Source organism: Roseibium sp. M-1 (assembly GCF_054515675.1).
Map to the genome: position 1 here is coordinate 57,672 of NZ_CM137257.1, position 109,528 is coordinate 167,199.

Below are 109,528 nucleotides of genomic sequence, written 5' to 3' on the forward strand. Positions count from 1 at the left end.
ATGCTGCTCCCGCCCGGTCGTTGCGCCTCGTGGAGCGCGTCAAGGAAAGCGCAGATGTTACGTCGTTCCATTTCGAGGCGAGGGATGGCGGTCCGCTGAAGCCCTTCGTGGCAGGCCAGCACCTTCCGCTCGAGTTGAACCTCACGGGAGGTCTCGGCAAGGTCTCTCGCAGCTATTCTCTCTCCGGTTCGCCGAAGGCCGGCCGCTATCGGATCTCTGTCAAGCGCGAGCCGCAGGGGCTGGTGTCGCGCATCCTGCATGACGGGCTCGAAGTCGGGACCATGATCGATGCGGGCACACCGGCGGGGACTTTCGGACTGCCGGAAACTCAGGATCCGCTGGTTCTCGTCAGCGCGGGCATCGGCGTAACGCCGCTTCTTTCCATGCTGCATGCCGTGGCTGCGGAGGAGGGCAGCCGGCCTGTCTGGTTCGTTCATGGCGCCCGCGACGGGGAGCACCATCCTTTCCGCGAGGAGGTAAGGGCGCTTGCCGCGCGCAACGCGAACATCCGCCTGCTGACCCATTACAGCCGCCCGCTGGAAACGGATACCAGGGGGAAGGACTTTGACCACGAAGGACGCATCACTGCCGAAAGCCTCGTGGCTCTGACCGGTGCGGTCAACGCCCTCTATTACCTCTGTGGACCTGCAGCTTTCCTGGGCGAATTGAAGGCCGGGCTGGAACAGGAAGGGATTCCGGAGAGCCGGATCTTCGAGGAGAGTTTTTGAGGAAAGTAGGTGAGATTGCTGTCTTTCCAGAAACTCAGGAACCTACGCTTATCCGCGATCCTTTCGACTTGCGCCCCTCTCCTCCCTTTGCGGGGCAGGGCGACCGCATTTGGAATATTTCCTTGCTCGATGCGTTTGACAGATCACTGCCGCGTTACCCCGGACAAGCGAAGCGCAGATCCGGGGCCTACTCGCAGAGCCACTTGCCGAAAGCGCCTGACGTCTCCTGCAAAGGTGCTGCCCTGTCCCACCCCTCTGGAAACGAGTGGGCCCCGGGTCTCGCGAAGCTCGCCCGGGGTGACACCAGTGTTTTCTGAATGACTGTTCCAAATGCGATTGCCCTGCCTTGCGGGGGAGATGTCCACGACGTGGACAGAGGGGGGGTGGCATCGCCACAAAATCGAATTCGCCGAATATATCAATGAGGCCGTCACCCCCCTCTGTCAGCGGTGCTGACATCTCCCCCGCAAGAGGGGAGAGGGGAGCAAGCGGAAGCTTCCGTCGTCTAATGCCTTGTGGTGGGGCTCAAAAGTCCCTCACGCCCCCGGCGCGAAATCCACGTGGATGTGGTTGCCGTCCGGGTCCCAGATATTGAAGGCGACGATGCCGGTGCCCGGCTGGACGGATTTGCGGTGGCGTTCGCCACGGGCGATCAGGCGCTGCTCGAACGTCTCGGCACCGGTTGCGGTGAAAGCGAAATGTTCAAGCTTCAGTTTTTCCTCAGAGCCGACAGCCGGGTCTCCCTCGATGCCGACAAGATGGATCGCGGCAGTTCCGCCCGCGTAGAGCCAGGCGCCTGGGAAGGTAAAATCCGGCCTCGGGCCCGGATGCATGCCGAGCACCTCTCCGTACCAGGCAACAAGCGCCTCGAGCTGCGTTGTCCTGAGGTTGACGTGGTCGAGTTTTCCGATCTGCATCAGGCGGCCTTCCATTTGATCGAGCAGCCGATGGAGGGGATCTGCTCCGCCGGACCCTTGCCCGTCTCGGCAACCAGCTTCATTGCCTCGTAGAGCTCGCGGGGGCCGTCTGCGGGCATATTCGGGCGGGTCGCATCGATTCGCCCACGGTATTGCAGGCCGAGATCCCGGTTGAAGCCGAAGAAATCCGGGGTACAGACCGCCCCGTAGGCGTTGGCGACGCTCTGGTCGGGATCGTGCAGATAGGGGAAGGGAAAGGCTTTCTCCTCCGCCATCTTCTTCATGTTGACGAAATTGTCGGCCGGATAGGCGACCGGGTCGTTGGAGCAAATTGCTGCGACGCCGATGCCGAGCGCTTGCAGGTCGCGGGCGTCGCGGATGATTCTGTCGAGCACGGCCAGCACATAGGGGCAGTGGTTGCAGATGAACATCACGAGCAGACCGTTGTCGCCCTGGAGGCTTGAAAGATTGTGGCTTGCACCGTCGGTTGCCGGCAGTTCGAAGGTGGGAGCCGGCCAGCCGAAGTCGCAGACCGGGGGAGTGAGGGCGGGCATGGGGAACCTCGTCTGGCTGATTTTCCAGTGCCGGAAGGGCATGGCTGAAGTCTGGCGCTCTTCCGGCCGGATGCTGTTTGGGGCGGTCAAATTCTCACCAAATTGTTAAAGCACGGCAAGGCCTTCGGCGAAAAGGCCCGGTTCCTTTAACCTTTGCGAAAAAAGTATCAGCAACCGGAAATTTCCTATTGCATCGCACCCCGAACAGGCGCATATACGCCTTGCCCAAATTCGCACGTGCCCGTGGTCGCCCATGGGATGTCGCTCAAAAGACATCTCTTAAGGGACCTCTGCCAGACAATCCGCCAAGGGGCGGGGCAGTTGAGATCCGGACGACTTAAAGCAACGACGTAAGAGGGCTTTTTTGGTCTCTGCCGGGGTTTCCAACCTCCGGCGTCACTGAAGAGGCACTTGTTACTTCATTGCCCGACGTGCGGTTCGGTACTCCCGATCCAATCAACGGCATTCCCGACGCGGGAAAGCTTTGCGCTGCTTGGCAGCGTCTGGCCCAACCGTCGCTGCGGTCAACCCGGCCTCCGGTTCCATCCCGGGGGAGGCCCGGTGCGCTCTGCAGCATCCTGCGACGTGAACGCAGCGCGCGAGCCAAGGAAAGAAGCGCGCCTGCGGCTTGAGATTGAGAAGAGGGAAACTCCCATGACCGACCGTATCCGCGACTTCCTCCGCCGACGTGAAGCCGATGGCCCCTGTGTCGTCGTCGACCTCGACATCGTGCGTGACAATTTCGAAGCCTTTGCCAAGTCCCTGCCGGATACGTCCGTCTATTACGCCGTGAAAGCCAACCCGGCGCCCGAGATCCTGTCGCTGCTGGAAAGCCTCGGCTCCTCCTTCGATTGCGCCTCCGTCGGCGAAATCGAAATGGTGCTGGCAACCGGCGCCTCTGCTGCCCGCATTTCCTACGGCAACACCATCAAGAAGGAGAAGGACATTGCGCGTGCCTATCAATATGGCGTCCGCCTCTTCGCCGTCGACTGCGTCGAAGAAGTCGAAAAAATCGCCCGCGTTGCCCCTGGCTCCCAAGTCTTCTGCCGCGTCCTGTGCGACGGCGTCGGAGCAGAATGGCCGCTCTCCCGCAAATTCGGCTGCGACCCCGAAATGGCGCCCGACGTCCTCGAACATGCGCACCGGCTCGGTCTTGTCGCCCATGGCGTCTCCTTCCACGTCGGCTCCCAGCAAGCCAACCTCCAGGCCTGGGATCTCGCTCTCGCCATGGCTGCGGGCGTCTTCCAGGAAATGGCCGTCCGCGGTGTAGAACTGAAGATGGTCAACATGGGTGGGGGCTTCCCGACCCGTTACCTGAAGGACGTCCCGGGCGTTTCGACCTATGGCGAAGCGATTTTCCAGGCGCTCTGCAAGCATTTCGGCAACCGCCTGCCGTCCACGATCATCGAACCGGGTCGCGGCATGGTCGGCAATGCCGGCATGATCGAAGCTGAAGTCGTGCTGATTTCCCGCAAATCCGCCAACGATGAAGTGCGCTGGGTCTATCTCGACATCGGCAAGTTCCATGGCCTCGCCGAAACCATGGATGAAGCGATCCGTTATCCGATCCGCACCCCGCGCGACGGCGACATCACCGCGCCCTGCGTGCTGGCCGGCCCAACCTGCGACAGCGTCGACGTGCTTTATGAAAAGACGCCGTATGAACTGCCGGTCAGCCTCTCCATCGGCGACAAGGTCCTGATCGAGGCCTGCGGTGCCTACACCACGACCTACTCCACGGTCGGCTTCAACGGCTTCGCGCCGCTGGCCTCCTTCGTTATCTGACGGCGAAGACCATGATCGACATTGTGGAGGAGGCGCCGGCTCATACCGGCGCCCGCGAGGCTCTGCTCGACCTCTGCTTCGGCGAGGCGCGCTTTGCCAAAACCTCGGAACGCCTGCGGGAAGGCCGGCTGCCCGTCTTCGCCTTCACGGCGCTGGACGAAACCGGCAAGCTTGTCGGGACGGTGCGGCTCTGGTCCGTTGTGGACGACTGCGGCTTCCAGAGCCTGCTGCTCGGACCGCTCGCAGTCGATCCGGCTTGCCGCGGACATAAGGTCGGCGACCGCTTGATGCGCCATGCGCTCAACCAGGCCGCCGTCCATGGCCACGGTTCGGTGATCCTGGTCGGCGATCTGCCCTATTACGCCCGCTTCGGCTTTGCCGCCGGGCTTCTGGACGACGTCAGCCTGCCGGGTCCGGTCGAGTATGACCGGTTCCTGGGCGTGGAATTTGCTCCCGGTCACCTGGCCGGACTGGATGGCATGTTGTCGGCAGCCGGTCTCTTCGACCCGATGGCCGGGCTTGCCACACCGGAAGACGTCTTTTCCGTATCCCGGAACTTCTAAGCTTTGTGACATTAAGGATGGCGGCGAAATTTTTCGCCGCCATCTCTTGTTTTTTTGCGCATACACTTGTTTTTTAAGAAAAACAGGTTCCGGAACACACGTTCATCTTCTTCAGCTGGAAATAATCCGAGAAGACTTGCAAATCCTGCGAAAACCAGCCACATCTACTCAAAAGCGCAATGAGTGCGCTTCTGTGCGTGAGGAACTTCCCAACAGGCCGGACCCGCGAAGACCGACGGGCGGCGAACCGGAAATGATTGGAGTATAAAATGACCGACGAAACCAACGGCGGCGCGCCGAAAGATCCGGCGCCGAAGGCTGCCCGCAAGCCAGCGACGCGGCGCAAGGCCGCCGCCAAGCCTGCGGCTGCCAAGCCCGCCGCGGCCAAGCCGGCCAGCTCCACGTCCGCAACTGCAAAACCTGCCGCGACCAAGGCGGCCGCGAAGCCTGCAGACACGAAAACAACCACAGCCAGAAAGACGGCAGCAAAGCCTGCTGCGACGAAAGTCCCGGCAAGGCCCGCATCCGCCAAGCCGGCCGCGAAACCCGCAGTGACCAGGGCCGCCGCCAAACCCGCTCTTGCAAAAGCCGCTGCCGCAAAGCCTGCAGCAGCCAAACCCGCAGCGGCCAAACCCGCAGCGGCCAAACCCGTAGCGGCCAAAGCTCCTGCTGCCAAGGCACCTGTGAAAAGGGCCGCTACCCGCAAGCCGGCCGCAAAGGCCCCGGCGGCGTCCGCCGCGCCGAAGGCGGCTGCCCAGGCCGCAGTCACCTGGCCGGTGCACGGCACCATCACCGGACCGCTGGTGATGATCGGCCTCGGTTCCATCGGCCGGGGGACGCTGCCTCTGATCGAGCGTCATTTCAACTTCGACAAGAACCGCTTCACGGTGATCGATCCGGTCGATCGAAATGCCGCGCTGGTGACCGACCGTGGCTACAAGTTCCAGAATGTCGCGCTGACGCCTGAAAACTACAAGGACATCCTGACACCCCTGCTGACGGAAGGCGAAGGCCAGGGGTTCCTGGTCAATCTTTCCGTCGATACTTCTTCGCTCGATCTGATGAAGTTCTGCCGCAAGCTTGGCGTCCTTTACATCGACACGGTCGTCGAACCCTGGGCGGGCTTTTATTTCGATGACACGGCACCTGCGGCCGAGCGCACCAATTATGCGCTGCGTGAAGCCGTGCGCCGGGAGAAGAAGAAGAACCCGGGCGGCACCACGGCCGTTTCCTGCTGCGGCGCCAATCCGGGCATGGTGTCCTGGTTCGTCAAGCAGGCCCTGATCGATATCGCCAATGAAACCGGCGTCAAGTTCAAGGAACCGACCGGCCAGAAGGGCTGGGCGAAGCTGATGAAGAAGGTCGGCGTCAAGGGCATCCACATTGCCGAACGCGACACCCAGCGGGCCAACGAACCGAAGCCCTTCGGCGAGTTCTGGAACACCTGGTCCGTGGAAGGTTTCCTGTCCGAGGGTTTCCAGCCGGCGGAGCTTGGCTGGGGCACGCATGAGACCTGGAAACCGGGAAATGCCAAGAAGCACAAGAAGGGCTGCAAGGCGGCGATCTACCTTGAACAGCCCGGTGCCAACACCCGCGTTCGCACCTGGTGCCCGACGCCGGGCGCGCAATACGGCTTCCTGGTGACGCACAACGAGGCGATTTCAATCGCCGACTATTTCACGGTTCACGAGGGCAAGAAGGTCTCCTACCGGCCGACATGTCATTATGCCTATCATCCGGCCAACGTCGCGGTGCTGTCGCTGCACGAGCTCTTCGGCTCGGCCGGCAAGATCCAGGAAACGCTGCATGTTCTGGGTGAGGACGAACTCCAGGACGGCATCGACGAACTGGGCGTGCTGCTCTACGGCCACAAGAAGAATGCCTACTGGTACGGCTCGCAGCTGTCGGTGGAAGAGACGCGGAACCTTGCGCCCTACCAGAACGCCACCGGTCTGCAGGTGACCTCCGCGGTGTTGGCCGGCATGGTCTGGGCCCTGGAAAACCCGAAGGCCGGGATCGTGGAAACCGACGAGATGGACTACAAGCGCTGCCTCGAAGTGCAATTGCCCTATCTCGGTCCGGTGAAGGGCTACTACACCGACTGGACGCCGCTGGAGAACCGTCCGGGCTTCTACAAGGAAGACATCGATACCAGCGATCCCTGGCAGTTCCGCAATATCCTGGTGCGGTAAGACGGTGGCTGGCGTGCCTTCGACCTGAAACAGGTGGAACGGGCGAAAAAGCAGAAGCGAATTCGGCACCGCCAGTGAAAACCGGCGGTGTTTTCTTTTGCCGCGTCCTGCGGCGTGTCGCGCGTCACAGGACTGCTGGTCTCAAAGGTCCTAGATATCCACTACCGCCGGGCCGGCCATGCCGCCGGACAACGTTTATCTCGACCGAGGATCCATCCCGTGCTCACCAAAGTTGAAACACTGCGCGACACCACAGCCGCATCTCCCCTTGAAACCGGTGCCCGTCATGCCGGGCCAACGCGTGTCCTGCATTGGCTCATTGCCGTCCTGGTGCTGGCGACCTGGCCGCTTGGTGTTGTCATCAAGTTCGTCAAGGGCGAGGTGGCGATGGACTTCTACATGCTGCACGAAAGCTTGGGCTTCCTGGTGCTGTGGCTGATGCTCCTCAGGGTCGGAAACAAGCTGATCGCCCGCAAGCCACCGGCAGAAGGTCCCGCCATCGAGCGCCTGGCCGCGGCGGCAGTGCACGGGCTGCTTTACCTGTTCCTGATCGTCATGCCCTTGAGCGGGTTTCTCGCCACCAACGCCCACGGTTTTCCGCTGCACTGGTTCGGGCTGGTCGAGATCTGGAGCCCTATCGGCAAATCGCCTGACATCGCCTGGACGCTGTCGGCCATCCATTCCTGGAGCGCCTGGACCCTGTTCGCTCTATTAGGCCTGCATATTGGGGCAGTGCTCTTCCACCATGTCATCCGGCGGGACGGAACGCTCTACCGGATCCTGTGACATCGGCGATTGCCTCTGCGCTCCGCGGCCCGTCATGACCTGTCAGCAGCGCGGCCGCGTGTGCCGCATATCACTGGACACAAAGTTTTTGCCCCTTAGACAGAACGGGCCGGCGCGCTCCCTTCGCGCCGGTTCGAAATGGGGGAAGCTTCATCAAACTATTGCCTGATGGCCTCATGGTTCGCGTGCCGGAGCGATCCGGACGGGACGGTTTTCTTTCAAGTTTTTTCACCTTCCGGGACGGCCGGTTGTCAGCGGTCATGTCCGGATAGTCTTCACAGATTGAGGTATCACATGACTTTCGAGCAGAATTCCGCAACAGCAGAGATCGAAAGCGAGACGCAAGCCGCGTCAGGGAACATTGTTCTGACCGTAACGGTTCAGGCCTATATCCGGGTGCTGGAGGCCTTTTCCAGCGGCTGCGCTTCTGTCATCAGCGCCAAGGGCGCGACCCGGTCGGAGGCAGAGCTGTTGAGTTTTCCCGATCACCTTTGGGACGACACGGGCACGGCACGCAACAGCATGCAGCGGTGGTTCGAGCCCGATCCGCGGAGGTGAGGCCCGGAGCGGGCGGTCAGCCGATGAGGCGGACGACCTCGACGGCTTCCGACTTGCCCTTGACCTTGTGGGTGCCGATCGCTTCGCGGTGGATCTCATTGCCGAGATTTCTCGCAAGTTCACCGGAAGCCAGGATGATGATCTCGGCTTCGGCATCGATTTCCTTGCCGAGGCTTTCCAGCCGCGAGGCGGCATTCACGGTGTCGCCGATCACCGTATAGTTGACACGCTCCGGTGCACCGATGTCGCCGACGACAAGCGGGCCGAGATGCAGGCCGATGCGGATACGCACCGGCGGTTCGCCCCGGGTGCGCCGGGCCTCGTTGTCGGCGCTGATTGCTTTCGCCATGCCGAGTGCTGCGCGGGCGGCGGGTTCTGCCGGATTGTCCAGCCGTTCCGGGGCGCCCCAGAAGGCCATGACGCTGTCGCCGATGTATTTGTCGATCGTGCCGCCTTGCCGGGTGATTTCTGCACCGAGCAGCGACAGATGATGGTTGACGAAGGCCGCGGTTTCCGTTGCCGACATGCCTTCGGAGGCAGAGGTGAAGCCGGCAATATCGGTGAAGAGCACGGCGACCTCGCGCTCTTCCGGCGGCGCTTCGGCGCGGCCTTCGCGCAGGAGCTTTTGCACAAGGGTGGTCGGCACATAGCGGTTGAAGGCGGTGAGGCCGCCGACCATCGCGTTGAACCCCCGGGACAGGTCGTCCAGCTCGCGGATGACGCTGGAGGGTAGCGGTTCGACGGATGCAAGGTTGAGGCCGGCAACCTCCTTGGCGGCAACCGAAGCGCGCTGCACCGGCTTGGCGATCCGCTGAGCCAGAAGCACCGCGCCAAGGAGCGACAGAAGCAGCAGCCCGCCCCCGGCTAGCGCGGCAGTCAGCAGCTGGTCCAGCGGTTGGTCCAGGAACTCCGCCGGAAAATGCACGCCGATGCGCACCGGCAGACCCAGAAGGTTGTCGTTCTTCTTCTCCAGGATGACGAAGCGTTTCAAGCCGGTTTCGTCCAGGCCGACATGGAGATCGAGGTTGTCCGATATGTCGAACGCCTCGTTGTCCAGCTTCGGCATGTTCGCAAATTCCGACAGGAACGTATCCGGGATCTGGCCGACGTGAAGAAGCGGACTTTCTGCGCTGAGGTCGTCGAACTTCTTGTGCAACTCCGGATGGGCAATGATCTCGTGTGTGTCTTGCCGCATCAGGAAAACGGTGATGTCGTCGGTCGACACATGCCAGGTGATTTCCGAAACGCGGTCGAGCGACATGCCGATCAGAAGGCTGCCGCGGTAGGTCTTGCCCTCATGAAGCGGCCGGACGAACACGTAGTAGGTGTGTTCGCGGTTCGGCATATAGAGAGGATCGCTCCAGAAGGCGCCGGTTTCCTGCGCGGCCCTTTCTGTCAGCGGAACAAGGGCTGGAATGTCGGCTGCGAGCTTCACATCGCCGCCCAGTATCCTGCCGTCCGCATCCCCCCTGTCGATATCGACGCCTTCCCCCTTTTCGTTCACAAGCACCAGGAACGAAACCTGTTCCATCGGTGCGAGTGCGCCGTGGAGATAATGGAGCAGCAGATCCGGATCGTCGAAGGGCAGCTCCTTGCTCTCATAGGTCCGCCGCGTGAATTCGGCGGTCTCCGTCACGGCGTGCAATTGCTCGATGAAGGCGGTCTCGGCCGCTTCCATGCCGATGTCGACGATCTCACCGCCGAGCTGGCGCACGACTTCGGACGAGGTGACCGCCTGAATGAGCAGGATGCTGGCAGCCGTCAGCAGGACGAAGCTGCCGATTACGGTGGCAAGGGTCGGGGTGATGAAGAGTTTCTTGCGATCTGCCACGTTTGGGGTCCGGAGCTGGGTCTTTTGATATCTCTTTCAAATTCAGCGTCAAAGGGCAATCCGTCAGGACCTGTTTGCGGGCAGATACTTCCTCGAATGACTTGGTCCCGAAGGCGAAACTCTCCATCGTCATCCCGGACGCAGCGCAGCGAAGATCCGGGACCGGTGAGTTGAGATCCATCGGTTGTTTCGAAGAAAACGCGGGGGCTTTGCCTCCCCGGTCCCGGCTCTTGCTGCGCGCGGCCGGGATGACGACGGAGAGGTGGTTGGAACGAAAAAGACCCGCCGATCCGATCAGCGGGTCTTCAAGGATGCATATAAAAGGGACCGTTCCGGCAGGCTCAGGAGGCCTGTTCCGCCCGGTCGAATTTGTGACCGTAGTCTACGGCAACCTCGTAGTCGGGATCTTCCAGGACCGAGACCTCGATCAGGTTGCCTGCCTTGGCGAGCAGCTTCTGGCAGTCCGGTGACAGGTGGCGCAAATGCAGGCGCTTGCCGGCCGCCTCGTACTTTGAGGCGAGCGCGTCGATCGCTTCCAAGCCCGAATGGTCGACCACGCGGCTGTCGATGAAGTCGACGACCACATCTTCAGGATCGCCGACCGGATCGAACAGGTCCACAAAGCCGGTGGTGGAGCCGAAGAAGAGCGGGCCGGTGAGGCGGTAGACTTTCCAGCCTTCCTTGCTGGTGCCGATCCGTGCACTGATGCGGCTGGCGGCGTTCCAGGCATAGGCGAGGGCGGAGATGATCACACCGACAACGACGGCGACTGCCAGGTCCGAATAGACGGTGACGCAGGTGACGATGACCATCACCAGGGCGTCGATCAGCGGGATCTTGTGCACGATCTTCAGGCTGGTCCAGGCAAAGGTGCCGATGACGACCATGAACATGACGCCGACGAGGGCCGCGACCGGGATCTGCTCGATCAGCTGCGATGCAACGACGATGAAGGACAAAAGGAAGAGCGCTGCGGCAATGCCGGAAAGGCGTGTGCGGGCGCCGGACTTCACGTTGATCATCGACTGGCCGATCATGGCGCAACCGCCCATGCCGCCGAAAAATCCGGTGACGATGTTGGCCGTGCCCTGAGCGACACATTCCTTGGAGGCACCGCCCTTGGTGTTCGTCAGGTCAGCGACAAGGTTCAGCGTCAACAGGGATTCGATCAGGCCGATGGCAGCCAGGATCACTGCATAAGGGAAGATGATCTTGAGCGTCTCAAGGGTGAGCGGCACCATCGGAATGTGGAAATCCGGCAGGCCGCCGGCAATCGACGCGAGGTCGCCGACCGAGCGGGTGTCCAGGTTGAAGCCGAGGACGAGGGCCGAGACGACCAGAATACCGGCAAGCGGTGCAGGGAAGGACTTGGTGAGTTTCGGCAGGAACCAGATGACGGCCATGGTCAGCGCGATCAGGCCCAGCATCAGGTAGAGCTGCGAGCCTTCCATCCAGGTCAGGTCGCCATTGCCGTCCGGCACCTTGAACTGGCCGAGCTGGGCGAGAAAGATGACGATAGCCAGGCCATTGACGAAGCCGAGCATCACCGGATGCGGCACCATGCGGATGAACTTGCCCCATTTGAGCAAGCCGACGGCAATCTGGATAATGCCCATCAGCACCACAGTCGCGAAAAGGTATTCGACCCCGTGCTGGCTCACCAGCGAGACCATGACCACGGCAAGAGCGCCGGTGGCACCGGAAATCATGCCGGGACGGCCGCCAATGCAGGCGGTGATCAGGCCGACAAAGAAGGCTGCGTAAAGCCCGACCAGCGGATTGACGCCAGCGACAAAGGCAAAGGCGACGGCTTCCGGAACGAGGGCCAGGGCCACGGTCAGGCCGGCGAGAAGTTCCGTCTTGATGCGGGAAGCATCCATCTTAACAGGTTTAGCGGGCGCAATGGCCTCCGCGCGTGCTGACACGGGCTGCTCCAGATATTTCGTGTGGTTTTGAAGGTCGGAGCCGGACCTGCCCGGACACTCGCTCTTTGACCTGGATCAAGTCCGGTCTTCTAAAGGATTTTTTGCAATGCAGCAAGGCACGGGACGGGAAGCAGCCATGCATCGGGTGGCAGCTTGCCCAAAGGTTGGGAAACTGATTCAGGGAAGGGGCAGAAATCATTGAACAAATTAATCAATTTTCGTCCAGGAAATATTCGCAAATGTCTGGATACAAATGACGATATTGCGAATTTTTATGGGATAATATTTGATGATGACAGGTGACAACTGCAATCCATAAATAATCAGGAGTTGTTGTCGTGAATTTTTCTCGTTCAAAGTGCTGTTTGTTTTCGCTTTTGCTTTTGTCACCTGTCGGGCTTGCACAGGCTGACGAAATGGTTCTGGCGACGGATGACTGGCCACCCTTCCGGATATCGGAGGGTGAAAACCTGATCGGGCTGGATCTCGACCTCATCGACGAAATCGCAAAACGGGCGGGTGCAGAGCTGCAGGTGGCCAAGATGCCCTGGGGGCGGGCGCTTACGGAGATGCAATCGGGTGGGGTCGACGTGATGACCGGGCTCGCCTACCGGACCGAGCGGGCCGAATACATCGCCTACACCGACACGCCCTATTTCAAATGCACCACATCCTTTTATACGATCGCCGGTCAGGGCGACAAGATCCGCTCCTACGAAGACCTGGCGCAAAACCAGGTCGGTTACGTGCTGCACTCAGCCTATTTCGACCGGTTCGACAATGACACTTCGCTGGACAAGGTCGGTGTCGCGGAGGAGCAGACCCTTGTTGACATGCTGATGAAGCGGCGTTTTGGCGTGATGATCGGAACGGATTGTCAGGTTGATTATTTCATCAAGCGCCAGGGCTTTGCCGACAAGATCGAAAAGACTCCCTATAACCCCGGCAACAGCGTCGATCTCTTTCTGGGTGTTTCGAGGAAATCCGACTGGGCACAGAAACTCGACCTTTTGAACGGGATTGTGAAAGAGCTTGTTGACGAAGGATTCGTCGACAAGATCGCCCGGGAATACTACGGCACGCAGTCGTAAGCCGCCGGGCTGGGTCCACACCCAATTTGCATCTGAAACCGACGGGCCCTGCCGTCATGGAGCCTGCGAACCATGCGTGCGTGAACCCTTCATGGCGGCATCCCTGTCACAAACCGCAACCTGATTGTAAACAGGTTGCAAAAATCTCTATTTCTCACGTAGGGTTACTTTTCTGGCGTTTGAGCTGCGGAGGACGGGTCCGTGGTTGAAACGGGAAGTTGCGAGCAAATTGGCGGTCCGCCAGTCAAGGAGGGCGAAATGCACCGGCTCGTTCTGTGTGCCGTGCTGAGCATCTTTTTCGTGTCCGGCGTTGCGAGCGCTCAGGAAAAATTGAAATTTTCGGGGTTCGACGCTCCTAATCTCACCCCGATCGCCGAAAGGATCCTGACCGAAGCCTATGCGGAACTCGGCATCCGTATCGAAGTGGTGAAATCCAGCCCTCGCAGGGCGCTGCTGGATGCCGCGGCCGGCAAGACCGACGGTGAACTGGTCAGGGTCCGCGACATCGAAGCCCTGCATGAAAGCCTAATCCGCGTCGATGTTCCGGTCGTCGTCGCCAGGACGTTTGCCTACACCAACAAGCAGGAGCTGATGGGCAAGAGCTTTGGCGAACTCAGGCACTTGCGCGTAGGCCATGTGGCTGGAGCGCGCTTTGCCCAGGCCCTTTCAAAGGATTATGCCGAAGTCTGGACAGCCGATGAACCGGAGCAGCTCTTCGAGATGCTGCAGCGGGACCGGATCGATCTTGTCATTGTGGGCGAGGGCACCGGCCGCCGGATCATCCGCGATCTGAAGATGGAAGGGGTCTTTCCGTTGCGCCCGTCGCTGGAGGAAATCTCGTTCTATCACTACCTGCACCAAAAACACGCCGGACTTGTGCCGAAGATCGAAGCCGTTCTGAAGCGCATGATGCATAAGATGCGGGAGCCTGAACCGGCCAGCAGTGGCAGATCTCCGTCTAAACGGGACGGGACGGTGCTGCACAAATCCGGCTATGGCTGAGCCCGGGGGTGCAATGGGCTGTCCGGCATTATCAAGACATTGGGTCGGGCGGCTGAGCCTTTTGCTGCTGCTGGCGTTTCTATCCGCACCCTCCGTCGTTCTGGCAGAAGGGAGGTTGCGTCTTTCGGCCTTCGACGCACCGGGATTGACGCCGGTCGCCCTGAAATTGCTTCAGAACGCCTATGCCAGTTTGGGGATCGAGCTTGAGACCGTCGTGACGGAACCGAGCCGGGCACTTGTGAATTCAAGGTCCGGAGTTACGGATGGCGAGGTCGTGCGCATCGGCCTTGTCGGAGACCGGCATCCGGCACTGATCCGGGTGGATGTACCGCTGCTTGTCGTCTCGACCTATGGCTACACCAACAAGGCGGACCTGCAGGACAAGTCTGCCGAAGAGTTGAAAGCCTTCCGGGCGGGCCATGTTCGTGGCGCCGTCTTTGGTGAGCTGGCTGCGCGAGGTTCGGCCGAGGTCTGGTCTGCCGACGAGCCAGAGCAACTCTTCGAGATGCTGAAGCAGGGCCGGATCGATGTTGTCTATGTGCGCGAAATCCGCGCCGAGGAAATGATCGAGCGCTTCGGTATGGAGGATGTCCGGCCGATACCGGCGAGTTTCAGGGAATATCCCTTCTACCATTACCTGCACGAGCGGCACCGGGATCTGGTGCCGCGTGTCGAACAGGTGCTGCGCGAGTTCCTGGGCGTGCCGAAGGAAACGCCCGCCAGGAAAGGCAGTTGAGCGAAGCCGGCAGGACGGCTTATTGCCCGCCCGTGCCCCGGTTCGCGGCCGGCTGCTGTGCCTGCTGAAGGCTGGCACCGAGGAGGGCCGCCGCGCCGGCAAAGCCACCGCCATCACCACCGACAACTGTATTCGGCACCAGCTTGCCGACCAGCGCGACCAGTTCCGGCTTGCGTTCCAGCGAGGTCAGCAGTTTCTCAAGCGCCTGCAACAGCGCCACGCGATCCTGGCCAAGCACGTCCACCTGGGCCCGCTGGCCCCGAGCGAGCTCTTCCAGATACTGGCGTTCGGCGCGGCCGAGGGCGGCGCGTTCCTGTTCGCGCTGGTTGGCGACCTGCACGGCGATCTGCGCTTCCACCAGACGCGGTTGTTCGTCGGCGGTGGAGCGGGCCTGTTCGGTCTCAATGCGCTTCTGCTGCGCGTCCGTCTCACGCTCATATGCGGTCGAGAGCTGGTCGGCGAGCTGCACGCGCAGCCGGGACACCAGCAGCTCCGGCGGGATCGCCGGTTCGCCCAGCCGGATTTCGCGAATGTCGACACCGGCCTTGTTGCCTTCGATCTTGATCTGCTGCTCGATGGTCTGTTCCAGGGCATCGCGGTTTTCGATCAGGTCCAGTACCCGTGTCGGCCGCACTGTGTAGCTGGACGGCTGGACGGGAGTGCCGTCCGGGTTCTTGTCCTGCACGCGGATCGAGGCACCGGCAACGTTGCGCACGATGGAGCGGATGGCAGGTGTCAGGATGCGGTTCTCGATCTCCTCAAGGCCGCCGACGGAGCCGACGACGACGGGGGCGTTGTCGGGATCGACCTGGACGAGGGCGCGCAATTCCAGCGGAATGTCCCAGCCTTCAACCTTGACGTAAACAGCCCTGTCTGCGGCATCGTTCGGGATCTGCTCCTGCTCTGAGCGTTCGTTTTGCTGGATATTGCCCTGCTGGTCGACCGAGAGGTCGATGATGCGCTTGGTGTAGCCGCCCTTGTATTCCCAGGTCTGCACGCGGGTATCGACCAGTGTCACCTCATAGGCCTGACGGTTGAGGTAGTAAGCGCCGGGAAAGAGCGGGTCCTTCCAGATGCCGACGCAGCCACGCGGCACCAGCGGCACTGTAAGCGCTTCGCGCGAAGCGGTCGAAGCCGACACCTCTTCCTCGACGCAGTTGATGCCGGGTTGGCTGACATTGGATTTCACAACGCCCACATGACCTGCCGGGATGATGGTCGCATTGGTGTTCTCATCCAGGCGCACATCAAAGAGAAAGCGGTTGAGGCGGTACTGGCCGGGCTTCAGCACGGTTTCCTGTGGTCCGCGAATGCCGCCCTTGGTCAGGAAGCTTTCTGCTTTCAGCATGTCGCCGACCTGATCGTCGGGAATTGCTGGAGCCATGAACATGCCCGACGGCATCGCGCCGCCGTCAAGGGCGGTCAGCTGGCCGTAATAGCCTTCCGGAATGGTGACGACGTCCCATTCCTCGAAGTCATAGAGCACGCGTACCAGCGGGATGAAATGGAAGCCGGGGCCGAGGATCTGCGCCTGCGGCCCCTTTTCGCCGCCGAGGGCGATGATACGACCCTCGGGCAGTTCCTTGAAGGCGTAGATCCGCTTCAGGTGGCCGACGCTGTTGGCATCGACGAGGATGAAGGAGGAGGACATCAGCATGAAAGCACCGATGACGACCAGCACGATGCCCATGATGCGGCTGGAAAAGATGCGTACGATCCGGTGACTGCCGACAGGCGCTCCGGTCCGCTTCAGCATGACGCTGGCCCCGAGAAGAATGGCCACAATTCCGACGATCACACCCAGCATCGCACGTCCTCCTCTTGAGGGTTCCGTCAGGGAGCCTATCTGAGCGCCGGTGCCGAAGAGAGTCAACGACACTCAGATTGTTGTCCGCAAGATCGGGGCAGTGGGTTACGCCCAACGGGAAAGGGCTCGACGGACTTCGCCGCCGGGATTAGAACCGGCGGGAAGAACTCCGGTCAGAAGGTTTCTGGCCAACAGGTTTCCGGCCAAGAGATCACTGCGAGGAAGCATGAAACCGACCAATCCGGTTTTTACCGGCATCGCCACCACCGTTTTCGAGACCATGTCACGGCTGGCCATGGCGCATGGAGCGGTCAATTTGGGGCAGGGCTTTCCGGATGTGGACGGGCCGGAGGATATCCGCCGGATGGCCGCAGACGCCCTGATCAGCGGTCCGAACCAGTATCCGCCAATGTTGGGTCTGCCGGACCTTCGCCAGGCCGTCGCCGAGGCAAACAAGCGTTTCTACGGGCTCGATGTCGATCCGCAGAGCGAGGTGATGGTGACGTCCGGAGCCACGGAAGCTCTGGCCGATTGCATCTTCGCGCTGGTCTCGCCCGGCGACGAAGTCGTGCTGATCGAGCCGCTTTACGATTGTTATCTGCCACTGGTGAAACAGGCCGGCGGTATTCCTGTGCGGGTCCGGGTAACGCCGCCCAACTGGTCGCTGGATGCGGACGCGCTGAAAAATGCCTTCTCCGACAAGACCAAGGCCATCCTCATCAACAACCCGATGAACCCGACGGCCAAGGTGTTCTCCGACGCCGAGCTGCAGCTCATTGCGGATCTTTGCAAGGAATACGATGCCTATGCCATCTGCGACGAGGTCTATGAGCATCTTGTCTTCGACGGCGGCCGCCACCGGCCGCTGATGACATTCGAGGGCATGCGCGAGCGGACGGTGCGGATCGGCTCCGCCGGCAAGACCTTTTCGCTGACGGGCTGGAAGGTCGGTTACGTGACTGGACCGGCGGCATTGATGGATCCGATCGCCAAGGCGCATCAGTGGGTAACCTTCACCACACCGCCGAACCTGCAGAAGGCAGTGGCCTATGGCCTGCGCAAGGACGACAGCTACTATGCTGGCCTGGCGCAGGACCTGACCGCCAAGCGCGACCGAATGGCGGCGGGTCTTCTGGACCTGGGCTTTTCCGTGCAGCCGTGCGACGCGACGTATTTCCTGACCTGCGGATTTGAAGGGCTTGGGCTCGGGCGGATGGATGTGGAGGCCTGCGAGATGCTGGTCAAGCAGGCCGGCGTTGCCGCCGTTCCTGTCTCCTCGTTCTATGGCTCGGATGCCCCGACGGGCTATATCCGCTTCTGCTTCTGCAAGCAGGACGCGGTGATCGATGAGGCCCTGGACCGGCTTTCCGCTTTTTTGACTGCGGCCAAAGCCGAATCCGCTTAGCCTGAGACGATCTAATCTTCGGAATGAGAAACTCCATGGACAATCCGGCTCTGGTCGACGTCACCCGCGGCAGCGTTATTGAAAGCCTGCATCGCGGCACGGTTGCCGTTGCCGACAGTACCGGCAGGCTCGTCTGCAGCATCGGCGATATCGATGCAAGGGTGTTTCCACGTTCCGCAATCAAGGCCTTGCAGGCGATCCCGATGGTGGAATCGGGCGCGGCGGAAGCCCTGGACCTGACCGACGCCGAGCTGGCGCTTGCCTGCGCCTCCCACAACGGCGAGGAAGTCCACGCCAATGCCGCCCGGGTCATGCTTCTGAAAGCCGGTCTCACCGAAGACGCCCTGGAATGCGGTCCGCAATGGCCGAAGCGGATGGAGGACGCGGCCAGGCTTATCCTCGCCGACGAAACGCCCTGCGGCCTGCATAACAACTGCTCCGGCAAGCATGCGGGGTTCCTGGGTCTTGCCCGTGTGATGGGCGTCGAGACCCGCGGCTACATCAATCCGCAGCATCCGGTTCAGCAGGAAGTCCGGCTCGTCATGGAACAGCTGACCGGCGACACGCTTTCGGAAGATGTCTGCGGCACGGACGGCTGTTCCATCCCGACCTATGCCTCGCCGCTGAAGAGCTTTGCCCGCGCCTTTGCCGCTTTTGGCACGGGCGAGGGGCTGGAGCCCTTGCGCGCGGAAGCCGCCGAGCGGCTCTTCGACGCGTGCATCAACGAACCCTACATGGTGGCCGGTGCCGACCGCTTCTGCACCAAGGTCATGGAAACCTTCCGCGGCCGGGTCTTCGTCAAGACCGGGGCCGAAGGGGTCTTCTGCGCCGCAGTTCCGGAACTCGGTTTCGGCATCGCGCTCAAATGCGACGACGGTGCCACCCGCGCCTCGGAAGTGATGATGGCGACCGTCCTGGAAGCCATGCTGGAGCTGAATGAGGATGAGGCTGCGCTGATGGACAGCCTCGTCAACCCGCCGGTCCTGACCCGCCGCGGCATCCAGGCCGGGCATATCAAGCCGCGGCAGGAGTTCCTGGACACTCTTAAGGCGGCATTGCCGTAGGGGGGTGGAAATCTACTTCGTATTGGGCGCTTACCACACTTGAGTCCTCATCTTGAGGAGCGAGCTTGCTCGCGTCTCGAAGGATGGGCCGCCGGCTTCTGAATATGCCGCCTATCCTTCGAGATGCCGCTTGCGCGGCTCCTCAGGATGAGGAAGTGGAAGAAATTTGATTGTTCAAAGATCTTTCTTCATCAATATCTTGTTGCCGTTTCTTTCCATTTCACTCCAGCCAAGATGCGAATAGAGCGCGACATTCTCCGGCATGCCGGTGTGGGTCGCCAGATGCAGTTCTCGTGCTACGTTCTCCTTCGCGTAGGCCTCGACGGCCTCGATCAGCAATCGGCCGACGCCCTTGCCCTTGAGGTCCGGATCAACGGCAATGTTCATCAGGTGAGCCTTGTCGCCGTTGAGGCCGATAATGGCACAGCCGGCGATCCGTCCGCCGCTTTCGGCGACGAAGACGTGGTTCTCCAGAATGTCCTGTTCGACCCCGGAGGAGACATCGGGCAAGTCCGGCAGGATGGATTTTACCGGTGCATAGGCCCGCTTGATGCATGCTTTCAACTGCGGTGCGTCTTGCAATTTCGCCTTGCGGATGGCTGGTTGGGCGCCTGGTTCTGTCACTGGAGTTTTCTCATGGCCCATCGTTCCGGTCTGTCCTTCCGTTTTACCCACGCGATCACCCGCACGCCTGCCGACAGCGTGGCCGACGGCATCCGGGCAGTGGATACCGGCAACCCGAGCGGCGAGAAATTCCGGGCGGAACATGAGCTCTATGTCGCGGCCTTGCAAGAGGCGGGGTTGACGGTGGACGTGCTGCCGCCGCTGGATGACTATCCGGACAGCTGCTTTGTCGAGGACCCGGCCTTCTGCCTGCCGGAAGGTGCCATCCAGCTCAGACCTGGTACCGCCAGCCGGGAAGGCGAGGGCAAGGAAATCCGTGCCGCCCTCGACAAGCGTTTCGGCAAGGTGGTGGAGCTGCCCGGCAGCGGCCATGTGGATGGCGGTGACATCCTGATGCTGGACGATGTCATCCTGATCGGGCTTTCCGCCCGCACCGACCGGGAAGGTGCGGAAGCCTTCGCCAGTGTGCTGGGCGAGTGGGGCTACGCGGCCGAGGTCTGCGAGACGCCGGAAGGTGTCCTGCATTTCAAGACGGCCTGCTCGACCCTTGGTGACGGCGTCATCCTGGCAACGAAAGTCATGGCCGACAGCGGCTTCTTCGGCGACCGCGAAATCGTGGTTGTGCCGGAAGGCGAAGACTATTGCGCAAATGTCATCCGGGTGAACGACGTGGTGCTGGTGCCCGAAGGCTATCCGAAGACACTCGCTGCCATCGAAGCGGCCGGGTTCACGGCTGTGGTGCTGCCGACCCATGAGGCCCGCAAGGTCGACGGCGGGCTCTCCTGCCTGTCGTTGCGGTTTGCGCTGGACTAGGACCTGGCTAGCGTTCGGGCCTATCCCACATTCAACCTCATCCTGAGGAGAGAGCGTGCTCGCGTCTCGAAAGATGGGCGGCATACAGCTGTGCAAGCGGCCCATCCTTCGAGACGGCCTTCCGGCCTCCTCAGGATGAGGTTGTGGAAGACGAGACCCGTCTAGCTCGGCTCATTGATGGAAAGTCACGCAGCCACCTGATTGCCGTGAACGGTCAGGTTGTCGAACTCGGAATTGTTGTTGAGCTCGCCGGTGGATTTCTCCAGCCAGCGGTAGCCGTTGATGCTGCCGTTTTTGGAGCCCTGGACGATGTTGCCGGTGATGACCGCCGATCCGGCGCCTTCGACCACGGTGACGGCAATACCGGTGCCGCAGTCGCGCACCACGTTCTGGCTTGCCGCGACGTTACGCATATAGGGCCCCCAGCCGATCATCAGGCCGAATTTTGGTGCCCCCTCGACCACGTTGCCGGTCAGCGTCGTATCGGCTTCAACGGCGATGCCGATGCCGAAGCCGGCTACCTCCGGCGGGTAGGGGCCGTCCTTCTTGATGTTGCGGATCAGGTTGCCGGAACAGATGGCCATGCGGCCGCCATCCATGAAGTTGGCGATCGAAATACCGATCGTGCCGCCGTCGACGATGTTGTTGGCGATCACCGCACCCTGAAAGCCGAATTCGGAATAGATCGCGGTCTCGCCGGACCTCAGGCACGAATTGCCGATGATCTGCACGTTGGAACCGGCATTTGAGCGGATTGCGGAAAAGGCACAATCTGCAACGCGGTTGTTCGATACCATGACGCCGTGAGCGCGAAAGACGTTGATGCCGTTGCCGAACTGACCCGTGCCGCCGTAGCGCGCGCCGATGCGTTCCACCCGGTTGCCGGAGACGATGGTGCCGTCCTCGCCCTCGCGCCAGCGGTGCACCCAGATGCCGCCATTGGCGCAGTCGGTCACCGTGTTGTTGATGATCGCCAGGCCGGTCGCTTCATTGGATCTGAGACCCGCCTCGGCAGCACCAGAAATGGTGCAATTCTCGACCCGGCCGGAGCAACGGTCCAGCAACAGGCCCATCTTGGAAGAGCCGGTGATCTCGCAATTGTCGAGAACGACATCCTTCGAGCCGATGAAATGCAGGAGGCCTTCGGTGAAGTCGCCGATGGAGCGGTTGGCGCCGTCGAAAGTGACGCCGGTGAGACCGATATTGGAGACGCCCTCGGCACGGATCAACTGACCGCCGCCGCCCTGGTAGACGAGTCGGGTTCGGCCGGGTACGCCGACAATCAGCGTGCCGGAGGGCAGGCGCAGGTTGGCAACCGGATAAGTTCCGGCAGGAAGAAAGAGAGCACGGCCGCGTTCGACGGCGCGGTTGACCGCGTTCTGGAACTGTGCGGTCTGGTCGTCGATGGCATTCGGCAGAAGGCCGAGATCTTCGGAATCGATGGAACCGCGCAGATCCGCGACCTTCATCTGTGCATTGGCGACTGTCCCGGAAAGGCACAAAGCTGTCCCGGCAAGAAACGCGCGACGGTTCAGTTTCGATCGAATTGCTGTCATCGGTCCGGCCAATTGCTGTTTTGCGTCCCGGATCGGGATGCGGTTCAGGTGATTGGCTTGAAAGGAGCAAGTGCCGTGCCGGACGAGCTTATCGTGACGAACTGGAGCAAAAAAACCGGCCAGGCACGTGGCCTGGCCGGTCTGACAACCGGTCTACAGGGGCAAAAAGACCGGTCAGAGGCTGCTGGGATCGACCGTTTCCAGGCCACCCCAGTTTTCATCGGCCTTGGTGATGAAGCCCGGAATGTCCTTGTTCCAGCGTTCCTGGATGGAAGGGGCGAGGTTCAGGTAGAGCTTGCCGTCGACGATTTTCCAGAGATCCGGATCGCCGTCGACCTTGACGCCCATGGCCGCGCCGAAGGCACAGAAGCCGCCATATTGCGGCAGGTACTTGCCCGGGTTCTGCTTGAAGAGATCGCGGTTTTCTTCGGAGACGAAGCGGTAGGTGGCGCCATTATGAACCTCGGTGATGGCAATGTCGCCGTCCTGCGGAGCGCCGCCGACGAAATAGGAGACCGGGTCTACGCCACGCAGGGCAAGGCCGGTGACGGTGGCATTGACGTCAAAGCCTGCACCGAAGGCGCTGGAGACAAGGCCGGTGACCACGACGAGCGCCGCGACGGAACCGCGGATGAGATTTGCAAACATGTCGGAATTCTCCCAAGGGATTGAACTGGTCCGGCAGCGGATCCATTTGCCTGTCAGAAAAGGAACCGATCGGTTCCTAACTTAGCGCACTTGACCGTTGCTGCCGGTGCCTCTTACATAGGGTTAGGAACCAATTGGTACAAAACACAAGCGCGTGAGATCCGGTTGAGGATCTCGTGAAGTTTCAGGTGAGTGAATGGGATGGCAAGACCGAGGGAATTCGACGCCGCCGAGGCGATGGAAAAGGCGATGACGCTGTTTTGGGACCGCGGCTACGAGGAAGCGTCGCTGGCCGAGCTTCTGGCCGCGATGGAAATCACCAAGGGCTCCTTCTACAAGGCCTTCCAGGACAAGCAGTCGATCTACCTGGCGGCATTGGACCTCTATAACGACAAGGTCGTGAGCCGGACCGTCGCCTATCTCGGCGATCCCCTGGAAGGCACGGGGCGTGAGCGCATCCTGGGGCTGTTCACAAGCATTGCAGACATGGCACTGAAGGAAGGCGACCGTTTGGGGTGTTTTCTCTGCAATGCGCTGGTCGACCGGGCAGGTGGGGACGAGGCAGCAGCGAAGCTCCAGGCCATGACTCGCCGGCTGGAAAACGCCATGTGCCGCGCACTCCAGAGCGACGGGTTCGAGGAAATCCGTGCAAGCGGCAAAGCCCGCGGCCTGTTGAGCCTCTATTTCGGGCTGCGTGTGCTGGGTAGGGCCGGGCTCGCGGCGGACATGGCCAGGGATTGTCTAGCTCAGGTCGAGCTGCTGCTCGCGCGGGGCCATTGAGCGGAGACCAAACCAGCACTTTGCTTCCCGGCCTCCGGAGCTGAGGATATCAACCTCATCACGAGGAGGATCGAAAGGTCCGTCTCCAAGGATGGGCTGCTTGCTCCGGGTATGCCGCCCATCCTTCAAGACGCGCGCAAGCGCGCTCCTCGGGGTGAGGTGCGCAATTGATCGAATTTGCAATCATCTGCATCCGCGAAAAAATGCTTCATCGCAGCCGCCGCGCCAGTTCCCTGAGTATCCGGACGGCCGCTTCCTCGACAACTGGATAAGCAGGCCGTGTGTCCCTTGGTCCCTTCGGCAGGGCTGGCACGTGCACGAAGATGCTCGGGATGCCCGAGCCGATCGAATCCCAAAGGGTCGCGTTGCAGAGATAGGTGCCGGCGTTGGTGGAAAGCCGCGCGGGGGCTCCGCCCGCTTCCGCAGCGCTGCGCAAGGCGCAGGCGGGGAGCGTCGCAGCGCGGACCCGTTCGGTACCTGCCGCAAGTTCAGGCCGTGCCGGAGAAAGCCCAAGCGCATCGGGGCGCACCCGGATGGCCTTGTTGACGGCGCGGGTCTCGATGTTGACCGTCCTGCGCGACCCGTCGACGCCGAAATGCACGATTGCATCGGGTCTGAGTTCCTGCCGCAGCCATTCGGTCACCTCCTGCCGTCCGGCCCAGGTGGTCGGCAGGACGTGGAAGACGAAGCGGACGCCGGATTTGTGGACGCCAAGCCGGGCAGGCAAGCGCCGCATCAGCCTTTCCGTCGGATTGACCGGCGCGCCGGGGAAGGGCGAGAAGCCGGTGACCAGGATGGTCTTCTGCTTCGCCGCACTCATTCCTTCAGTCCCATCAGTCCGGACAGCTCGTCGACGGCAAGCGAGACCGCCGTACGGCCCTCGCGCACTTCCGTTTCCAGCGTCTTGAGCCGGTCTGCGGTTCTCGAGTTCGTCTTCAGGGCTTCCATCATCCGCTGCTGCAGCATGTCCCACATCCACGCGACCTGCTGGCGGCTGCGGCGCTCCTGCCATTCGCCGCTAGCCTGCATGCGGTCGCGATAGACGGTCACCTGTTCCCAGAGATGATCGAGGCCTTCGTTGGCAAGACCGGAAACGGTGATCACCGGCGGTGTCCATGTGGGTGTCTTGGGAGCGAGGATGTGCAGCGCGGCGCGATAATCGGCGGCTGCAGAGCGGGCGCGGGCCGCGCCTTCGCCATCGGCCTTGTTGACCGCGATCATGTCGGCGATTTCCAGAACGCCCTTCTTGATGCCCTGAAGTTCGTCGCCGGCGCCGGGCAGCATCAGGACCAGAAAGAAATCGACCATGTCGGCAACCGTCGTCTCCGATTGGCCGATGCCGACGGTTTCCACCAGGATGACATCGTAGCCGGCCGCCTCGCAGAGCAGCATCGTCTCCCGCGTCTTGGCGGCGACGCCGCCGAGCGTTCCGGCTGAGGGCGAAGGCCGGATGAAGGCGCCCGGATCGACGGCGAGCCTTGCCATACGGGTCTTGTCGCCAAGGATGGAGCCGCCGGTGCGGGTGGACGAGGGGTCCACGGCCAGCACGGCAACCCTGTGTCCGGCAGCAGTCAGGTTGGAGCCGAGCGTATCGACCGTTGTCGACTTGCCGACCCCGGGCACGCCGGTGATACCGACGCGCAATGCCCGGCCGGTTAGCGGCAGAAGTTCCTGAATGAGCAGATGGGCCAGGTGCCGGTGCTCCGGCTTTTTCGATTCGACCAGCGTGATGGCCCGGGCGAGCGCCGCCCTTTGGCCAGCCTTGAGGCCGCTTGCCAGTTGCGCCGGATCGAGTGCCTGTGCCTTTGTCGTCATGCTTCAAGGCTTTAGCGCAGCTTTGGGAAAAGGTCACTGCCGCCAAAGGGAGAAGAGGTAAGGAATCTGCGTTGCGCCGGGCAATTCCGTGAACGTGCCGTTTGAAAGATTGAACCGGACCGGGCAAAGCGTGTTAGATGAAGCCGTTTCGAAACAGTCTTTGCCGGTGCTGCATGTCGCCCCTCGCATATCTGAAAGCTCCACTCTGGGTCCTGGGTCTTGCCGGAACCGACAAGTCGCCGCGCAAGAACCCGATTCTCGGCAGCGAGCGGCTGAATGAATGGGGCCTGCACCGCAAACGGGTGCAACTGGCCGCCAGTCTTGCCGCACAACGCCGGGCGAGACTTGCGAAAGGGCTGGACGCTGAACAGCGTGCCTTTTTTGATGAGAACGGCTATTTCCTCGTGCGCAACTTCCTGCCCGACGAAATATTCCGCCAGTTGAAGGAAGAGGTCTTTAGCCGGCCGCTGGAATCGCGCGAAATGCGCCAGGGCCAGGCCGTGACCCGCATGACCCTGTTGCCGCCGGATCTCCTTGCCAAAAGCCCGGCGCTCGCCCGGGTGCTGCGGGACCCTCGGGCGCTGGCCATGATCCGCTATGCGGCCTCTCAGGGCGGGCAGCCGCTGAGCTTTCTGCAGACGGTCCTTGTCGAGCCGCAAAAGATCCAGAAAAGGGACCCGCAGTCCGACGCTCATGCGGACACATTCCATGCCACCTCCAAGGCCTGGCTGTTCCTGCAGGACGTGGGCGAAGAGGACGGACCGTTCTTCTTCGTGCCCGGCTCGCACAAGCTGACCCCGGAACGGCTGGAATGGGAATATCAATGCTCGCTGACGGCGGCCAAGGACCCGCGCTCGCATCATGCGAGCGGCTCCTTCCGCATCCGTGCCGACGAGCTGTCCGCCCTTGGCCTGCCGCAGCCGGTGAAGATGGCGGTGCCGGAAAACACGCTCATCGTCGCCGACACCTTCGCCTTTCACGGCCGCACGCCATCCGCCAAGCCGACCATCCGCTCGGAAATCCACTGGCACATGCGCCGCAACCCGTTCCTGCCCTGGACCGGCGGCGACGTGAACTCGCTGCCCTTCCTGAAAGAACGTGGCATGCCGATGCTGATGGAGCTTGCGGATATCGCCGAAAAGGTTCTGGGTCAGCGCAATGTCTGGCGCAAGGTCGGCGACGTCATGGTGCGCTCGGAGGCGCATGTGTGAGGTGTTTAGGCCCAGCTCAATTCAGACGAGATACAGTCTGGAGGCGTAAGACCTTCAACATGATCCCCCAATTGATCCCCTCATCCTGAAGAGGACCGAAGGTCCATCTCGAAGGATAGGCCGCTTGTTCGGAACTCTTGTCCCATCCTTCGAGACGCGCGCAAGCGCGCTCCTCAGGATGAGGTCGAGGGGCGGCTGAAAGTCGGAAGATTGCCTGGATTAGAGCGCCGGATCAGGTCTTCGGCGTCCAGAGAATTCGCTGCAGTTCGGCATCGAACAGATCGTTCTCGACCGGCAGGCGGTCGAAGGGGCCGTCATAGCCCGGGATCGCATAGACCAGTTCCACGTTCGGATGGCCCTCGGAACGGCAGATGGCCATGCCGCGCCACAGATTCTTGCCGACGCGGCAATCGGCGCGGGACGTGCCGATATCCGAGAAGCTCATGCCGATGCGCTCGCCGTTCGGGCCCTGCAGCTGCGGGGTGACGCCATGCACTGTGCGGACCTTGCCGTTCTGGCCCTTGAAAACCTGCAGCACCTGGAAGCCGTCGCTGTTGAAAGCTGCCAGCGCCCATTCCGTGCTGTCTTCATTGGCGGTCTGCACACCTTCGGTGGTGAAGCCGGGCAGGGCCGCCTCGATGGCTTTCTGGCCATACTGGGTCGAGCTGTCGATGCCGCCGACATGGTCTTCGGTGATCTGAACCAGGGTCGCATCCGAGGAGCGAGACAGCCTGCCGGAGGTGCCATCAAGATCCGCCGTCGGCGCGCAGGCCGCCGCACTGAGAGCAAAAAGGCACACAAAACCGATGGCACTGCAACGCATGGAAATACTCGGGCTGTTTGGACCGCGCCTTGCTGAACCGCGCGAATGGAATACGGGTTTACCAACGAACGTGTTGTTTGCAAAGGGGTTCGATCAGGCTGTGGACAGAGCCTGACAGCTGCCGCAGGGGCCGCGGGACTTTCCGGATGATCTGCTGTCAGGTCTCGTCCCGCTTGATCCACTTGGGCGCAGACGGCGGTGTGTAGTTTTCAAAAAGACCAATAAGCTCCGCCGGCGTGCCGGCAATCTGCACCATGTCGCGCATGACCTGCTTTGTGAAGCCTTCCCGGGTCTGATGATCGAGGAAGGTGATCAGATGATCGTAATACCCCTCGATATTTAGGAAGCCGCAGGGCTTGGCGTGGTAGCCGAGCTGCCCCCAGGTCCAGACCTCGAAGATCTCTTCCAGCGTGCCGACACCACCGGGCAGGGCGATGAAGGCGTCGGACAAATCCGCCATCTTGGCCTTGCGCTCATGCATGGAGCCGACAAGATGCAGGTCGGTAAGGCCTTCATGGCCGATTTCCTTGTCCTGCAGCGCGCGCGGCAACACACCGATGACCTTGCCGCCGGCAGCGAGCGCCGCATCGGCGACGGTGCCCATCAGCCCAACCTTGGCGCCGCCATAGACCAGCGTATACCCCTGCTCCGCGATGACGCGGCCGGTTTCCCTGGCCGCCACGGAATAGGCTTCCTGCGTGCCATAGCTGGAGCCGCAGAAGACGCAGATGGATTTCATGTAGGTACTCTCCGGATTTCGGAAGAGCGCGCCCGTAGCGGGCGCGCCCCTTGACCGTCAGTTCTTGGCCAGTTCGTCAAGGACGCGCGCCCAGGAGCGGATGCCCTTGTGGAAGCTGGTCAGATTGTATTTTTCGTTCGGCGAATGGATCTGGTCGTCCTCCAGGCCGAAGCCGATCAGGAGCGAATCCATGCTGAGCATGCGCTTGAAGTCGCCGACGATCGGAATGGAGCCGCCCATGCCGATCAGGGCGGCTTCCTTGCCCCATTCGTCCTTCAGCGCCTTCTTGCCTTTTTCAAGCGCCGGCATGGCAAAGTCGAGCCGCAGGGCCGGGCTGCCTTCCTTGGCGATGAAGTCCACCGTGCAGTCTGCCGGGATCTTGGAGCGCACATAGGCGCGGAAGGCGTCCTGGATCTTGTCCGGGTCCTGGTCGCCGACAAGCCGGAAGGTGAACTTGGCATGGGCTTCGGCCGGGATAACGGTCTTGGAGCCGGCTCCCTGATAGCCGCCCCACATGCCGTTCACTTCCACGGTCGGCCGCGTCCACAGGTGCTCCAGCGGCATGCGATCCTTTTCACCGCGCGGGTATTTCAGTCCGACATCGCCGAGGAATTCCTCGACGGAGAAGCCGAGTTCGTCCCACATCTTCGTGACGTCTTCCGGCATGTCGATGACGCCGTCATAAAAGCCCGGCAGGGTCACCTTGCCGTTCTCGTCGTGAAGGCCTGCGATGATGCCAGCAACGATGTGGTTCGGGTTCTGCGCCGAGCCGCCATAGGAGCCGGAATGAAGGTCGCGGCTGGCCGCCTTGACGATGATCTCGTCGCCGACCATGCCGCGCAGCATGATGGAGATTGCCGGCGTCTCGGCGTCCCACATGCCGGTGTCGCAGACAAGGGCGAGATCGCAGGAGAGTTCGTCCTTGTGGGCTTCCAGGAAGGGATGCAGGGACGGGGACCCGGATTCTTCCTCGCCCTCGAACAGGATGGAGACATCGACCGGCAGGTCGCCGGTCTCTTCCAGATAGGCGCGGGCGGCTTCGACGAACGTCATCAACTGGCCCTTGTCGTCGGCAGAGCCGCGGGCGACGATGATCTTGCTGCCGTCCGGCTTCGTCTCGATGACCGGATCGAACGGGTCGCGCTTCCAGAGATTCAGCGGATCGACCGGCTGGACGTCGTAGTGACCGTAGAACAGCACATGCGGCCCCGGCTTGCCGGATTTCTTGTGGCCGACGACCATCGGATGCCCGGTGGTGTCGCGGACCGAGGCCTCGATGCCGATGCCGTTCAGCTCCCGCGCCAGCCATTCGGCAGCTTCCCGGCAAGGCGCCTTGAAAGCGGGGTCGGTGGAGATGCTCTTGATCTTGAGAAGGTCGAACAGGCGGTCGAGGCTGTCGTCGAGATTGGCATCGATACGCGCCAAGACCTTGTCGATGGAACTCATGACGGATCCTTGAAAATGAAACAGATTGGGTCGGGCCCGACGGACTCAGGCCGTGTTGGAAGGCCCTAACAGGCCACAAAGGAAGGCAGAGCGCAAATCGTTTCGCTTATTGCGGCAGCAGGGGCTGAGACGGCGCAAGGCGGCCCTGCGCCGTGACGACGATTTCCACGCGGGAAGGACCGATCGACACGTCCAGCTTGTCGGTAAGTGCCTTCTGGAAGGCGTCTATCTCCTCTGCCTGAACGGGGCGCTGCGGGTCGAGATAGACCACCACCCAGTGCATGCGCCCGGCCTGCAGCACGGCAGAGCGATGGAACCGGAAACCGTTCTCCCGGGCAAGGTCGCGGGCAGTGCGGGCAACCTTGGCATGGGTTCCGCTCGGGGCACTTACACCGGCAAGATCCGCCAGGGTCGTGCGGAAGGAAGAGAGCGGCTGCCAGACGATCGCCAGGATCAATATCAGCACCACGACCGCATCGCCGATGGGCACATAGGGGCCGAGGATCGTGCCTTCCAGGAACGGCAGCGAGAGGAGCGCGGCACCGGAGCCTAGGCTGAGAGCGCCGTCGATCATGGCTGCCCGGGCCTCGGTCTTCAAAATGGCACTGCGTTTTCCGGTCTTGCGGTAGGCGCGGTGAAAATTGACCGCAAGCGCAAGGCAGATGGCAACGATCACCACGACATAGACCGCGATCGGGCCGAAATTGAGTTCCGGTACGCTGCCGCCGGAATAGAAGGTCCAGATCTTGGTTGCCGAGATGACGGCGGCAAAAATCAGCACGCCGATCAGGATAAGACTGCGGAAGGTGACGTAAAGCACCTCGTCGAAGTCATGTCCCCACGGCCGCGAGCGCGTCGCGGGCAGGCCGACACGGGCGCCGACACGCGCTGCAGCGATGGCCGAGACGAAGTTGACGGCCGAATAGAGCCCATCCACGAGCATGGCATCTGAGCGGGAGGCCCAGGCGGCCAGGAGCCCGGCGGCGGCCATGAAGAGATTGGCCCATTTGCCGACCATGAGCGCCTTGCGTTCCACTGCCAGGTTCTCTGCCGCAGATCCGCTCATGAGTTTGCCTAGTTTCCGCGCTTGAGCGAGCCGAGCAGGCCGCGCACGAGTGCACGCCCGAGCGACGAGCCGAGGCTGCGCGCGGCAGACTTCAAGCCGGCTTCCAGCACGCTGTCGCGCTGGCTCTGCCGGTTGCTGCGGCGCTGCCGGCTTTCCTGACGCGGCCGGTCGTCTCGGCCGAAATCGGGCAGCTGGAAACCGGAGCGCGATCGGCGGGGCTCCCCATGCTTGGTTGCGTAGGTATCTTCCTTTTCCCGCCGCCGCTGTTCCTGGCGCTGCGTTTCCTCCGCACGGTTGGCCAGAACCTCATAGGCGGATTCACGGTCGCGCGTGCGGTCATAGGCACCGAAGACGGGGCTTGACTGGATCAGGGCCCGCCGTTCTGCCTGGTCGACCGGACCGAGGCGCGAGCAGGGGGGACGGATCAGCGTGCGCTGGACGATGGAGGGAATGCCCTTGCCTTCCAGCGTCGAGACCAGCGCTTCGCCGACGCCGAGCTCGGTGATGACCCTTTCGGTGTCGAGATCGGGATTGGGCCGGAAGGTTTCGGCGGCGGCGCGCACCGCCTTCTGGTCGCGCGGGGTAAAGGCGCGCAGGGCGTGCTGGATGCGGTTGCCGAGCTGGGCCAGGACCGTTTCCGGCACATCGAGCGGGTTCTGGGTGACGAAATAGACACCGACGCCCTTGGAACGGATCAGGCGGACAACCTGTTCAACCTTCTCGATCAGGGCCTTGGGGGCATCGGTGAAGAGCAGGTGCGCCTCGTCGAAGAAGAAGACCAGCTTGGGTTTCGCCGGATCGCCGACTTCCGGCAGTTCTTCAAAGAGTTCCGACAACAGCCAGAGCAGGAAGACGCCATAGAGCCGGGGGGCGGCCATCAGCTTGTCGGCGGCAAGGATGTTGACGATGCCACGTCCATCCGGGGCGGTGCGGATGAAGTCGCGGATGTCGAGCGCCGGTTCGCCGAAAAAGTTCTCGCCCCCCTGGCGCTCCAGCACCAGGAGCCGCCGCTGAATGGCGCCGACAGACGCCTTGGAAACGTTGCCGTAAATTGTGGAAAGCTCTGAGGCTCGCTCGGCCACATGGGCAAGCATCGCGCGCAGATCCTTCAGGTCGAGGAGGAGAAGGCCCTCGTCGTCGGCCAGTTCGAAGAGAACGTTGAGGACGCCTTCCTGCGTATCGTTGAGTTCCAGAAGGCGGGCGAGCAGCAGCGGCCCGATCTCGGAAATGGTGGTGCGGATCGGGTGTCCCTGTTCGCCGAGCAGGTCCCAGAACACCGCCGGAGAGGCCTCATAGGAATAGTCGGCGGCAATGCCGACCTCTTGTGCCCGCTTTTCCAGGAAATCCTTTGAGACGCCTTCTGCGGCAAGACCGGAAAGGTCGCCCTTGATGTCGGCGCAAAAGACCGGAACGCCGGCATTCGAAAAGCCTTCGGCCAGGATCTGCAGCGAGACCGTCTTGCCCGTGCCCGTCGCGCCGGCAATCAGGCCGTGGCGGTTGGCGAGCTTGAGGGTCAGGGTTTCGTCCCTGGAGCTGGCACCGATGAAAATACTGTCTGAAGCCGTCACGGTTTCCCCCGAATCCTTGCATGCTGGCGCAGCCTAGAGCGTTTCATGGTCGAAATGAAAGTGTCCGTTGCAGCATGGCCGGTCAACTGCCGTTGTGGCATGCGTCAAAGGTGAGCAGGCAGGGAATTGGTCATCGACTGACGCGTTGGTAAACCTTATAGAAGGCCCGGATAGAAGGTTTAGGCGTGCCGGTCACCAGCACGGAACTCAATCGGGAGATTTTCATGGAAGAGCTCATCAGCCGGGTCATGGCGGCGGCACATGTTGACCAGGAGGTTGCCACCAACGCGGTCGGCATCATCCTCGGCTTTCTCAACAAGCAGGGACCTGAGGACAAGATGCAGCTTATTTTTGACGCCTTGCCCGGCACGAAGGAACTGGTGGACGCCCGGGAGGAGGCGGGGTCGGGCCGCGGTCTCTTTGGTGGCCTGGCAAACATGATGGGCGGCACGATGGGCGCGATGGCCGTGCTGAACGAGCTCAGCAACGCCGGGCTCGACATGAAGGGCGTTCAAAGTGTTGCCAAAGAACTCGTCACCTATGCTAAGGAAAAAGCAGGGGACGATGTTGTGAATGAAGTGGTTTCACAGATACCGGGGTTGAGCCAGATCGTATGACTGTCCCAGGGTTCGCCCGCCGGTTGATTAGGGAGTTCAGTGCGCATGTCTTATTCCATCGACGAAATCGAGGGCATTGGCCCGACTTACGCAGCCAAGCTGGGTGAACTCGGCATAAAGACGACCGAAGCCTATCTGGAGCGTGCGAAGGATCCGAAGGGACGCAAGGCGCTGGAAGACGAGACCGGGATCGAAGGCAAGCGTATCCTGAAATGGGCCAACATGGCCGACCTGATGCGCATCAGCGGTGTGGGCGAGGAATATTCCGAACTCCTGGAAGCGGCCGGCGTCGACACGGTGAAGGAACTCAAGCACCGCAACGCGGCCAATCTGGCGGAGAAGATGAAAGAGGTGAACGAGGCAAAGAAACTCGTGCGCCAGGTGCCGAGCGAAAGCCAGGTGACCAAGTGGGTCGACCAGGCCAAGGAATTGCCGCCGATGATGACCTATTGAGGCCGTCAGTTTCCGGCTTTCCGGAATTTGAAAAGGGCGCGTCCGGAAGGCGCGCCTTTTGCTTTTGCGGGCATTCCAGTTCTCCGGAAAACGAACGCAAAAAAAGGCGCGCTGTCGAGCGCGCCCTTGTCAGTCCCTGAACAGGGTGTGTACCGCCTTCAGGTCAGACGCTGATCTGACCGTAGCGGAGCGCTTCGACGACCGTGTGGGTCTTGTTCGAGGCGTTGAGCTTGACGCTGGCATTCTGCAGATGCGCGTGTACGGTCCGCTGGGAAATGTCGAGCACATCGGCGATTTCGCCGGCCGTCTTGCCATAGGCGGTCAGTTCCAGAACCTTGCGCTCACGGGTCGACAGAGCCCCGGGACGCTGGCCGGAAATGACGCCAAGTTCGCGCAGGCGCGAGAAGGCGGCGGCGGCAAGCACTTCCAGATTGGCAAGATCGTATTTGTTGACCTGCAGCGACGGGCCGCTTGCGAACACGAAGGCCTGGAACGGATAGAGTTCCGTTACCGGGACCACGACGATCTGGCTGCCTTCACCTGCGGAAGCAAGAAGGTCGGAATGTTCCATGTCGCCGGCAGAGATCGTCCAAACCCGGGCGCGGTTGGAGCCGAGGCCGAGCATGAGCGCGCTGTCGTTTGCGGACAGCGACGTACTTTCAATGCCGTCGTTGCGTTGATCGGGCCACCGGAATCTTTGCACGAGATTGTCGATCGGACGGTTCGGCATCGGCAGGCCGGTTATGAGGATATGCGTTGCCCCCATGCGCCGAAGATTGGATTCTAGAATGTCGAGGACATGATGGGCGGCGTTGGCTTCCGAGATTGCTCTCAGCTTGCTTTTCAATTCCGTTTGATCAAGCATTGTGCACATCCTTTGCGGCTTGAGGTGCCGCTTTTTGCGCCTGCTCCGACAGACGCCGGACAGCCGCTGATGGGTGAAAAACGTGCCCCGCCTATCCTTGCCGGTATCGGTCGGAACGCGCCTGCCGCGCATTTCTTGATTGGGTAGAATTTCCCATGCGTCAGCATTCTTACGCTACAATACAATTGATGATCGTACCAATAGGGAAAACTAGCAAATTTTGCAAATTACGCCAAAAATTTGGCAGTTGACCACAAAAACTGGCAATTTATGACAAGTTGAAAAGCAGCCGTAGACTTCATGTAAAGACGCGGGCTGGTGCGGTTTGTACGGAACATATTTTTTCGACCGCCTAATTAAGTATTGGCGCAATTCGAGACTTGAAAAAGGGCCCGGCAACGGATTTCGGGCTGGAACAGAACGATTGCTTACCCCTTCTGCTGAGTTGCCAAGTTTCGCGGCCAGGGACTAAAACGGGGTCAAGGAGATCGATACGATGCCGAACAGTTTTGCCGGACCCGACCATTTTTATTCTGCCGATGCGGACGCCTGGTGGACGGCTGTCGACAAGGCGCTGAAAGGCAGCGCGCGCGCGAAGCTTTACGGCAAGACGGAAGACGGTCTGGAAATCGCTCCGATCTATGAACGCCGCAGCGACGGACCGGCGCGGGCGCTAAGGCAGTCCCGGCAGGACTGGTGCATTGTCCAGCGGGTTGACATTCAGGACCCGGCGCGCGCCAACGCGCAGATCCTGGAAGACCTTGAAGGCGGGGCAGGCGGCCTCGACCTGCTGTTTTCCGGTGCACCTGCCGCCTATGGCAATGGTATCCGCATCGACAGCCTCAAGGGGCTGGAAACCCTGCTGCAGGGTGTCGAACTCGATCTCATCGAGCTGCGCTTTGAGGCCGGGCGGGAAAATGTCGAGGTTCTGGCACTGCTGCTGGCGCTCGTCGAAAAGCGCGGTCTCGATCCGGCGACTGTCAGGGTCACGGCCGGTTTCGATCCGCTTGCCTGGATTGCCGCCAACGGCATAGCGCTCAACGACATGGAACATGCCTATCGGCACTATCGCGACATGATCGCCTCGGTGGACGCTTTAGGCAGTCCGGCGCGGCTGATGCGTGGGGACGGCCGCATCTGGCATGAAGCCGGTGCAACCGCTGCGCAGGAGCTCGCCCTCGTTCTTGCCTCTGCCACGGCTTATCTGCGCCTTCTGGAGGGCACAGGGCTGGCGCCGGAAGCCTGGGCTGACAGGATTTCCCTCAGCCTTGTTGCCGAAGCCGACCAATTCACGACGATCGCCAAGGCGCGTGCCATCCGGGTGCTCTGGGCGGCTGTTCTCGATGGTTCAGGAGTGCCGCAGGTGCCGATGCCGCTGCACATGACGACGTCCTTCCGCATGCTCACGCGCCGGGATCCCTGGGTCAATCTCCTGCGCAACACGGTGGCGACGTTCGCGGCGGGCATCGGCGGCGCCGACAGCGTCTGCGTTTTGCCGCACACTCTGGCTGTCGGGCTGCCGGATGGCTTTGCGAGACGGCTGGCGCGCAACACGCAATCGATCCTGCTGGAAGAGAGCAATCTGGGCAAAGTTGTCGACCCCTCAGCCGGATCCGGCGCCATCGAAGACCGTACGGACAAGTTCTGCGAGGCAGCCTGGGCGCTCTTTCAGGAAATCGAGGCGGCGGGTGGCCTGTTCGAAGCTGTTCGCAAAGGCCTTGTGCATGAGCGGATCGGCGCGGCCCGGACCGATCTTGTGAAATCCGTCGCGATCCGCAAGCGGCCGATCACGGGTGTGAGCGAGTTTCCGGACCTTTCCGAAAAGCCGGTCGCCGTGCTGCCAGGCGGGGACGAAGAGCTTGCCGGCCTGCCGTCGCCGCGCCAGGACCTGCCGCAGCCCGGCAACGGGGAACGCTTCACGATGCTGCGCCGGCTTGCGCAGGAAGGCGCTTCCTTGCAGGATCTCGGCATGCGTCTCGACCTGCTGCCGCGGGACTATTCCCTACCGACCCTCGATCTCAAGCGGATCGCCGAACCCTTCGAAGCGCTGAGGGCGCGGGCCGAAGCGCTTGAGACACGGGCGTCCGTGAACCCGGTGGTGTTTCTGGCAAGCCTCGGCAGCCTGGCGCAATTCACCACCAGGGCCACCTGGACGGCCAACGCCTTCGCCGCAGGCGGCCTGAAACCGGTCGGACCGGCGGTTCATGGCAGCCTTGATGCGATGATCGCGGCCTTCCGGGAAAGTGGGGCGGCGCTTGCCTGTCTGGTCTCCTCGGACGATATTTACGAAGCACAGGCGGAAGAAGCAGCCCGTGCCCTGAAGGCGGCAGGCTGCCGATATCTTTATCTTGCCGGGCGGCCGGGTGAGCGCGACGCTGCGTTTGGTGCTGCCGGTGTCGACAGCTATCTTTTTGCGGGCTGCGACTTGCTCGCGCTGCTGGAAGACGCCCAGGACCGGCTGGAGGGAACCGCCGGAACAGAGTTTTCCGATCTGGAGGTCCATTCATGAGCAGGATCCCGAATTTCGCAGACCTGCCGTTGCGCACTCACGTCACGCCCGCCACGTCCGACGGCCTGGAAAACTGGCTGACGCCCGAGGGGATCGACGTGCCGCCGGTCTACGGGTCAGACGACCTCGACAGCCTGAAACATCTCGACACCTGGCCGGGCCTGCCGCCGTTCCTGCGCGGTCCCTATCCGACTATGTACGTGCAGCAGCCCTGGACCGTGCGCCAGTATGCGGGCTTCTCGACGGCTGAAGATTCCAACGCCTTCTACCGGCGCAACCTTGCCGCCGGGCAGAAAGGCCTGTCGGTCGCTTTCGACCTGGCCACTCACCGGGGCTATGACAGCGACCATCCGCGCGTTGCCGGCGATGTCGGCATGGCGGGCGTCGCGATCGATTCCATCTATGACATGCGCACGCTCTTTTCCGGCATTCCGCTGGACAAGATGAGCGTCTCCATGACGATGAACGGCGCTGTGCTGCCGGTTCTGGCGCTCTATATCGTGGCTGCGGAAGAGCAGGGCGTTGCCCAGAAGGACCTGTCGGGCACCATTCAGAACGACATTCTGAAGGAGTTCATGGTCCGCAACACCTACATCTATCCGCCCAAGCATTCCATGAAGATCATCTCGGACATCTTCAGCTACACGTCGGCGCACATGCCGCGCTTCAATTCGATTTCGATTTCCGGCTATCACATGCAGGAAGCCGGGGCGACGGCGGATCTGGAGCTTGCCTATACCATCGCCGACGGTATCGAATATGCCCGTGCCGGCGTTGCCGCCGGCATGGATATCGACCAGTTCGCGCCGCGGCTCTCCTTCTTCTGGGCCATCGGCATGAACTTCTTCATGGAAGTGGCCAAACTCCGGGCTGCACGCCTGATCTGGGCGACGCTGATGGAAGAAAACTTCAAGCCGGAGAACGAAAAGTCACTGTCCCTCAGGACACACTCGCAGACCTCCGGCTGGTCGCTGACGGCCCAGGATGTCTTCAACAACGTCATCCGCACCTGTGTCGAGGCGATGGCGGCAACCCAGGGGCATACCCAGTCGCTGCACACAAATGCACTGGATGAAGCACTGGCCCTACCGACGGATTTCTCCGCCCGCATCGCCCGAAATACCCAGCTGTTCCTGCAGCAGGAGAGCGGCACGACCAAGGTGATCGATCCCTGGGGCGGGTCCTACTACGTCGAGAAGCTGACCGCGGACCTTGCCGAGAAGGCGATGGCCCATATCCGCGAGGTAGAAAGCCTCGGCGGCATGGCCAAGGCCATCGAGAAGGGCATTCCGAAGCTGCGCATCGAGGAGGCAGCCGCCAAGACGCAGGCCCGCATCGACAGCGGGGCGCAGACCGTGGTGGGCGTCAACAAGTACAAACCTGAGAGCGAACAGGCGATCGACGTGCTGAAGGTCGACAATGCCCAGGTGCGCGCGGCTCAGATCGACAAGCTCAACCGCCTGCGCGCCGAGCGCAACGAGGCGGAGACGCAGGCGGCTCTGGAAGCCCTGACCAAATGCGCCGCGTCGGGCGAAGGCAATCTGCTGGATCTTTCCGTCAAGGCCGCGCGGGCAATGGCAACGGTTGGCGAGATTTCGCTGGCGATGGAAAAGGTCTTCGACCGGCACAAGGCCGAGATCAAGTCGATTGCGGGCGTCTACAAGCGGGAGGCCGGGGCCATGTCCGGAACCATAGAAAAGGTCCAGAAGCTTGTCGAAGCCTTCGAGGAAAATGACGGCCGCCGGCCGCGTATTCTGGTCGCCAAGATGGGCCAGGACGGCCATGACCGCGGCCAGAAGGTGATTGCTTCCGCCTTCGCCGATCTCGGCTTCGACGTCGATATCGGGCCGCTGTTCCAGACACCGGAAGAAGCTGCCCGCCAGGCGGTTGAAAACGACGTTCACGTGGTCGGCGTCTCGTCGCTGGCGGCCGGGCACCTGACGCTTGTACCGGCCCTTAAGAAGGCTCTGGCGGACGAGGGCCGGGAAGACATCATGATCGTCGTCGGCGGTGTCGTGCCGCCGCAGGATTATGACGAACTTTACCGGTCCGGGGCGGCTGCCATCTTCCCGCCCGGGACGGTCATCGCGGAGGCCGCCATCGGCCTCATCGGCAAGCTGAACGAGCAATTGGGTTACAGTTCGGCAGCAGCGGCCGAATAGGCCGGGGTCGGTTCCTCGATATCGGGAGCACGGTAGTGAGCGACAGATTGACCGGCGGGTGCCTGTGCGAAGCGGTGCGCTATGTCTGCGATGGACCACCTAAAGTGACGGTCAAATGCTATTGCGCCGACTGCCGCAGGCTCGGCGGCACGGGGCATGCGACCCACACGGTGTTTGCCGATGATGCCTTTTCGCTGACGGGCGCAGTCACCGAATATGTGAAGACCGCAGACAGCGGCCGCACCATCAACCGGCGTTTTTGCCCGGTGTGCGGCAGTGCCATCTTCCACACGCGCGACGGCATGGAAGGCCTTGTCGTGGTGCGGGCCTCGTCCCTTGACGATCCGGAAGCGGTGAAGCCGGAGCGGGCGATTTACGTCTCCCGGGCCGTATCCTGGGATCCAGCCGATAGAAACCTTCAATGCTTTGAAGAAATGACGCCGCAACCACGCTGAACCGCGGTCCAACCGGAGAAGGTTCACATGTCGATCAGGCGGCCGACCGGGACCGGAACTTCCAGATACATGCCGAAGAGATAGGGACCCATGCGCCAGCGGATCTCGCTGAAGGTCCGCGTGAGTTCCCTGTTGTCCTCGACGAGGATGCGTTCGGGGACGGAGAGCTCCGGATCCTGGACCACGATGCCGATGTCGCCGTTTTCCAGATCGTAGAGCGTGCAGTCGCTCAAGTGGGAGCCGTCCAGCTTCAACAGCTTGCCGGAGCGCAGCCGCGTTCTTGTGGCGGGCACCGGCCGGCCTTCAAGGGGGGATTTCGGCTGCGTCATATCTTCCTTCGCCTGCAAGATGATTCATCGGTGAAATTGCCGAGGCAGTTCTAGGCAGCGAAGCTTGTGCAGGACTGTTCCGGAAACGCGGGCTACTCTGCCGGTATGATTTATGGCGTGTGCATTCGAAGGACGTTTGCTTGAAGGAATACCTCCGAACCTGGGCCGCGCGGCTCAAGCGCGACATTGACGCACTGTATCTTGCCGGCCGGGATCCGCGCGTTCCCTGGCACGTCAAGGCACTTGCCATGGCAGTTGCCGCTTATGCCTTGTCGCCGATAGATCTCATTCCCGATTTCATTCCGGTGATCGGATATCTGGATGATCTGCTGCTGGTGCCTCTCGGCATCTTTCTGGTGGTGAAGCTGATCCCGACGGAAATCATGGAAGACTGCCGTCGGCGAGCCGCATTGGACGAAGGGAAGCCTGTCAGCCGGACTGCAGCCGTGGTGATCTTCATTTTGTGGGGGATTGGACTGTTCACCGTCGCCTTCTGGCTGGCGCCTATTGTGACGGTTCAGCCTTCGGAGCCCTTCTCCGGTTCATAGAGCAGAATGTCGCCGGGCTGGCACTCCAGCACCTCGCAGATCTTTTCCAGCGTCTCGAACCGCACGCCCTTCACCTTGCCGGATTTGAGCAGCGACACGTTCTGCTCGGTAATGCCGATCCGTTCCGCAAGCTCCTTGGAGCGCATCTTGCGGCGGGCGAGCATGACATCCAGTTCGATGATGATAGGCATGAGGGACCCCCGGCACAGTCGCTAGATTATTTGTCTGTTTTCTTCTGCGAGCAGAGCGGCTTCACGCAGGGTCCAGCCGAATATCAGCATGAAAGCCCCAAGTATCATAAAGAATATTTCACTGCCATCCAGGGACAGGTTCACCACCCGCTGGGTCTGTGGATAGTCCAAAGTGCCGACCAGAGTTGCGACCGGTTCGCTGACAATGTCGAACACGGCAATGGCAATGAACCACACGCCAAGCGAAAACAGGGTTTCCAGGGTTTTCGGAACGAAGAACTCGGCCGATTGAAAATGTTTGAAGAGCTGACGCAAGCTCAGGATCATGCCCATTTGCAGGACTGCGGTGACGGCAAGAAGCAACGTGAAGGCGACACGCTGGCTCAAAAGCATGCTGGCAATGGTCCTTTCCTTTCCTCCAAACGAGATCGACTCGTCTGCGGCGAACGGTTCCGACCCAGGAACCAGAAAGGCGATGGCGATGTTGGCGATAAGGAGCACATAGATCATGGCGCAGAGGGTCATGGCCCATTTCATGGCCGCGGCGCAGTAATAGATTCTGCGCAGGCGTTTATTGCGAAGAACCGTTCCATCGTCAGACATATTCAAACGTCCCGCTGCGGTGGTCAGATAAATTGCTGGTTTTCGTCTGCAATCAGCGCGGCTTCACGCAGAATCCAGCCGAACAGGAGCATGAGCGCGCCGAGGATCATGAAGGAGAACTCGCCGCCATCGACCGTGATGTCGACTGCCCGTTCTCCAGGCGGAAGGTCATAGGTGGCGATGACAGAAGCGATCGGATCGCTGACGAGGTCGTAGACCGCAAAGACGATGAGCCAGACGCCGAAGGAGATGACATTCGCCAGTGTCCTCGGCGAAAAGAACTCCATCTGCTGAAAGCGCTTGAACACCTGGCGCATGTTCCAGCCCGCCGCCATCAGGAAACTGACGGCGAACGCCAGCAGGATGGCCAGGCCGATGCGCTGAACCTGGGGAACGTCACCCAGCAGACGCTCCGTCGACGCGATCTCGATCGTTTCGTCGGCGCCGATCATCATTTCCTCCGGCAGGGTGATGCCGATGACGATGGTCACGCCCAATCCAAGAGCCACCAGCAGGAGCAGCGAGACGGCCCATTTCATGAACGCCGATACCCGGCGTATCCGCGTCAGCCGCTTTTGCCTGTCTGCTGTTTCCGAAGCGGTCATGCAAGTTCTCCCAAAGGTTCAGATAAACTGCCGGTTTTCTTCGACGATCTGCGAGGCTTCGCGCAGGATCCAGCCGAACAGCAGCATCAGGGCACCGAGGATCATGAAAAAGATCTCTCCGCCGCCGAAGTCCCATTCAATGACGCGCCTGCCTTCTCCCAGATCCAGGGTCGACAGGTAGGCACAGATCGGATCGTTGAACGTGTCGAGGAGGCCGAAGGCAATCAGCCAGATGCCGAACATGCACACCGTCGACGGCGCATTCTGCGAGAAGAAGTCGGTTTTCTGAAAATGCGCAAAGATCTGACGTGCATGCCAGAAGGCCCCCGACAGCAGCAGGAAGGCGATGCCTGTCAGAAGCGCAAGGCCGAGTCTTTGCAGAAGAGGTATGCCGCCAATCGCTCTTTCGGCCGGTCCGAAGTCGACCACGACGTCAACGGCATCCATGGTCCCGGGTATCACCAGCGCCGTCACCAGGAGCAGGCCTGAGAAGAAGATGAAGAGCAGGGCAAGGGAGACAGTCCATTTCAGGAACCCGGCGAGGCGGCGGATTCTCACCAGCCGCTGACCGCGCTCCTGTTTTCCTTCCGGCAATTGTCCCTGCATCGCACGCTCATTCAATTCTGATGAAAGTCGGCCAATGCGCTGACTACTCCGGAGCGCGTCCGGATTCAAGCGAAAACAAAGTGATTGACAAAAAAATTATTGCAGGCATTTTGCAAATTATCGTTTCACAGTAATAAATGAACGTTGTGATGCGACGCAATAGTTGAAACTCAAGTGAGACCTGTGATGGTAAGTTCTTTTGCCAATTATGATTTTTCCGCCCTGCATCGGGCCAGGCACCGCAAGGGCGGCAGGCGCTCTGGCCTGCTGCGGCGCATCCTGCGCAGCCATTGGCTGCTGGAACCTCTTGTCCTGCTTGCCGTGCTCGGGGTTCTTGTGGTCGGTGCGAATGCCGCGGATCTCAATACCTATAATGAGCCGGTTTATGCCCCCGAACCTCAGTCCCTCTGGGCTGGCCCGTATCTCGGTCTCGAGACCGGGATTTCCCAGACGGCAACGCAGGTCAAGTCGGGCGGAAGCAAGGACGACTACTCCAGGGTCGATGCCGCATTCGGCGTCTTCGGCGGCTACAACTGGGAAGTCTCGCGCTTCGTGCTTGGCCTGGAAGGCAGCGCGACCTATCTCGGCAATCTGGAAAAGGGCACGCATCCGTCGCTCGGGACCGTGGAAACCGGTTCAAAGTGGAGCGTTGGCGCGAAGGCAAGGGTCGGTCTTCCGATCAACAATTTCATGCCCTACCTGAGCGTCGGTCTGGCCGCCGCCGATCACACCTTGAAGGCGAAGGGCACGGACAGGAGTTCCGTCTCCGTCAGCCCCGTGCTCGGAGCGGGTCTGGAAGTGGCGGTGACCGAAGCCTGGCACGTCCGCGCCGATTACACGTTGCAGGGACTAGCCAGCGACACGTCGAAATATGGCGGCACGAGCGCGGAACGCACCGCGGCGAACCACCGGCTGATGATCGGCGTCTCCCGGTCATTCTGACCGCGCTTCACAAAAGACTGGTTCCGAAGTCACCGGGCCCGTCTTCCCGGGACCGAAAGCGGCCGCACCATATCCCACCTGGTGCGGCCGCTTTCTGTTCCGTTTAGCCGTAAACCAGGTTCGGCAGCCAGGTGATCAGCTCCGGGAACAGCATGCAGAGGACAAGCCCGACAATCTGCAGGCCCAAAAAAGGCAGGGCGGACTTGAAGATGTCGGTCATCGGGATCTCCGCCGGTGCCACGCCGCGCAGGTAGAAGAGCGCGTAGCCGAAGGGTGGCGACAGAAAGCTCATCTGCATGTTGACGAGGTAGAGCACCCCGAACCACAGCACCAGATCGTCCGGGCTGTCGAGACCGAACGAGGCTGCCCCCAGTGCCTTGATGATCGGCACGAAGATCGGCACACACAGAAGCAGGATACCGACCCAGTCGAGGAACATGCCGAGGATCACCAGCACGATCTGCATGATGATCAGGATGCCCCAGGGACCGAGGCCGGTCGCCTCCAATGCGCCTTGCACGAATTGCTGGCCGCCCTCCAGCACGTAAAGCCCGACGAAGATCGTCGCGCCGAACATAATCCAGATCACCATGGCCGAGGCCTTCAGCGTTGTGAGCGAGGCCTCACGCAGGGTCTGCCAGTCGAGATTGCGATGGATTGCGGCCACGACAATGGCGCCGAAGGTGCCGATGCCGGCGGCCTCCACAGGTGTCGCGACGCCGGTGAAGATCACTCCGAGCACGACTGCGATCAGGGCAATCGGGGCGGACATGTTGGAGAGCAGGCGCATTTTCTCCTTGAAGGAAATCCGCTCCTCGACCGGGATCGGCGGGCCTTTCTTCGGGTCGATCATGCAACTGACGATGACGTAGAGCACGTAGAGGCCGGACAGCAGCAGGCCCGGAATGACCGCGCCGATGAAGAGTTCGCCCACCGACTGTTCGGCGACGACCGCATAGATGATGGCCAGGATCGACGGCGGGATCAGGATGCCGAGCGTGCCGCCGGCCATGATCGACCCCATGGCGATCTTCGGGTCGTAATGTCGTTTCAGCATGGCGGGCAGGGCGATGATGCCCATGGTGACGACGGCGGCGCCGATGACCCCGACCATGGCGGCGAGCACCGTGGAGGCGATGATGGTTGCCGCCGCGAGGCCGCCCTTCACGCCGCCGAGCACCTTGTAGATGACGTCGAACATGTCGTTGATGATGCCGGCCCGTTCCAGCATCGATGCCATAAAGATGAAGAGCGGGATCGCCGACAGCTGGTAGTTCGTCATCAGCGGAAAAATGCGGGAGGGCACGATGTTGAGTGCCCTCTCATCGCCGAGGAGGAACAGGAAGACGCAGGCCAACCCTCCGGTGACGAAGGCAAGCGGCAGGCCCGCCATCAGGAGGATCAGCAGCGAGCCGAACATGATGAGTGTCAGCCACTCAATTCCGATTTCAAGTCCCATGGATCATGCCCTGCCCATCACCGCGCGGATGTCCTGCGCGAATTTCGATATTCCCTGGAGCACCAGCAGCAAGCCGCCGAGCACCATCACCCATTTCATCGGCCACAGAGGCACTTCCCACTCGTTGAAGCTGATTTCGCCCCAGCGGATGTTCGGATCCGTCCATTGGGAAAGGTTCCAGCTCGCGACCACATCGCCAAAGCCGATCTGGCCCCGGGCCCAGTCGGAGATCAGGGAATTTCCGGACGGGACGGCAATGGCATCGAAAGCAAAGATCCAGGAAGTGACGAGTAGCGTGCCGGCGAAGATGAAGAAGAAGACCGAGGTCAGCAGATCGACGACGGCCTTGCGGCGCTTGGACAAAGGTGCGTAGAAGACATCCACCCTGACATGAGCTTCCGTCAGCGTCGCATAGGCACCGGCGATCAGATATTGCATGCCGAACATCAGGTACATGGATTCATGCGCCCAGTTGGTCGGGCTGCCAAACACATACCGGCTCATGACCTCGAAGTAATAGACGAGGACGGCAATGACGGCCCAGTAGCTGACAAATTCACCGCAATAGAGCGAGAGCCGGTCTATCCAGCCGGTCCACCCGGCGGAGACATATTCGGCATCGTCCTTGCGTTCTGCCTCCTCAAGCTCCTTGAGCTTCTTTTCCGTCTCACTGAGTTCCTGTTCAGGCGGCAGATTGGCGTTGGCCCTGGCAACGAGGCGGGGCATCAGGACGGCGTCGACGACAACACCGGCCAGCAGCAGCCAGAAGGCGTATTTTGCCAGATTGCCCCAGAACGCCAGCGTTTCGCGGGCACTTTCAACGGCTGGTCTTGCTTTCACAAGGTCGGCTTCCGCCTCGCTCACCCGTGCCTTGCCTTGCTCGATCCGCTGTTCGGCGCGCTGGACATCCCGTTCCGCACGGCGCTCGGCAAAACTGCCTTCCTCCGCGTCGGTCAGTTTTGCGCGCAGGCCAGGCAGATCCGCTTCTGCCGTTTTCACCCGGTCCGCCTCGCGTTCCAGAGTGCGTTCCGCCTGGCGCACGACGTTGGCCATGTCGGAGACAACCGTCCGGGCCTCCTGGCTTTGCGCATTGGCGTAGAGAATGAAAACGAAGACCGGGATGTAGACCAGGCCGACGAGGCTTTTCAGGTAAAGCCGGTGCAGGCCGAGAATGCCGCCGGTGACCAGGATGAAGTAACCGAGAACAACCGAATAGCGGCGTTCCTTCGGTCTGGGGCGCTTGGCAAGGTGGGCCGCGATCAGCGGAAAGACGATCAGTCCAAGCCAATAGGCCCAGTGCGGCAGGGTGAAATCCAGATGAGGCATGCCTCTCCTTTCCCCGGGACGTCAGGGTCCCGTTGAAGTAAAGGGAACCCGCGCAGGTCGCCGCGCGGGTCCGGTTTCCGGAAAGGTGCCGGTGTCAGAGGTTCAGTTCCAGGCCTTCGATCTGCTCTGCCGTCACGTAGCCGAGCGAGCCGGACATCATGTAGTCGAGCTGGATCTTGAAGACCCGTGCGCTGTCCTTGTCGCGGTTGGCATAGTTGAACCAGATCGGCACGGCGACTTCCGTCATCAGTTCGACATCGTCCTGGCTGAGACGGGTGATTTCGGTGCCGTCGGCCTCGAACTTCGCCCAGGCCTCCTGGTCGGCCTTCTGGATGGCGGCGTGATGGCTGTCGGAATAGACATGGGTCTCCATTTCGACAAACTGCTGCATCTGCGGGCTGAGCGCGTTCCAGGCATCCATGCCGACGGTGATGTCCATCAAGTCGACCGGCTGATACAGCGACATGAAGCCGGGAGGGCCCATGGAGATGTATTTGGTGACCTGGCTGAAGCCGAGGGCGTAGTTCACGGCGGGTCCGACATAGTCGGCAACGTCGATGGTGCCTTTTTCAAGGGCGGGGAAAATTTCCGAGCCCGGCAGAACGGTCGTTTCCGCTCCGATTTCCGTGAAGACTTCGGCGACCATGCCTCCCGGCAGGCGCATCTTGCGGCCGCGGAAATCGTCGATGGAACGGATCGGCACCTTGGAGTGAATGATGTTCGGTCCGTGATGGACGGGACCGACAAACATCATGTTCTGTGCGGCGTAGAGTTCGCGTGCGATTTCCAGACCGCCGAGGGAATAGAAGAACACATCCCATTCATGCGGATTGCGCAGGCCAAGCGGGTAGCTGGTCAGGAAGGTGGCTGCCGGGATGATGCCCTGGGCATATATCGTGAAGGGATTGACGGCATCGAGCACACCGTTCTTCACGGCGTCGAAGAGCTGGAAATCGCCGACGACGTCATTGGCGCCAAAGGGCTGGAAGGCCAGCTCGCCGCCTGTCTTCTCGACGATGGTGCCGCACCAGTCCTTGAAGATCTGCAGACCGGCGCCGCCCGGCCAGGACGTCTGGATCTTCCACGTTGTCGTCTGGGCCTGCGCCGAGGCGATATGCGGGGCGGCAAGCGTTGCCGCACCGGCTGCGCTCACGCCGGCCATCGTCCGCAGGGCCTGCCTGCGCGTCGTAAGATGTTTCATGGTATCCTCCCAAAGGTCCGGGAGAAAATGAGCGACCCCACGGATAGCGTTTATAAAACGCTCCCTATCTTCGCTGCGGTGACAAACCAGCCGTTCGCTTTTTAAGCAGTTGTTTTGTAACGGGTTCGGGATGACCTCGAGGAAGAATATCGCTCTTCTTTTCCTCCCAACCACAAGGAGGATATTACACTTTGAAAAAGCTTCAACCTTTCCGGCCGATCAAAACATCTTTTCCATTTTGGAAAAGATCATTGTGACTGTTTGGAAATTGGAGAAAGCCGGGAGTGCAGAGCTCAGCCTTACTTAGCGGAAGGTTTGGGTTCGATCAAGCCCTTCAGCCGAGGGTCGTCAGTCCGGTAAGGTCGGCCAGAACCGCCTTCGGTGCCAGATCCGGATATTCGTCCGGCATGCCCATCCGGTTCATCCAGACGGTCCGGAAACCGAAGGCAGTTGCGCCTGCGATATCCCAGCGGTTGGAGGACTGGAAGGAGACTTCCTCCGGGTAAATGCGGAAATGGGTGGTGACCATTTCATAGACCTGCGGGTCGGTCTTGTACGTCCGAAGCTCATCGACAGAGAAAATCTCGTCCAGAAGTTCGGTCAGGCCGGAGGCTTTGGCGGCTGCTTCCAGCATGGAGGGCGAGCCGTTTGAGAGGATCGCGATCTTGGCGCCGGTTGCCTTGAGATTGGTGAGGACCTGCGGCACTTCCGGATAGCAGTCGAGTTCCCAATAGGCGCTGAGGAGATCGTTGCGCAGCGACTTGTCGGCGGAGGGAACCAGCGCAAAGGCAGTGTCGAGGCCTTGCTGGGTCAGTTCCCAGAAGTCCAGGTATTTTCCCATCAGCGCGCGCACCCAGGAATATTCAAGCTGCTTTTCGCGCCAGAGCGAGGACAGGCGCTGGGCGTCGGGGCCGAGTTTTGCCGCGTGTTTGCGCACCGCCGCATGTACGTCGAACAAGGTGCCATAAGCATCAAACACAAAGGCGGCATGCGCCATCAGACCATCTCCAGAGACTTTTGAAAGAACCCGCGGAAGAGAACAACCTGCCGGACCCGGCGTCAAGCGCACCGGTCTGCGACATAAGTCGCAACAGATCTTTTCCCGGCATTATTCTGTTGCAGCGTTACCCTGCAGACGGCAACACGACAGATCCATCCGCATCGATGGACCAGAAGGGGTTGTAGGCGATCTCCAGAAGATGGCCTCCGGGGATCTCCACATAGGAGGAGTAGCCGCCCCAGAAAGCTTTCTGGGGTTCCTTCACGGGTCTCGCCCCGGCAGCAAGCGCTTTCAGGAAGCTCTTGTCGACTTCATCCTCCGAATGGCCGTTCCACGCCAGCGTGATCGCGCCAGTAGGGGTTTCCGTAACCGGGTGACCGATTTCCTCGGCAAGCGCAGCCCGGCCGTAGATGGCAAAGACACCACCGGTCACCTGGAAAAACACGACCTCCGGACTTGGAGAAGAATTGACCTGCCAGCCAAGGCCCTCTTCGAAGAAGCGGCGGGTTGCGGCGACATCCTCGACAATAAGCGTCGTCACGGAAATGCGCTGGTCCATCGGTCTCTCCCTGAATTAAGTCATGGAACATGAAGCGAAATTTCGACTGTGTGAGTCAACCGTCTTTCTTTGGAAAAGCAGCGCAACCGGAGTTTTTGAGAGCAGAAAAAAACCGGTCGAAAAATGCGATCTTTCGAGGAAAATCATCCGCAAACAAACGGACTTGGCGAAGAAAGGCGGCAACTTTCCGGTTTTCTGCGGTAAGCTATTGACCAGGCAAGTCGGCCGGTGTTGTGTCTGCCGCAAGACTGCAGCACCGCAGCGGAGCAAAGGGAAGAGACATGAGCGGATGGAGCGACACCTGGACCTGGATCGACGGGACTTGGCATGAAGGCAATCCGCCGATCATGGGGCCGCGCACCCACGCTTCCTGGCTCGGATCGAGCGTGTTCGACGGCGCCCGTTATTTCGAAGGCGTGTTGCCGGATATCGATCTGCACTGCAAACGGGTGAACGACAGCGCCGTGGCGCTTGGGTTGAAGCCGACCATGCAGGTGGGGGAAATGGCCGAGCTTACCCGCGAGGGCTGTGCCAAGTTCCGCAGCGATCAGCAGATCTACGTCAAGCCGATGTACTGGGTGGAAGGAGATGGCCCCGGCGTGATCGTCGGCGATCCGGAAAGCACCCGCTTCTGTCTTTGCCTCTTCGACGCGCCCATGGCGCCGAAGGACGCTGCCATGAGCATTACTTTATCGCCGTTCCGCCGCCCGACCATGGAATGCATGCCGGTCAACGCCAAGGCCGGTTGCCTTTATCCCAACAACGCGCGGGCGATGCTGGAAGCCAAGGGACGGGGCTTCGACAACGCGGTCGTGCGCGACATGCTGGGCAATGTCGCCGAGCTTACCTCGGCCAATGTCTTCATGGCCAAGGACGGCAAGGTGCACACGCCCGCCCCGAACGGTACGTTCCTCAACGGCATCACCCGTCAGCGTGTGATCCAGTTGCTGCGGGCGAGTGGTTACGACGTTTTTGAGCGCACGATGGACTATGGCGAGTTTCTGGAAGCCGATGAGATCTTCTCGACGGGCAATTACAATAAGGTAACACCGGTCAAGCGCATCGAGGACCGGGATCTGCAGCCGGGCCCGATCGCGGCACGAGCCCGCGAACTTTACTGGGAATTCTCGCACGCATAACGATCCGTGCAGGAGACGGTCTGTCAGCGGGCCGCCAGGGCCGCGGCGACCAGCAGGACGGCGGCTGCTGCAAGCGACGGCGCGCTGAAGGAACCGGTCAGATGAAAGAGCTGACCGGCAAACCAGGGGCCGGCCACCTGACCGACGCCGAAGCTTGCCGTGAGAACCGCAAACATGCGCCGGATCGCCGCCGGGCCGTCCGGGCTTGCTTCCCGGCGGGCTTCCGCGAGGCCAAGGGCCGTGATCCCCATGAAGGTCGCTCCCAGAAGGGCCGCCCCCAGCAAGAATAGAATCGGCGCGGTGCTGACGACCGTGAGTGCGACGCCTGCCGATTCCAGCACACAGGCAAGCGCAAAGGCCTTGCGGGCGCCGATCAGTGCGGCAATTCTGTTCCAGACATAGATTGACGGGGCGGCGCAGAGGCCGACCGCGAGCCAGACAAAGGGTTCGGTCGGCTGCAGGGCAGGGACCGTCCGGGCGATCGTGTTGACGAAAGTCGCGGTGATCACATAGCCGAAGCCGAAGAGCCCGTAGGCCAGGATCAGCCGGATCCTGGCCGCGGAAGAAAAGGGCGACGCCGTGGACGCAGCGGATGTTGCGGCTGCTTGAGTGACCGACGCCTTGGGTTCCGCCGGCACAAGGAAAGCCGCCAGGACCAGGAACACCAGTGTGCTCGCGCCGCTTGCCAGCCACAACAGACGCCAGTCCGCGCCAAGGCTTGCACAGGCGGCCACCAGGAGCGCCGAAAAGGCGATGCCGCAGCCGACACCTGCAAAGAGCAGTGCGGAGAGCTGGCCACGTCCGGCCGCTGCCAACCGGTCGAGGATGAGGCTGGTCGAAAAAACCAGCACGAAGGCACTGGCGATGCCACTGACAAACCGAAGCAGCAGAAAGACCGGCACGGACCCGGTCAGCGCCATTGCGGCGCTGGTAAGCGCGCTGACGAAAAGCCCTCCGAGAAACCAGACCCTGGGACTGCCGGGCAGGGTGCGCGAGGCCCCGGCGAGGGCGCCCACGAGGTAGCCGAGAAAATTGGCGGAGGCGATCAGTCCGGCGTCATCCGCGGGCAGCTGCAGTCCCTCGACCATGAAGGGCAGGATCGGCGTATAGACGAAACGGCCGATCCCCATTGCGGCTGCGAGGGCGAATAGGCCTCCAAAGGCGATGGCGGCCGGCGAACGATCGGATCGGTTCATGAGGAAGTCACAGTGGCTTTCGGGCAATGACCTGGGGCAGATGGCCTGGCCGCCGGGAGCAGGGACTCAAGGTTGCCAGAAGCACAATCTGTCACGGTTGCGGCGCCGAGTCATTTCAGCCTATCAGCCAGGAACGCCTCCACCCGCCGAAGCCGTCATCGCCTGTCAGAAAATTGCCTGTGCTGCGATCATCAGGATGCCGGCTCCGATGATATAGCCGCCGTCGATGGCGAGCGCTGCGCCGTTCTTGCCGCTGAAACCGCCTCCGGAGACGGTTAGGCACGCGGCCGCCAAAATCGCCAGAACGGCGGTGAAGAGAGCGTCGGTTGTCGCGGTGACGCCGACCACCGTCGACAGGCACAGGAGACCTGCGATCTGAAGCACCATCGCAACAACAGGTGGCCGGGTGCCGGGCGACAGCTCAAGGCGTGAGCCGGCGGCCCAGGGCTTGAAGAACAGGACCGGCGAATACCAGAGCCAGCCAAACAGGAATGCGGCTGCCGCGCCGGTGATCACGGCGATCCAATTGACTGTTGCAAATTCCATGGCCTTTCCCCCTTTGACCCCGAAGGATGAATTGGCTGCCTGGCCGGCAGCGGCTGGTCAGCGCGAATTGAACCAGCAAATGGGACATAACAAAGTGCGGCAAAATAGTCAACCAAATGGTTGAGTTTATGCTGCTGAATTGCTGCCGGTAACGCACAGGAGCCAAGGGCATGAGAGCGGCAAGGTGCCCGACAGGCAAAAGCCCCGCGACGGGATCGTCACAGGGCTTTTTGCAGCGAAAGGACGCTGATCAGTTCGTGTTGCGAACCGGCTGTACGGTGGGGGCAACGATGCGGACATTGTCGCGCTTGGCTTTGCGCAAAGCGGATGCGCGCATGGACTGGACCTTGAGGCCCGGGATCTGGGTCATGCTGGCTTTGTGGATGCCGTCGCAGTGATCCATGCTCTCGCCATAGCAGCTGTTCGGATAACCGCTGGTCTTGTCATTGCACCAGGAGATCCAGTTGTTGTAGCACTCACCAAGATTACTGCCGTTGCTCGGGCCGGCCTGAGAGGCCATCGTGGTCGAAAGAAGAATACCGCACGAGACAAGAGCGGCAATAGCATAAGTATTATTGAGTTTCAAAACTATCTCCTATTCAATATAAAGCCGATTTTGGCTTCTGTGTTAAATTTAGTCGTATTCATGGGAAATGCTCGTGCTGGAAATCACAAATTTCGACTTTTGAAAACTATTGATCAAATTTCTGTGAGGCAGGACCTGCGAAGGTCCTGGAAACGTTGATACTGTGTCGGGCTTCGGATGGAGGCAGGGCGCCTTAAAATAAAAAGAAAAAATTTCTTTATTTTGAGGTTCCGTGCTTGCCGTCGCGGCCCGGCAATCCTATTTTGCGCCTCGACGCGGTTTCGCGGGCAGCCGGTCCGGACCGCCGGTCACCGACCATTTCAAGGAGTTTGTCATGTCGTTCGAATTGCCTGACCTGCCGTATGCATATGATGCGCTGGCACCTTACATGTCCGCCGAGACCCTCGAGTTTCACCATGACAAGCATCACCAGGCTTATGTCTCCAAGGGCAACGAGCTGCTCGCCGGCAGCGGCCTTGAAGGCAAGTCGCTGGAAGAGATCGTGAAGGAAAGCTACGGCAAGAACGCGCCGCTCTTCAACAATGCCGGCCAGCACTACAACCATATCCATTTCTGGAAGTGGATGAAGAAGGACGGCGGCGGTTCCTCCCTGCCGGGCGCTCTCGCCTCCGCAATCAGCAGCGATCTTGGCGGCTTCGACAAATTCCGCGCCGATTTCATCGCCGCCGGTGTCGGCCAGTTCGGTTCGGGCTGGGCCTGGGTTGCGGTCAAGGACGGCAAGCTGGAAATCATGAAGACCCCGAACGGCGAGAATCCGCTCGTGCACGGCGCAACTCCCATCCTCGGCTGCGACGTCTGGGAACATTCCTATTACATCGACTACCGCAACGCGCGTCCGAAGTATCTGGAAGCCTTCATCGACAACATGATCAACTGGGACTATGTCCTGGAGCTTTACGAAGCTGCCACGAAGTAAGGCCTGTCCCGGCTTCATTGGAAAACCCCGGCTCTCCAAAGCCGGGGTTTTTTGTTGTTTGTTTCCTCTCGGTTGACGGTGTGTTCACGAACGCGCGACGACCTCACAGGAGCGTGATTTTATTACCGAGCGGTATTTGGGCTGTACTCGTCAGGGTGCAATGGCACCGAGAAGCTCGTTGAAGGAGAGGGAGAGAATAATGCGCATGATCCGGAAAGCTGTCGTATTTGGGCTGACCGCCTCACTCGGTCTGGCAGGAGCAGCCGCGCTGGCCGCGGACGATCCGATTGCAACCCGCCAGGCTCTCATGGCAGCAACCGGCGCGGCAGCCGGACTCAGCGGCGGCATGATGAAAGGCGAAATCGCGTATTCGCCTGTGGCGGGCAAGGCGGCCATCGCCAGCCTGCGTGCGGTTTCCCTGTCCTATGGAGATTATTTTCCCGCCGGGTCCGACCAGGGCGAAACGGGCGCTGCCGCAAAGATCTGGGAAGATCCGGACGGCTTTGCCGCAGAACTGGCGAAGTTCTCGGACGCGACCGCAGCAGCCTCGCAGGCTTCCGGCAAGGACGGTCCGGCCGATGTGGACGCCTTCAAGGCAGCCGTGGGTCCGGTCCTGGGCACTTGTAAATCCTGCCACGAGACTTACCGTAAGAAGAACTGACCGGTTCCAATCAGACGTTCCGGCAGGTGCCTTCCGCGGAGTGTCCTCATGAAAAAGGTCATTGTCATCCTGATTTTACTGGCCGCTGCGGCGGCCGGTGCGGGCTGGATTGTTTCTTCGCCGACAAGGATAAGCGAGGCGGATGCGGCGGCCTTGAAACCGGGCGACCCGGCGCGCGGCGAACTCGTCTTCTGGGCCGGCGGCTGCAGCTCCTGCCACGCCGCAAAGGGCGCTTCGGGCGACGACAAGCTGAGGCTTGGCGGAGGGCTCCGGCTGGAGACGCCCTTCGGCACGTTCGTTGCGCCGAATATCTCCCAAAGCACGCAGGACGGCATCGGTTCCTGGTCGCTTGCCGACCTTGCCAATGCGATGACCCACGGCACCTCGCCGGATGGCCGCAACTACTATCCCTCCTTTCCCTACACTTCCTATGCCCGCATGACGGGGGAAGATCTCGGCGACCTCTTTGCCTTTCTGAAGACGGTGCCAGCGGTCGAGGGGAAAGCTCCCCCGCATGAACTCGGCTTTCCCTTCAACATCCGACGCGGTCTTGGCCTATGGAAACGGCTGTTCCTCGATCCGGCTCCCGTCATTGCGGCCCCTGACGGCGGGACGGACATCGATCCTGCTGTCTGGCAGCGCGGCCGGTACTTGGTCGAAGGGCCCGGACATTGCGGCGAATGCCACACCGCACGTGACCTTGCAGGCGGGCTTGTCCTTGCGGAGTGGCTTGGTGGCGCGCCCTCGCCGACAGGTGACGGCAGTATTCCGAACATCACGCCGGGCGGCCGCGAGATCTCCGGTTGGAGCGCCACGGATATTGCCTACTATCTGGAAAGCGGCTTCACCCCCGACTATGATTCCGTTGGTGGGGAGATGGTGCCCGTCCAGGAGAACATGGCCAGGCTTCCGGCTATCGACCGGGAAGCGATCGCCGTGTATCTGAAGGCCGTTCCCGCGGTCGCCTCCGCCCGCGAGTAACCTTCGTCATCTTTCCCCCTGCATTCCCAAAAGAAAGCCGTCATGGATTCCGCCGAAACCTTTACCGTTGCCGCCGTTGAAACAGAAGCCGGCCTTGAACCCGTCCGGACGCTCTTTCGTGCCTATGTCGACTGGCTCGGCATCGATCTTTCCTATCAGGGTTTCGAAGAGGAGCTTGCCGGACTGCCGGGAAAATACGCAGCGCCGAAAGGGGGGCTTTTTCTGGCCTGTGATCCGGACGGCACGGTTCTTGGGTGTGTAGGATTGAGGCCATTCGGCAAGGACGGGTCATGCGAAATGAAGCGGCTCTATGTCCTGCCTGAGGGGCGCGGCCGGGGTGTTGGCGCTGCCCTTGTCGCGCGCGTCGTGGAAACTGCCCGGCAGGCGGGCTACCGGGACATGCTGCTCGACACGCTGCCCACGATGACCGGGGCCATCAAGCTCTACCAGGCAGCAGGATTTGAGAAGATTTCGGCCTATTACGATACGCCGATCGCCGAGACGGTGTTTTTCCGCAAGGATCTGCAAAGTTGAATTTTGGGGTGCTGTCAAACAAAACCACCTGCGTACAGGTGGCCAAGGATGTTTTTTTGTTATTGGGTCGCATTGCCCGTGCACAGTTATCTGATCTTATGAAAATCGGGACTGTTGCGATTGTAGAGCGGTGGTAGTGCTCTTCAACTAAGGGATAATACGTAATTCCTGGTACGTGCGCAAGCCTTGCCTGCCCTTGCGGCAGCTTATGCGTGTATAAGTTTCTTCAAGATATCGCTGGGTGGCGGCAAAATTCCGTTCTGGCATTTGCAGAGCGAAGCTTTGCCGCCGCTAGAGCAAATCGCGAAAAAGTGGATTCCGGTTTTTCGCAAAAAGACGTGCGTCAAAAAGAGATAAAGCGGGTCGCGTGAATTCAAATGAACGCGACACGCTTCAGATTGTTGTCACAAAGCGAGCGAAGCCTCGATTTCGACGAGCAGCCCCGGCGCGAACAGGCCAGCCACCATCACCAGTGAACTTGCCGGATCATTGCCGCCATATCGGTCGGCGAGGGCTTGGCGGACCAGCGGCAGGTCAGCCAGGTCGGTGATGAAGATTGTCACCTTGATGAGATCCGCCAGCGTCTTGCCGTGTTGACCGGCAATGAACCCGAGCTGATCCAGAACCGCGTGCGTTTGCCGGCCCGCGTCGCCGTCCTGTGCGGCGGTGCCGAAAGCCGTGAAGCCGGACGTATGGAGCGTCCCGCCGTGGGTCACGGCGTGGGAGTAGGGGCCGGCAGGCAGGCCCAGTTCGGTGAAGTTCCGTCTCTCAAGCGTCATAGAAATCTCTCCTGTTCAGGGAAGGCGGTTGGCCAGGAAGGTGGTTGCCCTTTGAACCGGAGGTCCGAGAAAGAAGGCTATGAGGGCGGCCGCGGGCCAGGCCAGACGAAAGGCGGCCATCCACTGGGTCAAAAAGGCATCGCTCCAGCCGAGATTGAGAAAGGTCACCCAGCAGGACATCAGCAGCGAGAGGCCGAGGGACATCAGGACGGTGGCGATAAGCCGGGATTTCATGACACGTCACCGTCCTTCGGCCGCAATCGTGCCGATGTCCCCGAGTTCCTCGATATAGCGGACCCGGGTCAGATTGCGCGCGAGATACGCTTTGGTGTGCGGCATCTCGAAATGGGCGGCGAGGGCTGCCTTGTCGGTCCAGCGTTCCCAGAGTGTGAACCGGCCCGGCTCCTCAAGGTTCTGCCGGATGTCGAACATATGGCAGCCGGGTTCCTGGCGAGTGAGAAGGATAAGTTCCCGCAAGCCTTCTTCGGCCTGCTTCAGGTCCGCTCCGTCCTGCAATTCGATACCGGCGCTGATGAAATAAGAGCTCATGTTTGTCTCCGGATAGGGGTGTCGGTCGCCACTGATCTATTGATTGATGTAACGGAAATCTATAACGATTGCTGGCATTGTAATTTTCAAAAATGGAATCATGCTCGACGATATCGCACTCTTCGTTCATATCGTGCAGGCGCGCAGCCTGGCAGCGGCGGCGGAAAAAATGGACCTGCCGGCGGCGACGGTCACACGGCGGCTCAAGAAGCTGGAGGAAGACCTGGGCGTTCAGCTGCTGTTCCGTTCTGCTCGCAAATTTGCGCTGACTGCCGAGGGAGAAGCCTATTACGGGACCTTTGCCGATCTCGTGCTGACCGCGGAAACAGCGCTGCAGGGATTGAGCACGGATCTGCATGCTCCTCAGGGCCGGTTGAAGGCCGCTGCGCCGACGAACATCTCTGTCGGGGTCCTGCAGCCGATGTGGTCCGGTTTCGTCAAAGCCAATCCACAGATCCGGCTGACGCTGGAACTCAGCAATGACAACAAGGATTTGCTCGAAAGCCAGGTAGATCTTGCACTGCGTGCCGGACCTCAAACGGATGAGCGGCTCTATCAGAAGCGGTTGGGATGCGTCGCAACGATTCTGGTGGCCGCACCGTCCTACCTGGCAACCGCCGGAACACCGGCAGAACCCGAGGACATCGCGGCACACAAGCTGATACGGGTCGCGGCGCTACCGCAATGGAGACTGACCCATCTGGATACGGGCAGGCAACAGATCCTGCCTGTCGACGCACATGTCGCGGTGGACGATATCGGCCTTGCGCGGCAACTGGGGGCCGACGGTCACGGTCTGGCGTTGTTACCGGTGAGCGAAATTGCGGAAGACCTGAAATCCGGCCGGCTTCTGCCGGTGCTGCGCACCTGGCAGGGGCAAAGGCGAGATCTCTACGCGGTCTGGCCGACGGGCCGGTTGCTCAGCGCCCGGGCTCGCTGCCTGCGCGATTACATGGAGGCCTTCGTGGCAGCGCACCCGGTCCTTCAAGGGGCGCTGCCGTGAGTATCAGGCAGTATGGGGATTGCAGCGCATGTAACTCGGCAGGTCGATATAGCCGCGCATCAAACTCAGCCAGGCCTGGCACTCGTTCTGGGTCTTGAAGCAGCCTGCCTGTGAGATCAGGTACGTCTGGTCGAAATTCTTCACCTTGCCACCGGCAATCCCCTTCCAGCCGCTTCCGGAAAAGCTGCGGCAATCGTAGGGGGTGTTGTAGGTGTAGGGTATGTCCTGCCGGTTCTTGGCGAAGGTCGGGGTGAACAGAAGTTTTTCAACCACGTTTCCCGTACCCGCCGACGTGTCATAGGCCTGACAGGCCGCCAGGCTGAGGCCGGCGGCGAACACTGCGGCAATGCGCAGGCCTCTGATAACCCCGCGGATCGACGGCAGATGAGAGTTGATGGGGCGGCGCATGACGAACTCCAGTGATCTGCGGTCCGGGACGGGGGCTAGATCAGCGGACGCACAACCGGAATCGGTTGAGCGTCCAAAAGCTGATCGATCTTAAAGTGGTAGAGCACCTTATGTGCATTCTCCTTAACGCACGATGCTCCAGGCCAGTCAAAGGACTGATTTGTAACAGGTCTCACATCACTCGAAGACTTGGTCAAAATCAAGTCACGTTGGTGAAAGGTTTGCCGCCCCGGGCCGAGCCGGGGCGGCAGCTACGATTTGTCAGGAGAACGGGTCGATGGCGGGCGGGTTGAAGTCGAACGGATTGTCGATGCCGCCACCCATTGTGTCGTAAAGGTCGTACCAGCCCTGGTCCTTCAGATGCAGCAGCAAGGCTTCCATGTGGGAGTTGTAGGAATCGATGGCGTCCCAGGCGTCGCCCATATCCCTCTGGAATTTGCCCATCTCGGCCAGAATGTCGCCATCGAAGGCAAAGCTGAACAGGTCAAGGTTCGACCAGAAGCCTTCCTGCTCCTGAAAAGCCTCGCCTTCGATCTTGCGGCCATCGAGATATTCGATCGTATAGGAGAATTCGACGAAAACGCTGGCGAGATAGACGCCGAGTTCCGCATCCCACTGCATCGAGATCTCTATGTTGAAGTTCATCTCGAACGTGTCGATGCCGTAGGACTGGGCCTGGCCATCCATCGTCATGCCCACGCCCCAGTCATAGGCGCTGAGCTGCTGGGTCATGTTGCCGTTTTCGTCGAAGCTGAACCGTTCTGCCTGAACGCTTTCGCCAACTTCCACCGAGGCGTTGAGGAAAAGAGTGCCTTGCCCCATGTAGTCGATGCTGCCGCTGACCTCATGAGCCGTGGCGTTCTGCCACTCGATGGCAACCTTCTGTCCGTTGAAGTGACTGTACTGGATCTCGGTGACCCGGGTCTCCGATAACTCATCGACGTGGACGCGCGCCTCATCGGAAACCATTGTCGCGTTGTAAACTCCGACATCGAGCTCAAGCTGGTCCGGCGTGCCGCCAAGCTCCCAGTTGATATAGTCCGGATCCGGACTGCTGATCGAAAAGTCCGGCAGATCGCCCTTGCCGGCCAGATCATAGGGATCGAGATTGAGAAAGGGCAGGTTGTCTCCAGCGCCGAATTCCAGCCAGTTTGCGCCGCTAAACTTGGTTTCGGGAAGTCCCGGCGGACCGGCCGGTCCGCTCCGGACTGAATTGTTTTCCAGCGTCTCGAAATGCCGATCCATCAGGTCTTCAATGTCGAAGATTTCCGCGCCAGGCTTCAATTGGATATTCATGACGTCTCCTCACCATTAGTTTTAATCTCCAGATATATTTGATCTGATCTGGAAACATTGAACTGGTGAGGCGGATGATGTTGTTCAATTTAAATATAGTTCATGAAAAGTCTGAAATATTTTGGTTTCGATAAAAAATTAACAGAGTGATTTCACGTTCTATTTGGACCGGTTTATTTGAAATTCTTTGCGATTGTTGCGTTCAACCCGGAACTCTCATTTCCTGCCGTATCGTCGAATTTGGGGCCTCGACAAAAAACCAGGCCCGTTGCCGGGCCTGGTTCGGTGTCTTTCCGATTTTGAAGCTGGTCAGGTGTCACGCCTTGCCAGTGACAAGCAGCGCGAAAGCCTGGGTTTCGGCGACTTCCTTCAAGCGGTCGAACCGTCCGGAAGCGCCGCCATGGCCGGCTTCCATGTTGGTCTTCAGCATCAGGAGATTGTCGCCGGTCGCAGTCGCGCGCAGCCTGGCAACCCATTTTGCCGGCTCCCAATAGGTGACACGCGGATCCGTCAGGCCCGCAAGCGCCAGGATGGCGGGATAGTCCCTGGCCGTCACGTTGTCGTAGGGCGAATAGGAGGCGATGTATTCATATGCCGTCTTGTCGGCGACCGGGTTGCCCCATTCGGGCCATTCCGGCGGGGTCAGCGGCAGCGTGTCGTCGAGCATGGTTGACAGCACGTCCACAAACGGTACCTCGGCGATGATGGCGCCGAATTTCTCCGGTGCCAGGTTGGCAATCGCGCCCATCAACATGCCGCCGGCCGAACCACCCTGGGCGACGATGCGGTCGTGGGAGGTGTATTTCTCGTCGACCAGATGATCGGCCGCCGCGATGAAATCGCTGAAGGTGTTTTTCTTGTATTCGCGCCGTCCGTCCTTGTACCAGTGGAACCCCTTGTCCTTGCCGCCGCGAATATGCGCGATGGCGTAAACAAAGCCCCGGTCGACCAGAGACAGGCTGTTGGTGTTGAAGCTTGCCGGCACCGTGATGCCGTATGAGCCGTAACCGTAAAGCAGCAGCGGCGCCGAACCGTCGAGTCTCGTGTCCTTGTGGTGGAACACGGACACCGGCACGCTTTCGCCGTCTGGTGCCGTCGCATGCAGACGGCGGGTGACGTAGTCGGACGCTTCGTGGCCCGAGGGTACTTCCTGTTCCTTGCGCAGCACACGTTCGCGGGTCTCGACATTGTAGTCGAAGGTCTGCGAAGGCGTCGTCATGGAGGAATATGTGAAACGGATCGTATTGGTGTCGAACTCGTAGCCGCCGCCGAGGCCGAGGGAATAGGCTTCCTCGTCAAAGGCGATGGCGTGTTCGATGTTGTCCGCAAGGCGCCGGATGACGATGCGGGGCAGGCCGTCCTCACGCTCCAGCCTGGTCATGAAGGTGTTGTAGACGCAGTGGGACAGGATCAGCCGGCCCGGCTTGTGGTCGACCAGATCGGTCCAGGTCTCGCGGCCAGGGGTGTCCTTCGGCGCGGTGACGATCTTGAAGTCCTCGGCGTCCCCGGCATTGGTGAGGATATAGAGCGTACCGCCGTGATCCTCGATGGAGTATTCGATGCCGGTTTCGCGCGGAGCGACCAGCACGGGCTCGGCGGTCGGATTATCCGCCGGGATCATGCGGACTTCCGAGGTTTCGTGGTCGTGAATGTCGATCACGATGGTCTGGCCGGACTGGGTCTTGCCGACGCCCATGAAGAAGCCGGGATCCTCCTCCTCGTAGACCAGAACGTCACTTGCCGGATCGGTGCCGATCTCGTGCCGGAACAGCTTCGACGGGCGGTGATTTGCATCGAGACGGATGTAGAACATGTACCGGCTGTCGGCGGAGAAGACGCCGCCGCCGCCGGTGTCCTCGATGCGATAGTCCAGGTCCGTGCCGCTTTCGATATCGCGCAACCGCATCGAATAGAATTCCGAGCCCTTGTCGTCATAGGCCCAGGCCAGAAGCTTGTGGTTTTCCGACTGGCTGACGGCGCCGATCCGGAAATAGGCCTTGCCCTCAGCTTCCCTGTCGCCGTGCAGCAGCACGGTTTCCGCGCCGCCGTCGCGGGGCGTTCGGAAGAAGATCGGCTGCTGTCCGCCGGTCTCATATCTCAGACCGTAGGCGTAGGGGCCGTCGGGGGAGGGAACCGAACTGTCGTCCTCCTTGATGCGGCCGCGCATTTCGGCAAAGAGCTTTTCCTGGAGAGCCTTGGTCGGTGCCATCTGGGCATCGTGATAGGCGTTTTCCGCTTCAAGATAGGCACGAATATCGGCGTCCAGCACGGACGGGTCCTTCATGACCTCCTGCCAGTTGTCCGCCCGGAGCCAGCCGTAGTCGTCCTGGCGGGTTATGCCGTGGGTTTCATGGGTGACGGGGCGCGCTTCGGCGCGCGGGGGAAAGGCATCCTGTTTCATGGCTCCCGAGGTAGGAGTTTTGAAAGCCGAAGGCAAGAGGTGAAAAGTGCCGGGATCGAGGTCTGGTGACCGGGTTCCGGCACCTCGCTGTGGCCAGGCGTTGCCAGGGAGAGGGACCTGCTGTCTTGCATTGGGGCACTGGACGAAACGGCTACTTCGCGATCTGTTGCCGGTATTGGATCACGCGCCGAAGGACCCTCACCATGCCCACCGAAACCTACCTTCTGACTGCAACCGACATCGCAGCCATGGAAGGTACGCAAAAGACCCATTTTCTCAATCCCAATGCACAGCGTCTGAACAAATCCCTTGGCGATGCGACCGGATTGAAGGGATTCGGCTTCCATCTCATCGAGGTGGCTCCAGGCCGGGAAACGACCGAATTTCACTGTCACTACCATGAGGATGAATGTGTTTTCGTGCTGTCGGGACAGGCGGTCGCGGTCATAGGTGACGAGGAAATCGCGATCGGCACCGGCGACTTCATCGGTTACCGCAAGGGAGGCCTGGCGCATACTATCCGCAACAACGGCCAGGAAACACTGCGCTGCATTGTCGTTGGCGAGCGGCTCGTGCATGACGTCGCCGATTATCCGAAGCTCGGAAAGAGGATCCACCGTCACGCCGGCATGCCCTGGAGCCTGGTCGACCGGGAGAACATCAAGGAACTTGGTGGAAGCGTCGGCAAGAAATAGCGCGCCGTGCAGTCACCGGTCCTACTTAAGGTCGATCTGATTGTTGGCGTTCTTGAGCAGCAGTTTCGGCGGCGCCTTGTTGGCGGCTTTGATGTAAAGGGTCGCTGCGTTGGCGGAAATTTCTCTGATCGGCAGTTTGTCCGGATCTGCGCCCTTGAGCAGCATCCTGGCGGCCTGCCGTGTTGATGAAGGCCGTTCCGCATGTGAAGCTTGGTGAAACATGCAAGTTCGAGATCCCGCCTACAGCCTTCATAACGCGCTAACAAAAGCATCGGTAGCCGGATTTTCGAAGCTGGATGTATCTTCAGAACATGTGCAACGGCATGCCTCCCGTCTGAATCCGGCCGGCGTCATCGGTTCCGCCAGCGCTCGATTCCGAGCCGGATAGACGCCGTGGCGGCCACAAGCAAAAACTGCGTCAGGGCGACGCTTCCCGGAATATCCAGTTGTTGGAGCAGTGAACGGGGCAACAGGTTCGCGGCAACGAGAAGCGAGAAGCTTAGTGTGATTGCGACCCAGATCCACCGGACAGGCACGAACAGAACGATAAATGCGACGGCCAGGAAATACTCGGAAACAGACATGTCGATCTAGGTGAAAACGGCGCATCCGGAAAAGAACGAGATGTCCTTCCAGGAACCTGATGAAATCAATTCGTTTGAATTAGCCGGAACTTGCGACGGTGTCCACAGGTTGTAAAGATGCTACCCAATCGCGCCGACGACTTGGCGGGCAATTCTGCAGACGAAGACATTCCGCACCCGTGTACCTTCCGGGAAATGGCCAATCAGCATTTTGAGGCAAACCTCTTGCTCGATCCGTCCGGACCAATTGACAGCTCCTTCAATTTCAGTCACTCAAAAGGAGATGGTTCCCGATTCCACACGTTGGATCGGGATGAAAAGGGAACACGGTGCGGTTTGCCGACAAGCGCCAAATCCGTGACTGCCCCCGCAACTGTGAGCGGTGAGCGAACCTGAAAGCGCCACTGGGGAAACCCCGGGAAGGATCAGGCGAGCTTCGACCCGCAAGTCAGGAGACCTGCCATCGCATCTTCAACTTCAACCCGGGCGGGGTGTCCCGGAGGAGCGAGTGACATGGCTTATCGGCACCTGCTGACACAGACTGACATTCGGTTTTCCGCCACGCCGCGCAATCGCGGAGGGCGATATGAACCGGAAACGGACAAGCAATTCACAAGATCTCCATGAGCTTCCCACACGGGCAAGCAGTCTTTGCGACCGCGTGGTCAGGGCCATGCGCCCGAATGGCTGCCAGGTCCCGTTCGCCTCGACGACAGAGGGGAACGTGGTGACGCTGAATGAGCTTTCGCGCACCGGGGAGGGATCGATCAGTTCGTTCAGAAGAGCTTCCCATCCGCGACGGGGCCGAAAACCGGCTTTGCCGAAGGTTGTCGAGCGAGCCGATTCCATGCCGGAAGAAGGCAGACCATGACCTGCGGCCAGCACCGGATCGAGGTCTGCACCAGTTGCCGGCACAGAGGGACGCAGTGCCTGCCCGGATACCGGCTGCTACGGCGTCTTCAGGAAGCCATGTCGATGGCGTCTCCCTTCGTGGGCGATGGGTTCGAAATCTCCGGGACAGCCGGGCTCGCCGGTTGTTCACGGCCTTGCATCGCCGCGTTCCGGGCAACGGACAAGGCAATCTACCTGTTCGGGGACGTTGATCCGCAGGCGGATATCGATGCGCTCGTTGATTTTGCCGAAAGCAAGCGGTTGGCGGAAACGGATCGAAGCCGAAGCAAGGAAAAGGCTCAAAAGATGGGCGGGGTTCCACCTTTTCACTTTCCTGCAGCCGTGATCGTGACCGAGGCCGGCAAGGCTGCGCTGTCATGAGCGGTGCTGCGCTCTCGGTGCGGGAGGTAAGCTGGAAGCCGGGCAGAAGCGAACCGGTGCTCCATCCTCTGAGCTTCGATCTGGGGCCGGGACAGGTGCTCGGGATTGCCGGTGCCAACGGGGCCGGCAAGTCCACCCTGCTGCGCCTGCTTTACCGCTTCCACCGTCCGGCGAGCGGTGCCGTTCTTCTCGACGGCGCCGATATCTGGCGGCAATCGCCGCGCGCGGTTGCCCGCAAGGTCGCTGCCGTCCTGCAGGAGCAACCGACGGATTTCGCCCTCAGTGTCAGGGAAATCGTGGTGCTCGGCCGGCGGCCGCACGGTTCCGGCTTTGCCTCGGGCGGCAAACGGGATGCGGAAATAGTTGCGGATGCTCTGGAGCGCATGGACCTGCTGCCCTACGCAGCCCGCGCCTTTGGAACGCTTTCCGGTGGCGAACGTCAGCGCGTGATGGTCGCACGTGCCCTTGCGCAGGAACCGCAGCTCCTGATCCTGGACGAGCCGACCAACCATCTCGACATTCGCCATCAACTGGAGATCGTGGCCCTGATCGCCAGTCTCGACATCACGGTGGTCGCCAGCCTGCACGACCTCAACCTCGCGGCCGGCGTCTGCGACCGGCTGCTGCTGCTCCACAAGGGCAGGAGCGTTGCCTATGGGGCGCCGGACAGGGTTTTGTCGCCGGCCCATATCGAACACGCCTACGGGGTGCGCGTGCAAAGGGAACTCCTTGCCGCGAGCGAACGCCCTCATCTGACTTTCCATCTTTGATCCTGGAGAAATGCCATGAAACAGTTAGCCCTCGGCCTTGCCGCGGTTCTTTATGCCGGGACCTCCTTTGCGCAGGTTACCGTGAAGAGCTGCGACCGGGATGTCACCTTCGACAGCGTCCCGGCGGCCGCCATATCGAACGACGTCAATCTGACTGAGATGATGCTGGTCCTCGGACTGCGCGACCGGATGGCCGGATATACCGGCATTTCCGGCTGGAAGACGCTGGACGAGCAGATGCGCTCCGGTGTGGCCGAACTGCCGGAGCTGTCGTCGAAATATCCTTCGAAAGAGGTTCTGATCGGTGCCGACGCGGATTTTTATTTCGCAGGCTGGAACTACGGCATGAAGGTTGGCGGCGAAGTGACGCCGGAGACGCTGGAGCCCTTCGGCATCAAGGTCTACGAACTAACCGAAAGCTGCATTCATATCGGCAGCAAGGCCAAGGCCTCGCTTGACGATATGTATAACGACCTCTTGAACCTCGGCCGTATCTTCGCTGTGGAGGACACAGCCTATGATCTGGTCGGGTCCTACAAACTGGAGCTTGATCGTATCCGCAGTTCACTTCCCGGCAATGAAGCGCCACTCAAGGTGTTCGTCTATGACAGCGGGGAGGACAAGCCGTTCACGGCAGGCCGCTACGCCATGCCGACAGCGCTGATCGAGGCCGCCGGCGGCGTCAACGTGCTGGAGGATCTTGAAAAGAGCTGGGCGACGACTGACTGGGAAACCGTTGTCGAGCGCAATCCGGACGTGGTCGTGATCGTCAATTATGGTGAGGTGACAGCGGACCAGAAACGCGCGTTCATGCGCGATAACCCGGCGCTGGCCGGGATCGAAGCCGTCAAGAACGATCGCTTCGTCGTGCTCGAGTATGTCGAGGCGACGCCGGGCCCGCGCAACATCAAGGCCGTGCAAAAGCTCGCCGACGGTTTCTGGGGAGAATAAGCTTGTTGCAGAAGGTGACCCGGCACGACCCGGAGGACCGCGCGCCCTTGCGTTTCGGCGCGAGCCGCTGGGGCCTTGCGCCGGCGGGCCTGCTGCTGCTGGTTCTGTCGATTGTGGTCGCGGTCATGGTCGGGGCAGTCAATGTCCCGGCCGGCACGGTGCTCGGCATTGCAGCCAACAAAGTCTGGCCGGATCTGGTGACGCCTGACTGGTCTTCCGGGCGGGAGGCGATCGTCTGGGAGCTGCGCTTCCCGCGGGCGTTTCTGGCCGGGCTTGTGGGGGCCGGTCTTGCGCTTGTCGGTGCCGCGTTGCAATCCGTCACGCGCAATCCCCTGGCCGATCCACACCTTCTCGGCATTTCTTCCGGCGGTGCTGCAGGGGCCATTCTGGCTCTCCTGCATACGGGGCTGTTCCTCGGTCTTCTGACGGTGCCGCTGATGGCCTTTGCCGGTGCTCTTGTGGCGACCCTGCTGGTGCTTCTCGTCACCCGCTTCGCCTCGGCCACCAGTGCCGACAGGCTGGTGCTCGCCGGTGTCGCGGTCTCCTTCATCATTCTGTCGATTGCCAACATCCTGATCTTTCTCGGTGACCCGCGCGCAACGCACACGGTCGTCTTCTGGATGCTGGGCGGCCTCGGTCTTGCCCAGTGGAGCCATCTCATCTACCCGCTCGCCGTCCTGGCGCTGGTTGCGCCTTATCTCATGGCGCGGGCACCTGATCTCAACGCCATGACAATCGGCGACGAGACTGCAGCAACGCTCGGCATTCCCGTTGCCCGGTTCCGCCTGACGGTCTTTGTCGCCGGAGCGCTTGTGACCGGCGTGATGGTGGCTTTTTCCGGCCTGATCGGTTTTGTCGGCCTGATGATGCCACATATCGCGCGGGCGCTCGCCGGCGGCTGCTACCGCCGTGTCCTGCCGGCCTCGATGCTGCTTGGGGCGATCTTTCTGATCTGGGCCGACATCCTGGCGCGCACGCTGATGGCGCCGGAGGACATGCCCATCGGTATCGTCACCGGGTTGATCGGCGGGGTGTTCTTCATAGCGTTGTTGCGCAAGGCCGCTAGATAGCGTGCAGGCCGCCGGAGATGCGAAAACCCCTTTTCCGGCTTGACACGTTACCGCTAAGCTTGACCGGTCAAGACGGGATCGGGGTGCCATGGACAATCTTGCGGCCAATCCAGCCGAATTCACCCATATAAGGATCATCATCGGCATGGTGATCGGGCTTGGCGTTGCCAGACTGTTGAACGGGCTGGCCCGCTATGCGCAGCACCCGGGGCAGGAGCCGATCTACGCTGTCCATCTTGGCTGGTCGCTGTTCATGCTCCTGTCCGTCGTGCATTTCTGGTGGTTCGAATTTGCGCTCGGCCGGATCCAGGTCTGGACTTTCGAGAGCTATCTTTTCGTCATTGCATTCGCAGCGCTCTATTTCTTCATCACGGCCATACTCTATCCGGACAAGCTGGGCGAATATGCCAATTACCGCGACTATTTCCTGAACAGGAAGAGCTGGATCTACGGGTCGCTGGCACTGCTGTTTGCGTTCGACCTTGCAGATACCGCCCTCAAGGGAAGCGCTCATGTCAAAGAGCTGGGAACGTTCTATCTGCTGCGCCAGATGACCATGATCGTACTGCTGCTGGCAGCGACGCGGATTGCAGCGCGCGCCTATCACATGGCTCTTGTGAGCCTGGCGCTGTTGACCCAGTTCTGGCTCATCGCCAGCAGCTTCAACGTATTGAAGTGAGCCTGCCGGGTTTGATGAACCCGGAGCTCAGGCGGTTGCGCGTGCGGGCCGCGGCCGGCCGCGCATGAGGATGAAGATCATCACCGACATGTTGAGGAGGTTCCACGCAATACCGTTCAGGAAGGCCGCCTGGTAGGAGCCGGTGAGGTCGTAGATCCAGCCCGACAGCCAACCACCGAGCGCCATGCCGAGGATGGTCGACATGATGACGAGACCGACGCGCTGGCCGGCTTCGCGCGCAGGCAGGTATTCGCGCACGATGACAGCGTAGCTCGGCACGATACCGCCCTGCGAGAGACCGAAGATCAGCGACACCAGGTAGAGCGAGGCAAGGCCGTTGAAGGGGATGAAAAGGAACAAGGCCGCGCATTGCAGCACGGAGCCGATCAGCAATGTCCTGACCCCGCCGATCTTGTCGGCAATAAAGCCGGAAGCAAGGCGGCTGATGATGCCCGCGCCCGTCATCAGCGCGATCATGTCGGCACCCGGGGCGACGCCGTAACCGAGGTCAACGCAATAGGCGACGATATGCACCTGGGGCATGGACATGGCAACGCAACAGGCAAGGCCGGCGACGACAAGCAGAGCTTGCAGGACCGTGGGGGAAAGGCCCGTATCCTGGCTGCCGAAGCGGTTGGCGGCGGGGTTCGCGGCAAGGGCGGCTTCGGGCGGCCGGCGGCGCAGGATCAGCGCCAGCGGCACCATGGTGACAAGGCAGATCGCCGCGATCAGGAAATAGGTGTCGCGCCAGTCATTGGTGGCAAGGCTCCACTGGATCAGCGAAGGCCACAGCACACCGGCAAGATAGTTGCCGCAGGCGGCGCAGGCGACGGCCAGGCCGCGCCGTTTCACGAACCAGTGGGAGATATCGGCGATCAGCGGCCCGAAGGTCGCCGAGGTGCCGAGACCGATGAGGACACCCTGGGCAAGCGAAAAGGTCCACACGTCCGGCGCAAGCGCCGCCAGCGCGAAGCCCGCGCTTAAGGAAAGCGCAGAACCGATGACGGGCGGCACGATGCCGTAGCGATCGACAAACCGGCCAAGCAGGTAATTGCCGGCGGCAAAACCGAGCATCGTCGCGGTATAGGGCAGGGAAGCACCGGCCCGGTCAATGCCGAAATCAGTCTGGACGGCCGGCAGAACGATGACCACGGCCCACATGCCTGCGCCGCCAAGCGTCGACAGCAGAATGCAGATCGCCAGCCGGAACCAGGCGTAGGGCCCGTCCTGGACATAAGGGTCTTGTGCGGCGGCGAGGGTCATGATCGGCTTCCGGATTGCGCAGGACCCTTGCGTAGCAGGTTCGCCAAAGCAGAACCAACAAATATCCTTGAAGCCAAAGCGCACAAATTCAGATGAATTCGGAGGCAGCCGGCACCGCCTCCGAATTCCGTTTCTCAGTGCTGGGCGACAGCGGCAGCCGGGGCCGACAGCGCTTCCGCGATCAAATCGCTCAAGGTCCGGGTCGGATGGCCGATGAGGTCCTGAAGAGCGGTGGATGTGGTAAAAAGCTCACCAGCCGCAGTCCCCCGGTCCGCGTCGGCCAGCACCTTGGCAAAGCCTTCCGGCAGTCCCGCCTGAACCAGGATCCCGGCATAGGTATCTTCCGGAAGATTGTTGAACGGGATCGTCCGGCCCGACTGGCGCGAAAGCTCGGCGGCAAGGTCGCCAAGGCTGAAGGCTGGGCTGCCGCCGAGTTCATAGGCACGGGTGGAAAGGTCGTCCCCGGTGAGGACACGGGCGGCCGCTTCCGCATAGTCTTCCCGACCGGCGGCGGAAATCTTGCCGTCACCCGCAGCACCAGCCACCGTTCCATGAGCAAGCGCTGCCGCAATCTTGCCGCCGAAATTCTCCACGTACCAGCCATTGCGCAACACCGCATGGGCAATGCCGCTTTCGGCCAGAAGTGTCTCCGTCGCAGCATGCTCGATACCGAGCTGCAGGCTGGAATGAGGTACGTTCAGGAGGCTGGTATAGACGATGAAGCGGACGCCGGCAGCCTTTGCCGCGTCGATGACCGCCTTGTGCTGCGGCACGCGCTTGCCGACTTCAGAGCCGGAGATCAAGAGCAGGCGGTCGACACCTTCAAGGGCAGCGCCGAGGCTCGCGGCATCGTCATAATCGCCCTTGACCACGCTCACCTTCCGGGAGGCGAGGTCCTGGGCTTTCTCCGGGGAGCGAACCATTGCGCGCACCGGTTCGCCGGCAAGCTTTGTCAGATGTTTGAGGACGAGGCGGCCCAGCTGGCCATTGGCACCGGTGACTGCGATCATAATGTTTCTCCTTGGCTGATCGGTGAAATCCATCGGATGCAGCCCATATAGACGGGGCACTTTCTTTTTGTTAGTACGTACAAAAAGGTTAGTTTTGAAAAAAGACGATCCTCAACGGACGGAAACAGGACATGAGCGAGAAGACCGATCAAAGCCCCGGATGCGCCCTCAGCGGCAATGCGACCTTGTCGGAGCTGATCCGCAAGGGCGAAATGCTCAATCCGGATTGTCCGTCGCGGGAGATCCTGCGGCACCTGACCAGCCGCTGGGGAGTCCTGGTGCTGATCGCATTGCTGCAGCGGAACCAGCGCTTTTCGGAATTGCGGCGCAGCGTCGGCGGGGTCAGCGAGAAAATGCTGGCGCAGACGCTTCAGACACTTGAGGCGGACGGTTTCATCGACCGCTATTCCCATCCGGTCGTGCCGCCGCATGTGGATTACAGCCTGACGCCGATCGGCAGGGAAGCGGCCTTGAAAGTGCGCGACTTCGCCGACTGGGTGGAAATCAATATCTCCCGGATCCTGTCGGAAAAAGAAAACAGGGTCGAGGCGGCGGCTGTCGAAGCGGCCGAGTAATTAAACGGCGCGACAGGCCGATCAATGGCTGTATTTGTCGATGATCTGCCAGTAACGCGGGTCGCGCCACACCTTGGAGACCGCAGCTGAAAGACGCGCGCGGATGTCCGGATCGAGGTCCTTGTTGGCGGCGAGCCACTGGGTTCCGTGAGTGACGGGCGCACCGATCACCAGTTCCTTCGGATCGTAACCCTGCTGGCGGAACATGTAGCCGGCGCGGATCGTCATCGTGTACCAGGCATCGATCCGGCCGGTCTTCAGCATGATGCTCATCTGCTCCGCGGTCGGGATTTCCTCCACGTTGCGGATGCCGAACCGTTGCAGGATGTTGCTGCGCTGGCTGCCGAGATGAACACCGACCACCTTGCCGGTCTCGATGACCTTCTCGAACGTGTCCAGTGGCTGGTCGAGGGTGACGAAGGCGCTTTCTGTATAGATAAGTGGAGCGACATAGGTGAACCGGTCGCCTCTGGACTTGGAATAGGCAACGGAGAACAACAAGGCTCCCGGGGTGTTTTCCGCCAGCAGCTGCGCACGCATCCAGGGGGCGAAGCGGATATCGATGTCGAGCCCGGCCTTTTCGGCCACAAGCTCCATCAACTCGACGGATATGCCCTTGTGTTCCTCATCAATCGACAACGGCGGCAGGTAGCCGGTATAGGCAACCAACGGGGCCGCCGCCATCGATGACAGGCCGGACAGCAGCAGCGCGAGACCCGTTGTCCAGGCACCCACGCCTGCGCAGGCAATTCTCCGTACAAGAGACAAGATCCACCCCGATTTATTAGCAAGAACCCCTGCTAATAATGCCAATAGTGCGTAACCGAAGTCTAAAGGGTCGGGTCTTTTGCCGAAAAATGCACCTTTTGGTTTCCGGGCTGTCAGTCCTTGCCGCTTGAAACGGGTTTCCGGCCGCCGTGAACGAAGTTCATGGCGTGTCCGTTGAGGCAGTAACGCAGGCCCGTCGGCCGCGGTCCATCCGGAAAGACGTGCCCAAGATGCGCGTCGCAGCTGTTGCAGCGGATCTCGGTCCTCATCATCCCGTGGGAATGGTCATCAAGCTCCCGGATCGTTTCCGGACCGATCGCCTCGAAGAAACTCGGCCAGCCGCAGCCGGAATCGAATTTGGTGTCCGACATGAACAGCGCCGTGCCGCAGCACACGCAATCGTAACGGCCGATCAGCTTGTTGTCCCAATAGGGGCCGGTAAAGGGGCGCTCGGTTCCGGACTGGCGGGTGACGTAGAACTGCTCCGGCGTCAGCTGCTCCATCCATTCGGCGGTCGTCTTTCTGACCTTGGGTGCGGCATCGCTGTTGCGGGTGGTATCGTCGCTCATTGCACAATCCTTGTTTTGCTTTTTGCCAGAAATAAGCGCAGCAAGGGCTGGCGGCAAGACGCCAGGAGTAACGCTTGTTTCAGGTCTTCGTCATTTAGCGCGACAGGAAATTCATCACGGTCTTCACCCGGTTGCCGCCTTCCTGGCGGGCCTGAAAGACGCAGTTCTCGGCGGCGGCGAGGATGAATTCGGAGCTTTCCGCTACGCCCGTCTGCTCGGCGACGGCGCAGGCGGCACCGACCGAGGCGGTCACGACGCCGTTGCCGGCGGTGTTGTCGGGATTGGGAATGCCGAGATCCTGAATGGCGATATGGAGATAGGCGCTGATCGTCTCGACGCCCATTTCATGGGTGCGCGGCAGAAGCAGCGAGAACTCGGACGTCGCGGTGCGCGCGGCAATGTCCGCCGGCCGGCGGGCGGTCTCCTTCAGGGTGGTCGCCACCTTGTTGAGGCAATCCTCCGCCGCGCTTGGGCCGTAGTGTTCCGCAAGCGCTTCGAACCGGTCGAGCGACACCTTGATCAGGCTGGTGTGGGTCTTTTCGCGCAGCGCAATCGCCCATTCGCGTTTCAGGCTGTCCTCGAAGGCGCGGCGGTTGAAGAGCCCGGTGAGTGGATCTGTCTGCGTGGCCGCATCCAGAAGGCCTTCCAGCTCCTTGCGTTTGGCGATGCTGCGGAAATAGACCGCGTAGGCATATGGCTTGCCGGATGTGTCTTCCAGCAGGTGTGTCGTCACTTCCGCCCAGACCAGGGGACCGAAGGCGGAGCGAAGCTGAAGATCTGCATGGGGGAGGGGAGCATCCTGGTCGCCGCTGCCGGACAGGATCCTGTGAAGCAGTTCCGCATCGGCGTTCGGGCTGCCGATATAGACGAGGTCGCTCAAGTGATCGGCGAGTTTCTCCCCGCTCCAGCCAAAAAGGCGTTCGGCGGCTGGCGAAATGAAGGCGGGCTCGCCGCCGAGCGACAGCAGCAGCACGGCCTCGCTGCTGAGTTTCAAAAGTGTTTCGAAATCGATGCTGGACGGGTGGAGCAGTGCCTGACCCGACGGGGTTTCCTTGTTGCTGTCCAAAACCATCTTAGCCTCGCTCAGATTTGAGGGTGGCAATGCATCGTCTAATTGAAACTGAACGGTATTCACGTTGTGAAATCAAGTGGCAAGCACTGAGCGACCGAACTTCGGGCCGGCGTTTTGCCGGTTTCCCGTGCCCTGAGGGAAGTGTGGAGCTGCGGGGACCTCGGTAAAGGTGCGCATGTGACGCGGCTGAAAAATCCGAAAATCGACCGGCACGCGCTTGAACAGGCAAATTCAACTGCCTAAGACATGTCATAAACCTTCCGGCCCGCTATTATCCGGCGGAACGAGGCTGATTCGACAAAATCCGCTTCCGCCGTTTCTTTAAAAACCGTGACGAAAGATCAGCATGACGCCAGCATTGATCGATGACACCACCCTTTATGCTGTGCTCGCTCCCTTTGCTGCGGCTGTGGTCGCACCTTTCCTGACGCGCCTGTTCAAGCACAATGCAGCCTGGCTGCTGGCAGTGGTGCCGGCGCTGATCTTCGTGCATTTTGCCGGCTTCATCGAGCCGGTCTCGAAGGGGGAAACGTTTGTCGCGGCAAAGGCCTGGGCGCCAAGCTACGGCATCAACTTTTCCGTCTACGTGGACGGGCTGTCGACGCTGTTCGCTCTGCTGATCTCCGGTATCGGTACCTTCATCATCCTTTATGCGGGTGGCTACCTGAAAGGGCATCCGCAGCAGGGGCGGTTCTTCTCGTTCCTCTTCATGTTCATGGGGTCGATGCTGGGGCTGGTGCTCGGCAACAACCTGATCTCGCTTTTCATCTTCTGGGAGCTGACCTCAGTCACCTCCTTCCTGCTGATCGGCTTTGACCACCTGCGTGCAGCCTCTCGCCGGGCGGCTCTGCAGGCACTGGTGGTGACCGGTGGCGGCGGTCTGGCACTTCTGGCCGGGTTCATCCTGATCATCTCGGCAACCGGCGAGATCGAGATGTCGGTGCTGCTGGCATCGCCCGACATCATCAAGAATACGTCCCTCTACCTGCCGATCTTCCTGCTGGTGCTCGGCGGGGCCTTCACCAAGTCGGCGCAGTTTCCGTTCCATTTCTGGCTGCCCAATGCGATGGAAGCGCCGACCCCGGTCTCCGCTTACCTGCATTCGGCCACCATGGTGAAGGCGGGCGTCTATTTGCTGATGCGCATGCAGCCGCTGCTTGGCGGGACGGAACTTTGGACCACCGTGCTGCCACTCTTTGGTGGTGTTACGCTGCTTGTCGGTACAGTCCTGGCGGTGCGCCAGACCGACCTGAAGCTGATGCTTGCCTATACGACCGTCGCCTCGCTGGGGCTTTTGGTCATGCTGACGGGCACCAGTCATGAGAAGGCTCTGGAAGGGGCAGTGCTTTATCTGCTGGCGCATTCCCTGTTCAAGGGTTGTCTCTTCATGGTTGCCGGTACCATCGACCATGAGGCCGGCACGCGTGACATCACCAAGCTCGGCGGCTTGCGAAGTGCGATGCCGATCACCTTTATTGCGGCTGTGCTGGCTGCTCTGTCCATGGCCGGCATGCCGCCATTCATCGGTTTCATCGCAAAGGAAGTGCTCTACTACGGGACTTTCGGCTGGCTTGAATACTGGGGCTTGCCAATGACGATTACAGCGGTAGCCGGCAACGCGCTGATGCTTGTCATTGCCGCTGCAGTTGCCCTCAAGCCGTTCCTCGGGCCAAAGGTGGAAACGCCAAAACACGCGCATGAGGGACCGGTCCTGCTGTTCGCCGGACCCGTCGTCCTGTCCGTGCTCGGCCTTGGTCTCGCATTTGTTGCCCATACGACCGGTGAACTCTTTGTCACCCCGACACTTGCGTCGCTGACGGGCGAGTTCAAGGAAGTCGAACTGCACCTGTGGCCGACCTCCATCAATGCGCCGCTGATCCTGTCCCTTATCACCATCGGCCTCGGTATTGCTCTCTACACCCAGATCGACCGGCTGCGGGCGATCATAGCCGCGACGCTGACAGGCATCGGCTGGGGCCCGGACAAGGGCTTCGACCAGTTTGTCGCCGGGATTGTGAGCTTTTCCGGCTGGCTGACCCGCATCCTGCAGAACGGCAAGATGCAGACCTACATGATGCTGACCTTCCTCTTCACGGGGATTGCCGTGCTGTTGCCAGGCTTCCTGACAAACAGCCTGCCGGCCATGCCGAAGATGCCGGAATACCGCTTCTACGAGTGGGGGATCTTTTTCATTGCCGTGCTTGGCCTGATCGCGGTGCTGATCGCCAAGACCAGACTGACGGCCATCGTCTCGCTCGGTATCCAGGGTTTCGCCGTGGCGCTGATCTTCATGATGTTCGGCGCGCCGGATCTTTCGTTCACCCAGTTCATGGTGGAAACGCTGTCGGTCGTCATCCTGGCCCTCGTCATGACCCGGCTCAACCTGTCTCCGAGCGATCACCGGCACGGCCTCGCCGTTGTGGCAACCGGTATCGTGGCCGCGGCCGTCGGCCTCGGCCTGACCTTGACCATGCTCGCGATCACCCAGCAGCCCTTCGATACCCGCCTGCCGGAGTTCTTCGCAGAGTTTAGCCGATCGATCGCCCATGGCCGCAATATCGTCAACGTCATCCTGGTGGACTTCCGCGGTATCGATACGTTGGGTGAAATTGCAGTCGTGTTGCTGGCAGGCCTCTGCGTCCTGGCATTGATCAGGGTGCGTACCAAACCTGAAAAGCCGAAAGAAACACCCGACACGCGCCCGGCACCGAAGGCAGTTCCGGATACCGTTTTCAACGAAACCCAGCCGGCGGAGGCAAACTGATGCGTACGATCATCTTTCGCACCATCGCTCCTTATCTGTCCGCGCTGATGGTGCTTTTTTCCATCTTCGTGCTGCTGCGCGGGCATAACGAGCCGGGCGGCGGCTTTATCGGCGGCCTGATCGCGGCCTCTGCGCTTGCGATCTTTGGTATCGCCTGTGGCGTCGCATCGGTGCGCAGGGCCATCGTCTTTCACCCGATGGGTGTTTCCGGGTTCGGGCTGTTTCTAGGGGCGCTCGCTGGCATTCCCTCCCTTTTCCGGTCACAAACCTTCATGACCAGTCAGTGGCTTGAGTTCAACATCTTTCATGTCGAGATCGTTCTGTCGACTCCGCTGTTCTTCGACATCGGCGTCTATCTCGTCGTGGTGGGATCCATCGGTTCCATTGCTCTGGCGCTCGAGGAAAGGGAGGCAGACTGATGGAAACCGGCGTTGTCATCCTCGTCGGCCTGTTCTTCACGGTCGCGATCTACCTGATGCTGTCAAAACAGCTTGTGCGGATTCTCCTGGGCATCGCCATCCTCGGCAATGCGGTCAATCTTCTGATCTTCACCAGCGGGAGGCTCACCCGCGAAGTGCCGCCGCTGATCCCGGAACATCTCTATGTGCCGGAAACGGCGACAGCCAACCCGTTGCCCCAGGCGCTGGTGCTGACGGCAATCGTGATCTCGTTTTCGTTCTTTGCCTTCCTGCTGGTGCTGGCTTTCCGCGCCTACCAGGAACTGCGTTCCGATGAAATCAACGAGATGCGGCTTGCCGAACCCAAAAATGATCAAACTCCGCCTCAAGGGTATTAAGCTTTATGGCCGGTTCTCCCGTTTCCATTGATTATTCCGAGGCCATGATCACCTCGCCGGTCGCAGCCGCTGACTGGCTGGTGGTTGCGCCAACGCTGATCACCCTCCTCGGCGGGTCTCTCTGCCTCATGCTGCGCAAGAACACCGAGCTGCAGCCAAAGGTCGGCATCGGGTTCCTTATCTTGCTGGTAGCGGCCAATCTCGGGTTGCTGATCCACGTGCTGGACCGCGGCGTGGTCACGATGGTGATGGGCAACTGGCTGCCGCCCTTTGGCATCGCCTTTACGGTCGACGCGCTCGGAGCGACACTGTCGCTGATCGCTTCCATCGTCGCCTTCTGCGCTGGCATCTTCGGCGCCGCCACCGTCGACAGCACCGGCCGCCGCTACGGGTTTTATCCCTTTCTGCTCTTGCTGATGACGGGCGTCTGCGGTGCCTTCCTGACGGGCGATATCTTCAACCTCTATGTCTGGTTCGAGGTGCTGCTGATATCTTCCTATGGCCTGCTGGTGCTCGGCAATGACCGGATCCAGCTGGACGGCGCAGTGAAATATGGCGTCCTCAACCTGATCGGTACCAACCTCTTCCTGATCGGCACGGGACTGCTCTACGGCATCTTCGGCACGCTCAACATGGCCGATCTCAGCCTCAAGATCGGCGCGCTGGAAAATCCGGCTTCCGGTACGTTGGCGACCGTCGCCGCGCTCTATTTCCTGGCCTTTGCCATGAAGGCGGCGGCTTTTCCGGTCAATTTCTGGCTGCCGGCTTCCTACCATACGCCCAATGTCGTCGTTTCGGCGGTCTTCGCCGGACTTCTGACGAAGGTCGGCGTCTATGCCCTGCTCCGCATCTTCGTGCTGATCATGCCGCAATCGCGCGATTACATGGCAGACGTGATCGCACTGGTCGCCATCGCAACGCTTCTGACCGGTGCCATCGGCGCCCTGGCCCAGAGCGAAATGCGGCGTCTTCTCGGATATGTGGTCATCGCCGGGATCGGCTCGATGCTGGCCGGGGTGGCGGTCGGTTCGCCTGAAGCGGTCTCCGGCGCAATATTCTATGCGGTCCACTCGATCATCGTGATGACCGCGCTCTATATGGCCGCGGGCATCATGTACATGATGGGCGGCTCTTACCAACTCAGGGACCTCGGCGGGCTCTACCAGAAGAGCGCTGCCTTTGCCGCCGTGTTCCTGGTCCTCGGCTTTGCCGTCTCGGGCCTGCCGCCCTTTTCTGGCTTCTGGCCGAAGATCATGCTGGTGAACGCGGCCTTCGAAGGTGAGCGGGCCTGGCTTGCTGCAGCGATCCTGGTCAGTGGCTTCCTGACGACGCTTGCCATGGGCCGGGTCTGGATCTTTGCCTTCTGGCGCGGCGGGCCGGAGGGAACGGCAGATGGGGAGGCGGTGGCGGTTGCTGCTGCTGCCGGTGGCAGCGCCCAGCTGTCCGGCGCTTCTGTCTGGCTGCCGCTCGGCATCCTGACGGCACTCGTCATCTATTTCGGGCTGCAGCCGGAATGGCTTCTGGAACTGTCGACCCGCGGCGCGAGCGGTCTCGTTAATCCCGCCGGATATCTGCTCTCAGTCTTTGGAGGCCAGGGATGACCAGTCTCTTTCTGATCAACATTCTCCTGATGCTGGCCTGGGCCGCGGTCACCGGCAGCTTTTCGGAAGTCAACATGGCGTTCGGCTTCGCCCTCGGTTTCGGCGCGCTTTACCTGATCCGAGAACAGGTCGGGACGGCTGCCTATTTCCAGCGTGTGTCGAAGGCTTTCGGCCTCGCGGTCCTGTTCGTCTATGAGCTGGTCCTGTCAGCCTGGCGTGTCGCCGTCATCGTGTTGAAGCCGAAGATCGAACTGCAGCCGGGCATCATCGCCTTTCCGCTCACCGTGGACCGGGACTTCGAGATCACGATGCTGGCCAACCTCATCACGCTGACGCCGGGAACACTTTCGGTCGACGTCTCCGAAGACAGGAAGATCCTCTACGTGCACTGCATCGACGTGCCCGATCCGCAGGCGACCATCGACGACATCAAGAACGGCTTCGAACGCAAGATCCTGGAGGTGTTCCGATGACACCGCTTGAGACATTCTCCTCGCAGTTCCTGCATCTGAGCGTTCATATCGCACTGGCGCTGCTGACGGTCTCCTTCATCATCATCGTCTTCCGGACGGTGAAGGGGCCGAGCCTGCCGGACCGCGTCGTCGCTCTCGACATGCTGGTGGCCGTCGGCATCGGCTTCATCGCCGCCATCGGCGTTTCCACGGGCTTCTATCTCTATATCGACATCGCCATCACTCTGGGCCTGGTCGGTTTCCTGGCGACAGTTGCGTTTGCGCGCTTCGTGCTCAACCGGGGCCTTGCCGGCGACAAGACCATCATGGACGAAGTCGAAGACAGCGTTCAGCGCAGAAAGGCCGGCGAATGACCGCGGCTGTTGAGATCATCACCGGCATCATGCTGATCATCGGCGCGTCCTTCTCGCTGATCGCGTCCATCGGCATCATCCGCCTTAAAGACGTCTATATGCGAATGCATGCGGCCTCCAAGGCGGGCACGCTCGGCTCTGGCGTCATGCTGCTTGCACTTGCCGTACATGCGGGCGACCTGGCCGTGGTGACGCGGGCGATCGCAGGCGTGGTTTTCTTCCTGCTGACCGCCCCAATTTCGGCCCATTTGTTGGCGAAAGCTGCCTACGCGGCGGGTTACCAGCCCTGTGCGGATACCAAGGAAGACGCCCTTGCAAAAACTGCCCGGCCCAGAAACTGAGGCCGGCAGGGTCTTCCTGCGGTCTGAAGACCGTTTCCTGACAATACTATCGGTCCATTGTCAAACTGGGTGCACAGGATAACGTCAATATTTGTAGAATTTGATTTTTATTGGCGCAGTTCGATTTTTATTTGAATTCCGGGGTTGTCGTTTCAGCTAAGCGGCGATATAAGGCTGTGACGATTGCCTGCAAAGTAGAATCATTTTTGAATTCTGGGTCCGCAAGTATCAGAATTTCTAGAAGCGTTTTCGACGCAATTTTTTTGCAGGTAAACACCAAAGCTAAATTTGAAAATCAGTAGAGAACGGGTGAAATATGACTGACAGTCCGGTGGATGCAAATCTGATTGATCTTACGGCAGACATCGTCTCAGCCTACGTGAGCAACAACACGGTAGCGTCAACAGATCTGCCTGGTCTGATCAACGAAGTGTATGGCGCCCTGCAGCGCACCGCGAACACTTCGAGCGAGCCGGAGCCGGAGCCGCTGAAGCCGGCCGTTCCGGTCAAGAAGTCCGTCATGCCCGACTACATCATCTGCCTGGAAGACGGCAAGAAGTTCAAGTCGCTGAAGCGTCACCTGCGCACCCATTACAACATGACCCCGGAAGAGTACCGGGAGAAGTGGGACCTTGGCGCCGATTACCCGATGGTTGCACCGAACTATGCGGCTGCCCGTTCGGAACTGGCCAAGAAGATGGGCCTTGGCCAGCAGCGCAAGCGCTCCAAGTAATACCGGCGCTCTGTTCCGTTAGACGTCTTTTTAAGAGCCGCCATTTGGGCGGCTCTTTTCTTTTTGGCCGTTCGACATTGAAAGCGGCTTGAGGTTCACCGAAAGCAGCTGGATGTGAGCTCACAACTAGCCACCGGTGGAGACGCATTGCGGGCGAGATTATTGAACGCGTCGCGCCTGACCGGCATCGCTGGTGGTTGACTGAAACCAAGGGTTTCAGCGCAAAAGCGACGCATGGCTTTTCCGTTGAACGTGACGCGCTGTAGGGGGCGGTCGCACTCAGGCGGCCGCGAGGGCATCCTGGGCATCCGCGCGGATGCGGCCGACCATGGATCTCAGGCCGTTGGAGCGTTGCGGCGTCAGGTGTTCCTGGAGACCAAGGCGGTTGAAAAGGCCTTCGACGTCTGTTTCGAGTATCTCTGTAGCGGTCTTGCCGTTGAAGAGCGTGGTAACGATGGCAACCAGACCCTGCACGATCAACGCATCGCTGTCGCCGCGGAAGGTGAGAACCGGCGCGCCGTCCGTCCCCTTGTCGATGCTTGTGATCAGCCAGACCTGCGACACGCAACCGCGCACCTTGTTGGCATCGGACTTTTCCGCCTCGCTGAGGGGAGCAAGTTCCTTGCCGAGATCTATGAGGTATTTGTAGCGATCTTCCCAATCGTCCAGAAAATCGAAGCTTTCGAGAATGTCGCTGAGGCTCGTGGTCATGGCACCGGTCTTTGAAGGTCTTTCAGGCCTTCATATAGCTGCTAAGCAGCAAAGTGCAAATCCGGACTGGACTGGAGAGGCCTTGGAGGCGAGGGAGCTTTGGAGAAGACATAAAAATACGCCGCAGATGAAATGGGCAGCTTTCCATCTGCGGCGCAGCGGAACGAACCGCTGAAGTGAAGCCGTCTTTGCGTTGCTGCCGTGCAGCACCGCTTCAGCGGGGGCGCAATCGGCTGCGGGCGGATCCAGGAGGTCAGCGGATCCTTGGCAGCCCTTCAGCTCAGGTCTTTTGGCCTGAGCGTGGTTTGGGCCGTGGCACCGGCCCAAAGTCTGTCTCCGAAACGGAGACGGTGTTCGTGACCGGCTGGCCGGATGGCATGCCGGTGAAGATGCCGCTCGACAACCCGGACGCTGCGCCGGCAACCGGAGGAGATGTCGACCCGGTGACCAGAGGTTCGCTTTCCGGGCGGTCGGCTACCTGCGTGTCAAGGAACTCGTAAACGATCCTTGCACCGTCGCGTGCCCGGCTACCGATGGCTGCCAGGGCATCGCCGCCCGTTTCGCAGGCCTGCGGATTGCGTGAGCAAAACCCGCCGATGTCGGAGACCGTCGCCTGCGCCGCAAGGAACGCGGAGACCGGATCGATTGTTTCACCCGTGGTGTCTTCCTGCTCCGACCCGAGCGGAATCAGGACCAGCACCAAGGTGAGCCAGAAGGCCGTCCTCAAAAGAAAGAACATGTCGCTACCCATAGTCTGTTCGTTCTCGCGTGCCTTTGTGCCGTCGGCACGCTTGTTATGAGATCACCATAACAGCGACATGAGAATGCCCGGTTGAATGGAAAGAGCGCATTTTCATCAAATGAAACAGGTATTTAAGTCAAGTTCTCTGAAAAATTGATTCAAGTTTTATCGAATTGGAGCCAAGCCCCTGAAAGGATTGTGAAACCGGAAAAAATCGACCATCCGGATTCATCCTTTATCGTTCCTTAAGTGCTGCCGGGGACAATGACGCTGAAAGAGGGGCGAACGGAAAAATCCGTTGTTGGTTTGTGGTAGTGTAGAGTGCGTAACCTTCTGAAAAGTCTGCAGAATATTTGGAGCCATTGGGCTGTTCGCGTGGATGGAATGATTCATCCCGAAGCCTGTTGCGATCCTTTTCTTGCGCCTTTGCACCGGACATTCCTGATCGGCTGTTTTGTTGTGGGTGCTGCCGCGCTGGTTGTGCTGCCGCTTCACCTCGCCCTGGCGGGCGCGCCGCAAGTTGCAACGCTGCTCGCGCTTGCCTGGATGCTCTGCCAATGGCCGCTCGCGCTCTACGTTTCCCAGTCCGGTGCCCTCAACCGGGCGATCGGCTTTTCCGCGGGCCTGTTTGCTCTCTTCATCGCCGCGATCTGCATGGTGACAGGGGGCACGAATTCCTTTGCGCTGCTCTGGCTGCTTGTGCCGCCGATGGAAGCTGCCTTTTCGACCAGCCGGCGGATCGTGGTGTTCGTCACCGCTTTCTGTGCCGGCCTGCTTGCAGCTGTGACCTTCCTGCCGGTGCCTGCAGGTGTGGAGCCCGTTCCGGCGGCGGGCTTTGTGGCAACACTTGCCGCGATCACCTATGTCGGCATGCTGGCCATGCGGATCTCACTCGACAGGAGGCGGGCACAGGCGATTGTTCTGGCGACGGAAACGCGCCGCCAGTTGATGAGCCAGAGCATCGCCGACGCCTATTTCGAGCTTGGATCCAACGGGGCCCTGCGCCTGATGGGCGGTCCGCTCAAGCAGCTGCTCGGTCATGTTCCGACCGAGAGCGGTGATTGGCTGTTTGCACGTCTGCATGTAGCGGACAGACCGATTTATCTGACGCATCTCGCCGAGATCCGGAGCAATGGCCTGGCGCAGTCCTTCGAGGTGCGCTTGCGCGTCGGCGCGTCGCAGCCGGGCGAGGCGGGGCAGGCGGAGTACCGCCACTTCACCGTGATCCTGCGGTCTTTTGCCGACGAGGCCGGAGCACCCGACGACGAGAAAGTGCTGCTGACCTTGCGCGCTACCGAGCCTGCCGCACTCAGCGCGGCGGCTGATGCTGAAAAGACCGGCGGGCGTGTGGACAGGCTCGCGCGTTCCCTTCTTGAAGAAGCGGGATCCGGAGCCCGTGAAGCGCTTTCCGAAATTCTGCAGCAAACCGGAAAACTGCGGGACGAAAGCCGACCTGACGCGGGACGCGGCGAAAGCAACGCCGCCAACGCCATTGCACAGTCTGGCGCGCGCGGGCTTGCTGTTCTGGAGACTGCATTGGACCTTGTGCCGGGGCGACAGCTGGAACGGATGCCTGAAATCGTTACCTTCGATCTTGCTGACTGCCTGGAAGACTGTGCGGGCCTGGTGGCGCCAGCTGCTGCCAGGCGGCGGGTCGCCGTGGAAGTCGTGGCAGGTGTTGGCCTGCCGGCAACTGCTGCCGATCGCAGGCTGCTGCGTCAGGCAATCTGTTTCGTGCTTGCGGACATGATCGAGACCTCCGATGCCGGAGCACTTCTGACTGTTTCCACGAAACCGGCAGGGTCTCGCCTGGGCTGCGTTCTGTCGGTGAAAAATCGCCAGTCCGGCCTTAGCTGGAGTTCCGAGGCCTCCGGCTCCGTTCTCGGCCTGGCGCAGGCGCTGCTCGAGCGCACCGGCGGCGGTCTCTCGGTCGAGACCGTTCTGGGGCAGGGGGAGTGCGTGCATATTCATCTGCCGCTACAGGCCGAACACGGACCAGTGCCGCGTGACCGGTCTCAGGCCGCGTCCCCGCTGGCAAAATCGGCATAGGCGGCGGTATGGCGAGAAAACCGAAATCCGCAAAGCAGTCGAAGTCTCAGACGGCGCGCCAGTCCGAATCGCTGATGTCCCGTGCCGGGCACATTGCACTCGACAATCCGGTCGCAGCGGGTGGCACCGTCGTCATGGGCTTGACGGCATGTCTCATTGTCGCAAATGCGGTCGGGCTGCAGCCAGGCCGCCATCCGGCGCCCCTCTTCACCACCCGAGACCGGCCGGAAACGACACAGATGCCGGAACCGGACGGACGTCGGCCGGACCTGCAGATCCAGGAGATTTCGACCCTGGTGCTCGACCTGCAGATATCCCTGCGCAAGATCGGGCTCTATGAGGGGCCGCTCGACGGGTTGAACGGGCCGGCGACGGAACGGGCAATCCGGGCCTATGAACGTCATGCGTCCTTGCCGGAGACAGGCGAGGCGACGGAGGCTCTGCTGGCGCTCGTCACGATGCAAGGCGATGCGCCGCTGGAAGCTGCCTCTTCCGTTCCGTTGCCCCGGGCCAAACCCGGTACCTCGGGCACGGTCAGCCGGTCTGTCGATGAAGCCTCCGCCATTGATGTCGACACCGATCCGAAGCTGATGAAAGTACAGCAGGTTCTGGCGGATCTTGGTTACGGGCCTCTCAAGGCGGACGGGCTGATGGGCGCCAACACGACCGCTGCGATCCGCCGCTTCGAATTCGATCGGGGCTTGCCGATGACCGGCGAACTCGGCCCCAAGGTGATCGAACGGCTGGAGATGGTCAGCGGCCACAAGCTTTCCGGCTAGGGCGCACGTTGGCCTGTTATCAATTGATGGCCCACGAGAAAGACGCGACAGCCCCGCAATTCTGCACGGTCCTGGAGGACTGGACAGCTACCTATCCTGATTCCATCTCGGTCACCGCCGGTGAGGCCATCGAGCTGGATGGGCGTAAGGATGTCTGGGATGGCTACACGTGGCTCTGGGCGAAAAACACTGCGGGCAGGGAAGGCTGGGTGCCGGACTGCCTTGTTTCTTCTGATGCTCCCGTTGTCGCGACCGAAGATTACTCCGCGATGGAACTGACCTGCAAAAAGGGTGACGTTCTGATCACCGAGCGGATCTTGCATGGCTGGGCCTTCTGCCGGAACGAGGCGGACGAGCGTGGCTGGGTGCCGGCGCGCAATCTTTCCAGCGGTTGCTGAGGCTGTCATTCTTCCAACGGTCTGCCTTGATCAGATCCGTTCTTGCGGCACGGATCGCTTCTCCCTTCTCTCAGGCGAAACAATTGCCCCTTCGGCGGACTTGGCGTAGACCGGCAGCAACATCAGCTCCGGCGTGACCGGACAGCTCAATGGAAGATGCGATGCGGGTTACGTCCGATTTCTTCGTCAGCGCCCTGGTCCGGCGAATATTTGGGGAAGGGGGCTTTGCTGCCGTCTCCAAGCGTGGTGCGCCGGAGGCGGGGGCGGTCTTTGTCTGCGTCGACCGGCTGGACGGAACGTTCGATTTCTATGGGCCGGCGCCGCAGGCCTATTTCAGCGATCAGCCCCAGGGACGTCTTTTCGAAAAGGTGCTGGACCAGACGGACCGTGAGGCGGTGGGCGCGCGGCTGAAGAGCGAGGCGCGCATGGACCCGGACTACTGGCTCGTCGATATCGAGGCGCGGGACGGACGTGTGGACTTGCCGCTGGTGCAGGAGGATACGCCACCGGATCCAGCGACGAGGCTGTTCCGTTTCTAGACCCGCATTATCGGGCCGCGTTACGCTTTAGCGAACGGGGTCACTTGGCCTGCCGGGACTGCCGGGCAGGCTCCGTGCGCGGGGCCGGTGTTTTCCATGGCTGGCGTCTCGCGGCGGGGGCTGTCCATATACTGCGCGTCCCTGTGGGAGCCTGCGGCGCGGGTACCCTGGTCGTGCAGGATCCACTGACCGACCAGCACTTCGGCAGCGCCGAAGCTCAGCGTCCGGTAGAGGCGCAAAAGCGAACGCAGCCGCTCCAGCGACAGGTTTTCGCCAAGCATGCGGATCAGCACGGTCGTCACTTCCGACGGCTGCATGCCAAGTGCCTTCAGCGCCACGGTCAGGCCCTCGGCCTGATCGTCCCGCAACAGCAGGTCGCAAGTCGGTTGTGGCAGGCCGAGCCCCTGGCTCAAGAGTTCCGAAAAGCGCGGCCCGTTCTGGATCAGCGCCTGGCCGATCAATGCATCCCTGAGCCGCAGGCGCGCGGTATCTGTGCGCCTTTCGGTGGTTTTTCCGGGCGCCTGGGCCTGTTTGACCAGACTGGTCATTTCGGCTGCGGCGATGGCTTTCGATTTCAGCGGTGCTGGCAAATGCAGGAATTGTCCCATGAGACCATCCGGGTTTAACGCGTCCTGACCGGCCAATTCTAAACCAAGAGTGGCAACGATGTCACTACGGCAACTGAGTTTTGCCTGATGAGCTTGTGTCAGGGTGACGTCGTCGCGCTCGAGAAGGATGCGGATCACCGACGCACCGGCATATTCGCAAAGGGCGCTGACGACCGAATCGCGCAGGGAAGGACGGTGTGCCACCGCCTTCCTCAAGGTGTCGGGTCCGGTGGCTGCCGTTTCCAGAAGGAGATCCACAGAAAGCCTCGGACTGTAACGAAGCGCCGGATAGGCCGTCAGATCGTCCTTGTCGCGGGCAAACTGTTCCAGAAGGTCGTCCGGCAATTCCGGATGACCGGCAAGCAGGCTGGAGATGCGGCGCCGGTCGGGGAGTGAGGTCGCCGTGAAAAGATTGCGCGCCAGTTCCAGAAAAATCCTCGTTTCTTCAACACCATGACGGGATCTGCCGGCAAAGAGCTCGGTCGCGGCCAGAAGGACACCGCGATCGGAGCCGCGGGTATCGTCTGGCAATTCTTTGGGGGAAGAGGTCGGCACAGCCTGGTTAAAGCGTTGGGTTTGGCGCATGACACCCGTCTACACAGTACGAAAGACCGGATCACCGGAGGAACTTGTTTCGTTCAAATTGCCTCAAAAGCGTTAGCATGCTGTTAACCCTGACGACTACTTAATGAGGAAGCAGGAAGTAATGCGTCGCCCGTTTGACCGTTCCCAGCCGGTAATACACCGGTCCCGGGAGATCGGAATCCAAGGAGGAGACGATGGGCACATTATTGGATTTTGCAGCAGCAAGCCGGCCCACAGCACGTGTCGGCCATCGCAGCGACCGTCGCCAGGCGACCGGCCGGGAGACCTTTGGTGAAGTTATCCTCTTCCCAGGTGTCCGCTACGAGCGTCACGACCTTGATCTTGCCGCACGAATCGCGACCATCGGAAAAGCGGCCGGACCTGCTGGTTCCGACAAGGACTGACGGTCCAAGCCACTCCAGCCGCTGAAGCTGAAGACGACTTGCGGTCTGGAGACACGCCCTATGGGCAAAGGCACAGCGGTAAAGAACGCGCCCGCGTCCCGAGCGGACAGCGGGAAGAGGAGAGGCGGAGGCCTTTCCCTCGCCGCCGCTCTGGCGATAGCAGCCAGCCTTGGTGCCTGCGTCCGGCCGACCGGTGACTTCGACCGGGCGCAGCCTTCCGTGATCCACGACAAGCTGATGCCTGCCGTTGGCGACGAAGCGGCGCGGCTGCGCGGCGATCCGGTTTCGAAGTTCAACTACACCAATGACGAAAAACTGATGCGCAACCGCGGCTGGACGCTGATCCGTCCGCCCTGGACGAAGGACTGGATCGGCGGAACCATGGTCGAGCTGTCGCGCACCAGGGTTTTGCCGGAGGTCGAGGGCCGAGTGCCGCCGGACCTCTACCTCATCTATCTGCGCTCGGACAAGTTTCAGTCGTCGGATGCCCGCTACGACAAGATTGCCGCTGATGCCAGCGGCGATGCCGAACTGGTCATGCCCTTCTGTGAAGTGGCGCTCAGGGTCAAGAAGGCGGACGACGAGCGGCTGCGCGTCCTGCAGAACAAGCCGGTGACCACCGAGGAGACCTATGAGGGAGCAAAGTCCCGGGTCTGGGAAAACCGGGTCATGATCAAATGGGTAGGCCAGGCGCTGCGCTACCGCATCATCGCCTACAAGAACGCGCTGGACGGGCTGGAGATCGAGACGCCGACCCGGGACCGGGTGTGGAAAGTCAACAACGCCATCCGCGAACTGGAAGGCCAGGTCCGCATTGCCGAGGCCGGTTGCGACCCCGATAGCCGTTATGGCCAGGATGAGCCGGTCAAGCGCTCCCGGATCTACAAGAACTGGGGCCTGGAACGGCCGCCGGTGGTGAAATAGGCCGCTTTCGAAGGTGGTTTCGCCGGGGCCCGGTTTAATTTGCAGGCTGCCATGACTGGGCCAATCGGTCTGCGGGATTGATCGCGCAGTCCTTCCTCGGCTATCTATGCGACCAATCAGGCTGCGGCGGTCCCTCCAGGGTTGCCTAGCCATCATCCTCATCGCGTCGCCGCGTCAGCCGATACAGGAATTTCCATGACACCGAATGTCGAGCGCCTGGTTCAGGAAGCGCTTTCTCATCAGCATGCCGGCCGGCTCGGGATTGCACTGCCCATTTTCGAAGAGGTTCTGCGGCTCGACCCGCAGAACCCGCAGGCGCATTTTTCCCTCGGCATTGCCGCCTATCAGCAGGGTAGCGTCGGAATGGCCATCGAGCATTTCAAGGTCGCGGCCAAGAAAGCGAAGAAGCACCCCCAGGTGCATCAGCTGCATGGTCTGGCCCTGATGAATGCCGGTGATCTTGCCGGTGCACGCGAGGCGCTGAAGAAAGCTGTCGCGCTTGCGCCGAAGGAAGCGCAGTTTCATGCACAGCTCGGCGATGTCTACCGCATGGAACGCCGGGCCGTGCTGTCGCGCCAGAGTTTCGAGCGCGCACTGCAGCTGGATCCGGCGAACGGCTACGCCACGCTCGGCATGGGGCAGCTTGAAATCTCGCTGGGTCATTTCAAGGAAGCGGATAGCTGGTTCGAGAAGGCACTGGATGCCGGCCAGGAACTGCCGGCCGTCCTTCATGCGCTCACCATGGGGCGCAAATTCGACGAGAAGCCCGCCATACTCGATCGGATCGAGCAACTGGTGGCCGACGGCACGCCGCGCGCCACCCTGGACCAGTCCAAGCTGCATTGGGCCGCCGGCAAGATCTATTTCGATCTTGGCGACATTGCGCAGGCGGACAGACATTACGACAATGCCCGCCGCACCGGATATCCGCCCTTCGACCGGAAGCTCTACGACGACCGCATCGCCTTCATGAAGGAGGTCTTCAACGAGGCGTTCTTCGAGGCCCGCAAGGATGTCGCGAACGAAACGGTGCGGCCTGTCTTCATCTTCGGCATGCCGCGCTCCGGCACGACCCTTGTGGAGCAGATCGTCGGCCGGCATTCCAAGGCTGCCAGCGGCGGCGAGATCGCCTATTTCCGCCATCTGCAGGAAGACCTTGGCCTCAAGGATGCGCCCAGCCCGGCGCTGGAACGACGGCTGAAGTCACTCGATCCGAAGGACTACCGCAAGATCACGCGCCAGTATCTGGCCGAGCTGGATTTTGTCGACAAGCGGGCTGCCCGGGTCACAGACAAGATGCCGCATAATTTCGAGATGCTGTGGCTGATGTCGCTGATCTTTCCGAATACCGCCTTTGTTCATTGCGTGCGCGAGCCTGCCGACACCTGTGTCTCGCTGCTCACCCATGCGTTGTCGCCGGCGCATAACTACTGCATCACACAGGAGACGCTGGGGCATTATTTCCAGCAATATGCAAGCCTGATGGAACATTGGCACAAGGTTCTGCCGGTGCCGGTCTATGACCTTTCCTACGAGGCCCTGGTCCATGACCAGGAGGCGCAGAGCCGCATACTTCTGGAAAAAGCAAAGCTCGACTGGGAAGACGCGTGTCTGGAATTCCACAAAGGCGACAGCCCGGTGACCACCTTCTCCAACGTCCAGGTGCGCCAGCCGATGTTTTCTTCGTCCATCGGCCGCTGGAAGAAGCACAGGGAACAGCTTGGGGACCTGTTTGACGCACTGGGGCCGCTTGCGCCCAAAGACAGGTGATTTAGCCCAATCCCTCGCAGGTCGCCGACTTCAACGCCCGGTCGGTCGCGTCGGCCCTGGAGGGATGGGGCACATAGGCCCGCAGGAGCGCAAAGCCGCTGATGGGTTGTTCGGTTTCGATGACGATCAGGTCTTCGAGATTTTCCGGCGGGTTTTCGCGCAAGATAGCGAGTTGTTCCGTCGTCAGCACCAGCATCGACAGGCGTTCTGCACCGGCGGTGCGGTTGTTGAGGCTGTAGACGGCTTCGCCGGCGGAATTGAAAAGACCGATCGACCAGAACGGGACCGGGATGCTGGCATCGAACAGCACCGGACCGTCGGTCAGCTGGAAACGGCAGGCCGCATGTTTCATGGCGGGATCGAGGTCGGGCAGGGCTTCCTCGCCGGGACGGACATCGGGCAGAAGATTGAAATGCCGGTCCGAGCCGAAGGCGGCGACATTGTCGTAGGCGCTGTGCTGCACATTGCGGGGAATGCTCAGGACAACGAGGATATGGATGATCGCCGCAAGGCAGAGCGTTGCCAGCAGTCCGACCGACAGGCTGAAACGGGGAGAAAGGGTCATGGGCACGCCACCCTGTCGATCACCGGCATGCTGACACCGTCAAGCGCGGCACCAGTGGTGACCGGGGCGTCGTAGATCCTCAGAACGAAGCGCAGCCCGTCGCCGGCTTTGGCATCCGCTGCAAGCGGCAGCCAGTTGCCGGAATGGGGCCGGCGGGCGGCTGAGATTTCGAAGGTGCCGTCCGGCCGCCGGAGCAGCGAGTCGCTGGCAAGATTTACGCGCCCGGGCTCGGTTCGGGTCAGACGGCCGTGGCCGTCGACTGCGGTCAGGGTCCACAGGCGCGAAGAGGGCGTCTGGCCGGCGATCCGGTAGATGCATGTGGGGTCGAGCATGTGCCCGGCACTGTCCTCGCGGGCGACAAGGGCAAGGCCTTCGCCGGAGGCGAGGGGAATGACCGCGCCGCGGGTATAGATGGCGACGGAATAGGGATCGGCTTCGGCGGTGCCGGCTTTTGGGTAGGCCTGCCAGGGCCCGATGGTGACGGCATCGAGCGGCTGTTCACGCTCGATGATCAGGTAAGCGGAACTGATGCCCAGAATCGCTGCAAGTACGACCACCAGCGTGACCGTGGCCAGGGTGCGCAGCGGATTGCTGCGATAGGGACGCAGGACGAGCGGCAAGCGGTCGTCGTACCAGTCCGTCTCGCCGTGGACGGGTCTGAGGCTGATATCACTCATTGCACCGCCGCGAAGTCTGCCGATTGATTAGGTTCTGCCGGCTCCGCAGCAGCGCTCTTCTTCTCCAGCAGCTGGCGCAGGTCGCGGCCGATCTGAAGCAGAAGATCCTGGGTACGGCGCTTGAGCACCCGGGGCTGCGCGGTGTCGGCCGATTGCTCGGCAAGCTTGACCGGCGCGGAACGGGCAAGGCGCGGCAGGTTTTCCGGTTCGACGCCGGGCATCCGGGCCAATTCGATGCCATTATGGGCAAAGGCCATGTATTTTTCCCAAGCCATCGCGGGCAGGCTGCCGCCGGTTACCCGCCGGGTCGATGTGAAGTCGTCGTTGCCGAACCAGACCGCCGTGGTGAAATTGGCGGTGTACCCGACGAACCAGGCATCGCGGTAGGCGTTAGTGGTGCCGGTTTTGCCGGCGGCGACGACACCGTCAAGCTGTGCCCTTCGTGCCGTTCCGTCCTCGATCACATTGACCAGAATGTCGTTCATCTGGTGGACCTTGTCCTCTTCGAGGACGCGGGCTGCCGCAGGCTCGTCCTGCTCGCGCCGGTAGAGGACCCTGCCGGCACTGTTCTTGATCTCCAGCACCGCATAGGCTTGCGCCTTGAAGCCGCCATTGGCGAAGGTCGAATAGGAAGAGGCCATGTCGATGACACTGACTTCGGAAGAACCGATCGGCAGCGACACGGAGTTTTCCAGCTCATGGGTAAGGCCCATGCGGTAGGCCATCTCGATGATCTTGTCTCGGCCGAAGTCGATGGAAAGAATGACCGGGATCGTGTTGATGGACTTGGTCAGCGCGGTCTTCAGGTTCACCGGGCCTCGATAGCTGCGGCCGTAATTCTTGGGCGACCAGTTGCCGATATGGACCGGGCGGTCCGAGACGATGCTCTCGGGCGTGTAGCCATTCATGAAGGCTGTCATGTAGACGAAGGGCTTGAAGGAGGAACCAGGCTGGCGCAGGGCGTTGACGGCGCGGTTGAACTGGCTCTCGCCATAGGAACTGCCGCCGACCATGGCGACGACGGCGCCATCCGGGATCATTGACACCATTGCCGCTTCGCTGACGTCACGCAGCTTGCCGTTTTCGCGCAGCACAGCCTCGATCGCCAGGTCCGCCTGACGCTGGAGAGCCGGATCCAGCGTGGTGCGCACGGTGACAATACGGTCGCGGGCGAGGGCGGGATAGCGGCGGGCCAGCTTCTTGACCTCTTCAAGAGCCCAGTCGAGGTAATATTCCGGCAGCTGTTCCTGCGAACGGTCGACGGCGAGCGCCGGATTGCGCCGGGCACCGATCACCTGGCCCTCGGTCAGGAAACCGGCCTGCACCATGTTGGTGAGAACCTCGTTCGCCCGGGCACGGGCAGCCGGCAGGTTGATATGCGGGGCATATTTTGTCGGCGCCTTGAAGAGCCCGGCCAGCATGGCGCTTTCGGCAAGGGTCAGTTCGCGGACATTCTTGTTGAAATAGAATTCGGACGCAGCCGTCACGCCGAAGACACCGCCGCCCATATAGGCGCGGTCCAGGTAAAGCTTGAGGATTTCCTGTTTGGAGAGGTTCGCCTCCAGCCAGAGCGCCAGATAGGCCTCCTTGATCTTTCGGCTGAGGCTGCGCTCATTGGTGAGAAACAGGTTCTTGGCGAGCTGCTGTGTCAGTGTCGAGCCACCCTGGACGACACCGCCCGCCCGCGCGTTCTCGACCATCGCCCGGAAGGTTCCTACGAAGTCGATGCCGAAATGGAAGAAGAAACGGCGGTCCTCGGTCGCAAGCGATGCCTTTACAAGGGAATCCGGAATTTCTTCCAGCGGCACACTGTCGTTGAGAACGATACCGCGCCGGCCGATTTCCTTGCCGAACCGGTCGAGGAACGTGACGGCGAAATCGTCGGTGGTTTTCCAGTCCGCATAGCGGGTCGCCTCGAAGGCCGGCTGGGCGAAGGCGAGCACGACGATGAAACCGGCAAGGCCGTAGGTGAGCCCGTCGGAAGACAATTCCGCGAGCACACGCCAGATACCCTTGGCACGGAACCGGCGCAGAAACGCATCGTAGCCTTCGAAGGTCCGCCGGATCGCGGACCCGCTCTTCCACAGGGCAGTGTCGATGATCGCGTCGATCGCCAGAAAGAACCGGCGAATGCGATGACGCTTCCGGGGCGGCTTGCCGCCGTCGGACGGGGTCTTGTCCGCCTTGTCTGGTTGCGGGGCGTCTGTCACGCGTACGATGTCTCCTGACCCAATGGGCATGACCCCAAACTAACGGTTTTTCCGATGGCTGAAAACCATTCGGATCGGGTCGGTCCATCGGTCATCATTTTATTGATTCGTCTTGCCAAAAGCTTGCGGAAAAACGGCATTCCGGCATGACCGGCTTGTCGTGCTTCCTGTAGCATGTTAGGCGCCAGACGAATTCCATTCTCAACAGGTGCAGCTTGGACATGAACGGGCACGAAACCTCCGGCAACGCGCCGTTCTGGAAAACACTCTCGCTTGACGAGATGAGCCCGGCCGAATGGGAGTCGCTCTGCGACGGGTGCGCGCGCTGCTGCCTCAACAAGCTGGAAGACTGGGATACAGGCGAAATCGTCTGGACGGATGTGGCCTGTACGCTTCTGGATGGCGACAGCTGCCGCTGCAAGGACTATCGGAACCGCGCGGCAACTGTGCCCGACTGCATCCAGCTGACGCCGGGCGAAGTGCGCACGCTCACCTGGCTGCCACCGACCTGTGCCTATCGGCTGGTGGAAGAGGGGCGGGATCTTTACTGGTGGCACCCATTGGTTTCCGGCGATCCGGACACCGTACACCAGGCCGGCGTCTCTGTGCGCGGGCGTACGACTGCCGAAGACGGCATGGCCTTGGAAGATTACGAGAACCATGTCGTAAGCTGGCCGGGCGAGGTACCGGATTAATTCAACTGTAACGTGATCTGAAGGGCGATCCTCGCAAATACTACTTAGGAATCTGCCGGACGGGTCGAACGTCGTCCGGTATTAAAAAAATTGGACTCAATTGAAATTTACATTCCATCTGTCTTTTAACAATTATTCTCAATTCTGTTTTTTTGATCCGATGGCATTGGTGAGCGCGGGCCGGCATTCCGCTGATGGATGAGGGACATATGCTTAAAGTTGTTCGGGCGATTATTTGCATCGTGTCTGCTTTGCTTTTGGCTTTACCGGTGAAGGCGGAGACATTGCGTCTGCGTGTCCCCAATGTCAGCACCACGGACTATGTGGTCTCCTTGTTGACCTCTGCGCTGGAAAAGGTCGGAGAAACCGTTGAATTCGACCGGGTGGAGCCGGAATTCAACATGGCCCGGCAGATGGTGCTGTTCGAAACCGGATCCGGCCTCGATCTGATCTGGCGCGGCGAAGATGCCGAGCTGAAGGAAAAATACCTGGAGGTCGACATCGACATCACAAACGGCCTCAAGGGGTACCGTGTGATGCTCGTCAATCCCAAGGACCGTGACCTTTACGCGAATGTTGCCAACCTGGAGGACTTCAAGGCACTTGGAACCGTCGCAGCTCTTGGGGCAGGCTGGAACGACATCAATGTCTGGCGTCGCAACGGCTTGAGCTACCAGGAGTTTACCGGCGTCTGGAATCCGGAGATCTATCAGGTCCTCGCACTGGGGGGGCGGGGCATCGACTATTTCCCGCGCGGGATCACCGAGATCGCCGGCGAGGCGGCGCTTCATCCCGAACTGGAGATCGAGCCACATCTCGGACTTGTCTATGCGAATGACTTCCGCTTCTACGTGACCAAGGCAAACCGCCACCTGTTTGAGGTCCTGACCAAGGCTCTCACTCTGGCCGAACAGGACGGAACGCTGCTGAAAATCCTGAAAGAAGCCAATCCGGATGTCTATGATCCGGACAAGATCGATATTGACGGGCGCACGATCATCAAGCTGGAAATGCCGTAAACGGCTCCGCTTGCATCAGTCCGGTTCTCCGGACAAGGAACGTGCAATCGGTCGCGGCTGCCGGTCCGTCCGCACATTCCGTCTTTTCCTGCGGCAGGTTTTCCGTTTCATTCGTCCTTCAGCAGAAAAGCTTCCACATGCCGGCGCAGGCGCTCTTCCAGCGCGGCGAGGTCAGTGAGCTGATGGCTTTTCATCAAAAGAGCACCGTGGATCGCGAACGCGGTGAGGCCGTCGACCATTTCCGCAGGCGAACGATCCGGGCGCAGGTTCGGCTGCAATAAGCTTGAGTTCTGCCAGGCTGACAAAAACCCGAGAAGCTCCTCATCAAGCGTTTCCAGCGTTGCGACAAATTCGGCTGCGCAATTCGGCTTGGTGACGCCGATATTGTCGAGAAACAGGCGCAAGACAGTCGGGCTGACGGTGATCACGGCAATGAGCGCCATCATCCGCAGCATGAGCAATCCCACCGGATCGGTGAGGTGGTCGAAATTCTCCGCATTCACCGGCGCTGTCGTCCTGAGGTCGTTGAGCCGATCGAGGAGTATGTGGGTGAGAAGCCCGTCCATGTCGCCGAAATGAGAGAACACGGTGCCTTTCGCGACGCCGGCTTCCTGGGCCACTGCTTCTGCGGTGACCAGCTCCAGCCCATGGCGCTGGCTGAGCACCTTCGCCGCGTCCAGCACTTTTGCGCGCGTCGCTATGCTGCGCTGCTGTGGTTTGCGTGTCATGAGACTTTCTTAAAATTGACCGTGGTCAAAAATATCTTGACCCATGCAGCCAAGGATGTCAAAAGTTGACCGTGGTCAATTTTTACTGCCAATCGCCAACGGAACGGAATGTTTATGACACGGATACTGGTTTTGGACGGACATCCCGCAGTCGGATCGTTTTGCGGAGCCCTGGCCGGCGAATATGCCGGGAACGCAGAAAAGAACGGACACGAGGTGCGTGTGCGATCGCTGTCGAAACTCGACTTCGATGCGGATTTCGGTGTGTCATCCTTCAAAGATGCCAAACCGCTGGAGCCGGACCTGGATGCTCTCTGGGAGGACATCTTGTGGTGCCAGCATCTTGTCGTTGTCCATCCCTTGTGGTGGGGCGGGTTGCCGGCAAAGCTGAAAGGTCTCTTCGACCGGCTGCTGCTGCCCGGCATGGCGTTTCAGTACATCAAGGGCAAGCCGTTCCCTGAGAAACTTCTCAAGGGGCGTACGTCCGAAGTGCTGGTGACGTCCGATACGCCCGGCTGGTATTTCCGCTGGTTCTATGGGGCCGGCGCAAAAAAACAGACCGAAAAGCAGATTCTCGATTTCTGCGGTCTGAAAACCAAGGGATATCACATGTTCTCGCCGATCCGGGGATCGAGCGATGCATCTCGGGCAAAGATGCTCGCAAAGGCAGGGGGACTCGGGCGCAAGGCTGCATAGAGCGCTTGGCCCGAAGAGCAACGTCGGCATTCTCCGCAAGGCAGGAGGTTCCGGACATCAGCCACTGGCGAATTCAGTCAGTTTCCCTCGGCTGCCTTGGCTGCCTCTGCCTTACCCGTGGTTTCCGCCTCGACCTTGAGGCGCAGCTGTTCGTTATAAAACACAACGTAATACTGGTAGATGTTGCCAACGTAGTCGACCGGTTCACGGCCGATTTCCGAGGCAACGATCCATTCCACGTTGCCGAACCACTTGTCCGGATCGTAGCCATGCTGCTTGGCCTTTTCGCGTAACCTGTCGAAGCGGCTCGGGCCAGCGTTATAGGCGGCAAGGGCAAAGAACGTCTGGTTCGCGTCCCGGTCCTTCAGTCCGGGAAAATACTGGTCCGCCAGGAAACGAAGATATTTGACGCCCGCCTGAACGTTCTTGTCCGGGTCTGCTTCAATTCCGGTAATGTTGATCGGGTCACCTGCCGCCGTTGCCGACTTGATCTGCATCAGTCCGAAAGCACCGGCATGGCTATGAGCCTTCTGGTCGAAGCGGGATTCCTGGAAACTCTGGGCGGCGATCAGCAGCCAGTCGATGCTGTACTCGCTGCCGTATTTCTCGAAAGTGGCACGCAAATCGGCGAGGGGCGCGCGGTAGTCGGCCCGGCGCATGTCCTTCAGGTATTCCGCCTCCTTCAAGTAGCGTTTCAGAAGGATGTTGCCAAGAAGGGTGCCCTTTTTCACCGTCGCGGCAAAACCGTTGACTTCCTTCAGGAGATCCGGCGCATCCTTGCGCACGGCGATGGCGATCTCTCCATCCGTTCGCACGGCGGCGTCGGGGTGCACCTTCAGTCCGTCCAGTACTTCCAGCCAGACATCGGCCTTGTGCCGGTCGACTATCACCATCGGGATCGCACCGGCAGATACCAACTCCAGCAGGTCTTCATCCTCCAGCTTGTCGTCCGCCTTGACGATGTCGACGGGAGGTTTGCCAGCTTTTGCCAGGGTATCGTTCAGAGCCAGCAGGCTCTGGTAATAGGATGAAGATTCCCGCACATGGATGCTCAGGCCCGAAAGGGCCTCGGGCGTGGCAATGTCGTCGACGCTGTCTGCTGTGACGGGCACTTCGTGAACGTCCTTCAGGAGCGGGTCGGAAAAGGCGACCAGTTCTTCCCGTTGCGCCGTGATTGTCAAATTGCCGACCGCGAGATCGCCTTTTCCTGCCGCAAGGTCGCTGAAAAGCCGTTCGCGTGGTGTCGGAACCAGCACGATCTTGGCTTCCTTGGCTTTTTTATCGTGGACCTTGTCGAGATACTTGTCGAACTCCGCCATCAGGTCGACGGAGGTCCCGCGCTGGATGCCCTTGTCGATGAAATAGCCCGTCTTGGAGAACGGGATCAGAATCCGGACATAGCCACGTTTGAGCAAGTCCTCGAAATCGCCATTGAAGGGATCGCGCAGCTTCTCCTCCAGTGCCTGGGCAAGTCCGGTGCCCATCGCATGGGCGGCCGGAACAGCCATCGCCAATCCTGCCAGAAACAGAAGAACGGCGAGGAGGGTGTTTACCCCCTGTGCCGAGATGGACTTCGATGGCTGCATGGATCCCCCCAAGCGAAATGCGCTTCCGCAGAGTAAATGCTCGAAGCGAGAGCCGATCAAGAGGGAACAGCGGGCGGGCTATCTGAATCTTTCTTTGGGTGGTCAAATCAACCGTGTCAGCCGCCAAAGCGTTGCCGCCAGGTCGGAACCGGATCGCCAGCAGCGGGTGTTGCGTGGTAGATGCCACGGGCGATCGCCCGGGCCAGGCAGGCAGCGGCCGCCGCGCCCAGCTGGACCATGTCCTCAAGGCCGTTTTCCATCCGCCGTTGCCCCGTGGAAAGCGCAAAGACGAGATCGCCATCGAGCGGCGTGTGCGCAGGCCAGAGCGCCCTGGCAAGGCCGTCATGGGCCATGACCGCGAGGCGTTTGGCTTCTCCCTTGGTGAGGATCGCGTCCGTGGCGACGGCCGCGATGGTGGTGTTCGCCCCTGCCTTCAGCCCATCCAGCTTGGTGCGCACTGTGATACTGTCCCTGGGCAGGGGGTGGGCCATGCCGCGGCCACCGAATTCGTCGCCGACCTCAAAGGGAGCTGCCCAGAAATGCTGGCTGTCGCCGACGGTCGCCCGGCCAAGTGCGTTCACCGCAACGATTGCGCCAACGGTGACACTGTTGTCGAGCACCTGAGAGGCCGAGCCGAGACCGCCTTTCAGGTTGGCGGTGGTCGCTCCGGTTCCGGCGCCGAAGGAACCAAGCGGAAAGTCATGGCCGATGGCATCGAGGGCGGACCGGCCGAGGTCGCGATAGGGCGCTGCCTGACCCCAGCCCTTGTCGCCGCCATTCAACAGGTCGAACAGGATCGCCGTCGGCACGATCGGAACCCGCACGGGGCCGACCTGGAAGCCGTAGCCGAGTTCGGCAAGCCGTCCCTGGACGCCGGCACCGGCATCCAGACCAAAGGCAGACCCGCCCGCCAGCACGATGGCGTCGATCTTCTCCACGGTCTGTTCCGGTTCAAGCAGGGCGATTTCCCGGGTGCCCGGCGCCCCGCCATGAATGGCGACCGAAGCGACCGCGGGCTCATCCGGCACCAGCACCGTTGCGCCGGATTTCAACTCCTGGTCGGAGGCGTTCCCGACTTTCAGACCGGGAACATCGGTGATCAGATTGCGCATGGCGGCCATGAAGGATCGGTCCTGAAATATAGACTTCGGAAAACAAGTTTGATCGGCTGTGCCTCAGGTGTCGAGGCTTTTGTAGCCGCGGCGGACATAAAGCAGCGACTTGCCGGGATCGTTCATGCGAAGGTCCGCGACGGTGCCGACGATAATGGAATGCGTGCCCATTTCGGTGACCGAATACACCTCGCAATCGACGCTGAGGCGGGCGGTGTCGAGCGCAGGGCAACCGGTCGCGAGGGCGCGCCATTCGCCTTTGGCGAAGCGCTCCGGCATGTCCAGCTTGTCCCGGCCGGCAAAGGTGTCGGAAATCTCCTCGTGATCGTCGCCGAGCGTGTTGAGGCAGAAGCAGCGGTTCTTGAGGACCGCGGCATGAATGCGGGTCTGCCGGTTGAGGCAGATGAGGATACTCGCCGGATCGTCGCTGACGGAACAGGCGGCCGAGACAGTCGCGCCCATGCGCCCGCCGGGGCCGTCTGTCGTCACCACATGCACGGCGGCAGCTATCCGGCTCATGGCTTCCCGGAAGCTGGTCGTATCCAGCTGCAGCCTCTCCTGTGCATGCGGGTCTGACGTTGGTGCGGACATGACGTCTCTCCTGGAAGGCCACGGGAATCGGGTGCAGATCGAAGTCGGCCGGAGTTTAGGCGTCCTTTTCAACGGTGCCTAGGCTTTGGCGCCGTCGAATGTTCCATCGCCGCCATTGGGGACATATGGCGCCGGTAAACCGTGAGTTCCAGCAATCTGTGCCGATCCGGATTGAGCTCAGGTGTCGGCCGCGCTAGGGGTAAGTCAGGTAAATTTCTCCGGAGAGATGGATGACCTCTCACAAACTTGGCGCGGGACTGGCACTTCTGGCATCCTGCCTCATCGCGACGACGTCGCCGGCCGAGGTGCGGATTGCCGTTGCCGGTCCGATGAAAGGCCAGTTTGCCGTCTTCGGTGAACAGATGCTGGCAGGTGCCGAACAGGCCGTGGCCGACCTCAACGCTGCCGGCGGGGTCAATGGCGAGACCATCGTTCTGGAAGTGGCGGATGATGGCTGTGACGCGGATCAGGCCGTTGCGGTCGCCAATCAGCTCATCGGCAAGGGCGTTGTCTTTGTTGCCGGCAATCTGTGCTTCAACGGGTCCATCCCGGCGAGCGCCGTCTATTCCGAAGCCGGCATTGTCGAGATCACGCCGGGAACAACCTTGCCCAAATTCACGGACGAACGGCCTGGCGAGGGTGTCTTCCGCCTGGCGCCGCGTGACGACCGGCAGGCAGAGGTTCTGGGCAGGTATCTCGCGGTTGAATTTGCAGGCAAGCGCATTGCGCTCCTTCACGACAAGACCGCCTACGGCAAGGGGTTGACGGATGCCGTCAAGGCGGTGATGAACAGCCTGGGCGCCAGCGAGAGCATGGCACTTGGGTTCGATGCGGGGGGCGACGATTTCCGCAGCCTGGTGTCGCAGATGCGGCTTGAGAATATCGATGTTGTCTTTCTCGGCGGCTATCACCCGGAAGCGGGGCTGATCATGCTTGAGATAGACCGCCAGGCGCTCGGCGCTGACCTCGTCGGCGGCGATGCCCTGATGACGGAAGAATACTGGTCGGTCACGGGAGAGGCGGGCAACGGCACGCTTCTCACCTATCCCGAAGTGCCCCGCGAACGGCCGGAGGCCGTCGGCCTCGTGGCCAGGATGGTGGAGGCGGGCAAGCCGGCCGAGCGATATGCGTTGACCACCTACGCGGCCATCCAGGCTTGGGCGGAAGCTGCCGGAACAGCCGGCAGCTTTTCCTTCGGCGACGTCTCCGCGGCGTTGCAGGCTGGCACATTCAACACGGTTCTCGGACCGGTCAGCTTCGACGACAGGGGCGACAGCAATGTGCCCGACTACGTTCTCTACGAATGGAAGGATGGCGTCCCTCTCAAGAAATAGGGCCGAACGGCAAAGCGCGCGGCCATTGCGGCACGCGCGCTTTTGGTGAAAGCGCCGATTGGGTCAGCCGCGGCGGCCGGAGCCGCTGATCGTCAAGTTGACCCTGTCGGCATAGATCGGCATCCCGGCTTCCATGCCGTAGAGACTGCGCTGGAAACCGCCGGAAACCTCAAAACCAACGTGACCGTCGCTCTTCGTGCCGGTGATCTTGACGGAGAAATTGGTGCGTTTTTTCTGTCCGCGCATTGTCAGGATGCCTTCCACATCCGCTGTGTGAGTGCCGGTGATCTGGACGCGGGTGCTTTGGAAGGTTGCCAGCGGATATTTCTCGACGTCGAACATGGCGGAGCTCTTCAGGAAACCGGTGACCCTGTCATTCCCGGTCTGGACGCTCCGGAGATCGACGGTCACGGTCACGCGGCTTTTTTCCGGCCGGGACTGGTCCAGGATCATCTTTCCGGAGACTTTCTTGAAAGCGCCGGTCACAGGACCGCCGCCCAACACCTTGACGGAAAAACCGGTGTCGATTTGCGCCGGTGACAGGACATAGGTGCCGGAGATCGGACCGGCTTCTGCCGGCAATGAGGCGGCAGCAAGTGCGGAGACAAAGGCGAGAGCAGCAAAAGATTTATTGAGGCTTTTGCCGAAGACTGCTTTGGATGAAATCGAAACGGTCATCTGTTCGGGTCCTTGAACGGGTCGAAAATGCGAATGGTGAAGCTGTATTGCGTTGAATTCTGAAGAATTGGCTCTGTTCCTGAGCCGATAAAGAAGTATCGCCAAGACCGTTGCCTGGCATAGTGATGGGCGTCACAGGCATCGTCCCGGTCGCTGACCTGTTCTTGAATTAACCCTTTGGTAAGAAAATAGGCGCCCGCCCGTTCTTTCAAGTGGAAGCGCAGGGTAATCTCCCGTGACAATTAACGGGGATTTTCATGCGTCCGAACTCCTTGCTCCGTCGTCTGCTTGCCGTATTCGCACTTGCCGTTGCCGTGCATGTTCCGGCCCCTGTGGAAGCTGCCGAGCTGGTCGGCTTCTCGGATGCGCGTTTCCGGCCGGGTACGATCGTGATCCGCAATTCCGAGAAGCGGCTTTACCTGGTGCTCGGCCGCAACCAGGCGATCCGCTACCGGGTCGCCGTGGGCAAGAGCCGGAAATCCTGGACGGGCCAGGCCTTTATCACTGCCAAATACGTCAAGCCGGACTGGGCACCGTCGGATGAAGTGCGCCGGGATTTTCCGCATTTGCCGGCAGTGATCAGGGGAGGGGCGCCCAACAACCCTATGGGTGTTGCTGCGATGACCCTTTCCAACGGCAATTACGCGATCCACGGCACCAACCGGCCAGGCTCCATTGGCCGCGCAGTCTCCTACGGCTGCATCCGCATGGCCAACAACGATATTCAGGATCTGTTCCAGCGGGTAAACGTGAGGACGCCGGTGGTGGCGTTGCCCTAGGTAAGCTTCCTGCCCTTGAGGTCTTCGACTTTCTTGAAAATCCTCCCGGTTCCGACATTCCCGCTTGAGCTATCGGCGGTTCCTGTCCCAATAGGATTTGAAAGGACGCCGTTTCCTGCCGTCGGTATTGTTCTCGCAGGCTGGTTGGTGAGGTTGATGCCGGTCCAGGTAAGAAGACAGCAGGACGACGGCCCCCAGTAGCACGCAGCTGGTCAGAGCGAAAAAGGCCTCGAAGGGAGCCCTCTCCATCGGGGAGACCTGCATCTTGCGGAGCAAGACGGTGCCGACAATCATCGGCAGCAGATAAAGTGCCAGGCCGGTGAACTGGAGATAGAAGGACGTCTTTCCCGATTGCAGGAAACTCTGGAGCGGCTGCTGGTGCCTGATCCGAAACAGAAGATCTATTGATACCAGAAACATGGCCATCAGCGTGATGAGGGAGAGTTCATTTCCCCACAGAAACAGCGAATAGAGTGTTTCGGTAATGCCAAGCGACAACATCACGAGGCAAAGCGAGACGAGCAGCACCCGGATCGCGTGATGGCGTTTCTGTGACAACTCGAAACAGAAGCAACAGACCAAAAAGACGGCCGTTTGGAGTGAAAATCGGCCAAAAAGGCCTGCGCTTTCGAGCGCTTGGGCCATTGGACCTGCGGAAATGAAGTTTACCTGGTTCGGAAAAAGTGCCTCAGCGATGCGTAGGGCTGAAAAGCCTATCACGAGCCAGCAAAGCGTAAACCTTGTCCGGCGCGCCTGCTCCCAGCCTGTGCGAAAGAATATCGCGCACGCGAAAACTGCAAATCCAAAGGCTGTCAGCGGATGGGTCGACGGGCGGGGACCGGTAATCGGATCACCCGCGGACAGGAAGATGTTATGGGCAATACCGAACAGAACAACCAGCAGGATCGAACATCCAAGCAGCTGGCGATAGATGATTTTATCCAGGTCTGAGCGATCAGAATTGCTCACTGTTGCGCCCTGTGAAAATGCCTTAAGTCGTGATTGCAGCTTATTAGTGTAACTGCCCTGCAGCTTTTGTTCGAGCGAATGTTCTAACGTCCCATAGTGCGGTGCGGGACAGCATGCCGCAATTAGTTTCACAAAGTTGAATATATAGTCGCGAGCGGGCTCATGATGCCCACTGTAATGGTTCTGCCGGCGCCCGGTGCCCCAACACGGTGCCGGTGGAACTTCGAAAACGGCTGGTTTGAGTGTAGGCCAACCTGGCAGTCTCTCGCGTGCGGACGTTCAGGATTTGAGCCAGCTGCGCGGATCGGAGCCAGCTTCCCGGCCGCCCGGACCGGAAAGGGCGGCGACAAGATCGGCAACGGCGTCGAGGGAATGGACCGCGCGGAATTCATCGACATGAGGCAGCATCGCGCGGATGCCCTTGGCTTTGGCTTCGAAACCGTCGAAGCGGAGCAGGGGATTGAGCCAGACAAGACGGCGGCAGGACCGGTGCAGCCGGTCGATTTCACGCTCAAGGTCTTCGTCCGTGTCCCGTTCCAGCCCGTCGGTTATCAGGAGCACGGTCGGCTTGCCGGAAAGCACCCGCCGAGACCAATGACGGTTGAAATCGTGCAGCGCCGAGGCAATGCGCGTGCCACCGGACCAGTCCTCCACACCTTCCGAACAGGCCTCGAGAGCTTCGTCCGGGTCTTTCATCCGCAGTTGCCGGGTCACATTGGTCAGCCGCGTGCCAAAGAGGAACGTGTGCACGTCCCGCCGTTCCGCCGTCAGTCCGTGGAGGAAATGCAGGAGCAGGCGCGAATACTGGCTCATGGAACCGGAAATATCGCACAGGGCGACGAGGGGCGGGCGCTTCTCCGCGGACTTGCGGAATTTCAGGTCGATCATGTCGCCGCCGGCCCTCAAGGACGCTCGCAACGTCCGGCGCGGATCGACACGGCCCCTGGCGGCAGGCTTCAAACGCCGCAGACGGATCCTGTCCATCGGCAGGGACATGGCGCGCAAGGCGAGTTTGGCCTTGGCGATCTCGTCCGCCGTCATCTGGGCAAAATCCTTGGCCTGCAGCAGCTCCTTGCCGGAGACGGTGAATTTCGCATCCACCTCGATCTGCGGTACGGTCTCCTCCGCAACCCGCTCCTTTGCTGCCTGGAATGCCTGGGACACGCGGGTCTGGCCCGCCTTGGGCTTTTCCGGTGCACCGCGCGGCGGGGCGACGGGAGACAAGATCGCCAGCATCTTTTCGATCAACCCGCGGCTTTGCCAGTAGATGCGGAAGGCCTCGTCGAAGAGCACTCGGTGCTCGCGCTTGCGCACGAACACCGCATGCAGTGTCCAGTAGAGGTCTTCGCGGTTCTCGATCCCGGACACCTCGACGGCCGCGACCGCATCGACGACCGATGCCGGGCCTACCGGCACACCGGCCTTGCGGAGCGTACGGGCGAAATAGACGATGTTATCGGTTATGCGTGAGCGCAGCTCAGGGGAGGCGGACATTAGTGCCTCCCGGGAAGGATTTGGTTGGCTTGGCTCACCCCCACCCCTAGCCCCTCCCCACAAGGGGGAGGGGGATCAGGCGGCATGCTTGGCCGATTCCCTCCCCCCTTGTGGGGGAGGGTTAGGGAGGGGGGTAATTCTTGCACAGTGGTCACTGGCTCAAACCGCCGGCATGGACTGCGGTTGCGGGGCGTCCTTGCGGATGGCGTCGATCATCTGGCGGACTTTCGATCCGCGAACACGTTCGATGTCGTCCTGGTATTTCAGGAGCACGCCGAGCGTGTCAGAGGCCATGTCCGGATCGAGGGCCATTTCGTTGAGTTCGGACAGGGCGGTCGCCCAGTCGAGGGTCTCGGCAACGCCCGGCTGCTTGAAGAGATCCTCGTCGGCGCGCAGCTTCTGCACGAAAGCGACGACTTCGGCCGCCAGGCGTTCCGAAGCGCCCGGGACCTTGCGGCGGACGATCTCCAGTTCGCGCTCGGCATCGGGATAATCGACCCAGTGATAGAGGCAGCGGCGCTTGAGAGCGTCGTGAATCTCTCGGGTGCGGTTGGTGGTGATGATGACGATCGGCGGCTCGGCAGCCTTGACCGTCCCGAGTTCGGGAATGGTCACCTGATTGTCGGCCAGCACTTCCAGAAGGAAAGCCTCGAAGGCCTCATCCGCGCGGTCGAGCTCGTCGATGAGGAAGACCGGCGCGCCTGCAAGCGAGGGCTCGAGCGCCTGCAGCACCGGCCGCTTGATCAGGAAACGCTCGTCGAAAATCGATTTGGAGAGTTCGGAATGCTCCGTGTCGCCGGCCGCCTCCGCCACCCGGATCTCCACCATCTGTGCCGGGTAATTCCATTCATAGACCGCCGAGGAAATGTCGAGGCCTTCGTAGCACTGCAGCCGGATGAGGTCCCGGCCGAGCGTCGCCGACAGCACCTTGGCGATTTCCGTCTTGCCGACGCCGGCTTCGCCTTCCAGGAACAATGGCCGTTTCATCTTCAAGGCCAGGTGCAGAACGGTTGCCAGCGACCGGTCGGCCACATAGCCCGCCTGGTCCATCAGGGCGAGAGTGTCGTCAATGGATTGGGGCAACGGGCTCATCTTTCCTCCGGGCGCGGACATGTCGTGCGGTTATATAGGGAGACGGGCGGCAAGGACATTGCAGCTTCGGCCAGATTTTCCCGGACACCCGTGTTCCCACTTATGGGTTTCTTATCTCGAACCTTCTATAAAAGCCCGACCGATTCAAGGGAGAGAGAAAAGTGCTGCGCTTCAAGCCACTCGTCTGGGCCATCCTCGGTCTATGGTCCACGGTCCCGGCCGCGCTTGCGTCCGATGGGGCCTATCCGTCCGATCCGGCGAGCCTGGCGACCGGCAGGGAACTCGCCGAAATCCATTGCGCCGCCTGCCATGCGGTCGCCAGAGACGATGTCAGCGCGGAAGCGGGCGCGCCGCCCTTCCGCACCCTTTCCAGCCGTTATCCGCTGGAGACCCTGGAAGAACCCTTGGCCGAAGGCATTGTCACCGCCCACGAAACCATGCCGGAACTTGCCTTCGAACCGGATGACATCGACGCCTTTTTGGGCTATCTGAGCTCCATTCAGGACAAGTAGGCCTTGGTGTGCGGGGCTCCGGGCATTTGTTAGCAATGACCGGAGATTGCTGCCAAAACGTTGTTTTTCAACAGCTATTCCCAAAAAGTCGGATTTGGTTAACCGGAATTCCGTGACAATCTTTCTTTGCAACGAAGAAAGGATTGGCATGAAAACCAGCTCCGACTTTGAAAAGCGGCTCCTCGGCTACGGTCTCCTGACCGCCGAGATCCTCTACCGGATGCCCGATCACCCGCGGTTCCTGCAGAGTTTCCTCTGGCAGACGGAAGATCTGGCACCGAAATTTCCGGAACTGACACGGTTCCTGAAATTCTGGGAACGGGAACTCGAAGGCCGCATTCACTCCGTGCGCATTGCCCATCAGCAACTGATCACGCCGGTGGATTTCCGCTATGCGGATGGCGAGATCGTGATGCACTGACCGGATCTGCGGTCCGAAGGCTTATCTTGGAAGAAGGCCGAGGCCTTCGCCGTCGCGCATGATCGCGCGCGACTGGGCGGTGAAGTCCGACCCGTCGCCCTCATGCAGCACGAAGCCGGGCATCAGCCGAAGCGGCGCCTTGCTGGCACGCACGGCACGGATCAGAACGCGGGTGGCGGCTGCCTCCGGACGCGGACGCAACGGGATGACGTCAATCGCCCCGAAACGCCCCTGAAGCACGTCCAGAAGTTCCCGCAGGCCGTCGGCACGGAAAATCACCGTCAGGCTGCCACCTTCCTTGACAATATCCGTCGCGGTTTTCGCCCAGGGTGCCAGGCCGCGGTCGTCCAGCATATGGGCGTCTGCGCGGGCCGAGTTCGGCGAAGCGCGGAACCGGTCGGCCTCATAGTAGGGCGGGTTCATGATGGCATGGTCTGCCAGGGACGGTGTCAGGCCGGCCGCGTGGCGCAGACTGCCCTTGGCGGTGATATCGGCGGCCAGTAGCGACACACGGTCTGCAAAGGCCGCATTGTCCAGGTCCTCGAGTCCACGCCTTGCGAGCTTGAGCACCGTTTCATCCACATCGACCAGGGTGACCCTGATATCGGACAGACGTGCGGCAGCGCAGAAACCGGCCGTGCCGACGCCTGCCCCAAGATCCACCACATGCCCTTTCGTGCCGTCTGGCAGCGCGGCCGCCAGGTAGACCGCGTCGAGGCCCGCACGATGCCGGCCGCGCTTGGGCTGATGGACATGAACCTGACCGCCGAGAAAGGCGTCGCGGGTCGTCTCTCCCGTGTCTTCGCCCATCGGTCCGCTCATCTCAGGCCCCGCCCTTTTCCGGGCGCAGTTCATGTTCGAGCCCGGCATCACGCACAAGCGCGCGGGCGCGCTGGATCTGGTCGCGGTCCACCAGGATGCGGCGCGGGATCATGGCGAGAGAGCCTTCCAGAATGCTCATGTTGCCGTCTGCGACAAAATGTTTGATGCCGGCCTCCTGAAGAATCGATTCCAGAAAGGAAATCAGGACTGGATCATTGGTTCTGACGAGTTCTTCCATAAGTTTCCCGGCGTTAGCGGTCGGTGTCCGGCGGTTCATAGAACCGCCCTCACGGGCTGCTATACAGCAAAACCCGCTGATTGCCGCATTTCAACAGTTTGTCAACGGATTGGCGGCTTGCCCCGGGAGCGTTCGCGCCATATTGTCCGCTCAAATATTCAGGGAGTGCCATAAGTGGCCGTTGTTGCAACTTATTCTGACGATCAGCCGCGCCAGGCGAGCATTCAGCCGCTGGTGGAGCTCGTGTCCGCGGGCATGGCAGAGGTCAATGAACTGATCCTGTCCAAGGCAGGCTCCAATGTCGAATTGATCCCGGAGATCGCCAAGCACCTGATTTCCTCCGGCGGCAAGCGTTTGCGGCCGATGCTGACGCTCGCCTGTGCCGACATGTTCGGCTACCGGGGCAGCGGCCACGTGACGCTGGCTGCCAGCGTCGAGTTCATGCATACGGCAACACTGCTGCATGACGACGTGGTCGATGAAAGCGACATGCGCCGCGGCAAGCTGGCCGCGCGCAAGCTCTGGGGCAATCAGGCAAGCGTTCTTGTGGGCGACTACCTGCTCGGCCAGGCGTTCAAGATGATGGTCGATGTCGGCTCGCTGGAGGCCTTGCGCATTCTCTCCACCGCCTCTGCCGTCATCGCCGAAGGCGAGGTGCTGCAGCTCGGCGCGGCCAAGAACATCGCCACCACGGAAGAAGACTATCTTCGCGTCATCGAAGCCAAGACCGCGGCGCTCTTTGCGGCCGCCTCGGAAGTCGGCCCGGTGATCGCGGACCAGTCCGAAAACATGAAACTGGCAGCCCGCACATATGGCATGGAACTCGGCTACGCCTTCCAGCTCGTCGATGATGCGCTCGACTATGGCGGTTCCTCGGCGGATCTCGGCAAGGATATCGGCGACGATTTCCGCGAAGGCAAGATCACGCTTCCTGTTGTGCTGGCCATCGCCCGCGGCACCGATGCCGATCGCGGCTTCTGGCAGCGCTGTCTGGAAGGCGAGGACATCGGCGACGGCGACCTGGAACAGGCAATCGGACTTCTGAAGAAATACGACGCGCTGGCCGACACGGTCGAGCGTGCGCGTACCTATGGCCGCAACGCTCTCAAGGCACTGGAGACCCTGCCGCCCGGACCGCATAACGATGCGCTCGCCGACGCAGTCGCCTTCTGCATCTCGCGTGTGAGCTGACGATCGTAAGTTATTGTTGTTTATCGAAAAAGATTTAAACCAGCTCTCTACTGGTGGGCTGCTTTAACTTATCCACGTCATCCCGGACGTAGCGCAGCGCGAGCCGGGACCGGGGCGCCACGGCGGCTGGACGTTGAAATTTCACTGCGGGGAGATCGGGGCTCTCCGGTCCCGGATCTTCGCTGCGCTACGTCCGGGATGACGACAGTGAAGTTTGATCACTACCCTCAGGACAAAGGCCCCGACGCAATCCACCAGTCGGGATGGGCATTGCGCAATGCGCGTTCGACGTTCATCGCGTCCCTTGTTTCGCAAAGGCCGAAGCAGGTCGCACCCGAGCCGGACATGCGCGCGAAGTCGATGCGGGTGTCTTCCTGCAGCGCGGTGAGTACGTGGCCGATCAGCGGGCAGAGGCCTATGGCGGCTTCCTGCAGGTCGTTGCGGCAGCTTGCGAGATAGGCGGACAGTTCGGACAGGCTGCCGAATGTTTCCGGCACCAGCGGCAGGGCGGAATTGTCGCGATTTGCCAGCGCCTGGAAGACTTGCGGCGTTGAAACGCCGGCGCGTGGGTTGACAAGGACTATGCCGCAGGAGGGCAGGGCTGGGCCCGGAGACAGGTCGTCGCCGATCCCGCGCATGATTTGCGGCTCGGGAAAAAGACACACGGGCACGTCGGCGCCGAGCGACAGGGCCAGCTGATGCATGTCTTCGCCGCTGAGATAAGCGCCGGTGAAGTCCTCCAGAAGCCGCAGCGTTGTCGCCGCGTCGCTGGAGCCGCCGCCGATGCCCGAC

General features: G+C 60.9%; 117 protein-coding genes and 1 riboswitch (2 of these 118 only partly in view). Of the genes, 58 read left to right on the forward strand and 59 right to left on the reverse strand.

What is annotated here, in order from left to right:
* Positions 1-728, forward strand: partial view of an FAD-binding oxidoreductase gene (locus ACX3M4_RS00270; RefSeq protein ID WP_459356607.1) — the final stretch only. The gene continues 925 nt to the left of window position 1, outside the view; 728 of the gene's 1,653 nt are visible here — the last part of the coding sequence; the start codon falls outside the window, past its left edge; its stop codon occupies positions 726-728.
* Positions 729-1,264: 536 nt separating this feature from the next.
* On the opposite strand, the gene ACX3M4_RS00275 is transcribed toward ACX3M4_RS00270, so the two are convergent.
* Entirely contained in the window at positions 1,265-1,645 is a 381-nt protein-coding gene (locus ACX3M4_RS00275) for a VOC family protein (RefSeq protein ID WP_459356608.1), read from the reverse strand.
* Positions 1,645-2,199, reverse strand: coding sequence for a thioredoxin family protein (locus tag ACX3M4_RS00280; RefSeq protein ID WP_459356609.1), 555 nt, complete (start codon positions 2,197-2,199; stop codon positions 1,645-1,647). The genes ACX3M4_RS00275 and ACX3M4_RS00280 overlap by 1 nt, the downstream gene beginning before the upstream one ends.
* A 654-nt stretch (positions 2,200-2,853) precedes the next feature.
* Between ACX3M4_RS00280 and ACX3M4_RS00285 the strand changes: the two genes are divergently transcribed.
* The 5 genes from ACX3M4_RS00285 to ACX3M4_RS00305 all read left to right on the forward strand — a co-directional run bounded on the left by ACX3M4_RS00285 (position 2,854) and on the right by ACX3M4_RS00305 (position 8,083).
* The gene (locus ACX3M4_RS00285; RefSeq protein WP_459356610.1) at positions 2,854-3,984 is read left to right on the forward strand and encodes a type III PLP-dependent enzyme; all 1,131 of its coding nucleotides are present in this window, start codon (positions 2,854-2,856) and stop codon (positions 3,982-3,984) included.
* An 11-nt stretch (positions 3,985-3,995) separates the two neighbouring features.
* Positions 3,996-4,547 (forward strand): GNAT family N-acetyltransferase, encoded by a 552-nt coding sequence (locus ACX3M4_RS00290; RefSeq protein ID WP_459356611.1) that lies wholly within the window; start codon positions 3,996-3,998, stop codon positions 4,545-4,547.
* Between the two features lie 806 nt (positions 4,548-5,353).
* Positions 5,354-6,739 carry a homospermidine synthase gene (locus ACX3M4_RS00295; protein WP_459359523.1) on the forward strand — a complete coding sequence of 462 codons (1,386 nt, stop codon included), beginning with the start codon at positions 5,354-5,356 and terminating at the stop codon, positions 6,737-6,739.
* 219 nt (positions 6,740-6,958) lie between these two features.
* Positions 6,959-7,525, forward strand: coding sequence for a cytochrome b (locus ACX3M4_RS00300; protein ID WP_459356612.1), 567 nt, complete (start codon positions 6,959-6,961; stop codon positions 7,523-7,525).
* 294 nt (positions 7,526-7,819) lie between these two features.
* Positions 7,820-8,083 (forward strand): hypothetical protein, encoded by a 264-nt coding sequence (locus tag ACX3M4_RS00305; protein ID WP_459356613.1) that lies wholly within the window; start codon positions 7,820-7,822, stop codon positions 8,081-8,083.
* Between the two features lie 16 nt (positions 8,084-8,099).
* On the opposite strand, the gene ACX3M4_RS00310 is transcribed toward ACX3M4_RS00305, so the two are convergent.
* Complete coding sequence (locus tag ACX3M4_RS00310; RefSeq protein WP_459356614.1) at positions 8,100-9,914, reverse strand: adenylate/guanylate cyclase domain-containing protein; 1,815 nt, start codon at positions 9,912-9,914, stop codon at positions 8,100-8,102.
* A gap of 341 nt (positions 9,915-10,255) precedes the next feature.
* Positions 10,256-11,794: a SulP family inorganic anion transporter gene (locus ACX3M4_RS00315; RefSeq protein ID WP_459359524.1), complete on the reverse strand. Its 1,539-nt coding sequence runs from the start codon at positions 11,792-11,794 to the stop codon at positions 10,256-10,258.
* Positions 11,795-12,255: 461 nt separating this feature from the next.
* Here ACX3M4_RS00315 and ACX3M4_RS00320 point away from each other — a divergent pair, with 461 nt between their 5' ends.
* The 3 genes from ACX3M4_RS00320 to ACX3M4_RS00330 all read left to right on the forward strand — a co-directional run bounded on the left by ACX3M4_RS00320 (position 12,256) and on the right by ACX3M4_RS00330 (position 14,668).
* Positions 12,256-12,930: a substrate-binding periplasmic protein gene (locus ACX3M4_RS00320; protein ID WP_459356615.1), complete on the forward strand. Its 675-nt coding sequence runs from the start codon at positions 12,256-12,258 to the stop codon at positions 12,928-12,930.
* Between the two features lie 258 nt (positions 12,931-13,188).
* Positions 13,189-13,932, forward strand: coding sequence for a substrate-binding periplasmic protein (locus ACX3M4_RS00325; RefSeq protein WP_459356616.1), 744 nt, complete (start codon positions 13,189-13,191; stop codon positions 13,930-13,932).
* Between the two features lie 115 nt (positions 13,933-14,047).
* A complete protein-coding gene (locus ACX3M4_RS00330) occupies positions 14,048-14,668 on the forward strand; it encodes a substrate-binding periplasmic protein (RefSeq protein ID WP_459356617.1) in 621 nt (206 codons plus the stop codon).
* Between the two features lie 19 nt (positions 14,669-14,687).
* Here ACX3M4_RS00330 and ACX3M4_RS00335 read toward each other — a convergent pair whose 3' ends face one another.
* Positions 14,688-16,475, reverse strand: a complete 1,788-nt coding sequence (locus ACX3M4_RS00335; protein ID WP_459356618.1) for an SPFH domain-containing protein — start codon at positions 16,473-16,475, stop codon at positions 14,688-14,690.
* Positions 16,476-16,701: 226 nt separating this feature from the next.
* Here ACX3M4_RS00335 and ACX3M4_RS00340 point away from each other — a divergent pair, with 226 nt between their 5' ends.
* Positions 16,702-17,880 (forward strand): aminotransferase, encoded by a 1,179-nt coding sequence (locus ACX3M4_RS00340; RefSeq protein ID WP_459356619.1) that lies wholly within the window; start codon positions 16,702-16,704, stop codon positions 17,878-17,880.
* A 35-nt stretch (positions 17,881-17,915) separates the two neighbouring features.
* Positions 17,916-18,944: an asparaginase gene (locus ACX3M4_RS00345; protein ID WP_459356620.1), complete on the forward strand. Its 1,029-nt coding sequence runs from the start codon at positions 17,916-17,918 to the stop codon at positions 18,942-18,944.
* Between the two features lie 174 nt (positions 18,945-19,118).
* Here ACX3M4_RS00345 and ACX3M4_RS00350 read toward each other — a convergent pair whose 3' ends face one another.
* Positions 19,119-19,568 (reverse strand): GNAT family N-acetyltransferase, encoded by a 450-nt coding sequence (locus tag ACX3M4_RS00350; RefSeq protein ID WP_459356621.1) that lies wholly within the window; start codon positions 19,566-19,568, stop codon positions 19,119-19,121.
* Between the two features lie 12 nt (positions 19,569-19,580).
* On the opposite strand from ACX3M4_RS00350, the gene ACX3M4_RS00355 reads away from it, so the two are divergent.
* Positions 19,581-20,381: a dimethylarginine dimethylaminohydrolase family protein gene (locus ACX3M4_RS00355; RefSeq protein WP_459356622.1), complete on the forward strand. Its 801-nt coding sequence runs from the start codon at positions 19,581-19,583 to the stop codon at positions 20,379-20,381.
* 185 nt (positions 20,382-20,566) lie between these two features.
* Here the strand turns inward: ACX3M4_RS00355 and ACX3M4_RS00360 are convergent, their stop codons facing one another.
* Complete coding sequence (locus ACX3M4_RS00360) at positions 20,567-21,937, reverse strand: TIGR03808 family TAT-translocated repetitive protein (RefSeq protein WP_459356623.1); 1,371 nt, start codon at positions 21,935-21,937, stop codon at positions 20,567-20,569.
* A 174-nt stretch (positions 21,938-22,111) separates the two neighbouring features.
* Positions 22,112-22,585, reverse strand: a complete 474-nt coding sequence (locus tag ACX3M4_RS00365; protein WP_459356624.1) for a YHS domain-containing (seleno)protein — start codon at positions 22,583-22,585, stop codon at positions 22,112-22,114.
* 201 nt (positions 22,586-22,786) lie between these two features.
* On the opposite strand from ACX3M4_RS00365, the gene ACX3M4_RS00370 reads away from it, so the two are divergent.
* A complete protein-coding gene (locus tag ACX3M4_RS00370; protein ID WP_459356625.1) occupies positions 22,787-23,365 on the forward strand; it encodes a TetR/AcrR family transcriptional regulator in 579 nt (192 codons plus the stop codon).
* Positions 23,366-23,573: 208 nt separating this feature from the next.
* Here the strand turns inward: ACX3M4_RS00370 and ACX3M4_RS00375 are convergent, their stop codons facing one another.
* Both ACX3M4_RS00375 and meaB read right to left on the reverse strand, forming a co-directional pair.
* The gene (locus ACX3M4_RS00375) at positions 23,574-24,185 is read right to left on the reverse strand and encodes a pyroglutamyl-peptidase I (protein ID WP_459356626.1); all 612 of its coding nucleotides are present in this window, start codon (positions 24,183-24,185) and stop codon (positions 23,574-23,576) included.
* A complete protein-coding gene (meaB, locus tag ACX3M4_RS00380; RefSeq protein WP_459356627.1) occupies positions 24,182-25,180 on the reverse strand; it encodes a methylmalonyl Co-A mutase-associated GTPase MeaB in 999 nt (332 codons plus the stop codon). The genes ACX3M4_RS00375 and meaB overlap by 4 nt, the downstream gene beginning before the upstream one ends.
* Positions 25,181-25,353: 173 nt before the next feature.
* Here meaB and ACX3M4_RS00385 point away from each other — a divergent pair, with 173 nt between their 5' ends.
* Positions 25,354-26,391 carry a phytanoyl-CoA dioxygenase family protein gene (locus ACX3M4_RS00385; RefSeq protein WP_459356628.1) on the forward strand — a complete coding sequence of 346 codons (1,038 nt, stop codon included), beginning with the start codon at positions 25,354-25,356 and terminating at the stop codon, positions 26,389-26,391.
* 232 nt (positions 26,392-26,623) lie between these two features.
* Here ACX3M4_RS00385 and ACX3M4_RS00390 read toward each other — a convergent pair whose 3' ends face one another.
* The 5 genes from ACX3M4_RS00390 to ACX3M4_RS00410 form a co-directional block, all read right to left on the reverse strand.
* Positions 26,624-27,214, reverse strand: a complete 591-nt coding sequence (locus ACX3M4_RS00390) for a DUF1131 family protein (protein WP_459356629.1) — start codon at positions 27,212-27,214, stop codon at positions 26,624-26,626.
* Positions 27,215-27,371: 157 nt separating this feature from the next.
* The gene (locus ACX3M4_RS00395; protein ID WP_459356630.1) at positions 27,372-27,953 is read right to left on the reverse strand and encodes an LOG family protein; all 582 of its coding nucleotides are present in this window, start codon (positions 27,951-27,953) and stop codon (positions 27,372-27,374) included.
* Between the two features lie 57 nt (positions 27,954-28,010).
* The gene (locus ACX3M4_RS00400; protein WP_459356631.1) at positions 28,011-29,399 is read right to left on the reverse strand and encodes a dipeptidase; all 1,389 of its coding nucleotides are present in this window, start codon (positions 29,397-29,399) and stop codon (positions 28,011-28,013) included.
* 106 nt (positions 29,400-29,505) lie between these two features.
* Positions 29,506-30,465 (reverse strand): cation transporter, encoded by a 960-nt coding sequence (locus tag ACX3M4_RS00405; protein WP_459356632.1) that lies wholly within the window; start codon positions 30,463-30,465, stop codon positions 29,506-29,508.
* 8 nt (positions 30,466-30,473) lie between these two features.
* Entirely contained in the window at positions 30,474-32,033 is a 1,560-nt protein-coding gene (locus ACX3M4_RS00410; protein WP_459356633.1) for a helicase HerA-like domain-containing protein, read from the reverse strand.
* A 224-nt stretch (positions 32,034-32,257) separates the two neighbouring features.
* Here ACX3M4_RS00410 and ACX3M4_RS00415 point away from each other — a divergent pair, with 224 nt between their 5' ends.
* Positions 32,258-32,650, forward strand: a complete 393-nt coding sequence (locus ACX3M4_RS00415; protein ID WP_459356634.1) for a DUF2267 domain-containing protein — start codon at positions 32,258-32,260, stop codon at positions 32,648-32,650.
* A gap of 45 nt (positions 32,651-32,695) precedes the next feature.
* Positions 32,696-33,103, forward strand: coding sequence for a DUF4332 domain-containing protein (locus tag ACX3M4_RS00420; protein ID WP_459356635.1), 408 nt, complete (start codon positions 32,696-32,698; stop codon positions 33,101-33,103).
* A 163-nt stretch (positions 33,104-33,266) separates the two neighbouring features.
* Here ACX3M4_RS00420 and ACX3M4_RS00425 read toward each other — a convergent pair whose 3' ends face one another.
* Positions 33,267-33,968, reverse strand: a complete 702-nt coding sequence (locus tag ACX3M4_RS00425) for a LuxR C-terminal-related transcriptional regulator (protein ID WP_459356636.1) — start codon at positions 33,966-33,968, stop codon at positions 33,267-33,269.
* A gap of 496 nt (positions 33,969-34,464) precedes the next feature.
* Between ACX3M4_RS00425 and ACX3M4_RS00430 the strand changes: the two genes are divergently transcribed.
* Genes ACX3M4_RS00430 through ACX3M4_RS00440 form a run of 3 tightly spaced genes read left to right on the forward strand, consistent with a single transcriptional unit; the run spans position 34,465 to position 39,094 of the window.
* Positions 34,465-36,477 carry a methylmalonyl-CoA mutase family protein gene (locus tag ACX3M4_RS00430; RefSeq protein ID WP_459356637.1) on the forward strand — a complete coding sequence of 671 codons (2,013 nt, stop codon included), beginning with the start codon at positions 34,465-34,467 and terminating at the stop codon, positions 36,475-36,477.
* The gene (scpA, locus tag ACX3M4_RS00435; protein ID WP_459356638.1) at positions 36,474-38,639 is read left to right on the forward strand and encodes a methylmalonyl-CoA mutase; all 2,166 of its coding nucleotides are present in this window, start codon (positions 36,474-36,476) and stop codon (positions 38,637-38,639) included. Before ACX3M4_RS00430 ends, scpA begins: the two co-directional genes overlap by 4 nt.
* A gap of 35 nt (positions 38,640-38,674) precedes the next feature.
* Entirely contained in the window at positions 38,675-39,094 is a 420-nt protein-coding gene (locus ACX3M4_RS00440; protein ID WP_459356639.1) for a GFA family protein, read from the forward strand.
* 23 nt (positions 39,095-39,117) lie between these two features.
* Here the strand turns inward: ACX3M4_RS00440 and ACX3M4_RS00445 are convergent, their stop codons facing one another.
* Positions 39,118-39,423 (reverse strand): hypothetical protein, encoded by a 306-nt coding sequence (locus ACX3M4_RS00445; protein WP_459356640.1) that lies wholly within the window; start codon positions 39,421-39,423, stop codon positions 39,118-39,120.
* A 140-nt stretch (positions 39,424-39,563) separates the two neighbouring features.
* Between ACX3M4_RS00445 and ACX3M4_RS00450 the strand changes: the two genes are divergently transcribed.
* Entirely contained in the window at positions 39,564-39,971 is a 408-nt protein-coding gene (locus ACX3M4_RS00450; protein ID WP_459356641.1) for a YkvA family protein, read from the forward strand.
* On the opposite strand, the gene ACX3M4_RS00455 is transcribed toward ACX3M4_RS00450, so the two are convergent.
* From ACX3M4_RS00455 to ACX3M4_RS00470, 4 genes are read right to left on the reverse strand one after another with little or no spacing between them, the layout of a single operon-like run.
* Entirely contained in the window at positions 39,941-40,162 is a 222-nt protein-coding gene (locus tag ACX3M4_RS00455; RefSeq protein WP_459356642.1) for a helix-turn-helix domain-containing protein, read from the reverse strand. The two genes, ACX3M4_RS00450 and ACX3M4_RS00455, sit on opposite strands and share 31 nt — an antisense overlap.
* Positions 40,163-40,183: 21 nt before the next feature.
* Entirely contained in the window at positions 40,184-40,765 is a 582-nt protein-coding gene (locus ACX3M4_RS00460) for a DUF2975 domain-containing protein (protein WP_459356643.1), read from the reverse strand.
* 23 nt (positions 40,766-40,788) lie between these two features.
* Positions 40,789-41,370, reverse strand: coding sequence for a DUF2975 domain-containing protein (locus ACX3M4_RS00465; protein WP_459356644.1), 582 nt, complete (start codon positions 41,368-41,370; stop codon positions 40,789-40,791).
* Positions 41,371-41,388: 18 nt separating this feature from the next.
* Positions 41,389-41,976, reverse strand: coding sequence for a DUF2975 domain-containing protein (locus tag ACX3M4_RS00470; RefSeq protein ID WP_459356645.1), 588 nt, complete (start codon positions 41,974-41,976; stop codon positions 41,389-41,391).
* A 186-nt stretch (positions 41,977-42,162) separates the two neighbouring features.
* Between ACX3M4_RS00470 and ACX3M4_RS00475 the strand changes: the two genes are divergently transcribed.
* On the forward strand, positions 42,163-42,918 hold the full coding sequence (locus tag ACX3M4_RS00475) for an outer membrane protein (RefSeq protein WP_459356646.1): 756 nt from the start codon (positions 42,163-42,165) through the stop codon (positions 42,916-42,918).
* A gap of 103 nt (positions 42,919-43,021) precedes the next feature.
* Here the strand turns inward: ACX3M4_RS00475 and ACX3M4_RS00480 are convergent, their stop codons facing one another.
* From ACX3M4_RS00480 to ACX3M4_RS00500, 5 genes are all read right to left on the reverse strand, one after another.
* Complete coding sequence (locus ACX3M4_RS00480) at positions 43,022-44,377, reverse strand: TRAP transporter large permease (protein ID WP_459356647.1); 1,356 nt, start codon at positions 44,375-44,377, stop codon at positions 43,022-43,024.
* A 3-nt stretch (positions 44,378-44,380) separates the two neighbouring features.
* Complete coding sequence (locus ACX3M4_RS00485; RefSeq protein ID WP_459356648.1) at positions 44,381-45,703, reverse strand: TRAP transporter small permease subunit; 1,323 nt, start codon at positions 45,701-45,703, stop codon at positions 44,381-44,383.
* 94 nt (positions 45,704-45,797) lie between these two features.
* Positions 45,798-46,904 (reverse strand): TRAP transporter substrate-binding protein DctP, encoded by a 1,107-nt coding sequence (gene dctP, locus ACX3M4_RS00490; RefSeq protein WP_459356649.1) that lies wholly within the window; start codon positions 46,902-46,904, stop codon positions 45,798-45,800.
* 334 nt (positions 46,905-47,238) lie between these two features.
* Positions 47,239-47,901 carry a haloacid dehalogenase type II gene (locus ACX3M4_RS00495; RefSeq protein WP_459356650.1) on the reverse strand — a complete coding sequence of 221 codons (663 nt, stop codon included), beginning with the start codon at positions 47,899-47,901 and terminating at the stop codon, positions 47,239-47,241.
* 127 nt (positions 47,902-48,028) lie between these two features.
* Positions 48,029-48,463 carry a VOC family protein gene (locus ACX3M4_RS00500; protein ID WP_459356651.1) on the reverse strand — a complete coding sequence of 145 codons (435 nt, stop codon included), beginning with the start codon at positions 48,461-48,463 and terminating at the stop codon, positions 48,029-48,031.
* A gap of 281 nt (positions 48,464-48,744) precedes the next feature.
* Between ACX3M4_RS00500 and ACX3M4_RS00505 the strand changes: the two genes are divergently transcribed.
* Entirely contained in the window at positions 48,745-49,602 is an 858-nt protein-coding gene (locus ACX3M4_RS00505) for a branched-chain amino acid aminotransferase (RefSeq protein WP_459356652.1), read from the forward strand.
* Positions 49,603-49,625: 23 nt separating this feature from the next.
* Here ACX3M4_RS00505 and ACX3M4_RS00510 read toward each other — a convergent pair whose 3' ends face one another.
* The 3 genes from ACX3M4_RS00510 to ACX3M4_RS00520 form a co-directional block, all read right to left on the reverse strand.
* A complete protein-coding gene (locus ACX3M4_RS00510; RefSeq protein ID WP_459356653.1) occupies positions 49,626-50,798 on the reverse strand; it encodes a YbfB/YjiJ family MFS transporter in 1,173 nt (390 codons plus the stop codon).
* 165 nt (positions 50,799-50,963) lie between these two features.
* The gene (locus ACX3M4_RS00515) at positions 50,964-51,344 is read right to left on the reverse strand and encodes a DUF1761 domain-containing protein (protein ID WP_459356654.1); all 381 of its coding nucleotides are present in this window, start codon (positions 51,342-51,344) and stop codon (positions 50,964-50,966) included.
* A 250-nt stretch (positions 51,345-51,594) separates the two neighbouring features.
* Positions 51,595-51,930, reverse strand: a complete 336-nt coding sequence (locus tag ACX3M4_RS00520; RefSeq protein ID WP_459356655.1) for a hypothetical protein — start codon at positions 51,928-51,930, stop codon at positions 51,595-51,597.
* 334 nt (positions 51,931-52,264) lie between these two features.
* Here ACX3M4_RS00520 and ACX3M4_RS00525 point away from each other — a divergent pair, with 334 nt between their 5' ends.
* The 5 genes from ACX3M4_RS00525 to ACX3M4_RS00545 all read left to right on the forward strand — a co-directional run bounded on the left by ACX3M4_RS00525 (position 52,265) and on the right by ACX3M4_RS00545 (position 55,414).
* Positions 52,265-52,867, forward strand: a complete 603-nt coding sequence (locus ACX3M4_RS00525) for a superoxide dismutase (protein WP_459356656.1) — start codon at positions 52,265-52,267, stop codon at positions 52,865-52,867.
* 205 nt (positions 52,868-53,072) lie between these two features.
* Positions 53,073-53,528: a c-type cytochrome gene (locus ACX3M4_RS00530; RefSeq protein ID WP_459356657.1), complete on the forward strand. Its 456-nt coding sequence runs from the start codon at positions 53,073-53,075 to the stop codon at positions 53,526-53,528.
* A 48-nt stretch (positions 53,529-53,576) separates the two neighbouring features.
* The gene (locus ACX3M4_RS00535) at positions 53,577-54,509 is read left to right on the forward strand and encodes a c-type cytochrome (RefSeq protein ID WP_459356658.1); all 933 of its coding nucleotides are present in this window, start codon (positions 53,577-53,579) and stop codon (positions 54,507-54,509) included.
* A gap of 42 nt (positions 54,510-54,551) precedes the next feature.
* Positions 54,552-55,043 (forward strand): GNAT family N-acetyltransferase, encoded by a 492-nt coding sequence (locus ACX3M4_RS00540; protein WP_459356659.1) that lies wholly within the window; start codon positions 54,552-54,554, stop codon positions 55,041-55,043.
* Positions 55,044-55,255: 212 nt separating this feature from the next.
* On the forward strand, positions 55,256-55,414 hold the full coding sequence (locus tag ACX3M4_RS00545) for a hypothetical protein (protein WP_459356660.1): 159 nt from the start codon (positions 55,256-55,258) through the stop codon (positions 55,412-55,414).
* A 33-nt stretch (positions 55,415-55,447) separates the two neighbouring features.
* Here the strand turns inward: ACX3M4_RS00545 and ACX3M4_RS00550 are convergent, their stop codons facing one another.
* From ACX3M4_RS00550 to ACX3M4_RS00560, 3 genes are read right to left on the reverse strand one after another with little or no spacing between them, the layout of a single operon-like run.
* Positions 55,448-55,822 carry a RidA family protein gene (locus ACX3M4_RS00550; RefSeq protein ID WP_459356661.1) on the reverse strand — a complete coding sequence of 125 codons (375 nt, stop codon included), beginning with the start codon at positions 55,820-55,822 and terminating at the stop codon, positions 55,448-55,450.
* Positions 55,823-55,837: 15 nt separating this feature from the next.
* Positions 55,838-56,056 carry a DUF2798 domain-containing protein gene (locus ACX3M4_RS00555; RefSeq protein WP_459356662.1) on the reverse strand — a complete coding sequence of 73 codons (219 nt, stop codon included), beginning with the start codon at positions 56,054-56,056 and terminating at the stop codon, positions 55,838-55,840.
* Between the two features lie 6 nt (positions 56,057-56,062).
* On the reverse strand, positions 56,063-56,371 hold the full coding sequence (locus tag ACX3M4_RS00560) for a putative quinol monooxygenase (RefSeq protein WP_459356663.1): 309 nt from the start codon (positions 56,369-56,371) through the stop codon (positions 56,063-56,065).
* 100 nt (positions 56,372-56,471) lie between these two features.
* On the opposite strand from ACX3M4_RS00560, the gene ACX3M4_RS00565 reads away from it, so the two are divergent.
* Complete coding sequence (locus ACX3M4_RS00565) at positions 56,472-57,374, forward strand: LysR family transcriptional regulator (protein WP_459356664.1); 903 nt, start codon at positions 56,472-56,474, stop codon at positions 57,372-57,374.
* Positions 57,375-57,377: 3 nt separating this feature from the next.
* On the opposite strand, the gene ACX3M4_RS00570 is transcribed toward ACX3M4_RS00565, so the two are convergent.
* The 3 genes from ACX3M4_RS00570 to ACX3M4_RS00580 all read right to left on the reverse strand — a co-directional run bounded on the left by ACX3M4_RS00570 (position 57,378) and on the right by ACX3M4_RS00580 (position 61,479).
* On the reverse strand, positions 57,378-57,782 hold the full coding sequence (locus ACX3M4_RS00570) for a hypothetical protein (RefSeq protein ID WP_459356665.1): 405 nt from the start codon (positions 57,780-57,782) through the stop codon (positions 57,378-57,380).
* A gap of 261 nt (positions 57,783-58,043) precedes the next feature.
* Positions 58,044-59,078 carry a hypothetical protein gene (locus tag ACX3M4_RS00575; protein ID WP_459356666.1) on the reverse strand — a complete coding sequence of 345 codons (1,035 nt, stop codon included), beginning with the start codon at positions 59,076-59,078 and terminating at the stop codon, positions 58,044-58,046.
* Between the two features lie 316 nt (positions 59,079-59,394).
* Entirely contained in the window at positions 59,395-61,479 is a 2,085-nt protein-coding gene (locus tag ACX3M4_RS00580) for a S9 family peptidase (RefSeq protein WP_459356667.1), read from the reverse strand.
* 203 nt (positions 61,480-61,682) lie between these two features.
* Between ACX3M4_RS00580 and ACX3M4_RS00585 the strand changes: the two genes are divergently transcribed.
* A complete protein-coding gene (locus ACX3M4_RS00585) occupies positions 61,683-62,174 on the forward strand; it encodes a cupin domain-containing protein (RefSeq protein WP_459356668.1) in 492 nt (163 codons plus the stop codon).
* A gap of 21 nt (positions 62,175-62,195) precedes the next feature.
* On the opposite strand, the gene ACX3M4_RS00590 is transcribed toward ACX3M4_RS00585, so the two are convergent.
* Together ACX3M4_RS00590 and ACX3M4_RS00595 are read right to left on the reverse strand one after the other, a co-directional pair.
* On the reverse strand, positions 62,196-62,396 hold the full coding sequence (locus ACX3M4_RS00590) for a hypothetical protein (protein ID WP_459356669.1): 201 nt from the start codon (positions 62,394-62,396) through the stop codon (positions 62,196-62,198).
* Between the two features lie 128 nt (positions 62,397-62,524).
* The gene (locus tag ACX3M4_RS00595) at positions 62,525-62,758 is read right to left on the reverse strand and encodes a hypothetical protein (RefSeq protein ID WP_459356670.1); all 234 of its coding nucleotides are present in this window, start codon (positions 62,756-62,758) and stop codon (positions 62,525-62,527) included.
* A 267-nt stretch (positions 62,759-63,025) separates the two neighbouring features.
* A riboswitch (cobalamin riboswitch) is annotated at positions 63,026-63,237 on the forward strand.
* A 388-nt stretch (positions 63,238-63,625) separates the two neighbouring features.
* On the opposite strand from ACX3M4_RS00595, the gene ACX3M4_RS00600 reads away from it, so the two are divergent.
* The 5 genes from ACX3M4_RS00600 to ACX3M4_RS00620 all read left to right on the forward strand — a co-directional run bounded on the left by ACX3M4_RS00600 (position 63,626) and on the right by ACX3M4_RS00620 (position 67,500).
* The gene (locus ACX3M4_RS00600) at positions 63,626-64,030 is read left to right on the forward strand and encodes a DUF1636 family protein (protein WP_459356671.1); all 405 of its coding nucleotides are present in this window, start codon (positions 63,626-63,628) and stop codon (positions 64,028-64,030) included.
* Positions 64,027-64,800: an ABC transporter ATP-binding protein gene (locus tag ACX3M4_RS00605; RefSeq protein WP_459356672.1), complete on the forward strand. Its 774-nt coding sequence runs from the start codon at positions 64,027-64,029 to the stop codon at positions 64,798-64,800. The genes ACX3M4_RS00600 and ACX3M4_RS00605 overlap by 4 nt, the downstream gene beginning before the upstream one ends.
* Before the next feature lie 15 nt (positions 64,801-64,815).
* Complete coding sequence (locus ACX3M4_RS00610; RefSeq protein ID WP_459356673.1) at positions 64,816-65,751, forward strand: ABC transporter substrate-binding protein; 936 nt, start codon at positions 64,816-64,818, stop codon at positions 65,749-65,751.
* Between the two features lie 47 nt (positions 65,752-65,798).
* Positions 65,799-66,821 (forward strand): FecCD family ABC transporter permease, encoded by a 1,023-nt coding sequence (locus ACX3M4_RS00615; protein ID WP_459359344.1) that lies wholly within the window; start codon positions 65,799-65,801, stop codon positions 66,819-66,821.
* Between the two features lie 88 nt (positions 66,822-66,909).
* On the forward strand, positions 66,910-67,500 hold the full coding sequence (locus tag ACX3M4_RS00620; RefSeq protein WP_459356674.1) for a hypothetical protein: 591 nt from the start codon (positions 66,910-66,912) through the stop codon (positions 67,498-67,500).
* Positions 67,501-67,527: 27 nt separating this feature from the next.
* Here ACX3M4_RS00620 and ACX3M4_RS00625 read toward each other — a convergent pair whose 3' ends face one another.
* Both ACX3M4_RS00625 and ACX3M4_RS00630 read right to left on the reverse strand, forming a co-directional pair.
* Entirely contained in the window at positions 67,528-68,763 is a 1,236-nt protein-coding gene (locus tag ACX3M4_RS00625) for an MFS transporter (RefSeq protein ID WP_459356675.1), read from the reverse strand.
* Between the two features lie 134 nt (positions 68,764-68,897).
* Complete coding sequence (locus ACX3M4_RS00630; RefSeq protein WP_459356676.1) at positions 68,898-69,773, reverse strand: SDR family oxidoreductase; 876 nt, start codon at positions 69,771-69,773, stop codon at positions 68,898-68,900.
* Between the two features lie 131 nt (positions 69,774-69,904).
* Here ACX3M4_RS00630 and ACX3M4_RS00635 point away from each other — a divergent pair, with 131 nt between their 5' ends.
* On the forward strand, positions 69,905-70,348 hold the full coding sequence (locus ACX3M4_RS00635) for a winged helix-turn-helix transcriptional regulator (RefSeq protein ID WP_459356677.1): 444 nt from the start codon (positions 69,905-69,907) through the stop codon (positions 70,346-70,348).
* 21 nt (positions 70,349-70,369) lie between these two features.
* On the opposite strand, the gene ACX3M4_RS00640 is transcribed toward ACX3M4_RS00635, so the two are convergent.
* The 3 genes from ACX3M4_RS00640 to ACX3M4_RS00650 all read right to left on the reverse strand — a co-directional run bounded on the left by ACX3M4_RS00640 (position 70,370) and on the right by ACX3M4_RS00650 (position 72,757).
* Positions 70,370-71,116: a substrate-binding periplasmic protein gene (locus tag ACX3M4_RS00640; RefSeq protein ID WP_459356678.1), complete on the reverse strand. Its 747-nt coding sequence runs from the start codon at positions 71,114-71,116 to the stop codon at positions 70,370-70,372.
* 113 nt (positions 71,117-71,229) lie between these two features.
* On the reverse strand, positions 71,230-71,685 hold the full coding sequence (gene msrB, locus ACX3M4_RS00645) for a peptide-methionine (R)-S-oxide reductase MsrB (RefSeq protein WP_459356679.1): 456 nt from the start codon (positions 71,683-71,685) through the stop codon (positions 71,230-71,232).
* Between the two features lie 94 nt (positions 71,686-71,779).
* Positions 71,780-72,757: a GGDEF domain-containing protein gene (locus ACX3M4_RS00650; RefSeq protein ID WP_459356680.1), complete on the reverse strand. Its 978-nt coding sequence runs from the start codon at positions 72,755-72,757 to the stop codon at positions 71,780-71,782.
* 346 nt (positions 72,758-73,103) lie between these two features.
* Here ACX3M4_RS00650 and ACX3M4_RS00655 point away from each other — a divergent pair, with 346 nt between their 5' ends.
* The 8 genes from ACX3M4_RS00655 (at position 73,104) to ACX3M4_RS00690 (ending at position 79,818) form a co-directional block, all read left to right on the forward strand.
* Positions 73,104-75,521 carry a putative monovalent cation/H+ antiporter subunit A gene (locus tag ACX3M4_RS00655; protein WP_459356681.1) on the forward strand — a complete coding sequence of 806 codons (2,418 nt, stop codon included), beginning with the start codon at positions 73,104-73,106 and terminating at the stop codon, positions 75,519-75,521.
* Positions 75,521-75,940 (forward strand): Na(+)/H(+) antiporter subunit B, encoded by a 420-nt coding sequence (locus ACX3M4_RS00660; RefSeq protein ID WP_459356682.1) that lies wholly within the window; start codon positions 75,521-75,523, stop codon positions 75,938-75,940. The genes ACX3M4_RS00655 and ACX3M4_RS00660 overlap by 1 nt, the downstream gene beginning before the upstream one ends.
* Positions 75,940-76,317, forward strand: a complete 378-nt coding sequence (locus tag ACX3M4_RS00665; protein WP_459356683.1) for a Na+/H+ antiporter subunit C — start codon at positions 75,940-75,942, stop codon at positions 76,315-76,317. The genes ACX3M4_RS00660 and ACX3M4_RS00665 overlap by 1 nt, the downstream gene beginning before the upstream one ends.
* Positions 76,318-76,322: 5 nt before the next feature.
* The gene (locus tag ACX3M4_RS00670) at positions 76,323-77,918 is read left to right on the forward strand and encodes a Na+/H+ antiporter subunit D (RefSeq protein ID WP_459356684.1); all 1,596 of its coding nucleotides are present in this window, start codon (positions 76,323-76,325) and stop codon (positions 77,916-77,918) included.
* Positions 77,915-78,391 carry a Na+/H+ antiporter subunit E gene (locus ACX3M4_RS00675; protein ID WP_459356685.1) on the forward strand — a complete coding sequence of 159 codons (477 nt, stop codon included), beginning with the start codon at positions 77,915-77,917 and terminating at the stop codon, positions 78,389-78,391. The genes ACX3M4_RS00670 and ACX3M4_RS00675 overlap by 4 nt, the downstream gene beginning before the upstream one ends.
* A complete protein-coding gene (locus ACX3M4_RS00680; RefSeq protein WP_459356686.1) occupies positions 78,388-78,744 on the forward strand; it encodes a cation:proton antiporter in 357 nt (118 codons plus the stop codon). The genes ACX3M4_RS00675 and ACX3M4_RS00680 overlap by 4 nt, the downstream gene beginning before the upstream one ends.
* Entirely contained in the window at positions 78,741-79,085 is a 345-nt protein-coding gene (gene mnhG, locus ACX3M4_RS00685; protein ID WP_459356687.1) for a monovalent cation/H(+) antiporter subunit G, read from the forward strand. Before ACX3M4_RS00680 ends, mnhG begins: the two co-directional genes overlap by 4 nt.
* A 316-nt stretch (positions 79,086-79,401) precedes the next feature.
* Entirely contained in the window at positions 79,402-79,818 is a 417-nt protein-coding gene (locus ACX3M4_RS00690) for a Ros/MucR family transcriptional regulator (protein ID WP_459356688.1), read from the forward strand.
* A 279-nt stretch (positions 79,819-80,097) separates the two neighbouring features.
* Here ACX3M4_RS00690 and ACX3M4_RS00695 read toward each other — a convergent pair whose 3' ends face one another.
* Positions 80,098-80,529: a SufE family protein gene (locus ACX3M4_RS00695; protein ID WP_459356689.1), complete on the reverse strand. Its 432-nt coding sequence runs from the start codon at positions 80,527-80,529 to the stop codon at positions 80,098-80,100.
* A 280-nt stretch (positions 80,530-80,809) separates the two neighbouring features.
* On the reverse strand, positions 80,810-81,268 hold the full coding sequence (locus tag ACX3M4_RS00700) for a DUF5330 domain-containing protein (RefSeq protein WP_459356690.1): 459 nt from the start codon (positions 81,266-81,268) through the stop codon (positions 80,810-80,812).
* 387 nt (positions 81,269-81,655) lie between these two features.
* Between ACX3M4_RS00700 and ACX3M4_RS00705 the strand changes: the two genes are divergently transcribed.
* From ACX3M4_RS00705 to ACX3M4_RS00720, 4 genes are all read left to right on the forward strand, one after another.
* Entirely contained in the window at positions 81,656-83,320 is a 1,665-nt protein-coding gene (locus tag ACX3M4_RS00705) for an ATP-binding protein (RefSeq protein WP_459356691.1), read from the forward strand.
* 8 nt (positions 83,321-83,328) lie between these two features.
* Entirely contained in the window at positions 83,329-84,099 is a 771-nt protein-coding gene (locus ACX3M4_RS00710) for a peptidoglycan-binding domain-containing protein (protein ID WP_459356692.1), read from the forward strand.
* A gap of 26 nt (positions 84,100-84,125) precedes the next feature.
* Positions 84,126-84,497 carry an SH3 domain-containing protein gene (locus tag ACX3M4_RS00715; protein ID WP_459356693.1) on the forward strand — a complete coding sequence of 124 codons (372 nt, stop codon included), beginning with the start codon at positions 84,126-84,128 and terminating at the stop codon, positions 84,495-84,497.
* Positions 84,498-84,658: 161 nt separating this feature from the next.
* Positions 84,659-85,036, forward strand: a complete 378-nt coding sequence (locus tag ACX3M4_RS00720; RefSeq protein WP_459359345.1) for a DUF1491 family protein — start codon at positions 84,659-84,661, stop codon at positions 85,034-85,036.
* Between the two features lie 20 nt (positions 85,037-85,056).
* On the opposite strand, the gene ACX3M4_RS00725 is transcribed toward ACX3M4_RS00720, so the two are convergent.
* A complete protein-coding gene (locus ACX3M4_RS00725; protein ID WP_459356694.1) occupies positions 85,057-86,229 on the reverse strand; it encodes a DUF2336 domain-containing protein in 1,173 nt (390 codons plus the stop codon).
* A gap of 194 nt (positions 86,230-86,423) precedes the next feature.
* Here ACX3M4_RS00725 and ACX3M4_RS00730 point away from each other — a divergent pair, with 194 nt between their 5' ends.
* The 3 genes from ACX3M4_RS00730 to ACX3M4_RS00740 all read left to right on the forward strand — a co-directional run bounded on the left by ACX3M4_RS00730 (position 86,424) and on the right by ACX3M4_RS00740 (position 89,327).
* On the forward strand, positions 86,424-86,633 hold the full coding sequence (locus ACX3M4_RS00730; RefSeq protein ID WP_459356695.1) for a hypothetical protein: 210 nt from the start codon (positions 86,424-86,426) through the stop codon (positions 86,631-86,633).
* Between the two features lie 60 nt (positions 86,634-86,693).
* Positions 86,694-87,557 carry a hypothetical protein gene (locus tag ACX3M4_RS00735; RefSeq protein WP_459356696.1) on the forward strand — a complete coding sequence of 288 codons (864 nt, stop codon included), beginning with the start codon at positions 86,694-86,696 and terminating at the stop codon, positions 87,555-87,557.
* Positions 87,558-87,752: 195 nt separating this feature from the next.
* The gene (locus tag ACX3M4_RS00740; RefSeq protein ID WP_459356697.1) at positions 87,753-89,327 is read left to right on the forward strand and encodes a tetratricopeptide repeat-containing sulfotransferase family protein; all 1,575 of its coding nucleotides are present in this window, start codon (positions 87,753-87,755) and stop codon (positions 89,325-89,327) included.
* A 1-nt stretch (position 89,328) separates the two neighbouring features.
* Here ACX3M4_RS00740 and ACX3M4_RS00745 read toward each other — a convergent pair whose 3' ends face one another.
* The 3 genes from ACX3M4_RS00745 to ACX3M4_RS00755 are packed head-to-tail and all read right to left on the reverse strand — an operon-like array spanning position 89,329 to position 92,779.
* Positions 89,329-89,892 carry a DUF1254 domain-containing protein gene (locus ACX3M4_RS00745; RefSeq protein ID WP_459356698.1) on the reverse strand — a complete coding sequence of 188 codons (564 nt, stop codon included), beginning with the start codon at positions 89,890-89,892 and terminating at the stop codon, positions 89,329-89,331.
* The gene (locus ACX3M4_RS00750) at positions 89,889-90,569 is read right to left on the reverse strand and encodes a DUF1214 domain-containing protein (RefSeq protein ID WP_459356699.1); all 681 of its coding nucleotides are present in this window, start codon (positions 90,567-90,569) and stop codon (positions 89,889-89,891) included. Before ACX3M4_RS00750 ends, ACX3M4_RS00745 begins: the two co-directional genes overlap by 4 nt.
* Positions 90,566-92,779, reverse strand: a complete 2,214-nt coding sequence (locus ACX3M4_RS00755) for a transglycosylase domain-containing protein (RefSeq protein WP_459356700.1) — start codon at positions 92,777-92,779, stop codon at positions 90,566-90,568. The genes ACX3M4_RS00750 and ACX3M4_RS00755 overlap by 4 nt, the downstream gene beginning before the upstream one ends.
* Before the next feature lie 221 nt (positions 92,780-93,000).
* Here ACX3M4_RS00755 and ACX3M4_RS00760 point away from each other — a divergent pair, with 221 nt between their 5' ends.
* Positions 93,001-93,474 (forward strand): YcgN family cysteine cluster protein, encoded by a 474-nt coding sequence (locus ACX3M4_RS00760; RefSeq protein ID WP_459356701.1) that lies wholly within the window; start codon positions 93,001-93,003, stop codon positions 93,472-93,474.
* A gap of 284 nt (positions 93,475-93,758) precedes the next feature.
* Positions 93,759-94,493, forward strand: a complete 735-nt coding sequence (locus ACX3M4_RS00765; protein ID WP_459356702.1) for a hypothetical protein — start codon at positions 93,759-93,761, stop codon at positions 94,491-94,493.
* 107 nt (positions 94,494-94,600) lie between these two features.
* On the opposite strand, the gene ACX3M4_RS00770 is transcribed toward ACX3M4_RS00765, so the two are convergent.
* Entirely contained in the window at positions 94,601-95,221 is a 621-nt protein-coding gene (locus ACX3M4_RS00770) for a TetR/AcrR family transcriptional regulator (protein ID WP_459356703.1), read from the reverse strand.
* Between the two features lie 114 nt (positions 95,222-95,335).
* On the opposite strand from ACX3M4_RS00770, the gene ACX3M4_RS00775 reads away from it, so the two are divergent.
* On the forward strand, positions 95,336-95,917 hold the full coding sequence (locus ACX3M4_RS00775; RefSeq protein ID WP_459356704.1) for an NAD(P)H-dependent oxidoreductase: 582 nt from the start codon (positions 95,336-95,338) through the stop codon (positions 95,915-95,917).
* Between the two features lie 77 nt (positions 95,918-95,994).
* Here ACX3M4_RS00775 and ACX3M4_RS00780 read toward each other — a convergent pair whose 3' ends face one another.
* The 3 genes from ACX3M4_RS00780 to ACX3M4_RS00790 all read right to left on the reverse strand — a co-directional run bounded on the left by ACX3M4_RS00780 (position 95,995) and on the right by ACX3M4_RS00790 (position 99,206).
* Positions 95,995-97,503: an MltF family protein gene (locus tag ACX3M4_RS00780; RefSeq protein WP_459356705.1), complete on the reverse strand. Its 1,509-nt coding sequence runs from the start codon at positions 97,501-97,503 to the stop codon at positions 95,995-95,997.
* A gap of 116 nt (positions 97,504-97,619) precedes the next feature.
* Positions 97,620-98,624: a P1 family peptidase gene (locus ACX3M4_RS00785; RefSeq protein WP_459356706.1), complete on the reverse strand. Its 1,005-nt coding sequence runs from the start codon at positions 98,622-98,624 to the stop codon at positions 97,620-97,622.
* A gap of 54 nt (positions 98,625-98,678) precedes the next feature.
* Positions 98,679-99,206 carry a flavin reductase gene (locus ACX3M4_RS00790; protein ID WP_459356707.1) on the reverse strand — a complete coding sequence of 176 codons (528 nt, stop codon included), beginning with the start codon at positions 99,204-99,206 and terminating at the stop codon, positions 98,679-98,681.
* 230 nt (positions 99,207-99,436) lie between these two features.
* Between ACX3M4_RS00790 and ACX3M4_RS00795 the strand changes: the two genes are divergently transcribed.
* On the forward strand, positions 99,437-100,540 hold the full coding sequence (locus tag ACX3M4_RS00795; protein ID WP_459356708.1) for a branched-chain amino acid ABC transporter substrate-binding protein: 1,104 nt from the start codon (positions 99,437-99,439) through the stop codon (positions 100,538-100,540).
* Positions 100,541-100,603: 63 nt separating this feature from the next.
* Here the strand turns inward: ACX3M4_RS00795 and ACX3M4_RS00800 are convergent, their stop codons facing one another.
* A complete protein-coding gene (locus tag ACX3M4_RS00800; RefSeq protein ID WP_459356709.1) occupies positions 100,604-101,218 on the reverse strand; it encodes a YceI family protein in 615 nt (204 codons plus the stop codon).
* Between the two features lie 257 nt (positions 101,219-101,475).
* On the opposite strand from ACX3M4_RS00800, the gene ACX3M4_RS00805 reads away from it, so the two are divergent.
* The gene (locus ACX3M4_RS00805; RefSeq protein WP_459356710.1) at positions 101,476-101,997 is read left to right on the forward strand and encodes a L,D-transpeptidase; all 522 of its coding nucleotides are present in this window, start codon (positions 101,476-101,478) and stop codon (positions 101,995-101,997) included.
* A 69-nt stretch (positions 101,998-102,066) separates the two neighbouring features.
* Here ACX3M4_RS00805 and ACX3M4_RS00810 read toward each other — a convergent pair whose 3' ends face one another.
* The 3 genes from ACX3M4_RS00810 to ACX3M4_RS00820 all read right to left on the reverse strand — a co-directional run bounded on the left by ACX3M4_RS00810 (position 102,067) and on the right by ACX3M4_RS00820 (position 105,552).
* Entirely contained in the window at positions 102,067-103,098 is a 1,032-nt protein-coding gene (locus tag ACX3M4_RS00810) for a hypothetical protein (protein ID WP_459356711.1), read from the reverse strand.
* A gap of 147 nt (positions 103,099-103,245) precedes the next feature.
* The gene (locus ACX3M4_RS00815; protein WP_459356712.1) at positions 103,246-104,460 is read right to left on the reverse strand and encodes a vWA domain-containing protein; all 1,215 of its coding nucleotides are present in this window, start codon (positions 104,458-104,460) and stop codon (positions 103,246-103,248) included.
* Positions 104,461-104,619: 159 nt separating this feature from the next.
* Entirely contained in the window at positions 104,620-105,552 is a 933-nt protein-coding gene (locus ACX3M4_RS00820; protein WP_459356713.1) for an AAA family ATPase, read from the reverse strand.
* Positions 105,553-105,713: 161 nt separating this feature from the next.
* Between ACX3M4_RS00820 and ACX3M4_RS00825 the strand changes: the two genes are divergently transcribed.
* Complete coding sequence (locus tag ACX3M4_RS00825; protein WP_459356714.1) at positions 105,714-106,064, forward strand: c-type cytochrome; 351 nt, start codon at positions 105,714-105,716, stop codon at positions 106,062-106,064.
* A gap of 148 nt (positions 106,065-106,212) precedes the next feature.
* Positions 106,213-106,485 (forward strand): usg protein, encoded by a 273-nt coding sequence (locus ACX3M4_RS00830; protein ID WP_459356715.1) that lies wholly within the window; start codon positions 106,213-106,215, stop codon positions 106,483-106,485.
* Between the two features lie 21 nt (positions 106,486-106,506).
* Here the strand turns inward: ACX3M4_RS00830 and ACX3M4_RS00835 are convergent, their stop codons facing one another.
* Complete coding sequence (locus tag ACX3M4_RS00835) at positions 106,507-107,307, reverse strand: tRNA1(Val) (adenine(37)-N6)-methyltransferase (RefSeq protein WP_459356716.1); 801 nt, start codon at positions 107,305-107,307, stop codon at positions 106,507-106,509.
* A gap of 1 nt (position 107,308) precedes the next feature.
* Positions 107,309-107,545 (reverse strand): putative signal transducing protein, encoded by a 237-nt coding sequence (locus tag ACX3M4_RS00840; RefSeq protein WP_459356717.1) that lies wholly within the window; start codon positions 107,543-107,545, stop codon positions 107,309-107,311.
* A gap of 174 nt (positions 107,546-107,719) precedes the next feature.
* Here ACX3M4_RS00840 and ACX3M4_RS00845 point away from each other — a divergent pair, with 174 nt between their 5' ends.
* Positions 107,720-108,736 carry a polyprenyl synthetase family protein gene (locus ACX3M4_RS00845; RefSeq protein WP_459356718.1) on the forward strand — a complete coding sequence of 339 codons (1,017 nt, stop codon included), beginning with the start codon at positions 107,720-107,722 and terminating at the stop codon, positions 108,734-108,736.
* 227 nt (positions 108,737-108,963) lie between these two features.
* Here the strand turns inward: ACX3M4_RS00845 and ACX3M4_RS00850 are convergent, their stop codons facing one another.
* A protein-coding gene (locus ACX3M4_RS00850; RefSeq protein WP_459356719.1) for a 4-(cytidine 5'-diphospho)-2-C-methyl-D-erythritol kinase crosses the window boundary here: on the reverse strand, positions 108,964-109,528 show its 3' portion. It continues 317 nt past the right edge of the window; 565 of the gene's 882 nt are visible here — the last part of the coding sequence; its start codon lies beyond the right edge, outside the window; the stop codon is at positions 108,964-108,966.

Coding starts and splice junctions, on each gene's coding strand:
- ACX3M4_RS00720 (WP_459359345.1), top strand. CDS start 84,659: ATGCGGGTTACGTCCGATTTCTTCGTCAGCGCCCTGGTCCGGCGAATA.
- ACX3M4_RS00635 (WP_459356677.1), top strand. CDS start 69,905: ATGAGCGAGAAGACCGATCAAAGCCCCGGATGCGCCCTCAGCGGCAAT.
- ACX3M4_RS00365 (WP_459356624.1), bottom strand. CDS start 22,585: ATGTTTGCAAATCTCATCCGCGGTTCCGTCGCGGCGCTCGTCGTGGTC.
- ACX3M4_RS00690 (WP_459356688.1), top strand. CDS start 79,402: ATGACTGACAGTCCGGTGGATGCAAATCTGATTGATCTTACGGCAGAC.
- ACX3M4_RS00775 (WP_459356704.1), top strand. CDS start 95,336: ATGACACGGATACTGGTTTTGGACGGACATCCCGCAGTCGGATCGTTT.
- ACX3M4_RS00715 (WP_459356693.1), top strand. CDS start 84,126: ATGGCCCACGAGAAAGACGCGACAGCCCCGCAATTCTGCACGGTCCTG.
- ACX3M4_RS00560 (WP_459356663.1), bottom strand. CDS start 56,371: ATGAGCTCTTATTTCATCAGCGCCGGTATCGAATTGCAGGACGGAGCG.
- ACX3M4_RS00460 (WP_459356643.1), bottom strand. CDS start 40,765: ATGTCTGACGATGGAACGGTTCTTCGCAATAAACGCCTGCGCAGAATC.
- ACX3M4_RS00655 (WP_459356681.1), top strand. CDS start 73,104: ATGACGCCAGCATTGATCGATGACACCACCCTTTATGCTGTGCTCGCT.
- ACX3M4_RS00515 (WP_459356654.1), bottom strand. CDS start 51,344: ATGGAATTTGCAACAGTCAATTGGATCGCCGTGATCACCGGCGCGGCA.
- ACX3M4_RS00525 (WP_459356656.1), top strand. CDS start 52,265: ATGTCGTTCGAATTGCCTGACCTGCCGTATGCATATGATGCGCTGGCA.
- scpA (WP_459356638.1), top strand. CDS start 36,474: ATGAGCAGGATCCCGAATTTCGCAGACCTGCCGTTGCGCACTCACGTC.
- ACX3M4_RS00420 (WP_459356635.1), top strand. CDS start 32,696: ATGTCTTATTCCATCGACGAAATCGAGGGCATTGGCCCGACTTACGCA.
- ACX3M4_RS00840 (WP_459356717.1), bottom strand. CDS start 107,545: ATGGAAGAACTCGTCAGAACCAATGATCCAGTCCTGATTTCCTTTCTG.
- ACX3M4_RS00395 (WP_459356630.1), bottom strand. CDS start 27,953: ATGAAATCCATCTGCGTCTTCTGCGGCTCCAGCTATGGCACGCAGGAA.
- dctP (WP_459356649.1), bottom strand. CDS start 46,904: ATGAAACATCTTACGACGCGCAGGCAGGCCCTGCGGACGATGGCCGGC.
- ACX3M4_RS00500 (WP_459356651.1), bottom strand. CDS start 48,463: ATGGACCAGCGCATTTCCGTGACGACGCTTATTGTCGAGGATGTCGCC.
- mnhG (WP_459356687.1), top strand. CDS start 78,741: ATGACCGCGGCTGTTGAGATCATCACCGGCATCATGCTGATCATCGGC.
- ACX3M4_RS00550 (WP_459356661.1), bottom strand. CDS start 55,822: ATGACGCTTGAGAGACGGAACTTCACCGAACTGGGCCTGCCTGCCGGC.
- ACX3M4_RS00495 (WP_459356650.1), bottom strand. CDS start 47,901: ATGGCGCATGCCGCCTTTGTGTTTGATGCTTATGGCACCTTGTTCGAC.
- ACX3M4_RS00465 (WP_459356644.1), bottom strand. CDS start 41,370: ATGACCGCTTCGGAAACAGCAGACAGGCAAAAGCGGCTGACGCGGATA.
- ACX3M4_RS00580 (WP_459356667.1), bottom strand. CDS start 61,479: ATGAAACAGGATGCCTTTCCCCCGCGCGCCGAAGCGCGCCCCGTCACC.
- ACX3M4_RS00415 (WP_459356634.1), top strand. CDS start 32,258: ATGGAAGAGCTCATCAGCCGGGTCATGGCGGCGGCACATGTTGACCAG.
- ACX3M4_RS00815 (WP_459356712.1), bottom strand. CDS start 104,460: ATGTCCGCCTCCCCTGAGCTGCGCTCACGCATAACCGATAACATCGTC.
- ACX3M4_RS00290 (WP_459356611.1), top strand. CDS start 3,996: ATGATCGACATTGTGGAGGAGGCGCCGGCTCATACCGGCGCCCGCGAG.
- ACX3M4_RS00575 (WP_459356666.1), bottom strand. CDS start 59,078: ATGAATATCCAATTGAAGCCTGGCGCGGAAATCTTCGACATTGAAGAC.
- ACX3M4_RS00340 (WP_459356619.1), top strand. CDS start 16,702: ATGAAACCGACCAATCCGGTTTTTACCGGCATCGCCACCACCGTTTTC.
- ACX3M4_RS00665 (WP_459356683.1), top strand. CDS start 75,940: ATGGAAACCGGCGTTGTCATCCTCGTCGGCCTGTTCTTCACGGTCGCG.
- ACX3M4_RS00285 (WP_459356610.1), top strand. CDS start 2,854: ATGACCGACCGTATCCGCGACTTCCTCCGCCGACGTGAAGCCGATGGC.
- ACX3M4_RS00445 (WP_459356640.1), bottom strand. CDS start 39,423: ATGACGCAGCCGAAATCCCCCCTTGAAGGCCGGCCGGTGCCCGCCACA.
- ACX3M4_RS00650 (WP_459356680.1), bottom strand. CDS start 72,757: ATGGTTTTGGACAGCAACAAGGAAACCCCGTCGGGTCAGGCACTGCTC.
- ACX3M4_RS00800 (WP_459356709.1), bottom strand. CDS start 101,218: ATGACCGTTTCGATTTCATCCAAAGCAGTCTTCGGCAAAAGCCTCAAT.
- ACX3M4_RS00505 (WP_459356652.1), top strand. CDS start 48,745: ATGAGCGGATGGAGCGACACCTGGACCTGGATCGACGGGACTTGGCAT.
- ACX3M4_RS00780 (WP_459356705.1), bottom strand. CDS start 97,503: ATGCAGCCATCGAAGTCCATCTCGGCACAGGGGGTAAACACCCTCCTC.
- ACX3M4_RS00335 (WP_459356618.1), bottom strand. CDS start 16,475: ATGCTGGGTGTGATCGTCGGAATTGTGGCCATTCTTCTCGGGGCCAGC.
- ACX3M4_RS00510 (WP_459356653.1), bottom strand. CDS start 50,798: ATGAACCGATCCGATCGTTCGCCGGCCGCCATCGCCTTTGGAGGCCTA.
- ACX3M4_RS00605 (WP_459356672.1), top strand. CDS start 64,027: ATGAGCGGTGCTGCGCTCTCGGTGCGGGAGGTAAGCTGGAAGCCGGGC.
- ACX3M4_RS00680 (WP_459356686.1), top strand. CDS start 78,388: ATGACACCGCTTGAGACATTCTCCTCGCAGTTCCTGCATCTGAGCGTT.
- ACX3M4_RS00455 (WP_459356642.1), bottom strand. CDS start 40,162: ATGCCTATCATCATCGAACTGGATGTCATGCTCGCCCGCCGCAAGATG.
- ACX3M4_RS00835 (WP_459356716.1), bottom strand. CDS start 107,307: ATGAGCGGACCGATGGGCGAAGACACGGGAGAGACGACCCGCGACGCC.
- ACX3M4_RS00745 (WP_459356698.1), bottom strand. CDS start 89,892: ATGACCCTTTCTCCCCGTTTCAGCCTGTCGGTCGGACTGCTGGCAACG.
- ACX3M4_RS00475 (WP_459356646.1), top strand. CDS start 42,163: ATGGTAAGTTCTTTTGCCAATTATGATTTTTCCGCCCTGCATCGGGCC.
- ACX3M4_RS00795 (WP_459356708.1), top strand. CDS start 99,437: ATGACCTCTCACAAACTTGGCGCGGGACTGGCACTTCTGGCATCCTGC.
- ACX3M4_RS00355 (WP_459356622.1), top strand. CDS start 19,581: ATGGCCCATCGTTCCGGTCTGTCCTTCCGTTTTACCCACGCGATCACC.
- ACX3M4_RS00540 (WP_459356659.1), top strand. CDS start 54,552: ATGGATTCCGCCGAAACCTTTACCGTTGCCGCCGTTGAAACAGAAGCC.
- ACX3M4_RS00425 (WP_459356636.1), bottom strand. CDS start 33,968: ATGCTTGATCAAACGGAATTGAAAAGCAAGCTGAGAGCAATCTCGGAA.
- ACX3M4_RS00405 (WP_459356632.1), bottom strand. CDS start 30,465: ATGAGCGGATCTGCGGCAGAGAACCTGGCAGTGGAACGCAAGGCGCTC.
- ACX3M4_RS00790 (WP_459356707.1), bottom strand. CDS start 99,206: ATGTCCGCACCAACGTCAGACCCGCATGCACAGGAGAGGCTGCAGCTG.
- ACX3M4_RS00320 (WP_459356615.1), top strand. CDS start 12,256: ATGGTTCTGGCGACGGATGACTGGCCACCCTTCCGGATATCGGAGGGT.
- ACX3M4_RS00295 (WP_459359523.1), top strand. CDS start 5,354: ATGATCGGCCTCGGTTCCATCGGCCGGGGGACGCTGCCTCTGATCGAG.
- ACX3M4_RS00375 (WP_459356626.1), bottom strand. CDS start 24,185: ATGAGTGCGGCGAAGCAGAAGACCATCCTGGTCACCGGCTTCTCGCCC.
- ACX3M4_RS00325 (WP_459356616.1), top strand. CDS start 13,189: ATGCACCGGCTCGTTCTGTGTGCCGTGCTGAGCATCTTTTTCGTGTCC.
- ACX3M4_RS00785 (WP_459356706.1), bottom strand. CDS start 98,624: ATGGCCGCCATGCGCAATCTGATCACCGATGTTCCCGGTCTGAAAGTC.
- ACX3M4_RS00280 (WP_459356609.1), bottom strand. CDS start 2,199: ATGCCCGCCCTCACTCCCCCGGTCTGCGACTTCGGCTGGCCGGCTCCC.
- ACX3M4_RS00360 (WP_459356623.1), bottom strand. CDS start 21,937: ATGACAGCAATTCGATCGAAACTGAACCGTCGCGCGTTTCTTGCCGGG.
- ACX3M4_RS00735 (WP_459356696.1), top strand. CDS start 86,694: ATGGGCAAAGGCACAGCGGTAAAGAACGCGCCCGCGTCCCGAGCGGAC.
- ACX3M4_RS00390 (WP_459356629.1), bottom strand. CDS start 27,214: ATGCGTTGCAGTGCCATCGGTTTTGTGTGCCTTTTTGCTCTCAGTGCG.
- ACX3M4_RS00305 (WP_459356613.1), top strand. CDS start 7,820: ATGACTTTCGAGCAGAATTCCGCAACAGCAGAGATCGAAAGCGAGACG.
- ACX3M4_RS00700 (WP_459356690.1), bottom strand. CDS start 81,268: ATGTTCTTTCTTTTGAGGACGGCCTTCTGGCTCACCTTGGTGCTGGTC.
- ACX3M4_RS00705 (WP_459356691.1), top strand. CDS start 81,656: ATGATTCATCCCGAAGCCTGTTGCGATCCTTTTCTTGCGCCTTTGCAC.
- ACX3M4_RS00710 (WP_459356692.1), top strand. CDS start 83,329: ATGGCGAGAAAACCGAAATCCGCAAAGCAGTCGAAGTCTCAGACGGCG.
- ACX3M4_RS00695 (WP_459356689.1), bottom strand. CDS start 80,529: ATGACCACGAGCCTCAGCGACATTCTCGAAAGCTTCGATTTTCTGGAC.
- ACX3M4_RS00600 (WP_459356671.1), top strand. CDS start 63,626: ATGACCTGCGGCCAGCACCGGATCGAGGTCTGCACCAGTTGCCGGCAC.
- ACX3M4_RS00385 (WP_459356628.1), top strand. CDS start 25,354: ATGTCGCCCCTCGCATATCTGAAAGCTCCACTCTGGGTCCTGGGTCTT.
- ACX3M4_RS00530 (WP_459356657.1), top strand. CDS start 53,073: ATGATCCGGAAAGCTGTCGTATTTGGGCTGACCGCCTCACTCGGTCTG.
- ACX3M4_RS00620 (WP_459356674.1), top strand. CDS start 66,910: ATGGACAATCTTGCGGCCAATCCAGCCGAATTCACCCATATAAGGATC.
- ACX3M4_RS00590 (WP_459356669.1), bottom strand. CDS start 62,396: ATGTTTCACCAAGCTTCACATGCGGAACGGCCTTCATCAACACGGCAG.
- ACX3M4_RS00585 (WP_459356668.1), top strand. CDS start 61,683: ATGCCCACCGAAACCTACCTTCTGACTGCAACCGACATCGCAGCCATG.
- ACX3M4_RS00555 (WP_459356662.1), bottom strand. CDS start 56,056: ATGAAATCCCGGCTTATCGCCACCGTCCTGATGTCCCTCGGCCTCTCG.
- ACX3M4_RS00610 (WP_459356673.1), top strand. CDS start 64,816: ATGAAACAGTTAGCCCTCGGCCTTGCCGCGGTTCTTTATGCCGGGACC.
- ACX3M4_RS00760 (WP_459356701.1), top strand. CDS start 93,001: ATGAACGGGCACGAAACCTCCGGCAACGCGCCGTTCTGGAAAACACTC.
- ACX3M4_RS00670 (WP_459356684.1), top strand. CDS start 76,323: ATGGCCGGTTCTCCCGTTTCCATTGATTATTCCGAGGCCATGATCACC.
- ACX3M4_RS00820 (WP_459356713.1), bottom strand. CDS start 105,552: ATGAGCCCGTTGCCCCAATCCATTGACGACACTCTCGCCCTGATGGAC.
- ACX3M4_RS00730 (WP_459356695.1), top strand. CDS start 86,424: ATGGGCACATTATTGGATTTTGCAGCAGCAAGCCGGCCCACAGCACGT.
- ACX3M4_RS00625 (WP_459356675.1), bottom strand. CDS start 68,763: ATGACCCTCGCCGCCGCACAAGACCCTTATGTCCAGGACGGGCCCTAC.
- ACX3M4_RS00750 (WP_459356699.1), bottom strand. CDS start 90,569: ATGAGTGATATCAGCCTCAGACCCGTCCACGGCGAGACGGACTGGTAC.
- ACX3M4_RS00805 (WP_459356710.1), top strand. CDS start 101,476: ATGCGTCCGAACTCCTTGCTCCGTCGTCTGCTTGCCGTATTCGCACTT.
- ACX3M4_RS00315 (WP_459359524.1), bottom strand. CDS start 11,794: ATGGATGCTTCCCGCATCAAGACGGAACTTCTCGCCGGCCTGACCGTG.
- ACX3M4_RS00480 (WP_459356647.1), bottom strand. CDS start 44,377: ATGGGACTTGAAATCGGAATTGAGTGGCTGACACTCATCATGTTCGGC.
- ACX3M4_RS00470 (WP_459356645.1), bottom strand. CDS start 41,976: ATGCAGGGACAATTGCCGGAAGGAAAACAGGAGCGCGGTCAGCGGCTG.
- ACX3M4_RS00725 (WP_459356694.1), bottom strand. CDS start 86,229: ATGCGCCAAACCCAACGCTTTAACCAGGCTGTGCCGACCTCTTCCCCC.
- ACX3M4_RS00570 (WP_459356665.1), bottom strand. CDS start 57,782: ATGCGCCGCCCCATCAACTCTCATCTGCCGTCGATCCGCGGGGTTATC.
- ACX3M4_RS00430 (WP_459356637.1), top strand. CDS start 34,465: ATGCCGAACAGTTTTGCCGGACCCGACCATTTTTATTCTGCCGATGCG.
- meaB (WP_459356627.1), bottom strand. CDS start 25,180: ATGACGACAAAGGCACAGGCACTCGATCCGGCGCAACTGGCAAGCGGC.
- ACX3M4_RS00740 (WP_459356697.1), top strand. CDS start 87,753: ATGACACCGAATGTCGAGCGCCTGGTTCAGGAAGCGCTTTCTCATCAG.
- ACX3M4_RS00345 (WP_459356620.1), top strand. CDS start 17,916: ATGGACAATCCGGCTCTGGTCGACGTCACCCGCGGCAGCGTTATTGAA.
- ACX3M4_RS00400 (WP_459356631.1), bottom strand. CDS start 29,399: ATGAGTTCCATCGACAAGGTCTTGGCGCGTATCGATGCCAATCTCGAC.
- ACX3M4_RS00630 (WP_459356676.1), bottom strand. CDS start 69,773: ATGATCGCAGTCACCGGTGCCAATGGCCAGCTGGGCCGCCTCGTCCTC.
- ACX3M4_RS00565 (WP_459356664.1), top strand. CDS start 56,472: ATGCTCGACGATATCGCACTCTTCGTTCATATCGTGCAGGCGCGCAGC.
- ACX3M4_RS00830 (WP_459356715.1), top strand. CDS start 106,213: ATGAAAACCAGCTCCGACTTTGAAAAGCGGCTCCTCGGCTACGGTCTC.
- ACX3M4_RS00485 (WP_459356648.1), bottom strand. CDS start 45,703: ATGCCTCATCTGGATTTCACCCTGCCGCACTGGGCCTATTGGCTTGGA.
- ACX3M4_RS00660 (WP_459356682.1), top strand. CDS start 75,521: ATGCGTACGATCATCTTTCGCACCATCGCTCCTTATCTGTCCGCGCTG.
- ACX3M4_RS00275 (WP_459356608.1), bottom strand. CDS start 1,645: ATGCAGATCGGAAAACTCGACCACGTCAACCTCAGGACAACGCAGCTC.
- ACX3M4_RS00535 (WP_459356658.1), top strand. CDS start 53,577: ATGAAAAAGGTCATTGTCATCCTGATTTTACTGGCCGCTGCGGCGGCC.
- ACX3M4_RS00675 (WP_459356685.1), top strand. CDS start 77,915: ATGACCAGTCTCTTTCTGATCAACATTCTCCTGATGCTGGCCTGGGCC.
- ACX3M4_RS00595 (WP_459356670.1), bottom strand. CDS start 62,758: ATGTCTGTTTCCGAGTATTTCCTGGCCGTCGCATTTATCGTTCTGTTC.
- ACX3M4_RS00770 (WP_459356703.1), bottom strand. CDS start 95,221: ATGACACGCAAACCACAGCAGCGCAGCATAGCGACGCGCGCAAAAGTG.
- ACX3M4_RS00370 (WP_459356625.1), top strand. CDS start 22,787: ATGGCAAGACCGAGGGAATTCGACGCCGCCGAGGCGATGGAAAAGGCG.
- msrB (WP_459356679.1), bottom strand. CDS start 71,685: ATGAGCGACGATACCACCCGCAACAGCGATGCCGCACCCAAGGTCAGA.